We start from the raw sequence: 114,303 nt of genomic DNA, 5'->3' as shown, positions 1-114,303 counted from the left end.
TCCATGAGGTCCATGAGGCGACCGGCTTTCGCGAACCCGACACGGAGCTTCCGCTGCAGCATCGAGGTCGAGCCGAACTGCGAGGTGACGACCAATTCGACGGCGGCGAGCAGCACGTCGAGATCGTCGCCGATATCCGCGTCGATCTCCTTCTTCTCGGCGGCCTGCGCGACATCCGCCCGGTACTCGGGGCGCGCCTGCGCCTTCACGTGTGCGACCACGCGGTTGATCTCGGACTCCTCGACCCACGCGCCCTGCACCCGGAGCGCGGAGGAGGTTCCCATGGGCAGGAAAAGCCCGTCACCCTGGCCGATGAGGCGGTCCGCGCCGGGCTGGTCGAGGATGACGCGGGAGTCGGTGACCGACGCGACCGCGAACGCCAGGCGGCTCGGCACGTTTGCCTTGATGAGGCCGGTCACCACGTCGACCGAGGGCCGCTGCGTCGCGAGCACGAGGTGAATACCCGAGGCGCGGGCCAGCTGGGTGATGCGGACGATCGAGTCCTCGACGTCGCGCGGTGCGACCATCATGAGGTCCGCGAGTTCGTCCACGACGACCAGCAGGTAGGGGTACGGCTTGAGCACCCGCTGGCTGCCCTCCGGCAGCACGATGCCGCCGGAGCGCACGGCCTTGTTGAACTCGTCGATGTGCTTGAACCCGAAGCTCTCGAGGTCGTCGTAGCGCATGTCCATCTCTTTGACGACCCACTGCAGCGCCTCGGCCGCCTTCTTCGGGTTCGTGATGATGGGGGTGATGAGGTGCGGCACGCCCTGGTAGACGGTGAGCTCGACGCGCTTCGGGTCGACGAGCACCATACGGACCTCCGCCGGGGTCGCGCGCATGAGCAGGCTCGTGATCATCGAGTTCACGAAGCTCGACTTGCCCGAACCGGTCGATCCCGCGACGAGCAGGTGCGGCATCTTCGCGAGGTTGGCCACGACGAATCCGCCGGAGACGTCCTTGCCGACGCCGATCGTGAGCGGGTGCGGGCTGCGCTGGGCCTTCGCGGAGCGCAGCACGTCGCCGAGCGCGACATTCTCGCGATCCTTGTTCGGGATCTCGATGCCGATGGCGCTCTTGCCCGGGATCGGCGAGAGGATCCGCACCTCGTTCGAGGCGACCGCGTACGACAGGTTGCGCGACAGCGCCGTCACCTTTTCGACCTTGACGCCGGGGCCGAGCTCGACCTCGTACTGCGTCACGGTCGGGCCTCGGGAGAACCCGGTCACATTCGCGTCGACCTTGAACTCCTCGAAGACGCGGGCGATGGCGGCCATGATGACGTCGTTCGCCTCGGTGCGCGCCTTGGGCGCGTCTCCGGCGGACAGCGTCGCCTGATCCGGGAGGTGGTACTCGACCTGGGTCGGCTCGTGCGGCGGCGCGACGACGAAGGGGGTGGTCGTCGCGGGGTCCTCGGAGGCGGGCAGCGCCGTCGTGGTCGATTCGTCGACGCCCCAGGAGTCGTCGTTCAGCCCGGAGGCCGGGGTGATCCCGGCAGCCTGCACCGCGGCCTCGGCCTGATCCAGCTCGTCAAAGAGATCCGTGGGGAAAACGCCGGTCGCCGGTTCCGGGGCGAGCGCGGAGTCGAAGGCGTGGCTCGCGTCGACCGCCGATCCGTCGAGCGCACTCTCGAGCGCGTCCTGATCGCCCGCGTACTCCGGGTCTTCCTCGCGGCCCGAGCTGTTGCGACGCCACCACGGCACCGAGCCGACGTCGCCCTCCTGCTCGTCGAGATCGAAGAGGGTGTTGTCCTTCCGCGCGCTGCGGCGCTCGCGCGCCGTCGGCTGCGGGCTCGCCTCGGCGTCCTCGGCCGACGCGTCTCCCACGCCGAACAGGAACGCGTAGGCCTCCCCCAGTCGGCGCACGATGCGCCCGGGAGGCGTCTTGGTGATGATGAGGATGGAGAAGGCCAGCAGGAGCGACAGCACGGGCGTCGCCACCCACACCGTGAGCGCGAGCAGCGGGGCCCCGACCATCCATCCGAGGAGCCCGCCGGCCTCCGCCAGCGCGAGCATGCCCTCGCTCGGCGTGGGACGCCCGCCGTAGACGTGCGTGAGGCCCGCGATGCTCGTGATGGCGAGGAAGAGCCCGATGGCGATGCGCCGATTGTCGTTGACGCTCGACGGGTGGTTGAAGAGCCACAGCGCGAACCCGACCATGATGATGGGCAGGCCGAAGGCCACGCGCCCGAAGAGCCCGCCGAAGGTCCACGCGTCGAGCTGCAGGGCGACCGGCTGCCCGATGAGGAACCACTCGACGACGGCGCCGATCACGGCGAGCAGGACGAGCAGCATCGGGATCCCGTCGCGGCGATCCTCACTCGCGAGCGGCTCCAGCCGGAATGCCCGTGCGGCACCCCCGACGGCGTGCGCGAGACCGTTCCAGGCGCGCACGAGCACGCCCTCGGTCGGTTCCGCCTCCGCGAGCACCCGCGTGCGAGCGCTCGTCTGCGTACCGGTGCTCCGGGAACCCCGGGCTGCGGGCTTCCCAGATTTTCCGCGCGACGAAGCTTTGGTGGCCATGAGACGAGGGTACGTTCTCCCACTGACAATGGCTCGGTGACGCACCGCGTCGGGGAGAATCGGTCGCCGCGCGGCCGCCCGGCGACAGGTCAGCACGTGGCCGCCGTCGGCCGTTCGCCGTTCCGACGCGCGTCAGCGACGTCGGAGCGCGCGCACCACTCGCTTCGCGAGCGGGAGCCCCTCGGTCCAGATCCGGTACCCCGGCCCCGGGCGATCCCACGATCCCGCGAGGAGATTCTCGTGCGACGCGAAGCCGGTCTTGAACGTGGTGACCCCGTCATTGATCAGTCCACCGAAGTCGTAGCGCTCGATCCCGAGCTCGCGCATGGCGCGGATCGCGTGCCACTTGAGCGCGTAGTTCGCGCGGAGGCGCTGCCCGGTGTCGTTCATGCCGCCGTAGAGCTCGAACGAGGTGCGCGCCGACTTGGCGAGGAAGAGGAACGCGACGGGCTTGCCGTCGACGTAGCTCGCCCACACCGGGGCGTCGTCGCCGAGCATCGTGAAGGCGTCGTGGTAGTACGAGTCCTCGTGCAGCCCGAAATCGGCGCGCTCGCTCGTCTCGCGGTAGACCTCGAGGCAGGCGTCGAGCTGCTCCGCGGTCTCGACGGCGCGGATCTCGAGGGATTCCTCCCGTGCCGACTTGCGCACGTACTGACGATGCTTCTTGCTCATGTCGGCGAGCAGTGCGTCCTCCGATTGCCGCAGGTCGAGGATCAGCGTCCGCGCCGGGAGCACCGGCGTCTGGGCGGCCCGCCAGTCCGGACCCAGCGGGACGTCGCCCGCGTCCTCATCGGGCTCGATGGAGACGGCAACCGCACGCCGCGAGCCGCGCACGTAGTCGGCGACCGCGTCCGCCACGGCACCCGGGGCGGGCTCGGGAGCGGGACCGTCCGAGTCCGAGGCACGGGCGAGGACCGGGCCGCGCGGGGCGTACACGAAGCCGCCGAGCGGGCCCGGGAGCGACCGGGTGAGCAGCTGGCATGCACCCACCATCGCGTCGCCCGCGTGCACGAGCACGCGCTCCGCGCTCCAGCGGTGCGCCGACTTCAGGTCTCCCCAGCCCCAGAGCTGGAGCGGGTGCCCGCCGAGTGCGTTGACCGTGTCGTCCCACTGCGCACGATCGGTGCACGGGACGACGGTGAGCGGCGCGCGCGAGGCTTCTGGGCTCATCGAGAACGGTTCCTTCCGAGTTTGCTGCTGATGAAACCGGTGAGCTCACCGAGTTCCGAAGACCGGAGGAGGCGGAGCCCCACCAGGTAGACCACGGCCACGACAGCGCCCACCGCGCAGCTCGCGAGGATCGAGAACCCCGCGCCGAACTCCGGCTGCAGCGCCCGGGCGCCCCAGGTCACGAGCGTGCCGAGCACCAGCGCCGGGATCGCGGCCAGCACGAATTTCGCGAGGCTCTGCGCAATGCGGCGGCCGTCGATCCGGCCGAGGCGGCGCCGGAGCAACCAGGTCGCGAGGAGCGCCTGCAGGATCGTCGCGAACGACCACACGAGCGCGAAGAGCACACCGATGAGGGGGCGCGGCGCGAAGAGCAGCGTGAGCGACAGCAGGATCACGATGCCCATCTGCACCGAGGTGAACACGAACGGCGTGCGCGTGTCGGACAGCGCGTAGAACGCGCGCTGCACGACGAACAGGAAGCTGTAGGCGGCGAGGCTGATCACGTACGCCTGCAGCGCCTGGGCGAACTGGTCGACCTGCAGGGGGGTCGCGTCGAAGTTCATGATCCGGCTCACGAACGGCGCCGCGGCGAACAGGACGCTCGCGGCGAGCACCATGACGAGGGAGATCTGGCGGGCCGAGGCGGAGAAGTCGGCGCGGAACTCGGCCACCCGGCCCTGATGCCCCCACTCCGCCAGCCGCGTGAAGTACACGGTCGCGAGCGAGACCGCGATCACCGAGTGCGGCATCATGAAGATCAGCCAGACATTGCCCATGGCGCTCGTGGAGGGGCCGACGCCCGATCCTGTCGCGACGACGTTGTTCGTGATGAACCCGCCGAGCTGCATGACGACGATGGTCGCGAGGCTCCAGCCGGCGATCCGTGCGGTGGTGCCGAGTCCCATCCCCTTCCACTTGAAGTCGGGGCGGTACCGGATCCCGGCGCGACGCCACGACACGAAGAGGATCAGCGCCTGCGAGATCACGCCCAGCGTGGCGCTGCCGCCCAGCACGCCGATCGAGAAGGCGTCCCACTCGAAGACGGTGCGCTGGCCCGTCGGATCGGCGCCGAACATGAGGATGAAGACGACGATGCCGGCGATCCCGATCACGTTGTTGAGCACCGGAGCCCAGGTGAACGGCCCGAACACGCTGCGCGCGTTCAGCACCTCCCCGAGCACGGTGTAGAGCCCGTAGAACACGATCTGCGGCAGGCACCAGTAGGCGAATCCCGTCGCGAGGGCGAGCTGCTCCGGCGGCCAGTCGACCGCCGTCAGGAAGACGATCCACGGAGCCAGCAGCATCGCGAGCACGGTGACCCCGAACAGCGCGACCGAGATGAGCGTGAGGATCTTGTTGATGTATCCGCTGCCACCGTCGGCGTTCTTCGCGGCGCGCACGATCTGCGGCACGAGCACCGCATTGAGCATGCCGCCGAGCAGAATGATGTAGAGGGTGTTCGGCAGCAGGTTGCCGTTCGCGAACGCGTCGGCGGACACCGAGCCGACCGACCCGATCGCGTAGGCGAGCAGCACGGCCTTCACGAGGCCGAGCACCCGCGAGACCATCGTGCCCGACGCCATGACCGCGCTGGAGCGCATCAGACTGGCCATCAGTAGTAGGGATCCTTCCGCACCGCGAGCGACCAGCGCCGCATCACGCGGTCGCCGACGCGCTGCCAGATCGCGTACGTCCGCGGTCGGAGCGGGAGCTCGAGGGCACCGACGTAATCGATGATCTCGGGCGCGAACGAGCGCTTGAACTGCCCGACGCCGTGGAGCGGGTGGGTCGTGTCGTCGGCGCGATCGGCCGGCGGAGCGCCGCACAGGTCGTGGACGAGTGCCCCGCGCTCGGAGGCCCAGCGGAGCACTTCCCACTGCAGCGCATGTGAGGCGCCGTACGCGGTCTTCGCGCGCACGGAAGCCCCGTCCTTGTAGGTCGTCTTCGTACCGAGCGCCATCGCGAACGCACCGGCCACGAGCTGCGGCTCCCCCGCCTCGTCGGCCCGGTGGGCGAGGAAGAGCTGCCCGACGCCGGCACGCGCGAAGGTCTGCCAGAACTCGCGGTAGTAGCGCTCGCTGCGGAGCACGAACCGCCCCTCGGCGGTCTCCTGCAGCAGGCGGTAGAGCTCGGCGCAGTGGGCATCGGTCGCGTCGACGCGCGTCACCACGATCCCATCGCGCCGGGCGCGATTGATCGCGTTCCGAGCCTTCTTGCCGAGCCGCGCGAACACCTCGTCCTCGGCCCCCGAGACATCGACGAGGATCGTGGACGGGTTCGGAATGATCCGGACCGTATCCCGGAAGCCCGCCGCGCGGAGCGCGGGCCCCGCGTCGATCCCGACCCGGGGCTCGATCTTGAGCAGAAAGGCGCCGCGATCCCGCGCGAACGCCGCGACCGCGGTCGCCACCTCGAGCACCGCGTCGGAATCCTCGCCCGCGGGGCCGGCCGGCAGGTGCCACCACTCCCCGAGGAGCGGAACCCGCTTCGCGAGCACCGCCACGGCGATGTCCGAGCGCGCCGGAGCCCCGTCGATCCCGGGGCGCTCGACGATCAGCCGGTACTGCCGGTAGCCGCCCTCGCGCTCCTTGACGTCGAGGTACGACGCACCCGACCAGACCTCACCCGAGCCCGGGTTCGCCGCGACCAGGGCGTCCCAGTTGCGGTGTTCCGACTCGCTCGCGGGGCGCACCGTCACGCCGGCGCCGCTCGCGAGACGCGCGACGGCGCTCGACACGACCTACACCACCACCACGACGGGGACGATCATCGCCTTGCGGCGCAGCTTCGTCCCGACCCAGCGACCGACCGTGCGGCGCACGATCTGCTGGAGCTGGTGGTGATCGGTCATGCCGTCCTGCATGGCCTTCTCGAGCGCGTCCGCGATCTGCGGTTTGATCGAGTCGAAGACTTTCTGGTCCTCGGCCACACCCTTGGCGTGGATCTCGGGGCCCGAGACGATCTGCGGCAGGCTCGTCTCGACGACCGTGATGATCGAGATGAAGCCCTCCTCCGCGAGCGTACGACGATCCCGCAGGTCATCGTCCGTCACGCGGCCGACGCTCTTGCCGTCGACGTAGATGAAGTCGATGTCGATCTGCCCGACCGCACGAGCGACGCCGTCGGCGAGGTCGACGACCGTGCCGTTCTCGGCGATCACCGTGCGGTTCTGCGGCACACCGGTCTCGATCGCGAGCGCCGCGTTCGCGACGAGCATGCGGTACTCGCCGTGGATCGGCATCACATTCTTCGGACGCACGATGTTGTAGCAGTAGAGCAGCTCGCCGGCGGAGGCGTGGCCCGAGACGTGCACCTTCGCGTTGCCCTTGTGGACGACATTCGCGCCGAGCTTCATGAGGCCGTCGATGATGCGGTAGACGGAGGTCTCGTTGCCCGGGATCAGGCTCGAGGCGAGGATCACCGTGTCGCCGTCGCCGACCTCGACCTGGTGCTCGCGGTTGACCATGCGGCTGAGGACCGCCATGGGCTCACCCTGGGAGCCGGTGGACATGTAGACGATGCGGTGATCCGGAATATCCCCGCTCTTCTTGAGATCGACGATCACACCGTCGGGCACGTTGAGGTACCCGAGGTCGGCGGCGATCTTCATGTTGCGCACCATGGAGCGGCCGAGCAGCACGACCCGGCGACCGTTGGCGTGCGCCGCGTCGAGCACCTGCTGCACGCGGTGCACGTGGCTCGAGAAGCTCGCGACGACGACCTTGCCCTGGGTCTTCGCGATGACCTGCTCGATGACCGGTCCGATGTTCTTCTCGGACTGGGTGAAGCCCGGGACGTCGGCATTCGTCGAGTCGGTCATGAAAAGGTCGACGCCCTCTTCGCCGAGCCGCGCGAAGGCGCGCAGATCGGTGATGCGGCCGTCGAGGGGCAGCTGGTCCATCTTGAAATCGCCGGTGCCGATGACGAGCCCGGCCTCCGTGCGGATCGCGACCGCGAGGGCGTCCGGGATCGAGTGGTTGACCGCGATGAACTCGAGGTCGAACGGGCCGTACTGCACACGATCGCCCTCGGCGACCTCGCGGGTCACCGGCTTGATGCGGTGCTCCTTGAGCTTGGCCGAGATGAAGGCCAAGGTGAGCTTCGACCCGATGATCGGGATGTCCTCGCGGCGCTTCAGCAGGTAGGGCACACCGCCGATGTGGTCCTCGTGACCGTGCGTCAGCACGATGGCGACCACGTCGCCGAGACGATCCTCGATCTTCGAGATATCGGGCAGGATGAGGTCGATGCCGGGGTGCTGGACCTCCGGGAAGAGCACACCGCAATCCACGATGAGCAGTTTGCCGTCGATTTCGTAGACGGTCATGTTTCGGCCGACCTCACCGAGACCACCGAGCGGAGTGATCCGCAGGGTGCCCTTCTCGAGTGCGGGCGGGGCGTAAGGGGGGTTGGGCACGGGGCCTCCTGTTATTAGCGGGTGGTGCCTGCGATCTGGGGCAGGGCACCGCCGGCAGCCGCGTTGCGGTCCGGCCTGAAGTTGGAAAGATCGACGCCGGGGACGTCGGAGATGAGGGCGAGTTCGTCCTCGATGAGCGCGGCCTCCCACTCCTCCGGTCCGACGAGCGGCAGCCGAACGCGCGGGCTGCCGATACGGCCGAGGCCGTGCAGGATGTACTTGGCCGCGACCGTGCCGGGCACGTGGGTCATGACGGCGCGCACGAGCGGTTCGAGGCTCTGGTGCGCGGCACGAGCGGTGTGCAGATCGCCGGCATTGACCGCGTCGACGATCACCCGGTACGGGGCCGCGGCGATGTTCGCCGTGACGCCGATGAGGCCGGTGGCCCCGATCGACAGGTGCGGCAGCACGTTCGCGTCGTCGCCGGAGAAGTACATGAGGTCGGTCTGGTTCAGCACGCGGCTGACCTCGCTGAAGTCGCCCTTGGCGTCCTTGACCGCGAGGATGTTCGGGTGCTTCGCGAGCCGCAGGATGGTCTCGTACTTGATCGGCACGCCGGTGCGCCCGGGGATGTCGTAGAGGATCACGGGGAGATCGGTCGCGTCCGCGACCATCCGGAAGTGCGTGAGCAGACCCGCCTGGGTCGGCTTGTTGTAGTACGGGGTGACGATCATCACGCCGTCGGCGCCGGCCTTCTCGCTGGCCTGGTAGAGCTCGATCGCGTGCGCGGTCTCGTTGGATCCGCCGCCCGTGATCACCTTCGCGCGGCCGCTCGAGACGGCCTTCGCGACCTCCACGAGCTTGATCTTCTCGGGGTCGGTGAGCGTCGAGGTCTCACCGGTCGTGCCGGTGACGACGATGCCGTCCGCGCCGCTCGCGATGCAGGATTCGATGTGCTGTTCGACTGCGGGCCAGTCGACCTCACCATCCGCCTGGAACGGGGTGACGAGAGCGACGAGGACCTGTCCGAAGGGATTCTCTGGGTGTGCCACCTGACTAGGCTACCGGAGATTGCTGCGACTGCTGCCCGGCGTCCTCCGGGAGGTGCACCCAGCGCTCGAAGCGGTAGCCGAGGCCGGAGGCCGCGACGAGCGGCGCGCCGGGATCGGCGAGACGCCACTCCGGCCCGATCTCGGGCGCGAAGGTGTCGGCGTCCGGCACCTCGAGATCGATGCGGGTGACGACGAGCTCAGCGGCCAGCGGCATGGCGGCGCGATACAGCTCGCCCCCGCCCATGATCCACGCGTCAGGGGCCGCACTGGATTCAGAGGTCGGCCCAGTTGCCGGCCCGGATCCGGACCCGGCAACCGACCGGGCCGACACCGCTGACTGACCCACGGACCGCACTGCGGCATCGAGAGACGCATGCACTGTCGCGCCCGGCGCGTCGTAGGCGGCATCGCGGGTGATCACCAGGTTCTCCCGGCCGGGAAGCGGGCGGAACCGCTCGGGCAGCGATTCCCAGGTGCGTCGCCCCATGAGCACGGGCGCACCGAGCGTCGTCCGCTTGAAGTGCGCCAGGTCCTCGGGCAGGTGCCAGGGCATCTGCCCGTCGCGGCCGATCGCGCCGTCGGAGGCTTGCGCCCAGATCATGCCGATGCGCACCGCTACACCGCCACCGGGGCCTTGATCCCGGGGTGATGCTCGTACCCCACCACGGTGAAGTCCTCGTAGTCGTAGTCGAACACCGAGTCGCGCTGCGCGATCTCGATGCGGGGGTAGGGAAACGGCTCGCGCGAGAGCTGCCGCTCGACCTGCTCGACGTGATTGTCGTAGATGTGGCAGTCGCCCCCGGTCCAGACGAATTCGCCGGGCTCGAGGCCGGTCTGCTGCGCGATCATCAGGGTGAGGAGCGCATAGCTCGCGATGTTGAACGGCACACCGAGGAACATGTCGGCCGAGCGCTGGTAGAGCTGGCAGGACAGCTTGCCATCGGCGACGTAGAACTGGAAGAACGCGTGGCACGGTGCGAGCGCCATCTGATCGAGCTCCGAGACGTTCCACGCCGAGACGATGAGGCGCCGCGAGTCGGGGTTCGAGCGGATCTGCTCGACGACCTGCGCGATCTGGTCGATGTGCTCCCCCGAGGGAGTCGGCCACGACCGCCACTGCACGCCGTACACGGGCCCGAGATCGCCGTTCTCATCGGCCCACTCGTCCCAGATGGTGACGCCGTTCTCGCGCAGGAACGCGACGTTGCCCTCGCCGCGGAGGAACCACAGCAGCTCCAGCGCGACCGACTTGAAGTGGACGCGCTTCGTCGTGATCAGCGGAAACGACTCCGCGAGATCGAAGCGGATCTGCCGGCCGAACAGGCTCCGGGTGCCGGTGCCGGTGCGGTCCGACTTCGGCGTGCCGTGCTCGAGCACCTCGCGGAGCAGGTCTTCATAGGGCGTCGGGATCGCGGTGTCAGTCACGGCTCAGAGTCTACTCGCCGACCTCGGACATTGACGCGATCAACACCCAGCCGCCCGCTAGCTCCCCAGCCCGTCGTCGAAGAGCTCGATCGCGGAGGTGTCGTCGGTCGCGTCCGCACGCGACAGCACCTGGCCGCGGAAGAACGCCGGCTCGGCCCGCGACTGCAGCAGCATCAGCACGACGCCGATCCCGAGCACCACCACACCGATGATGCCGACCAGGCCGACGCCGGCGATGTTGCTGCCCGACCCGGCCTCCGGGTCCATGGCGTCGACGGTGGTCTTCACGAACACGATGAGCAGCAGGATGCCGCCGACGCCGGGGAGTACGATCTTCGAGAGCACCGAGCCGAACCCCTCGCGCGGAGCGAGCTTGCGGAAATACCAGGGGCTCGCGAGCGCGGTGATCCCGTAGTAGAAGCACACCATCATGCCGAGTGCGGTGATGGTGTCCCAGAGCACGTCCTCGGAGATGAATCGCATGACCGCGTAGAACACCGACGCGACGATGGACGACAGCAGCAGCGCCACGTAAGGCGACTTGTACTTCGGGTGGATGCGCTTGATGGCAGCCGGCAGCGCGCGGTAGTGCGACATCGCCAGCAGCGTTCGGGCCGGGGAGATCGCGGTCGAGTTGATCGAGGCCATCGCGCTCACGAGGATCGCGAGCGAGAGCAGGATCGCGGCGGACCCCATGACGGGGTGCGCCAGCGCGGCGAAGACGTTCTCGATGATCGCCTCGTTGCCGAGGCCGGTCTCGCCGTCCCCGAGGCCCGCGTAGGCGACGGTCGCGGTCGCGGTGCCCACGTACAGCACGAGCAGGATCGCGATCAGGATCAGGGCGGCCTTGCTCTCCGTCGAGAGTCGACCCTTCGACGGCTTGGTCTCCTCGCCCATCGTGAGCACGGTGTCCCAGCCCCAGTAGACGAAGATGGAGACCGCGATCCCGGCGGCGAACGCGCTGAAGCTCGAGACCTCGAACGGGTTGAACCACGACAGCTCGGGCGTGCGTCCCTCGGGGTTCGCGGGGTTGCCCGCGCCGACGAACATCGCGACGACGAACCAGATCATGACCGCCATCTGGAAGATGACCGTGACGTACTGGAAGATCTTCGTCGAGGTCATGCCCCGGTACGAGATGAGCGTGGCGAGCGCCATGAACCCGAGGCAGACGAGGATGTTGACGAACTTGTTGTCCGCGATGTCCGCGATCGACGGGTCGTTCATCAGGATGCTCAGCGACTGGAAGAGGAACTCGACCGCGATGCCCGCGAGGTTCGAGAGCACGAGCACGGTTGCGGCGATGAGGCCCCAGCCGGCCATCCAGCCGATCCACGGGCCGAACGCCCGTGTCGCCCAGGTGAACGAGGTGCCGGAATCGGGCATCGCCGAGTTGAGCGCACGGTAGCCGAGCGCGACGAGGAGCATCGGGATGAAGCCCATGAGGAAGATGGCGGGGGTCTGATACCCGGCCTCGGCCGCGGCGGGGCCGACGGCGGCCGTCAGCGTGTAGGCCGGTGCGCAGACGGAGAGGCCGATGACGAGGGCGCCCAGCACCCCGACGGACCCGGCGGGCAGACCCTTCTTGCTGATCCCCGACACCGAATCCAGGGTGCGGGTCGCGGGTTCCGGGGCGTTGAGATCGTATTTCGCCATGTGAGATCCGTGCTTTCTTGCGCGCCGCAGCGCTCGGTGCTCTTGCGGCAGCGCTCGAAGATCACGGGGTCATGGGGCCCCGCACGCTGTCGCTCGGCCCCGATTCTATGCACCCGTTCAGGTTTTCCCTAATTTCTCAGGGATCAACGACGGATTTCGTTGCGTTCGAGGCGAATCGCTTGTCGGATCGCCCCTCGAGCGCGCTTTCGGTCACCGCATGCGTCGTAGACGATCCCGAGGCGCATCCAGGCCTGCCACGATTCCGGTTCGGCCTCGGCCTCGGCGCGGTACTTCGGGAACGCCGCTTCGGCCTGCTCGCGATCCGGTCGACCGGTCGGCGAGACGTCCACTTCCTCCTCGGGCATCCGCCCGGCATCGTCCAGGCGATCCGCGAGCCGCGTTGCCTCCTTGCCGAACCAGAGCTCGCGCAGCAGCGCCCAGGCGCCGAGGAGCGGGAGCACGAGCATCGCAACGCCCATGAGCACCGGGATCACCGATCCCGACGAGAGCAGCGCGACGGCGCGGATCCCGGCGAAGACGAAGTAGAGCACCAGCAGCGCGCTGATGAGCACAACACCGGCGATCGCGCGAGTGCGGGCGCTGAATCTCACGCGCGGGATCCCGGGTCGTCGGCGGTCGCGGCCTCAGGCGACGCGGCCTCAGGCGACGCGGGATCGGCCAGCACCCGGTCGAGGCCGAGTACGCCGTCGAGGCCGACGGTGAGCCCGCGAGCGGCGGGGAGCGCGGCCAGGGCCGCGCGGATACCGGCCCGGTACGCCTCACTGGAGTGCGTGTCGTGGGTGATCGTGAGCACCTCGCCCGCTCCCCCGAACCGCACCTCCTGCTTCGCCACCACACCGGCGAGGCGCAGGCTGTGCACGGGGATCCCCGCGACGAGTTCGCCGCGGGCGGGCTGATCCGCGAACGGCGCGTCCACCGGGCGTCCCTGCCGCGCTGCGGCCACGAGCTCCGCGGTGCGCACGGCGGTGCCCGAGGGCGAGTCGACCTTGCCGGGGTGATGCGCCTCGATGATCTCGATGGCGTCGAAGAACGGCGCCGCCACCCGCGCGAGCGTCGTGCCCAGCACGGACCCCAGGGAGAAGTTCGGCACTACGATCACGGCCGCGTCGGGTTCGGACTCCAACCGCGCGCGCAGCGTTTCGAGGCGGCTCTCGGACCAGCCGCTCGTGCCGATCAGCACCCGCTGGCCGCGATCCAGTGCGCGCGACACGATGTCGGGAGACGCGTCCGGGTGGCTCACGTCGACGAGGATGTCAGCCTCCGCTCCGGTCTCGGGTGCGGACGCGCTCGTGATGCGGGCGACGAGATCCAGCGCGGGATCGGCGTCGACGATGTCGCAGATGAGAGTTCCGAGGCGGCCCGTCGCTCCGGCGACGGCAACACGAGTGTTCATGACTCTAGACTAAGCCGTCGCGACGAGGCTCGACCGCGCGGTGTCGCCGACGGCCACGACCGTGAGCGGCGCGTCCGCGAGCGCCGCGGCGATGGCGCGGATCTCCTCGGCCGAGACACTGTGGAAGCGCTCGAGGGAGGTATCGAGGTCGTAGAGTTCGCCGCTGCCGAGCTCGGCGCGCGCGAGGCGACCCATGCGTGTGTCCGAGTCCTCCAGCGCCAGCGCGGTCGAGCCGGCGATCTGACCGAGGGCGCGCTCGCGCTCCTCCTCCGTGATGCCGCCGTCGGCGATCCGCTGCAACTCGGCGAGCGCGAGTTCGACGACCTCGCCGCTCTTCTCGGGGGCCGTGCCCGCGTAGATGCCGAAGAGGCCCGCGTCGGAGTAGCTCGCACCGAAGGAGTATGCGGTGTAGGCCAGGCCGCGCTTCTCGCGGATCTCCTGGAACAGGCGGCTCGACATGCCCCCGCCGAGCACCGCGTTCATGAGCCCGAAGGCGAAGCGGCGCGGATCGGAGGCGCGGAGGCCGGGGGTGCCGATCATGAGGTTGATCTGCTCGCTCTGGCGCGGGAACAGAGCCACGCGCGGGGCAGCGGAGATGCGGGTGGGCTCGGTCGTGCTCGCGCGGTTCGGGATCGGGGTCTCCGTGCGATCCTGGTCCCGTCGGACCGGCAGCACCGATCGTTCCGTGTGCCAGCGCGCCTCCGGCGACAGGTTGAGCGCGGCGAGCACCTGATCGAGCAGTCGGTCGTGGTCGACCGCCCCGGCTGCCGTGACCACGAGGGTGCTGGGGTCGTAGCGATCACGGTAGTGCCGGTCGACGTCGTCGCGGCGCGCGGCTCGGATCGTCTCGGGGCTGCCGCCGATGGGACGACCGAGGGGGTGCGTCCCCAGCACCTCCTCGAAGAACCGCTCGTTGGCGACGTCGGTGAGGTCGTCGGCGGCCATGGCGATCTCTTCCAGGATCACGCCGCGCTCGGTCTCGAACTCCTCGGGATCCAGCACCGAGTTCGCCACCATGTCGGCGAGCACCGTCACCGCTCCGTCGAGATCGGCGTCGCGCACCTTCGCGTAGTAGCAGGTGTACTCCTTCGCCGTGAGCGCGTTGTGCTCGGCGCCGATGCGGTCGAAGCTGGTCGCGATCGAGTAGGCGTCGCGTTCGGGGGTGCCCTTGAAGAGCAGGTGCTCGAGGAAGTGGGTGGAGCCGAGGCTGCCCGGGGCGTCGCCGCGCTCCGCCTGCTCGTCGCGGGATCCCACGCCGACCCAGAACCCGATCGCGGCGCTGCGTGCGCCGGGCATGTGCTCGGTGAGCACCCGCAGACCGCTCGGGTGCACGGAGCGGCGGACCAGTCCCCCGCTCAGGTCCACGGCGAGTTCGGGGAGATCGAGGGGCAGTGCAATGGGTTCGCGCATCCCTCCAGCCTAGGCCCTCGGCTGACCCCGAACACACACCCGCACCACCCGTCGCACACAGCACCGCGCCCGCCACCTCACGAGGAGATGACGGGCGCGGTGCGGATCGGGAGCGGTTACTCCGCGGGTGCCTCGGCAGCCGCCGGAGCAGCCTCCGCCTCGGCGGTGTCCGCAGCGGACTCCTCGATCACGGGCTCGAGCGACAGCTTGCCACGATCATCGACCTTCGTGATCTTCACGAGGATCTTCTGCCCGATCGAGAGCACGTCATCGACGCTGTCGATGCGCTTGCCGCCGGCGAGCTTGCGCACCTCGGAGATGTGCAGCAGGCCGTCCTTGCCCGGGAGCAGCGAGACGAACGCGCCGAACGCGGCGTTCTTCACGACGGTACCGAGGTACTGCTCGCCGACCTCGGGGTTCTGCGGGTTCGCGATCGCGTTGACCTGCGCACGCGCGGCCTCCGCCGACGGGCCGTCGACCGCACCGATGTAGACGGTGCCGTCGTCGTCGATCGAGATGTCGGCACCGGTGGTGTCCTGGATCCCGTTGATCGTCTTGCCCTTGGGCCCGATGAGCTCGCCGATCTTGTCGACCGGGATCTGGACGCTGATGACGCGAGGCGCGGTCGGCGCCATCTCGTCGGGCGCGTCGATCGCCTGGCCGAGCACGTCGAGGATCGTCGTGCGCGCCTCCTTGGCCTGCGACAGCGCGCCGACGAGGACATCCGAGGGGATGCCGTCGAGCTTGGTGTCGAGCTGCAGCGCGGTCACGAACTCCGAGGTACCGGCGACCTTGAAGTCCATGTCGCCGAGCGCATCCTCGGCGCCGAGGATGTCGGTGAGCGTCGCGTAACGCGTCTCACCATCGACCTCGTCGCTGACGAGACCCATCGCGATGCCCGCGACGGCCGCGCGGAGCGGCACACCGGCGTTCAGCAGCGACAGGGTCGACGCGCACACGGAGCCCATCGAGGTCGAGCCGTTGGAGCTCAGCGCCTCGGAGACCTGACGGATGGCGTACGGGAACTCCTCGCGGGCGGGGAGCACCGGCACGAGCGCGCGCTCGGCCAGGAAGCCGTGCCCGATCTCGCGACGCTTGGGGCTGCCCACGCGGCCGGTCTCACCGGTCGAGTACGGCGGGAAGTTGTAGTGGTGCATGTAGCGCTTGCTGGTCGTGGGCGACAGCGAGTCGATCTGCTGCTCCATCTTCAGCATGTTCAGCGTGGTGACACCCATGATCTGGGTCTCGCCGCGCTGGAAGATCGCCGAACCGTGCACGCGCGGGATGACCTGCACCTCGGCGTCGAGCGCACGGATGTCGCGCAGACCACGGCCGTCGATGCGCGCACCGTCGGTGAGGATCCGGCCGCGGACGACCTTCTTCGTGACCGACTTGTAGGCACCGGAGACCTGCCCCTCGGCCGACGCGTCGAGCGCACCGTCCGCGATCTTCGCCGCGATGGCGTCCTTGACACGCGCCTTCAGCGCGTCATCGGCGTCCTGGCGCTCCTGCTTGTCGGCGATCTGGTAGATCCCCGCGAGCTCGGCCTCGGCCAGCTCGGCGACGGCCGCGTAGACCTCGTCGGTGTAGGGCAGGAAGACCGGGTACTCCTGGATCTCCTTCGCCGACTGAGCGGCGAGCTGCTCCTGCGCCTTGACGAGCTGGGAGAGGAACGGCTTCGCCGCTTCCAGCCCCTGTGCGACCACGGCCTCGTCGGGCTTGGTCGCGCCGGCCTTGATGAGGTTCCAGGATCCCTCGGTGGCCTCGGCCTCGACCATCATGATGGCGACGTCTTCCGCGCCGTTCTTGTCGACGACCACGCGGCCCGCGACCATCAGATCGAAGACGGCGTCCTTGAGCTGCTCCTCGTTCGGGAACGCGACCCACTGGTCGCCGATGAGCGCGAGGCGCACACCCGCGATCGGGCCGGAGAAGGGCAGACCCGAGATCTGGGTCGACGCGCTCGCGGCGTTGATCGCGAGGGCGTCGTAGAACTCGCCCGGCGCGATGGAGAGCACGGTCACGACGATCTGCACCTCGTTGCGGAGGCCGTTCACGAAGGACGGGCGCAGGGGGCGGTCGATGAGTCGGCAGACGAGGATCGCCTCGGTCGAGGGGCGGCCCTCGCGACGGAAGAACGAGCCGGGGATCTTGCCCGCAGCGTACGAGCGCTCCTCAACGTCGACGGTCAGGGGGAAGAAGTCGAAGTGCTCCTTCGGGTGTTTCGAGGCACTGGTGGCCGAGAGGAGCATGGTCTCCTCGTCGAGGTACGCGGCGACCGCGCCCTGTGCCTGCTGGGCGAGACGCCCGGTTTCGAATCGGATGGTGCGTTTGCCGAACTTGCCGTTGTCGAGCACGGCCTCGGCGAACTTGATTTCAGGACCCTCCACGGGTTCTCCTCACATACGTGAGCGCGCGACCGGCAGCCTAGGACGCTGCGGCGACCGCAGGCGCTGATCAACAGTAGAAGGCCACCCTGCAGATCACGGCTCGAGTGCGCATGATCGGGAGAGGGATCCACCACCGAAGACCAGCCCGCCAGTCGACGTGCTCGGTTCCTCTTGGGGTGTGGGCAGTCGCCCACCCGATCAGGATAGCACCGCGGCCCCTGACAGCCCAGGAGCGCACGGGGCTAGGCGTAGAACCCGTCGCGCAGCACGATCCCGTGCTCGAGCCAGGCCTTCATAGCGGCCAGCATCCCGGTCCAGCCCATGCAGTTGCCGAAGGCGGCCTCCGCTCCGCCCACCGTCGGGCGCCAGGATCGCTCGGAGATCTTCACCTCGGTCCGCGCACCGCCGTCGACGGCGCGGAACACGAACTCCACCTCCGTGCGCTCGGCGCCGTTGAGAATTGTCGAGGTGTCCCCGTCCCAGCGGATCACGATGCGCGCCGGAGCCGTGACGGCGACGACCTCAACCGGAAACGCCCCCGGGAAGTCGGCGAAGTCCCACTGGACGTCCGCACCGGCCTCGAGACGCCCCTCGGCGCCACCGGTGGTGAAGTACCGGCTCAGCTGCGCGGGATCCGCGACGGCCTCGAACACCTCGGCGGGCGGGCGGGCGATGAACCCGGACACCGTGAACTGCAGTTCGGAGAGGGCTTCGGTGCGACTCATGGCGCCCAGGCTACCCGCTGCCGCCCACACACAACACCCCGGCAGACCACACCCCCGATACGCCGCAGCGGCCCCCACCGATCCGGTGCGAGGCCGCTGCGGCGGTCGAGCGGGTTACAGCGCGTCGATCTCGATCCGGCTCAGTCCCTCGGCCCCGATGGCCTCGCCGAGCGCGTTGATGATGTCGTCGGCGACCGGGCCGTCGACCGAGAGCACCGAGAGCGCGGTGCCCTTCTTCTCGTCGCGCGCGATCTGCAGACCGGCGATGTTCACGCCCGCGTCACCGAGCAGCTTGCCGTAGCTCGCGACAATCCCGGGCCGGTCCGTGTAGCTGAAGACGATGAGGTGCTCCGGGATCGGCAGCTCGACCTCGTAGCCGTTGACCTCCACGATCTTCTCGATCTGCTTCGGTCCGGTGAGGGTGCCCGAGACGGAGACCTGGGTGCCGTCGGTCAGTGCGCCGCGCAGTGTGATGACGTTGCGGTAGCTCTCCGCCACGGTGTCGGTGGTGAAGCGCACCTCGACGTTGCGCTGCTCGGCGAGGAGCGGAGCGTTGACGTAGGAGACGGGATCGCTCACGACCTTCGAGAACACGCCCTTGAGCGCGGCGAGACGGAGGGCCTCGACGTTGCGCTCGGCGAGCTCGCCGTGCACCTCGATGTCGAGCGAGGCGATCGCGCCGTTCGACAGGCCCGCGAAGACCTGGCCGAGCTTCTCGGTGAGCGGCAGCCCCGGACGCACGTACTCGTCGATGACACCGCCCGCGACGTTGACGGCGTCGGGCACGAGATCGCCCGCGAGTGCGAGGCGGACGGACTTCGCGACCGACACTCCCGCCTTCTCCTGGGCCTCCTCCGTCGAGGCGCCGAGGTGCGGCGTGACGTTGACGGTGGGCAGGCCCGTGAGCGACGTATCGGCCGGCGGCTCCTGCACGAAGACGTCGAGCGCCGCCCCGGCGATCTCACCGGCGGCCAGCGCCTCGGCGAGCGCGGCCTCATCGATCAGGCCGCCGCGCGCGACGTTCACCACGTAGGCGGTCGACTTCATCGCGCGGAGCTGCTCCGCGCCGATCATGCCGAGGGTCTCCGGCGTGCGTGGCATGTGGATCGTGAGGAAGTCGGCCTGCGCGACGAGCTCCTCGAGCGAGACCAGCTGCACGCCGAGCTGCTGCGCGCGAGCAGCCGTGACGTAGGGGTCGAATGCGATGAGCTCGACCCCGAAGCCGCGGAGGCGCTCGGCGACCAGTGCGCCGATGCGGCCGAGCCCGATGATGCCGACGGTCTTCTCGTACAGCTCGATGCCGGTGAAGGAGGAGCGCTTCCAGTCCCCCGCCGACAGCGAGGCGTGCGCGCGCGGCAGGTGCCGGGCGAGCCCGAGGATGTGCGCGACCGTCAGTTCGGCGGCACTGATGATGTTCGAGGTCGGCGCGTTCACGACCATGACGCCGGCCTGCGTGGCCGCCTTGATGTCGACGTTGTCGAGGCCGACGCCGGCACGCGCGACGATCTTGAGACGCGGGGCCCAGCTGAGCGCCTCCGCGTCGATCTGGGTGGCGGATCGCACGAGCACCGCATCGGCACCCTGCAACGCCGAGCGCAGTGCGTCGCGGTCGGTGCCGTCGACGTTCACCACCTCGAAGTCGGGGCCGAGAGCGGCGATCGTTGCGGGAGACAGTTGTTCGGCGATCAGCACGACCGGCGCAGGCATCAGACGGTTCCTTCGGGGCTCAGCGACAGAAACATTCACGCGCCGTAGGCACGCAGGTCACCAGTCTATCGCCGCTCGAGCGACGCCTCGCGCGCTACGCGAAATATGACGATTCGGGGATCACGTGCATCACGTCGATCTGCAACGCTGCGACGACGGCAATCCCGGCTGCGAGCAGCAGGATCCGGGTCCAGGCCGTGCGGCGACGACCGAGCCACAGCGCGAGGCCGAAGACGACCAGCGGGATCAGCACGCCGAGCACGAGCCACAGCCATCCGGTGGCGCTCAGCCCGGTGCCGAGAGCTCCCGCCAGTCCGATCATGCCGAGCACGTTGCCGACGGCCGCGACGGCCGCGTACAGGTACAGCGCGCCGAGCAGCACGCCTGCGATCCAGGCGCTCACGATTCTCACCACGGTCAGCCTCCCCGGGCGATCAGCATGGGGAGCGGGATCAGCACGATCGCTCCGATGAACAGCACCAGCGCGAGACGCTTCGTGCGACCGCCGCGACTCACGACCAGCGCGACGAAGAACCAGAGCGCCGGAGCCAGCGGTGCCGCCCAGAACACGATCTGCTGGAGCGCCCCGCCGAGTGATCCGCTTCCCGCAGCGGCGTAGGCATTGACCTCGGAGTAGGCCTGGGCCACGATGAACCAACCCCAGGTATAGAGAAGGTACAGCCCCCCGAAGACGCCGAGCGCCACGAGCGCGCCGTTGCTGATCGCCGGGGATCCCTCAGTCGGCTCGACCGCTGCGGTTTCGACCCCGTCCGAGCCCTCGGGCGACGCCGGATCCTCGCGCTTCGCCGCGCCCGCGCCCACCGGCTGATGCGGTGCGTCCGCGATCGGATCCTCCCCCGCTTCGACCCGCCACCCGCTGGCGAGGGCACTGTCGCGCGCCTCCCGCGCCGTCTTCTTTCGCATGGATCCAGCCTACCGACGCCGTCCTCCGGAGCAGCCGAGAGAGGGACCGCCGGCCGGTGCGTGGACCCCGTCCGACCGGCCCCACTAAGCTGTTGCCATCGTCCACGCTCCGGGGACACTCCAAGGGAAGGCAGCCGCGCGTGTCAGAAGCTCCGAAGAAGAAGGTCGTTCGCGTCGAGTCTCCGAAGCCCGCGAAGGCGACGAAGCAGACGTCCCGCTCGGGATCCGCTGCAGGGTCCGCCGGGAGCACCGGGGAGGACGCGGGCCCGGTCTGGACCCCGGAACCGGAGGCGAAAGCCAAGGCCACCCGCCTTCGCGTGATCTCCTGGATCGTGTGGGTGCTCGCCATCGGCGTGCAGGCGTTCGCGATCTTCTGGATCCTCAAGCAAGTGCCGGTCAACATGTGGCTGCTCATCGGCGCCATCGTCGTCACCGGTGCGCTGTCGGTCACAGGATCGCTCTGCTGGAAGCAGGCGAATCGCCTCGATCCGGCGTCGAAGGCCGACACGGTGCGGTTCTTCGTGCAGAATCAGCTCGGCGCGATCATGGCGATCGTGTCGTTCCTGCCGCTCATCATCCTGATCTTCCTCAACAAGAACATGGATGGCAAGCAGAAGGCGGTGGCCGGCGGGATCGGGATCGTCGTGCTGCTCATCGCCACCGCGTTCGGCATCTCGTATCAGTCACCCTCGCAGGAGCAGTACGCCGAGGAGACGAACATCGTGCAGCAGCTCACCGGAGAGGACCTCGTCTTCTGGACGAAGAGCGGCGGCGTCTTCCACGTCTGCGAGGCGGTGCCGGACGTCAACAAGGAGTCGCAGGACGGCACGATCTATAGCGGCACCGTCGCCGCGGCGCACGAGGCGGGCAAGGACCGGCTCACGAAGCGCTGGGAGAGCGAAGCGGTGAACTACTGCGGCTACACCGAGGCGGAGGTGGCGGCAGTCGCCGAGACCGTGGACGCCCCCGCGGACGATGCTCCGGCCGGCACGACCGAGACGGACTCGACCGACACCGACTCGACCGATACAGGTTCGACCGACGACACGACCGACGTCACCACGGAGTAAGGGCTCCCCCGGCCGCGACTGAGCCGCACCCCGGCATTCGGTGTGCAGTTGCGCACCCGTTTCCGGGCAATCGCGTGCGCAACTGCACACCCAACACGCAGAAGGGCCCGGGGAGTGATCCCCGGGCCCTTCGTGCGTTCGAACCGACTAGCGCGCCGCGCTGCCGTCGACGTAGTCCGAATCGGTCTGCTTCCAGGCGAAGAGCTTGCGCAGCTCGCGGCCGGTGCTCTCGATCGGGTGCTGCTCGGCCTTGGTGCGGAGCTCGATGAACTCGGTGGCACCGTTGTCCTGATCCTCGATGAAGCGCTTCGCGAACGCGCCCGACTGGATGTCGGCGAGCACGGCCTGCATGTTCTCCTTGACGCGCGCGTCGATGACGCGGGGGCCGGAGACGTAGTCGCCGTACTCGGCCGTGTCGGAGACCGACCAGCGCTGCTTGGCGATGCCGCCCTCCCACATGAGGTCCACGATGAGCTTGAGCTCGTGCAGCACCTCGAAGTAGGCGATCTCGGGCTGGTAGCCGGCCTCGGTCAGCGTCTCGAAGCCGTACTGCACGAGCTGCGAGGTGCCGCCGCAGAGCACGGCCTGCTCGCCGAACAGGTCGGTCTCGGTCTCCTCGGTGAAGGTCGTCTTGATGACGCCGGCGCGGGTGCCACCGATGGCCTTTGCGTACGACTTTGCGGTCTCCCACGCGGTGCCCGAGGCGTCAACCTCAACGGCAATGATGTCGGGGATGCCGCGGCCAGCCTCGAACTCGCGGCGCACGGTGTGGCCCGGGGCCTTGGGGGCCACAAGGATCACGTCAACACCCTCGGGCGTCTCGATGTAACCGAAGCGAATGTTGAAGCCGTGAGCAAACGCGAGCGTCTTGCCCGAGGTGAGGTGCTGCTTGATCGACTCATTGTAGATGGTGCGCTGGTGCTGATCGGGTGCGAGCACCATGATCAGGTCGGCCCACTCGGCAGCATCGGCCACAGTCTTCACCGTGAAGCCAGCCTCTTCGGCCTTCTGAATCGACTTCGAGCCCTCCTTGAGCGCGATAACAACCTCAACGCCCGAGTCGCGCAGGTTCATTGCGTGCGCGTGGCCCTGCGAGCCGTAGCCGACGACGGCCACCTTCTTGCCCTGGATGATCGACAGATCAGCGTCGGCGTCGTAGTACATCTCAGCCACGTGTGACTCTCCTTCGTTGTGTGGTGCGGGGAATGCTGGTCGGTGGTGCGGGCCGCGGGAAGCGGCCGGGTGTGACACGGGATCGGTGCGATCCCGCTAGTTCTTGAAGACGCGCTCCGTGATGGACTTCGATCCGCGGCCCATCGCGATGAGCCCGGACTGGGCGATCTCCTTGATCCCGTAGGGTTCGAGGACCTTCAGGAAGGCGTCGATCTTGCCGGTGTCGCCCGTCACCTCGATGGTGAGCGCGTCGGGCACCACGTCGACGACGCGGGCTCGGAACAGGTTGACCGCCTCGAGCACGTGCGAGCGCGTCTGGTTGTCGGCGCGGACCTTGATGAGCACGTGCTCGCGCTGCACCGAGCTGGACTCCTCCAGCTCGACGATCTTGATGACGTTGACGAGCTTGTTGAGCTGCTTCGTCACCTGCTCGAGCAGTGTCTCGTCCTCGTCCACGACCACCGTGATCCGCGACAGACCGCGCATCTCGGTCGGGCCGACGGCGAGGGACTCGATGTTGAATCCACGACGGGCGAACAGCCCGGCCACGCGGGTCAGCAGACCCGGCTTGTCCTCCACGAGGAGGCTGAGTACGTGACGGCTCATCTCTACTCTTCCTCCCACTCGGGGGCGTGCTCAAGGGCGTACTGGATGTCGCTGTTCGAGGTGCCCTGGCGGACCATCGGCCACACCATCGCATCCGAGCTCACGACGAAGTCGATGACCACGGGCCGGTCGTTCGTCTCGAGGGCGAGGCGGATCGCGTCATCGATCTGATCCTCGCGCTCGACGCGGATCGCGAGGCAGCCGTAGGCGTCGCCGAGCTTCACGAAGTCGGGGATGCGCGCACTCCCGTGGCCCGTGTTCAGCTCGGTATTCGAGTAGCGACCGTCGTAGATGAGGGTCTGCCACTGCCGCACCATGCCGAGGGACGAGTTGTTGATGATCGCGACCTTGATCGGGATGTTGTTCACCACGCAGGTGGCGAGCTCCTGGTTCGTCATCTGGAAGCAGCCGTCGCCGTCGATCGCCCACACGACGCGGTCCGGTTCTGCGACCTTGGCGCCCATCGCGGCGGGGACCGCGTAGCCCATGGTGCCCGCACCGCCCGAGTTGAGCCACGCGTTCGGACGCTCGTACTTGATGAACTGGGCGGCCCACATCTGGTGCTGGCCGACGCCCGCGGCGTAGACACCCTCGGGGCCGGTGAGCTCACCGATGCGCTGGATCACGTGCTGCGGGGAGAGGAGACCGTCGCTCGTCGGCTGGTAGCCGAGCGGGAACTTCTCCTGCAGCAGGTGCAGGCGCTCCCACCACGGCGAGATGATCGCGCACTCGCGGCTCACCTTCGCGGTCGAGACCGCGGCGATGAGGTCCGCGATCACCTCGGCGGCGTCGCCCACGATCGGCACATCGGCCGCGCGGATCTTGCCGATCTCGGCCGGATCGATGTCGGCGTGGATCACCTTGGCGTCGGGGGCGAACAGCGCCGCCTTGCCGGTGACGCGGTCGTCGAAGCGCGCGCCGAGCGTGATGAGCAGGTCCGACTCCTGCAGCGCGAGCACCGCGGGCACCGTGCCGTGCATGCCGGGCATACCGAGGTGCTGCGGGTGCGAGTCGGGGAAGACACCGCGCGCCATGAGGGTGGTCACGACGGGAGCGCCGACGAGCTCGACGAGCTGGAGCAGCTCCTCGGAGGCACCGGCGCGGCCCACACCGCCGCCGACGTAGAACACCGGTCGCTGCGCCTGCGAGATGAGGTCGGCGGCCGCCTGGATCTGCTTGCTGTTCGCCTTGGTGATCGGGCGGTACCCCGCGAGATCGACCCGCGGATCCCACACGAAGTCGACGAGGCCCTCCTGGGCGTCCTTCGTGATATCGACGAGCACCGGTCCCGGCCGCCCCGTCGAGGCGAGGTGGTAGGCCGCGGCGATCGCGCCCGGCACCTCCTCAGGGCGGGTCACCAGGAAGGAGTGCTTCGTGATCGGCATCGTGATCCCCACGATGTCGGCCTCCTGGAACGCGTCCGAACCCATGAGGTGCGAGAACACCTGGCCGGTGATCGCGAGCAGCGGCACCGAGTCCATGTAGGCGTCGGCGATCGCCGTCACGAGGTTCGTCGCTCCGGGGCCGGAGGTGGCGATGCAGACGCCGACCTTGCCCCCGGCCGCCGCGAAGCCTTCGGCGGCGTGCCCGCCGCCCTGCTCGTGGCGGACCAGGACGTGGTGAAGATCCGACGCGTCCATGAGCGCGTCGTAGAGCGGCAGCACGGCGCCGCCGGGAAGCCCGAAGACGTCGGTGACACCGAGCGCCTCAAGGCTGCGGACGACCGCCTGGGCACCGGTCATCCGCTCCCCACGCGGTTCGGCGGCTGTTGATTGAACTGGCACTGCACTCGATTCCGAGGTCATGTCTGGCTTTCTCAGTTGAGGATGGGGCGGTTCACGCCGCGGCGTGGCAACACCAGGGGCCTGCTGCGCAGGCGCAACAGGACTAGCCCGTGATCGCGCCCTCGGAGGCGGAGCGGACGAGCTTGGCGTACTTTGCCAACACGCCGCGCGTGTAGCGCGGGGGAAGCGGGGCCCAGGATTCTCGACGGGCCGCGAGCTCGGCGGGGTCTACCAGCAGATCGAGCGTTTGGGAGGCGATATCAACCCGAATCAGGTCACCGTCGCGCACCAGAGCCACCGGACCGCCATCGGTGGCCTCGGGGGCAATGTGGCCGATGCACAGGCCGGTTGTGCCGCCTGAGAATCGTCCGTCCGTCAATAGTAGTACATCTTTTCCGAGCCCTGCGCCCTTGATGGCGGCGGTGATCGCGAGCATCTCGCGCATTCCCGGTCCTCCCTTCGGACCCTCGTACCGGATCACGACGATGTCGCCCTTGCCGATCTTGCCCTCGGTCAGCGCGTCCATCGCCGCCCGCTCGCGCTCGAACACCCGCGCAGGGCCTTCAAAGAGCTCGGCGTCGAAGCCCGCGGTCTTCACGACGGCGCCCTCGGGCGCCAGCGTGCCGTGGAGGATCGTCAGGCCGCCCGTGGCGTGGATCGGATCATCGAGCGTGTGCACCACGTCGCCGTCGAGCGGGTCGGGGTTCAGCTCGGCCAGGTTCTCGGCCATGGTCTTGCCGGTGACGGTCATGACGTCGCCGTGCAGGAGGCCTGCGTCGAGCAGCGCCTTCAGCACGACGGGCACACCGCCGTGGCGGTCGATGTCGGCCATCACGTACTTGCCGAACGGCTTCATGTCGGCGAGATGGGGCACCTTCGCGCCGATGCGGTTGAAGTCCTCGAGCGTGAGGTCGACCTCGGCCTCGCGAGCGATCGCGAGCAGGTGCAGCACGGCGTTCGTCGATCCGCCGTAGGCCATGAGCAGCGCGATCGCGTTCTCGAACGCCTTGCGGGTCATGATGTCGCGGGCGGTGATGCCGAGGCGGAGCATGTTGACGACGGCCTCGCCGGAGCGATGGGCGAAGTAGTCGCGACGGCGGTCGGCGCTGGGCGGTGCGGCCGAGCCGGGCAGGCTCATGCCGAGCGCCTCGGCGATCGACGCCATGGTGTTCGCGGTGTACATGCCGCCGCAGGCGCCCTCACCGGGAGCGATCGCGCACTCGATGCGCTTCAGATCCTCCTCGCTCATGGTGCCGGCCTTGCACGCGCCGACCGCCTCGAAGGCGTCGATGATGGTGACCTGCTTCTCGGTGCCATCGGTGAGCTTCACCCAGCCGGGTGCGATCGATCCGGCGTACAGGAAGACGGACGCGAGATCGAGTCGGGCCGCGGCCATGAGCATGCCGGGGAGCGACTTGTCGCAGCCGGCGAGCAGCACGGAGCCGTCGAGCCGCTCGGCCATCATGACCGTCTCGACGGAGTCGGCGATGACCTCGCGGGAGACGAGCGAGAAGTGCATGCCCTCGTGACCCATCGAGATGCCGTCGGAGACGGAGACGGTGCCGAACTGGAGCGGGTACCCGCCGCCCGAGTGCACGCCCTCTTTCGCGCCCTGCGCGAGCCGGTCCAGGCTCAGGTTGCAGGGGGTGATCTCGTTCCAGGAGCTGGCGATGCCGATCTGGGGCTTGTCCCAGTCCTCATCTCCCATGCCCACTGCACGGAGCATGCCGCGCGCAGCGGCCTTCTCGATCCCGTCGGTGACGTCGCGACTACGCGGCTTGATGTCGATCTCTGCCATTGTCCCATTCTATGCCCACGCCACATGCTCGAGCGGTCACGATGGACCGGCGCGGCCGGGGCGGGAACGACGAAGCGGCGCCGCCGGGCTATCGCCCCGCGGCGCCGCTCGGATCCGTCGCTTACTTCCCGATGGCGGGCAGCAGCGTGAACGGCACCACGAAGCCGATGATGGTGGCGGCGAGACCGCCGGCGAACACCCAGAGCTCCGCCGCACCGAGGCTCGGCTGGATCCCGTAGCTCATGAGGATGAAGCCGCCCACCACGAGCACCATCGAGAGCACGAACACCACCGCGGTCACGGCGCTCACCGCGCCCTGCGAGCTCTCTTCGAACAGCCCCTGGGTATTCTGCTTCGCCATCCTGGCCTCTCCTCGTGTGGTTCGTGTCCGGTACGTCGTGAGCCCCGGTCCTCGGCCTGGGCCACCGTGCGCGCACGATGCATCCGGCCGCCCGGGTGACGGACCCAGCGTATCGCATGGCGGGGCGTTAGGCTGGGGTCACACCGTCTCAGCGAAGGAGTCCTCGTGTCGATCGGCAAGTACGTGACCAACCCCGGGGTCATCGGGGCCGCAGCGGGCGCCCTCGGCACCGCCCGCAAGACGCAGGGCATGCGCAATGACTGGCGCCGCCTGCTTGTGTGGGGCGTCTGGCTCGCGGGTCTCGCCCTCGCGATCGCGAGCGTGGCCATGCAGGAGACCGATACCGAGTACGAGAGCGAGCTCAAGTCCCGCCGTTAGAGGGTAGATCGGGCGGCCCGCGCGGCGCCCCCTGATGCGCGACACGCGCGGGAGACGCGGAAGTTCCCGCCCGAATTTGAAGCGGCTCGCGCCCCATGCTAACGTTGCTATGTTGCTCAGCGAGCAGCAGGCGCCTCTAGCTCAATTGGCAGAGCAATTGACTCTTAATCAATGGGTTCTGGGTTCAAGTCCCAGGGGGCGCACCGGCAAGGCCCGTGGTCGTTACGATCCCGGGCCTTTCGTGTCCCACGCGACCGGAGGTCCCATGCAGCAGCCCACCGCCCCCTCTGCCGATCTGGCATTCGCGCTCGAACTCGCGGACCTCGCGGACCGCATCTCGCTCCCCCGGTTCCGGGCCGCGGATCTCACGATCGACACGAAACCCGACCGCACGTTCGTCACCGATGCGGACCGCGCCGTCGAGGACGCGCTCCGCGAGCGCATCGCGGCGGAGCGCCCCGGCGACAGCTTCTTCGGCGAGGAGTCGGGCCGCGAGGAGCGCGGCGAGCGCCGCTGGATCCTCGACCCCATCGACGGCACGTCCAACTTCCTGCGCGGCGTCCCCAACTGGGCGACCCTCATCGCCCTCGAGGTCGCCGGTGAACCGAGCGTCGGCGTCGTCTCGGCGCCCGCGTTCGGGGAGCGCTGGTGGGCCGAGATCGGGCACGGATCCTGGGGGCAGAAGGCGGGCGAGGTCCCGCGGCGGCTCGCCGTCTCCGGGGTGCCCGAGCTCGAGCACGCGTCGCTCAGCTTCCAGAGCATCCAGCAGTGGGACCTCGCGGGCTATCTGGAGCCGCTCATCGCGCTCAGCCGCGCCGTGTGGCGGGATCGCGGGTACGGCGACATGTGGTCGTACATGCTGCTCGCCGAGGGGCTCCTCGACGTGGTCGCCGAATTCGACGTGAAGCCCTACGATCTCGCCGCGCTCGTGCCGATCGTGCGCGAGGCCGGCGGGCGGTTCACGGATATCGACGGCGCGGAGACCGCGTGGAACGGGAGCTCCCTCGCGACCAACGGACGGCTGCACGCGGCCGTGATCGACGTGGTCGCGGCGGCCCGGCCCGGCGCCGGGGTGGTCTGATGCCCGCGGGCTCCGCGCGGTCCGGCCGCTGGTCGCGGGCCGCTGGTTTTGCGCTCGCGGGTGATGCGGCGCTCGTTCTCCTGTTCGCGGGGCTCGGGCGCAGCAGTCACGCGCGCGAGGCGACGCTCCTCGGCCTCCTCGAGACCGCCTGGCCGTTCCTCCTCGGCCTCCTCATCACGTGGGTGTCGGCGCGCATCTCGCAGCATCCGCTCGCCCCGGTGCGCTCCGGTGTGCCCGTCTGGATCGGCACGGTCGGGATCGGGCTGCTGCTCCGCGCCATCACGGGCGCCGGCACCGCGCTGCCGTTTGTGCTCGTCTCGATCGGTACGCTGGCGCTGCTCCTCGTCGGCTGGCGCCTCATCGCGGCGCTGATCCTGCGGCTTCGCGCGCCGAGGGCCTGAGAGCCCCCGCTACGCGCGATCCCGCAGCAGCGACCCGGGCGGGAGCCCGAGCGTCCACTCGCAGACGTCGCTGACGAACCGGGTGTAGGCGGGCTCCTCGAACGTATCCGAGGCGTTGACGTACACCGAGAATCCGTCGATGGCGACGAAGATCCGGACGCACGCCGCGAACGGATCCCCGGTGCGGAACTCCCCCGCGGCGACCCCCGCCTCGATCAGCGCCTGCATGCGCTCCCGGTCGACGGCCTCCTGCTCGGCGAGCACACCGGCGAGTACGGCACTGAAGCGGCCGAGATGCCGGGCGTTCAGCCACAGTCGGGCCAGATCATCGGCTTCGCCCGTGGTCACCCGGCGCACGAGCCGCGCGAGCCGCTCCGTGGGGCCGCCGGCGGTCGAGAACAGCCGCTCCCGCTCCCCCGTGACCGCACGGGCGAACGCCGCCGCGACGAGATCCTCGGCCGCGGGAAAGTAGTGACTGATGAGCCCCGGCCGCACCGCGAGGCGGTCCGCCACGGCGCGGAGGGTGATCCGCTCGAGGCCGTCGTCGAGCGCAATGCGCGACGCCTCCTGCAGGATCTCCGCGCGACGCTCCTCCGGCCGTTTCCTGGCGCGGGGCGTCGGGCTGGTCATGCGCTCCATCGTATGGGAGAAGTGTCCAGCTCGGATGCGGCCCGCGTCCGCAGATCCCGGAGGGACACACAGGTGGGGCGCACGCCGGGCACAGCGCCCGCCCCACCTGAGACTAGTTCGCGAGCTTCGCGAGCGTTTCGGCGACGCGGTTCGAGAAGCCCCACTCGTTGTCGTACCAGGACGACACCTTGACGAGCCGACCCTCCACGCGCACGAGCTCCGAGTCGAACACCGACGACGCCGGGTTGCCGACGATATCGGAGGAGACGAGCGGATCCTCGGAGTACTCGAGGATCCCGCGCAGACGACCCTCGGCCGCCTCGCGGTACGCCGCGCGGACCTCGTCGACGGTCACGTCGCGGCCGACCACGGCGGTCAGCTCGACGATGGAGCCGACCGGCACCGGCACGCGGATCGAATCGCCGCTGAGCTTGCCGTCGAGCTCGGGGAGCACCTTGCCGATCGCACGAGCCGCGCCCGTCGACGAGGGCACGATGTTCAGCGCGGCGGCGCGGGCGCGACGCGGATCCGAGTGCGGGCCGTCCACGAGGCTCTGATCCTGCGTGTACGCGTGCACCGTCATCATGAACCCCTGCTCGATCTCCGCGAGCTGGTGCAGCACCTGGGCGAGCGGCGCAAGGGCGTTGGTGGTGCAGGAGGCGTTGGAGATCACGAAGTGACTGTTCGGCACGTACGCGTCCTCGTTCACCCCGCGCACGAGCGTGACGTCGGAGCCCGAGGAGGGCGCGCTGACGAGCACCCGACGCGCGCCGGCCTCGAGATGCTGGCGGGCGTCCTTCGCCTTGGTGAAGCGTCCGGTCGACTCGAGCACCGCATCGATCCCGAGCTCACCCCAGGGCAGCTGCGACGGATCGCGCTCGGCGAGGATCTTGATGCGGCGGTCGCCCACGACGAGCTCGTCGCCCTCGACGTGCATGCGGGTCGCGGCCCGACCGTACACCGAGTCGAAGTTGAAGAGCTGCGCGAGTGCGGCGCCATCGGTCAGGTCGTTGATGGCGACGAGTTCGAGGTCGCTCGACTGCTCGAGCAGTGCACGCAGCACCCCCCTGCCGATTCGCCCGAACCCGTTGATTGCAATACGACCGCTCATGACCGCCCTTTCTGTTGTGCCACCAGGATCCCGCGATCGGAACCCTCCGTACCAGTGGCACCAATGCCACCTATCGAAAGGATCTCGCCAAGTTGCTATTCGCCCCGGGTGAAGGTGCGGCGGTACTCCGAGGGGGTGGTGCCGAGGATCCGTCGGAAGTGGAGTCGGAGGTTCACGCCGGTGCCGAGTCCGACGGCCGTGGCGACCGCGTCGATGCCCAGTTCGCTGTTCTCCAGCAGCTCCCGCGCGAGGTCGAGCCGGGCGCGCATCACCCACTGCATGGGGGTGTACCCCGTCTCCTCCGTGAAGCGCCGCGACAGGGTGCGCTCGGAGACCCGGGCGTGGGCGGCCAGGCGAGCGATGGTGAGCGGCTCGTGGAGCCGGTGGAGCGCCCACTCCCTCGTGCCGGCGAGCCGCTCGCCGGTCTGCGCCTCCGGCACGCTGCGTCGCACGTACTGGCCCTGCCCGCCGCTGCGGTAGGGCGCGGCGACAAGCCGGCGCGCCGCGTGGTTCGCGGCCGACATGCCGAGGTCGGCGCGGAGGATGTGCAGGCAGAGGTCGATCCCGGAGGCGGCGCCCGCCGACGTCAGGACCGAGCCCTCGTCGACGAACAGCACGCTCTCATCGACCCGCACCTCGGGGAACTGCGCCGCGAACGCGCGTGCGTAGTGCCAGTGGGTCGTCGCACGCTTGCCGTCGAGCAGACCCGTGGCCGCGAGGGCGAAGGCACCGGTCGAGATCGCCGCGAGCCGCACTCCGCGCTCGTGCGCGGCGATGAGGGCATCGAGCAGCACCTCGGGCGGCCGCTCGCGATCGGGCTTCCGCGTGCCGGGCAGGAACACGAGATCATCGGCCCGCAGCGCCTCGAGCGCCTCGAGCCCCTGGTCCACGGAGTATGACAGCCCGTCGCCGCCCGGGATCAGCCCCGGCGCGACGCCGCAGACACGCACCTCGTAGGGCATGCTCGCCCGGGTCGCGAAGACCTGGGCCGGGATCCCGACGTCGAGCGGTTTGGCACCCTCGCGCACCACCACCGCGACCCGTCTGATCGAGGTCACCGCACCACCCGGAACGTGTCGACGGCGGGATCGACCGCGCCTCGCACGTACCCGATCGGGGAGGCCGCGACCGACCGGAGGAACTCGATGGTGTCGAGGCCGATCGTCTCGCCCGGGGTGACGTTCGGGATGCCGGGAGGATACGCCGCGAGCGAGTCGGAGGACACCCGACCGACCGCTTCCGTATACGGCACGACCTCGCTCGCCGCGAAGTACGCATCACGCGGGCTCATGCGGCGCTCCCCCGACCGCGGCAGCCGCAGCGCCGCGCGGGAGCTGTCGTCGTCGACACGCGCATCCCTCGCGCGTCCGGCGGACGCGACGATCGTGTCGAGGGCCGCGGCGAGGCGCTCGGTGTCGAGGTCCTTGCCCGGACCGAAAAATGCGACGACGGCGCGGACCGTGGCGATCTCGACGAAGATGCCGAACTCCTGCGCGAGCCGGGAGCGCACGTCGTACCCCGAGATCCCGAGCGCACTCACGTCCACCGACACCCGGAGCGGATCGATCTCCACGATGTCGGGGAATGCGCCGAAGGAGTCGCTCGCGGCGCCGAGGACCGGATGATTCTGGAGCCACACGGTGAAGCCGCGCGCGAGGTCGATGCTCCGCTCGATGAGGTCCGCGCGGGTCACGAGGGCGCGCCGCGCGACGTCCAGCGAACCGAGCAGCAGCGAACTGGCGCTGGTGGTCTGCGTCAGCCGGTGCGCGCGCTCGAGCAGGGGGCGGAGGCGCTCGGCGAAGGGCCCGGGGGCGAGGTGCAGCATCGCGGACTGGCTCAGGCTGCCGCCCATCTTGTGGGTGCTCGTCACCACGATGTCGGCGCCCTCGGCGGTGGGGAACGCGGGCAGTCGATCGTGGAACCCGAAGTGCGCCCCCCACGCGGCATCCACGATGAGCGGGATCCCGCGCGCGTGCGCAACCGCCGAGAGCCCGCGGATGTCGCTGACCGCGCCGAAGTAGCTGGGAGAGATCACGTACGCGGCCGCGATCCGCGAGCCGGTCGCCTCCGCGGCGTCGAGAGCGGCCGCGATGCGCTCGGGCGTCACCCCGTGGTTGATCCCGAGCGCATCATCGATGCTGGGGTCGACGAAGTGCGGGGTGAGACCGGACACGATGAGGCCATCCAGCAGGCTCGAATGCGCGCTCCGCTGCGCCACGATCCCGTCGCCGACCGCGAGCCCCGCCGCGGCGACGATCGCCATGCGATTGCCCTGGGACGAGCCGTTCGCGAGGAACCAGCACCGCTCCGCACCCCAGGCGTCGGCGGCGAGCGCCTCGGCCCGGTCGAACGGGGTGTCGACCCCCGAGTCGATCCCGTCCACGAGTTGCGGGATGTCCATCTCGATCGCCCGCTCCCCGGCGAAGGCGGCCAAGTCCTCGGAGAGCCCCTCGTGCGTGCCCGAGTGGCTCGGCACCATGAACATGAGGGGCGACCGCGCGGCGTGCGCGTCGAGCGCGTCCGCGTAGGGGGCGCTCAGATGCTCCTCGTGGGTGAACCGACGTGACTGCAATGCTTCCTCGAGTGCTCGCGTGCGAATCGTGCTGGGACGCGGGCGTTGCGGGCATCCACCGGACAGCACCAGCGTAGCGACCCGGTCGGGCGCGCAACAAGGGGCGGACACGCCGAAGGCCACCCTCGCGGATGGCCTTCGGTGCTCGATCGCCGTGTGTGAGGTGACGCCCGTCGTGGAGCCGCGGGGAATCGAACCCCGGTCCACTTCGACGATTCCGTGCCTTCTACGAGTGTAGTTCGTGATTGCGTTCTACTCGGCCCCGCCCTTTGCCACGAACACCTAGTGCGACAGGCCCAGTCTCAGTGAAAGTCCCGGTGCGCCCAGAGACGCAACGCACCAGCAAGCCCCCTAAATGACGCCAGGAAACCGGGGCGGAGGCACACCCGGCCTGACGGACTCGGTCTCGTGCTTAGGCAGCGAGAGCGAAGTCGGTGCGCTTAGCGTTAGCACCTATTGTTTGCGGAGAGCGTTTACGAGATAACTCCGCGTCCTCGACCCGCTTCTCACAGTCTCAAATCGACGTGTCGAAACCGATCGGCCCCGTGAGCAGGATCCCATCGACGTGACCGCCGATGCCGCCCTGCGCAGGGCATTCACTTCACACACTGTTGAATTACCAAATCCCGACTGTGCCGGGCCCTCCAGAATACCACGGGGCCGGCCTCACCGGCCAGCCCCGTGGTACTCCGAACGCTCAGCCCCGCGCGCGGGGCACCAAACGCTCGAGCTGCGTGACGTGCGCGGGCGTCAGCTCCTCGAGGGAGGACACCTCCAGCAGCTTCATGGTGCGCACGACCTGGTCGGCGAGGATCGCGATCGCGCGGTCCACCCCGGCGCGGCCGCCGGCCATGAGCCCGTAGAGGTACGCGCGCCCGATGAGTGTGAACTTCGCGCCGAGCGCGATCGACGCGACGATGTCGGCCCCGTTCATGATGCCCGTGTCGATCGTGATCTCGGTGTCCTTGCCGACCTCGCGGGCGACCTCGGGAAGCAGATGGAACGGGATCGGAGCGCGGTCGAGCTGGCGCCCGCCGTGGTTCGACAGGATGATGCCGTCGACCCCGAGGCCCGCGAGCTTCTTCGAGTCCTCGACGTTCTGCACGCCCTTCACGACGAGCTTGCCCGGCCACATGCCGCGGATGATCTCCAGATCCTCGAAGGAGATCGACGGATCCATCGCCGAGTCGAGCAGCTCTCCGACCGTGCCGCCCGTGGTCGACAGCGAGGCGAATTCGAGCTTGGGCGTCGTCAGGAAGTCCCACCACCACCAGGGGCGCGGGATCGCGTTCGCGATGGTGCCGAGGCTCAGCTGCGGCGGGATCGAGAAGCCGTTGCGCTTGTCGCGCAGGCGCGCACCGGCGACCGGGGTGTCGACGGTGAACATCAGGGTGTCGAAGCCGGCCGCGGCGGCCCGCTCGACGAGCCCGTAGCTGATCTCGCGCTCGCGCATGACGTAGAGCTGGAACCAGTTGCGGCCGTGCGGGTTCTCTGCCTTCACGTCCTCGATCGAGGTCGTGCCGAGCGTCGACAGCGTGAAGGGGATCCCGGCGGCCGCAGCCGCGCCGGCGCCCGCGATTTCCCCCTCCGTCTGCATGAGCCGGGTGAAGCCCGTGGGGGCGATCCCGAACGGCAGGGCGGATGGCCCGCCGAACACCGTCGTGCTCGTGTCGACGTTCGAGACGTCGCGCAGGATCGACGGGTGGAACTCCACGTCCTCGAAGGCCTGGCGTGCCCGCGAGAGGGAGAGCTCGCCCTCCGCGGATCCGTCGGTGTAGTCGAAGGCGGCCGCGGGAGTGCGCCGCTTGGCGATGGCGCGCAGGTCGTAGATCGTGAGCGCGCTGTCGAGCCGGCGCTTCTTGCCGTTGAACTGCGGCTTCTTGAACTGCATGAGATCGAGCAGCTCGGCGGGGTTGGGGAATTGGCGTGTGACCATGGTGGGACCTATCGGGGCAGATATTCGATGACGTGCGACGACCGCGTGACGACCTCGCGGACGGCCCCGAGTTCCGGGGCGAGCTGGCCGAGCGCGCGGGCCTGGATCAGCAGGTTGCCCATCGCGGTGGCCTCGGTGGGGCCCGCGACGACGCGCAGGCCGGAGCGGTTGGCGGTTGCCTGGCACAGCAGGGTGTTCTGCGAGCCGCCGCCGACGAGATGGATGACCGACACGTCGTGGTCAGCCAGACGCGAGGCCTCCCGCACGGCCTCCGCGAAGGCCTCGGCAAGGCTCTCGATGATGCAGCGCACCACCTCGGCCCGGGTCTCGGGCACCCGCTCGCCGCGCCTGCGGTACCAGGACCGGATCCGCTCGGGAATGTCCCCCGCGGGGAGGAACGCCGGGTCGTTCACGTCGAACACCGGCACGTCGGAGGGCACCCGCGCGGCCTCGGCGAGCAGTTCGCCGAGCAGGCTGGAGCGCTGCGCGTCGGTGGCACCGGGCTCCCAGTGCCGCAGCGACTCCGAGAGCAGCCACAGCCCCATCACGTTGTGCAGGAACCGGGTGCGGCCGTCGACGCCGCCCTCGTTCGTGAAGTTCGCCCGTCGGGCGTCGTCGGTGAGCACGGGGGCGTCGAGCTCGAGGCCGACGAGCCCCCACGTGCCGCACGAGATGTAGGCGAAGTCGCGACCCGAGTTCGGGATCGCCACCACCGCCGACGCCGTGTCGTGCGATCCGACGGCCACGACGTCGAGCGCCCGGCCGACGGTGCGCGCGACGTCGGCGCTGAGGGTGCCGATCGGGGTGCCGGCGTCGACGAGCCGCGGCAGCAGGCCGGCCGGGATCCCGAGCCGCGCCGCGAGCTCCAGGTCCCACTCGCCGGTGCGCGCGTCGAGCAGCCCGGTCGTCGAGGCGTTGGTGCGCTCGGCGACCTGGGCGCCGGTGAGCCAGAAGTTCAGCAGGTCGGGCACGAGCAGGAGACGGTCGGCGAACGCGAGCATCTCCCCCTCGGTCGCGAGCTGGAACAGGGTGTTGAACGTGAGGTGCTGCAGGCCGTTGCGGGCGTAGAGCTCCTCAGCGCTCACGAGCTGGTGGACCGCAGCGACACCGGCCTCGTTCCGGGCATCGCGGTAGTGATACGGCGTGCCGAGCAGGCGGTCGCCTCGGAACAGCCCGTAGTCGACGGCCCAGGAGTCGATCCCGACGCTCGCGATCTCACCGGGTGCCTCGCGCTCGGCGGCCGCGAGCCCGAGGGTGACCTGGCGGTACAGCTCGAGCAGGTTCCAGTGCATGCCGTCGGGGGTGTGCACCGGGTCGTTCGCGAAGCGGGCGATGTGCCGGGTCTGTAGCACACCGTCCTCGAGACGGCCGACGATCACTCGCCCGCTGGTGGCGCCGAGGTCGACCGCCGCGACGGCGCTCGGGGTGGCGGTCATCGGAGGAACGCTGCTGCCACACCCGAGTCGACGGGGATGTGCAGTCCGGTGGTGCGGGTGAGCTCGGGGCCGGTGAGCACGTAGACCGCATCGGCCACGTTCTCGGGGACGACCTCGCGCTTCAGGATCGTGCGGTTCGCGTAGAACTGGCCGAGATCCTCCTCGTTCACGCCGTATGTCGCGGCGCGGTTCGCGCCCCAGCCCGAGGCGAAGATGCCGGATCCGCGCACCACACCGTCGGGGTTGATGCCGTTGACGCGCACGCCGTGCTCGCCGAGCTCGACCGCGAGCAGTCGGACCTGGTGGGCCTGATCCGCCTTCGTCGCCGAGTAGGCGATGTTGTTGGGGCCGGCGAACACGCTGTTCTTGGAGGAGATGTAGATGATGTCGCCGCCGAGGCCCTGGGAGATGAGCGCCTGAGCCGCCGCCTTCGACACGAGGAACGAGCCCTTCGCCATGACGTCGTGCTGCAGATCCCAGTCCTGCTCCGTCGTCTCGAGCAGGGGCTTCGAGAGCGAGAGTCCGGCGTTGTTCACGACGAGATCGACGCCGCCGAAGGCGAGGATCGCGGCGTCCATCGCGGCCTGCACGGCATCGGCGTCGGCGACGTTCGCCGCCACGCCCACCGCCACGTCGGTGGAGCCGAGTTCGGCCGCCGCGGCCCGCGCCTTCTCCAGATCGAGGTCCGCGACCACGACGCACGCGCCCTCGGCCGCGAGCCGCGTCGCGATGGCCTTGCCGATGCCGGAGGCGGCACCGGTCACGAACGCGATCCGGCCCTGGTGCGACTTCGGCTTCGGCAGCCGCTGCAGCTTCGCCTCCTCGAGCGCCCAGTACTCGATGCGGAACTTCTCCGCGTCGCTGATCGGGGCGTACGTCGAGAGCGCCTCGGCGCCGCGCATCACGTTGATCGCGTTGAGGTAGAACTCCCCCGCGACCCGAGCGGTCTGCTTGTTCGCGCCGTACGAGAACATGCCGACTCCCGGGATCAGCACGATTAGCGGGTCCGCGCCGCGCATTGCCGGGCTGTCGGCGTCGGCGTGCGCCTCGTAGTAGGCGCGGTAGTCGGCGCGGTACGCCTCGTGCAGCTCCTGCAGGCGGGCGATCTGCTCGTCGACCGTTGCCGTGGCGGGTAGGTCGAGCACGAGCGGGCGCACCTTGGTGCGCAGGAAGTGATCCGGGCAGCTCGTGCCCAGTGCGGCCAGCTGCGCGAGCTTCTCGCGCGACAGGAAGTCGAGCACCGCGTCGTCGTCGGTGAAGTGGCCGACCATCGGCTTGTCGCGCGAGGCGAGGCCGCGGATCGTCGGGGCGAGGGCCGCCGCACGCGCGCGGCGCTCGGCCTCCGGCAGCGCCTCGAAGCCGGTGACGACCGGGCCGAACGGCTCGGCGGCACCGTGCTCGGCGATGTACGCCGCCGCCGTGTCGATGATCCACAGCGAGTTGCGCTCGCACTCCTCGCTCGTGTCGCCCCAGGCGGTGATGCCGTGGCCGCCGAGGATGCACCCGATCGCGTCGGGGTGAGCCGCCTGCAGCGCCGAGATGTCGAGACCGAGCTGGAAGCCGGGGCGGCGCCAGGGCACCCACAGCACCTTGCCGCCGAAGATCTTCGCGGTGAGCGCCTCGCCGTCGGCGGCCGTGGCGATCGCGATGCCGGAGTCCGGGTGCAGGTGGTCGACGTGCGCGACGTTCACGAGGCCGTGCATCGCGGTGTCGATCGACGGCGTCGCGCCGCCCTTGCCGTGCAGGCAGTAGTCGAACGCGGCCACCATCTCGTCCTCGCGGTCGAGCCCCGGGTACACGTCCACGAGCGCGCGCATGCGGTCGAGGCGCAGCACCGAGAGGCCGGCCTCCGTCAGCGTGCCGAGGTCACCGCCCGAGCCTTTGACCCACATGAGTTCGACGGACTCACCGGTGACGGGATCCGTCGCACCGCCCTTGGCCGAGGTGTTGCCACCCGCGAAGTTCGTGTTCTTCTTGTCGGCGCCGAGTCGGTTCGAGCGGGTGATGAGTGCCTGTGCGGTGGGGTCCGTGTGCGTCATTGGCGGCCTTTCAAGCTCGGAGTATGCGTCCACGATAGACACAGTTGCTTTCGAAGACAAGATCATAGCATTTCATTCGAAAGCAAATGAGTTTTCATTCGCAGGCGTCCGCAGGTGTCGGACGTCGATCTCCCGGGTAGAGTGAGCAATCATGATCCGAACTGCACCAGAGCGACGCGAGCGCATCCTGGGGTTGCTCGAGGGCCAGGAACAGGTGCCCGTGGGGGCCCTCGCCGAGGCCCTCGGGGTCTCCGCCGTCACCATCCGCAAGGACCTCGACCACCTGGTGGACAGCGCACTGGTGGAACGCCTGCGCGGTGGCGCGCGCCTGCGCTCGTCCGAGGAGGGGCCGTGGGCGGTCCGACTCGGGCACCGCGTTGCCGCGAAGCGCGCGATCGCGCGGCGAGCTGCGGAGCTCATCGGCCCGAACGCCGTCATCTCACTCGATTCATCATCGACGGGCTACTACCTCGCGCTCGAACTCGTCGACCGGGCCGACATTACGGTCGTGACGAACTCCCTGCGCGTGGCGACCCAGCTCGCAGAACGCAGCGAGCTCTCCGTGGTCCTACTCGGGGGCAGCGTGCGGCGAACGGCGTACTCGACGGTGGGGTTCCCACCCGAGCTGCTTCGCGGCTACGGCAGGATCGACACCGCATTCTTCGGAGCCGCCGCGCTGTCGATTGAGCACGGTCTCCTCGAGCGCTCGTTCTCGGAGGCCGAGACGAAACGCGCGATCGCCGCGACGGCGCACCGGGTGGTGGGGCTCTTCGACTCGTCGAAGTCCGAGGGTTTCGGGCAGCACAGCGTCGTACCCGCGTCGGCGGTCGCGCATCTCGTGACCGACGACGGGTTCTCCGAGTCGACCGCTGAGGCGTGGCGCGCCCACGGTGTGGCCGTGGACCGCGTTCACGTGCCGGCGGGGTCGACGGCCCCGTAGTCGCCCTCGCCTCGGAGAACGCGAGTCCGGGCCCCGCGGCGCGCCTCGCCCGCATGGCTCCAGACCCGCGCGCCCGAGTGCACCGTGCAATGCGGTCTTGGTTGTGCTATCACTGAATAAGTAACAGTTTCGAACATAGCCAGATCAGAGGAGATCAGCATGGAGCAGCACGCAACCGCGACCAGTCCGGCCGTGATCACGGGGGGTGCACGCGGTCTCGGCTACTCGCTCGCCAGTGCGCTCGCCGCGACAGGAACATCGGTCGCCCTCCTGGACGTGCTGCCGGAGGTCTCGGACTCGGCGACGAGGCTGGCCGACGAGCACGGAGTCTCCGCCGTCGGCCTCCGCGTCGACGTCACGGATCAGGCCGCGGTAGCCGCAGCCTTCGCGGAGGCCGCGGATCAGCTCGGCACTCCGCGCACCCTCATCACCGCGGCCGGCATCACCGCGTGGAATGATTCGGTCGACGTTTCAGCAGAGGAGTGGCGTCGCGTCATGTCGGTGAATCTCGATGGGACGTTCTTCGCCAGCCAAGCGTTCGCTCGCAGCCTCCTGCGCGATGGCCTCACCGGCAGCGCGGTGCTCGTGGCGTCGATGTCCGGATCGATCGTCAACGTCCCGCAGTTCCAGGCCTCCTATAACGCGTCAAAGGCCGCAGTGGCGCACCTTGCCAAGTCGCTCGCCGTCGAGTGGGCCCCCTCAGGGATCCGCGTCAACTCCATCTCCCCGGGGTACTTCCTCTCGGATATGACCCGACAGTTCACCGAGGCGAATCCTGAGCTCGCCCGGGACTGGATCGCACGGATCCCGGCCGGACGCATGGGCGAACCGGCCGATCTGCACGGCCTGGTGCTCTTCCTGGCCTCTGCGGCTTCGACCTACATCACGGGTCAGGACCTCATCATCGACGGCGGGTACACCGCCATCTAGGGCCCTCCGGCCGACGAGCTATCGGATCTCCCCGACGAGGTCGCGATACGGGTCGAGCCGCGGATCGCTCGGTCCCAGGTCCGTGACGAGCACATCGATCTCACTGAAATCGAATGATCGGAACCGCGCCTGGGTGCCGAGCTTCGATGCGTCGATCGCGAGGACGAGCCTGCCGGATCGGGCGGCGAGCGCACGCTTGTAGGACACCTGCGCGAGGGTGTTCTCGCCCGCGCCGACTCCCGGATCGAGGCTCATCGTCGAGACGAAGGCGGTGCCGATCAGGAAGTGCGACAGCGCAGCTTCCGCGAGCGGGCCGACCAGCGAGTCGTTCTGCACCTCCTGCTCGCCACCCGTGAGGAAGACCTGGATGCCGTCGCGGCCCCGCAACGCTTCGAACGCGGGAAGCCCGTTGGTGATCACCGTCACCCCGCGCAGTTTGGTCAGCCGCTCCGCGAACACGCTGATGGTCGTCGATGAGTCCAGCGCGATGACGGAGTCCGACTCGACGAGATCGAGCATCTTCATCGCGATGGCGTCTTTTGCCGTGGCATTGAGGTGGCGGCGATGCCGAAAGCTGTCTCCGCGGAGTGCGATGATCCCCCCTCGCACCCGCTTCGCGATGCCCTGATCGACGAAGTACTCGAAATCCCGGCGCACGGTCATCGGGTGCACGCCCCACTCGCCGGCGGCGTCGTTGACGAGCAGCGACCCATCCCGGGTCAGCCGCTCCGTCATCGAATCGCGGCGTCGCTCGGTATCGAACGTACTGTTTACCACCATCGGCGCTGCACTCCTTTGCCTTCGGCGCCGACCGCTCCGGGCCGCACCGCTCTGCGCTCATTCTAGATGCTCGCGTAAAAATTACATTTGGTGTGAGAAGCAACAGGATATAACATTGCTTCGACACACGATGGAAACCTCACAAGGACGTGATCCGCACATGCAAGCCCCCTCCGCAGCCCTTCCAGAGCGACGCGCCTACGCCGCCGTCGACCTCGGGGCGTCGAGTGGACGCGTGGTGCTCGGCGTCCCGGACGGCGATGCGGGCTGGCGCTTCACGGAGGTGCACCGCTTCGCGAACGAGGTGTCCGAGATGGAGGGCGTCGACGTCTGGGACGTCGAGCATCTGTACGCCGAGACGCTCGTCGGTCTGCGCCGCGCCGGAGCGACGTGCGAGTCCGAGGGATATCGCCTGGCCGGGATCGGAGTGGACTCCTGGGGCGTCGATTGGACCCTGGTCGACGCGGACGGGCGAGCGGAGCTGCCCGTTCGCAGCTACCGCGGCGCGCCCGATCCCGCGCCGGTCGTCGCCGGGCGGCCGCTCTCGGTCGAATCGGTATACGCTCTCTCCGGGATCCCCGACCACGCGATCAACACGGCGCTTCGTTTGAGCGCGGAGTCGACGCTCGGAACGGCGGACGGACGGACGCTCCTCTTCGTGCCGGACCTCTGGGTCTACTGGCTCACGGGGAAGACCGGCACGGACCCCACCATCGCGTCGACGAGCCAGCTGCTGCGGGCGGATACCCCGGCATTCACTCCGGAACTGTCCTCGGCGGTCGGGGTCTCGAATGACGCGCTCCCCCGCGTGCACGCCGTGGGGTCGGTCGTCGGCCCGCTCACCTCCGAGGCGCGCAGCGCGACCGGCCTCGGCGCCGAGGTGACGGTATTCCGCTGCGCGGGGCACGACACGGCCGCGGCGTTCGCCTTCGCCGATCCGTCTCGCGACGGCGTCGCAGAGGTCCTCATCTCCAGCGGCACCTGGTCACTCGTCGGGGCCGCGCTCGCCGCTCCACTCACCACCGAGGAAGCGCGGCTGCGGGGGTTCTCGAACGAACACGGCGCCACCGGCACACTGCTGCTGCAGAATCAGACCGGATTGTGGATCCTGCAGGAGTGCCTGCGAGAGTGGGGATCCCCCGATCTCGCTTCGCTGCTCGAATCCGTACAGCGTCTGCCGTTCGATCCCCGAACCTTCACCACCTCTGCGCCCGAACTGTTCGGAACCGGGCCGATGGAGACGCGCGTGCGCGCGCTCTGCATCGCGGCCGGTCGCGCGCTGCCGAACGGCCGCGTCAGCGTCGTGCACGCGATCATCGACAGTCTCGCCGCGGCCTACGCGTCCGGTGTCCGCGACACTGTCGCGCTCACCGGGGTGCAGCCCGCACGCATCCGCATCGTCGGCGGAGGATCCCGCAACGATCGACTGTGCCGTCTCACCGCGGAATTAACTGGCCTCCCCGTCATCGCCGGGCCGGCCGAGGCGACCGCGATCGGCACCGTCGCCATCCAGGCGGCCGCAGACGGCGCAGTCTCGCATCCCGCCGAGGTGTTCGACGCTCTCGATGACGCCCACGTCCGCCACTACCCGACGACCGACACCGCACTCGTCAAGGAGACCCCCGCATGACCGACACTGCCCACTCTCGTATCGCAGAGATCGTGGACCTCACCCGACGCGCCGGGGATCCCGAACGCGAGTTCGCCATCCTCGCAGAGGGCAACACCTCGCTCCGCACGGCCGATGATCGCATGCTCGTGAAGGCCACGGGCACCTCGATGAGCGAAGCCGGGCCCGAGAGTTTCGTCGAGGTCGACCTCCCGAGCTATTGGGCGGCGATCGACGAGGGACCCGAGGGTGACGACGAGTTCGTGCGCGAGCTCTTCAGTCGAGCCACCACGTGGGGCCGCGGGCGACCTTCCGTGGAGTCCGTGCTGCACGCCGTCTGCCAACGTCTGGACGGCGTCGATGCCGTCTTGCACACCCACCCCGTGCCGGTGAACGCGCTGCTGTGCTCGGATCGCGCCGATCTGCTCATCGAGGGCTCGCTGTTCCCCGACCAGATCGTCGTGATGGGGCGCCACCCGCTGATGGTCCCCTATATCGATCCCGGCCTGCCCCTTGCCCGCGCGGTATCCAACGCCCTGCGCGAGCACATCGATCGGCACGGCGAGCGCCCGCGCGTGATCTACCTGCGCAACCACGGAGTGTTCGCGCTCGCGGGATCCGCCGAAGAGGCGCTCTCGATCACCCAGATGACCGTCAAGTGCGCGGAGGTCCTCGGCGCGGCACTGTCGATCGGAGGCCCGGTGTTCCTCTCGGACGCACACGCCTCGCGGATCGACACCCGCCCCGACGAGCTGCTACGGCGCACGATGCTGGCGGGCGAAATCGGATGATCACACATCGAACGACGCCGGATCCAGAACGGCGCACAGGGAAGGGGCGAGCAATGGAACAGCTTGCTGGAACAACCGCAGTGGTCACGGGGGCGAGCTCCGGGATCGGCCGCGCCTACGCGCGGGCACTGGCCGACGCGGGGGCGAGCGTCGTTCTCGTGGGTCGGAACGCGGAGCGGCTGCGCCAGGTCGCGCAGTCGCTGCCCGGGGAGCACTTGGCCGTGCCGGTGGACGTGTCCGCCGACGGCGGCGCATCGGAGATCATCGGTGCCGCGACGGACCGCTTCGGCAGCATCGACGTGCTCCTCGCCAACGCCGGCCTCTATCTTCCGGGCGATTTCGCCGAGGCCGACCTCGCGGAGGTGCGCGCCCTGCTCGATGTCAACGTCTTCGGCGCCATGGCGCTGGTCCGCGAAGCGCTGCCCGCCATGATCGCCGCCGGCTCCGGCGACATCATCGTCACGAGTTCGGTGTCGGGGCATCAGGCAATTCACTGGGAGCCCGTCTACTCGGCATCGAAGCACGCCATGCAGTCGTTCACCCACGGCGTGCGACGCCAACTCGTCGGGACCGGGGTTCGCATGGGTGCGATCGCCCCGGGCGTCGTCCTCAACGAGCTCTGGGGCATCGGTGAGGACGCGGCCACGGAGATTGCTGCCGAGATCGCCGCCGCCAGGGGCATCGACTCGACGGATGTCGCCGAAGCAGTCCTTTTCATGCTGACCCGTCCTCGCCACGTCAACATCCGCGACCTGGTGATCCTCCCCACCTCACAGGAGATTTGAGACATGACATCCACAGCCCAGCGCGAGCCGCTGCTCCAGGCGAGCGGCATCGTGAAGTCCTTCGGTCACGTCCGCGCGGTGCGCGGCGCCGACTTCACCGTCTACCCCGGCGAGATCGTCTCGCTCATCGGCGACAACGGTGCCGGCAAGAGTACGCTCGTCAAGATGCTCGCCGGCGCCATCCGTCCGGACTCGGGAGAGATCCGCTTCGACGGCAAGCCGGTCGCCTTCGAGAACCCGCACGACGCCCGCCGCTACGGCATCGAGACCGTCTATCAGGACCTGGCGCTCGCGCAGGATCTGGATCCCGCGGCGAATCTCTATCTGGGCCGTGAGCTGATGCGCAGCGGCGTGCTCGGTGCACTCGGGTTCCTCGACCGCAAGCGCATGCTCGACACCGCCGAGCGCGAGATGTCGGATCTCGGGGTCAAGCTCAAAGACATCACCGCTCCGGTCGCCGAGCTGTCCGGCGGACAGAAGCAGTCGGTCGCCGTTGCCCGCGCGGCCATGTGGGCGAAGCGGATCATCTTCATGGATGAACCCACCGCGGCTCTCGGCGTGGTCCAGACGAAGCAGGTGCTCGAGCTCATCCGCCGAGTGCGCGACGCCGGCATCGCCGTCGTCCTCATCAGCCACAACATGCCTCAGGTGCTCGAGGTCAGCGACCGAGTCGAGGTGCTCCGGCTCGGTCAGCGCGTCGCGACGTTCGACGCGGCCACCACCTCCGTCGATGATCTCGTCGCGGCGATGACGAGCGGCGAGAAGGAAGGGAAGTAACCATGATCGCCCCCAATGAGGAGACCATGTCCACCGCCGTGATCGGCTCCGCAGATCTGTACCAGCGTCCGCCGTTCTGGCGACGAGTCGTGACGAGCGACACCTTCCGCCTCTTCCTCGCCATGGTGTCGCTGGTGATCGTGTTCGGTGTGCTGCGTCCTGGAGCCTTCTTCACCGTCAACAACTTCATCAACCTGCTCACCGACGCGGCGATCCTGCTCGTGATGGCGGCCGGGGCCACCTACGTCATCATCACCGCGGGCATCGATCTCTCGGTCGGCGGCGTGCTGGTCTTCTCCAGCGTGACCGCCGCCATGACGATGTCTGCGATCGGTGACGGCTCGCCGCTGACCCTGCTGATCGGACTCGCGGTCGCCCTCGTGTCGGGGGCCGCGTGGGGCGTGGTGAACGGGCTGCTCGTCGCGAAGGCCAAGATTCCGGCGCTCATCGTCACCCTGGCCACAATGGGAGCGTCGCTGGGCGCCGCCCTGCTGCTCACGGGCGGCGTCGATGTCCGCAACGTCCCGTTCGAGCTGGTCGACACGATCGGCTCCGGCCGGATCCTCGGTGTTCCGATCCTCGCCGTGATCGCACTCGTCGTCGCGATCGTCTTCGGGATCATTCTGGCGCAGACGCGCTTCGGCCGTTACACCTACGCGGTCGGGTCGAACGCCGAGGCGCTCCGGCGCACGGGCGTCAACGTCGACCGACACCTGGTCAAGGTCTACATGATCGCGGGCCTTCTCGCCGGTCTCGCGGGCTACCTCTCCGTTGCGCGTTTCGCGACCACCACCCTGGGCGGGCACTCGACCGACAATCTCTCCGTGATCACTGCGGTGGTCATCGGTGGCGCGAGCCTCTTCGGCGGGCGCGGGCTGATGATCGGCACGGTCATCGGCGTGTTCATCCCGGTCATCCTGCAGAACGGCTTCGTGATCCTGAACGTCAGCCCGTACTGGCAGCAGATCGCCGTCGGGGCCGTTCTGCTCGGCGCCGTGTACCTCGATCAGATGCGCAGACGCAAGAACAACCGCTAACCTCCACTCTCCGATTCACCACCCATCACCCACGAAAGGCACTCATCCATGAATATCGTCAAGCGCAGCGCGGCGCTTCTCGCGGTCTCGGCTCTGGCCGTCTCGCTCGCCGCCTGCACCACCGGAAGCCAGCAGTCCGAGGCGGCAAACGAGGAGTCGAGCGGAGCCTTGAGCACCGCGGATCTCGCCGGCAAGACCATCGGATTCATCCCCGGCGTCAACGACCCGTTCTACATCTCCATGCAGTGCGCCATCGAAGACGCTGCGGCCGAGTACGACATGGAGGTCGCCGCCCAGATCCCCGGCCAGTTCGAGGCCGCGGTGCAGACGCCGATCGTCAACTCGATGGTCGCCACGAAGCCCGCCGCCCTGCTCATCGCTCCCACGGACGGCAAGGCCCTCGAGCCGCCGCTGACCCAGGCGGTCGAAGCGGGGATTCCCGTCGGCCTGGTCGACACCACGCTCGACGACCCGTCGCTCGCGTTCACCTCGGTCGCGACGGACAATGAGCAGGGTGGCGCGGCCGCGGCCGACGCGCTCGCCGAGCTCGTCGGCAACGAAGGCAAGGTGCTCGTGATCGCGTTTAAGGCCGGCGCGTCGACCTCCGATGCCCGCCAGAAGGGCTTCGAGGATCAGATCGCCACGCACGAGGGCATCGAGTACCTCGGCGCGCAGATCAACGACAACGATCCCGCGAAGGCGGCCTCGATCGTGCAGGCGGCGCTCGCGGCGAACCCCGATCTCACCGGCATCTTCGCGACCAACCTGTTCGCCGCGCAGGGAGCCGCGACCGGCCTCCGTAATGCGAACGCGCAGGGCACCGTGAAGATCGTCGGCTTCGATGCCGGCGCGACCCAGGTCGAGCAGCTCGAACGCGGCGATGTGCAGGCCCTCGTCGCTCAGAAGCCGAGCGACATCGGCACGCAGGCCGTCGAGCAGGCCGTCGCCTACCTCACCGGCGGCGACGTGGTCGCCGAGATCGGCACGGAGACCGTGGTCCTCACCGCGGACAACCTCGACAGCATGCAGGACGCCATCTACAAGGAATCCTGCGGCTAGTCACCCCGGGGCGGCCGGTTCCCCGGCCGCCCCTTCCGGGCACCGTCCCCGTCCCCCGCATGCAGGAGACCCCATGCACTCCCCCATCCCCGCACTTCCCGGCATCATCGAGCTGTCGGCGAACCAGCCCGCCGCTCGCCCCTATCTCGGTGGCAGCGGCATCGCCCGATTCCGCGGCATCGAACAACCGGATTCCCATGTGCCGGAAGACTTCCTCGGCTCGGCGACGGAGGTGTTCGCCGGAGGGGGCGTCGGTCTGACGGTGCTGCCCGATGGGCGGCCCCTGCGCGAGGCGCTCGCCGAGGATCCGGTCGGGTTTCTGGGTGCCGATCTCGCCGAGACACTCCCCGTCGGACAGTGCGGCGTGCTCACGAAGCTCCTCAGCACCGATGGCCGCTTGTTCATCCACGCCCACCCCGACGACGCCTTCGCCACGCGGCACGGCCTGGGGGTGTGCGGCAAGACCGAATCCTGGCTGATCCTGGACATCGATCCGGCGCACCCGGCCGAGGTGCTGCTCGGCTTTCGTCGAGACGTCGACCGGGACGAACTCGCGCAGTGGTTCGAGGAGCAAGACGTCGCCGCGATGACGGAGGCGATGCACCGCATTCCAGTTGCTCCTGGTGACACATTCCACGTCCCCGCCGGTCTGCCGCACGGCATCGGCCCAGGAATCACCCTGCTGGAGCTGCAACAGCCCACCGATCTCTCGATACTTCTCGAGTACGAGGGCTATCCCGGCATCGACCGTTCATCGGCCCTCCTCGGGATCTCGCGAGACACCGCGCTCTCCGTGTTTCGTCGCGAGACCCTCGAGAGCGAAGAACTCGACGAACTGCGGGCTACACGTTCCTCCAGGGGCCGCGCGCAGCAGCTCTTTCCCGACGCGGCCGACAACTTCTACACCGCATTGCGCTTCAGGCCCGACGCCGGTGCCGGCTCCACCGAGGTGCCCGCAGCGTTCTCGATCGCCGTGGTCCTCGGCGGCACCGGGCGCCTGTCGACCGCCGCCGACTCGTGCACGGTCGGTCGAGGTTCGGTCCTGCTCGTGCGCCACGACGCCGGTCCGCTGCGCATCGATGCGACGCTCGATGTCGTGCTCTGCAGTCCCGCACCGCCGCTGAGAGCGGCATGACGGCCTCCGGCATGACGGCGGCGCTGCTCGTGGGTCTCGATATCGGGACGACCAGCGCGAAGGCCGTTGTGTTCGCTTCCGACGGTCGTCCGCTCGCAACGGGCCGCGCCGCGACGCACTGGCGCACGACCGCCACGGGCACCGAGACGACGGCCGCATCCCTCCGCGACGCCGCATTCGCGGCCCTCGCCGCGGCGCTGGATGCGGCGCCGGAGGGGCGTGTCATCGGTGTCGGCGTGGCGAGCCTCGCCGAGTCGGGAGTGCTCCTGGACGCCGAAGACCGCTCGATCGCTCCGGTGATCGCGTGGTACGACACACGCGATGCGCGGGAACTCGAGGCCCTCGACGAGGAACTGGGAGCCGAGGGATTCTCCGCGGTCACGGGCCTGCCCCGCGCGCAGCAGTGGTCGCTCACGAAGAGCCGATGGCTCTCCCATGACCTCGATCTGAGCCGAGCGCGCCGTCGCCTGAGCGTGGCCGAGTGGATCGCCTACGCGCTCGGCGGGCGGGCGGCCAGCGAACCGTCCCTCGCGTCTCGCACCGGCTGGCTCGACCTGGCTCGCCGCGAGTGGTGGGACGCGGCGCTGCAGTTCTCACGTGTCCGGCGCAGCTGGTTGCCCGACCTCACCGACGCCGGAACCGATCTCGGCGCGGTCACCGCTGCGGTCCACTCGCGATTGACCGGGGCGCGCATCGCGGTCGCCGGACACGATCACCAGGTGGCCGCGGTGGGCGCCGGGGCCTGGAGTTCGGGTGACGTCCTCGACTCGTGCGGGACCGCGGAAGCGCTCGTGCGCACCGCGAACCCCGGCCTTGCGCCGAGCACGATCACCGCGCTGACCGGCGCGGGGATCACCGTGGGCTGGCATGCCCTGCCAGGGCACTGGTGTCTGCTCGGCGCGACGGAGGGCGGTCGTGCGCTCGGCCGCACGCTCGAGGCGATCGGAGTGCGCGACGTTTCGCTCGGACTGGACGCGGCTGCTCGCGCCCTCCCCCCACCGTCGGTGCGCATCGACTCGGCGACCCCGGCGAACCGCATCGCCGCACTCGTCGGGGATGGCCTGGCGCCCGAAATGATCTGGCGCGGCGCCGTCGAGGGTGTGACCGCTGAGGCGCAACGGCTCGATGCCTGCATGTCGGCGAGCTCCGGCCCGAGTCGTCGCGTCATCGCGGTGGGAGGGTGGACGGCGAGCACGGCGCTCATCGACGCGAAGCGGCGCCGCCTCGGCACCGTCGAGGTGCCCGAGCTCGCGGAGGCGGGCTCGCGCGGGGCGGCGCTGTTCGCCGGAGTGGCGGCGGGACTTTGGCGGAGTGTGACGAGCTCGGCATGGTGAGCCGGTCCGCGCGGTCAGTCGGTGTCGTCCCCGACCCGGCGCGTCGCATCGATCTCGGTGGTGCTCCACTCCGAAAGACGGTCGCTGGGCAGGACCTCGAACAGCGTCGACTCGTGGGCGACAGCCGATGCACCCCACCGCACCGCCGTGCGAACGGCGCTCATCCGGTCGCCTCGCGCTGCGAGATAGCCTGCGAGCATCGCGTCCCCCGCACCCACGGCGTTGACCACCGCATCGGGGGTGGCCCCCGCCCAGATCTCCCCGGTATCGTCCACGAGGAGCGCGCCGTCGGCACCGAGACTCACGAGCACCGCACCGACGCCGTGATCCGCGCGCAGGGCTCGCGCCGCCTGGCGTACGTCACCGAGCGTGGCGGGCTGCGACCCGGTCAGTTCGGCCAGCTCGTGCACGTTGGGCTTCACGAGATCGGGCCCCTCCGCAACAGCGGCGGCGAGGGCCTCGCCGGAGGTGTCGACCGCGGTGTAGCGACCGAGTCGCCGAGCAGCGGACACGACACGGGCGTGCAGTGCCACGTCGGTCCCCTGGGGAACGCTGCCGGCGGTGAGCACAGCCGTCGCCGCTGGATGCGCGTCGAGGCTCCGCACCAGCGCGTCGCACGATGCCGTGTCGAGCGCGCTGCCGCCGGTATTGATCTTGGTATCGGGTCTGCCGGGTACGAGCAGCGTGACGTTGGTGCGCACCGGTCCACCCGGGGTGAACGAGTGGGAGACGCCGAGTGCCTCGAGCTCCCGGCTGAGGAAGTCGGTGCCCTCCCCCGTCGCCGCGATCACGGCGTGCGTCCCTTGCCCGGCGCGATGCAGGGCGACCGACACGTTCACGCCCTTGCCGCTCGGCTCGCGCCGCTCCGAACGCGCGCGGTGCACCAGACCGAAGTCGAAGTGATCGACCTCGAGCGTCCAGTCGATGGCGGGGGCCGGGGTCACCGTGATGAGCACGGTTCTATCGTATCCCGACCCCGTATCGTTCGTGAGAGCACCCGAGCACGCCGCATCGTCCGATCCTCGCGCTCCAGCACCCGTCACCACCCCGCACTCCCAGGAGGAACCCCATGATCGCATCGGCAGCACTGGTCGCCGACTCGCGCCGGACCGGCGTACTGGCCGTCAACATCGTGACCATCGAGCACATCACCGGGGCCGTCGCCGGAGCGGAGCGCGCGGAGCGACCGCTGATCCTGCAGCTCAGCGAGAACGCCATCGCCTACCACGGCGCGCCGGAGCCTGTCGCCGCGGCCGCGCGCGCCGCCGCGATCGCCGCGCGTGTCCCGGTTGCGCTGCACCTCGATCACATCACCGATGAGTCCCTCGCCCTGCGGGCCCCGGAGCTCGGCTTCGGATCGGTGATGTTCGATGCCGCGGCCCTGCCGTTCGCGGAGAACGTCGCACGGACCCGAGCCGTGACCGAGGCCCTGCACGCAGCCGGGGTGCGCGTCGAGGCCGAGCTCGGGGAGATCGGCGGCAAGCTCGGCGCCCATGCGCCGGGGGTACGCACCGATCCCGAGGAGGCGGCAGCGTTCGTGGCCGACACGGGAGTTGATGCGCTCGCAGTTGCGGTCGGATCGCAGCACGCGATGACCACGCGAGACGCGATGCTCGACCTCGACCTGATCTCCCGCCTCGCCTCAGCCGTTCCGGTACCGCTGGTGCTGCACGGCTCCTCCGGGGTCTCCGATGACGGGATTCGGAGCGCCATCGCCGCGGGCATCGTGAAGGTGAACGTCGGCACCGCGCTCGGTGTCGCCTTCACCTCGGCGATCCGGGGTGTGCTCGACGACCCCGCAGTCGTCGATCCTCGCCGCTACCTCGCTCCCGCGCGCGATGCCGTCGCTGCGGAAGTCGAGCGCCTGCTGACGACGGTTATCGGAGCAGCGCGGTGACGATACCGGTGGTCGCGGGGGTCGATTCCTCGACCCAAGCCTGCAAAGTCGAGCTGCGCGCCCGCGAGGACGGCCGCCTGATCGCCTCCGGGAGTGCACCGCACCCGGCCACCCGGCCGCCGGTGAGCGAGCAGGATCCGCACGACTGGTGGCGTGCGCTGGTCACGGCCTTCGCCGGAGCGCTCGCCGCCGCTCCCGCAGTCCGCGTCGATGCGATCGGCATCGCGGGACAGTGCCACGGCTTCGTCCCCCTCGACGCCTCAGGCGCGGTGATCCGAGCCGCGAAGCTCTGGAACGACACGACGGCCGCCCCGGATCTTGCCGCATTGATCGCTGACATCGGAGCGGACAGGTTCGTCGAAACCACGAGGTCGCTGCCGACGGCGGCGTTCACCATCGCGAAGGTGGCGCAGTTCCGTGCGCGCGAGCCCGAGGCGTTCTCACGGATGCGCACGATGCTCCTCCCGCACGACTACCTTGGCTTTCGACTCACCGGCGCGTATCGCACCGATCGGTCCGACGCCTCGGGCACGGGGTATTTCGATCCGGTGGCGAATCGATACCGCCTCGACCATCTCGAGCGGATCGACCCGGGGACCGACTGGGCGGCGATGCTCCCGGAGGTGCTGCCGCCGGAGGGGATCACCGGGAGCGTGTCAGCGGCCGCGGCGGCGGAACTCGGAATCCGACCGGGCATCCCGGTGAGCGCGGGAGCCGGAGACCAACACGCCTCCGCCCTCGGGCTCGGGATCACCGAGGGCGAGTCGATCTTCTCGTTCGGCACCTCGGGTGTGGTGGTGACCACGACGGAGCGCCCGCTGCACGATCCGACCGGCACCGTCAGCGGGACCGGGAATCTCACGGGCGGGTTCCTGCCCCTCGTGTGCACGCTCAACGCGGCGAAGGTCACCGACACCTTCACCTCACTGCTCGGCACGGACCGCGAGACGTTCTCGGCACTCGCGCTGGCCGCGGGATCCGGGGGCCCGGTGCTCGCCGCCTTCCTCGACGGCGAGCGCACCCCCGACCGACCGGGATCGAGCGGCCTGCTGGCCGACCTCACCACGGCGACCACACGCGAACACCTCGCCCGTGCCGCCGTCGAGGGTGTGGTGTTCGGCCTGCTCGCCGGCGCCGAGGGCATTGCCCGGCTCGGCTTCCCGCTCGACGGCAGGGTGTACGCCATCGGCGGCGGAAGCCGTTCCGCCGCGACGCCCCAGCTGCTCGCCGACGCGATCGGCCGCCCGGTGCACCTGGTCGACGTCGCCGAACCCGTCGCGCGCGGCGCAGCGGTGCAAGCGGCCGCGGTGGCGCAGGGAGTCACGGTGCGCGAGCTCGGCGCCCTCTGGCGTCCCGAGGGCAGCCGATGCCTGGATCCGCGAGCCGGAACGGGCGCGGCTGAGCGCTATGCGCGATACCACGAGGTCGCGGCCGTCACTGCGCTCGACCGGCGGGCATAGCCGGGCGGACGGAGGCGGGCAGACCTCGTCGGGCGAATAACGCCGGACGAGGGCTGGAGCCTGCCGCAGCACCGTCGAGAGACGCTCCACCGCCCCACTGAGGGTCCGGATGACGCCGAACGCTGCTCGCCCACTTGTGCCTCCGCCCGGAGTCTGCTAGCTTCATTGAAACATACGGGGTTCAATGAACCACTGAGCAACACATCGCACGAACATCGCACCGAACACCGCAGTACCTCACAAAGGAGTGGAGATATGGCTCACGCCGGCCCATACGAGAACGTCACCGGATCCGAAGCAGCCATCGAACGGGCGATGAACGATGCCGGAGGCGTCCTCCGACTCGCTCCGACGTGGGTGCCGCGGGCGTTCTGCACCCCGGGCCGTCGCATCCGGCTCCACCCGGACGACTACTTCCCCCTCGGCAAGGAGCGGGGTGGCATCGATGAGCGCTGGCTCGCGAGCGCCATCCGCGCCGAGAACGGCCCGCGCACCGATCCGTTCGAAGGCATGAGCCTCGTGCGCGATCCCGACGGCGGGGTCATCCCCCTCGACGAGTTCATCGCCCACACCCGCGGCGACGCGATCGGCGGCCTCTGGGAGAGCCACGGCCTCTGGCCCATGTACTCCAAGTTCTTCGACAACGAGTTCCCGCTCCCGTTCCACATCCACCACCGCGACGAGCACGCTGCCCTCGTCGGCAAGCCCGGCAAGCCCGAGGCCTACTACTTCCCGCCGCAGATGAACAATCACGGCGGGCAATTCCCGTACACCTTCTTCGGACTGCACCCGGAGGTCACCCGGGATCAGCTCAAGGAGAAGCTCGCCGGCTTCCTCCGCGGGGGCGACAACCGCATCACCGACCTGTCGAAGGCCTATCGCACGACGCCGGGCACCGGGTGGGACGTACCGGCCGGGATCCTGCACGCCCCTGCCAGCATGTGCACCTACGAGCCGCAGGCCGCGTGCGATGTCTTCGCGATGACCGAGTCCTGGTCGAACAACCGTGAGGTACCCGACGAGCTGCTCTGGAAGGACGTGCCCGCCGAGAAGGTCGGCGACCTCGACTTCATCGTGGAGCTCGTCGACTGGGAGCGCAACGTCGATCCCGAATTCTGGAGCCACCGCTTCACACCCCCGGTCGAGACGATCGAGAGCCGCCAGGGCTCCCCCGAGTTCGTCGAGCGCTGGATCACCTACCGGTCCCCCTCTTTCAGCGCCAAGGAACTGACCGTCGCCCCCGGCGGCTCGGTGCAGATCGCGGATCGCGAGGCCCACGGACTCATCGCCGTCGCCGGCCACGGCACCATCGGGTCGCAGCACATCGCCGCGATCTCCAGCATTCGCTACGGACAGTTCTCGAGCGATGAGTTCTTCGTGACCTCCAGCGCAGCCGAGGCCGGCGTCACCGTCACGAACACCTCGGCGACCGACGACCTCGTGATCCTGAAGCACTTCGGGCCCGGCAACCGCCAGCTCGCGGCCGAACGCGCCGAGCTGGGCCTCTGACCGTGCCCGGCGAACCCCAGCTGTACGGGCTCCCCGCAGGGGAGGCCCGGAAACGCGTCGGAGACCTGCGGCAGCTCGCCCGGATCGACGAGGTCAGCGAGACGCAGGGCCCGGCACGCGGTGCGCGTCGCATCACTCTCCATTCGGGCGGTGGGCTGAGTGTCGACCTGCTGCCGGATCGCGCGCTCGACATCGGCGCCGTGAGCTATCGCGGCGTGCCGATCGCGTGGCATTCCCCCACCGGGTTCGTGGCGCCGGCCCTCGCGGTCAACGCGGGCACCGAGTGGCTCCGATCGTTCGGGGGCGGCCTGCTCGCCACCTGCGGGCTCGACGCCTACGGCCCCGCGAGCCGCGATGACGGCGTGGACTACCCCATGCACGGACGGGTGGGCACGGTGCCGGCGCACGTCACGCGCGCGCAGGTGACCGACGAGGCGCTCGTCGTCGAGGGCGAGGTGCGCCAGGCGACGGTCTTCGGCGAGAATCTCCTGCTCCGTCGGCGCATCACCGTGCCGCTCGGCAGCGGCACCATTCTCGTGGACGACACCGTGACGAACGAGTCCAGCGCCGACGCGGGGCACATGGTGCTGTACCACGCCAACATCGGCTGGCCGCTGCTCGACGAGGGAGCCACGCTGCGGATCCCCTCGCACGCGGTGTCCCCCCGGGATGCGGCCGCGGAGCAGGGCATGGCCGACTGGTTCGACCTGCAGCCGCCGACGCCCGGGTACGCGGAGCAGGTCTTCAAGCACGACTTCAGCGGCGGCGGCCTCGCCGAGGTCTCCGTCGACAATCCGGCGCAGGACACACGCCTCGCGCTGCGGTTCGACACCGAGGGTCTGCCCGCGCTGCACCAGTGGAAGATGCTCGGCGACGGCCACTACGTGCTCGGCCTCGAGCCCACGAACGTGGACTGGAGCCGGGGCCGCGCCGCCGCCGCCGCCGAGAACGCGCTGCCTCGCATCGCCCCCGGTACGAGTGTGAGCTACCACCTCGAGTTCCACCTGAGCGGGAGCCGGTCGACGACGCCCGGCACGGAAGGGAGTTCCCAATGACTGCGGCCCTGGAGATGCGGAACATCTCCAAATCGTTCCCCGGCATCCGCGCGCTCGCGGACGTCGATCTCGTCGCTCGGGCCGGGGAGGTCCACGCGATCGTCGGCGAGAACGGTGCCGGGAAGTCCACACTGATGAAGATCCTCGCGGGCGTTTACCAGCCCGACGACGGTGCGATCCTCCTCGACGGCGTCGAGACCCGGATCAGCGGACCGATCGACGCCCGCAAGCGCGGGATCGGCATGGTCTACCAGGAGCTCAACCTGGTCCCCGACCTGACCGTCGCGGAGAACATCATGCTCGGCTCGACCCCGTCGCGCCTCGGGTTCGTGCAGCGCAAGGCGCTGACCGAGTCCGCGCAGGCGGTGCTCGACGCCTTCGACGCGCGCATCGACCCGGGCGCGATCCTCGGCTCTCTGACGGTCAGCCAGCAGCAGATCGTCGAGATCGCGAAGGCCTATGCGCTCCGCCCGAAGATCATCGTGCTCGACGAGCCCACGTCCTCGCTCAGCGAGCACGAGGCTCAGGCACTGTTCCACATCGTCCGCCGCATGCGCGCCGACGGGATCGCCATCATCTACATCAGCCACCGCCTCCGCGAGGTGCTCGACCTGGGCGACCAGGTGACGGTGCTGCGGGACGGGCAGCAGATCGAGACCCGACCGGCCGAGGGGCTCACCGCCGGGGAGATGATCCGCCTCATGGTGGGTCGCGATCTGACCGACATCTTCCCGAAGCGGGAGGTGCCGATCGGCGATACGGTGCTGGCGGTCGAGGGACTCACCCGCCAGGGCGCGTTCGAAGACGTCTCGCTGCACGTCCGCGCCGGCGAGATCGTCGGACTCGCCGGGCTCGTGGGTGCGGGGCGCACGGAGGTGGCGCGCGCCATCTTCGGCCTCGACCGCGCGAACGCGGGTACCGTCCACGTCGACGGCGCGGCGGTGCACGCCCGCACCCCCGCCCAGGGCACGGAGGCGGGCATCGCCTACGTCCCCGAGGATCGCAAGCGCGACGGCATCATCCCGTCGGCCTCGATCAAGGACAATATCTCGCTCCCGGTCCTCTCCGACCTCGGTCGGATGGGTTGGATCTCCCGGCCGCGCGAGCGCGAACTCGCCCGGGAGCAGGTGGCGACGCTCGGCGTCTCCCCGCCCGTGATCGAGCGCGCGGTCGACACGCTGAGCGGCGGTAATCAGCAGAAGGTCGTCATCGCGAAGTGGCTCGCGACGCAGCCGAAGGTGCTGATCCTCGACGAACCCACGAGAGGGGTGGACGTCGGCGCCAAGGCCGACATCCACGAGATCATCGGTGCGCTCGCCGCCGCCGGCACGGCGATCCTCCTGATCTCCTCCGAGCTTCCCGAGGTGCTCGCGGTGAGCGATCGGATCTACGTCCTGCACGAGGGGCGCATCTCCGCGGAGATCGCGCGCGCCGACGCCGACGAGGCGACCGTCATGCACGCTGCAACCGGAGAGGCGGTTCCCGCATGAGCGACACACTGCTCGACACCACGACCACGGGGGTGCCCGGCACGAGCCGCGTGACCCGCGCCAACCTGGGCGCCCGACTCGGCCCCCTCATCGGCATGCCGCTCGGCATCGTTCTGCTCCTCGTGATCGGCACGATCCTGTCCGACCGGTTCTTCACCGCCGGCAATCTCGTCAACGTGCTCATCAACATCTCGATCCTCGGCGTCATCGTCGTGGGCATGGCCTTCGTCTTCATCACCCGGGGCCTCGCGGATCTCTCCGTTCCCGCCACCGTGGCGGTGGGCGCGATCCTCACGCTCAGCCTCCAGCCCGCCATCGGAACGGCGGCTGCGGCCGGCGTCGGGATCCTGGCGGCGACCGGTGCCGGCGTGGTCAACGGCGTGCTGATCGGCTACGCGCGGATCAATCCGGTCATCACCACCCTCGCCGTGAGCACCATCGTGCTCGGCGTCGCCCAGTGGAGCGTCGGCGGGGTGATCGTGTACGGCTCCGACCCGGAGGCCCAGGCGTTCCTGAACAGCCGGGTCTTCGGCGTCCCGGTCATCGTGATCATCTTCCTGATCGTCGCGCTGCTCGGTCACCTGGTGCTGTCGCGCACCTCGCTCGGCCGCTGGGTCTACGCCGCCGGCAGTAACCCGGACGCGACGCGCGCCAGCGCGGTGCCCCTCGCCCGCACCCGGGCGACGGCGTTCATCCTGACCGCGGGGCTCAGCGGCCTCGCCGGGGCACTGCTCGGGATCACGCTCCAGACCGCTCGCCCGGCGATCGGCATCGGCTACGAGTTCGACGCCATCACCGCGGTCGTCGTCGGCGGCATCAGCCTCCTGGGCGGATCGGGCAGCATTCCCCGCGCGCTCGGCGGCCTGCTCTTCGTCGCCCTGCTCAACAACATCCTCGTGCTCCAGGGAGTGCCGACGGCCGTGCAGGGCATCGCCAAGGGCCTGCTCATCGTGCTCGCCGTGTCACTCGATATCTATCTCCGCCGGAAGGGAGGCCGCTCATGAGCGCAACCGCACTGGCTCCCAGCGGGTGGACCATCGCGTTCCTCGGCCTGGTCCGCTACCGCGTCGTGGTCATCCTGATCGCCACGCTCGCCATCGCCGCCACGTTTGTGCCCGGATTCTTCGATGCCCGCACGCTCAGCCTCGGCGCCGACCGGGTCGCGACCATGGGCCTGATCGCGATCGGCCTGACGGTCGTCCTGATCGCCGGCCAACTCGATCTCTCGGGCGGGGCGATCCTCGCACTGTCGGGCATCGCGAGCGTCGGCCTGCAGGGTGAGCTCGGCCAGATCCCGGCGGCACTCGTCGGCCTGGGTGTCGGCCTGCTCGCGGGCTGCGTCAACGGGGTGCTGGTGGTGGTGCTGAAGATCAACTCGCTCGTGGCGACCCTCGCCTCGATGCTACTCTTCCGCGCGATCTGCCACCTCATCACCGATTCGCGACCGGTGAGCGGCATCGATCCGTTCTTCGGGATCCCGCTCACGCAGCCGCTGCTCGGCACCCTCTCGACCCGCGTGTTCATCTTCCTGGCCCTGATCCTGCTGCTCCACGTCTGGCTGACCCGCATGGTCTCCGGCCGCAACCTCTTCGCGGTCGGCAGCAACGCGACCAGCGCCGCCGCCAGCGGGATCCGTTCGAACTGGTACCTCTTCGGGGCATTCATGTTCAGCGGATTCATGGCCGGGCTCGCCGGGGTGACGTTCGGGATCGCTTCGAACACCGGCTCCCCCGTTTTCGGCGACACGATCGTGCTCACCGCGATCGCCGCGGTGGTGATCGGCGGCACCCGCCTGGAGGGCGGCGTCGGCTCCGCGCTCGGCACGCTGGGCGGGCTCCTGACCTTGGCGGCGCTGACCACCGCGATGGAGTACCAGAGCATCCCGGCGTACGTCCAGGACATCGTCACCGGCGCGATTCTGCTCATCCTCATCCTGCTCGACCGACTCACGCACGCGCGGAGAGGCACTGATGTGTCGCTCCGAGCGCTCGTCCAGCGCTTCTCACCGACGAGGGACGCTGCTCAACCGAAAGAAACCGAAAGGACACCCGCATGATCAAGAAGGTACTGACCGCAGGGACGGCGATGACGGCGGCGCTGCTGCTGGCGTCATGCGCCACGGGCGGCGGCTCCAGCGCAGACTCCGACGGCGCCGAGGCGTCGGGCGGAGCGGGCAAGGAGATCTGCTACATCACCGCTGCCGAATCGCACGCCTACGCCACGCCGGCGAACGAGGCCTTCCAGGCCGCGGCCGACGAGGCTGGCGCGAAGGTCACGATGCTCAGCCAGGACTTCGACGTCCAGACCGGCACCGAGCAGCTCACCACGTGCATCGGGCGCAACCCCGACGGCATCGTGCTCTGGCCGCTCGATCCTCAGGCCTACATCCCCGGGCTGATCCAGGCGCAGACGGCCGGGATCCCGGTGGTGCTCATCAACTCCCCGATGGACGACGAGGCGCTCGAGCTCGTCGCGAGCTTCACCGGACCGGACGTCTACGAGGAGGGTGTCCTCTCCGCTGACGCCATGGACGAGGCCCTCGGCGGCACCGGCGGCGTCGTGATCATCGCCGGCCAGGCCGGCAACGGCACCAGCATCGGACGCACGGACGGGTTCACCGAGCAGCTCGAGGAGATCGGCTCCGGCATCGAGGTGCTGCAGACGGTCAACGCCGACTTCGATCAGCAGAAGGCGCTCGTCGCGAGCCGCGACCTCATCACTCGCTTCGGCGACGACATCGACGGCGTCTACGCGAACGACGACACCATGGCGCGCGGCTTCATCGACGCGTGGGCCGAGGCCGGCAAGGACCCGGCGGCGATCCCGCCGATCGTGGGCATCAACGGGCAGAAGGACGCCTTCGAGTCCATCCGCGCCGGTCAGTTCTTCGCCACGATCGTGCAGTCCCCGGTCGAGGACGGCAAGCTGGCGCTCGAGACCATCGTCCGCGCGGCGGACGGCGAGACGGTCGAGGCGCGGATCCCGATCCCGCTGACCGTGGTCACCGCGGAGAACGTCGAGGACGTCGAGCCGGCGTTCTAAGCAGGCGACCCGCTCCCGGAACGGGCGGGGTATTCGGAGTCCGTCTCCGGATGCCCCGCCCGTTCGGCGTCCGCGGAGGCGATTCGGGCGCGATGCGGGCGGGGGCCCGCGCGACTCAGGCAAACCCCCGCGCGAGTCAGGCGGACTCGCGGATGACGAGTTCGGGGGCGAGCACGATGTGGTTCGCCTCCGGGAGCGGCCCCGAGCGGTCGATCAAGCGGAGCATCATCTCGACGGCGGTGCGGCCGAGCAGCGCGCGGGGCTGCGCGATCGTAGTGAGCGGGACGGTGCCGAGCGCCGCCCACTCGAGATCGTCGTAGCCGACGACCGCCACCTCGCCGGGCACGTTCAACCCGGCGTGCACCAGCTCCTGCATCAATCCGAGCGCCAGCATGTCGTTCGCGCAGAGGACCGCCGTCGGCCGTTTGTCGCGCGGACGTGCGGCCAGGAGAGCGCCGATCCTACGTCCCTCATCGACCGTCCACGAGGACGTGGTCACGACCTCGAGTGTGATGTCGCCGTCGGACTGGTTCACGACCTCCCGGGCGCCCTGATAGCGCATGCGGACCTTGGGCGAGCGGTGCGGGTGCCCGAGGAACGCGATGCGCTGGTGCCCCTGACTGATGAGGTGCCGCGCGCCGAGCCGACCGCCCTCGCGGTCGTCCACGACGACGGACCAGATGTCCCGGTCGTCGCCGACCCGATCGACGAAGACCATTGGCACGCCGCGGTCCTTGAGCATCTCGAGACGCGGGCTCTTCTCGTCCACGGGCGAGATGATGATCCCCTGCACGCGCTGCTGCACCAGCAGATCGAGGTTCTGCGCTTCCACCTGCAGGTCGTAGGAGCTGTTGCAGAGCACCACCCCCAGGTCGTGCTCCCGGCAGGTCTCCTCCGCTCCGAGCGCCACGTCCACGAAGAACGGGTTGCCGAGCTCGGCGACCGTGATCCCGATGGCCCGCGTGCGCCCCGGACGGAACTGGCGCGACCGCTGATCGGGCACGAACTCGAGCTCGGCGATCGCGCGCATCACCCGCTCGCGCGTCTCGGCCCGCACGTAGGACGGGCGATTGAGCACGTTGCTCACCGTGCCTGCGGACACGTTGGCCAGCTGGGCGACATCACGAATCGTCGCCACGGGCCATCACCTCGGATCGCGCGCATTGGTTCATTGAACAATGATACCGCCTGCGGCCGCAATTCGCGCGGTGTGCGCCGTTCCCTCCGGGACTGCCCTCCCGGAGGGAACGGTGGTCGGGTCAGGCGCCCCAGCTCGCCTGCGTGCCGCCGACGCGCTCGGCGGAGATCCGCTCGAAGTAGCCGGAGGCCGCGTAGGCCGCCATCGGATCGCCCGGCAGGCCGCGGGACTCGCGCCACTCGGCGAGCGCCGGACGCACGTCCGTGTAGAACGCGTCCATGAACACGGCGTTCGCCGCGAGCACGTCGCCCGACTGCTGCGCCGCGCTGAGCGCCGCGCGGTCGACGAGCAGCGCGCGCGCCGTCATCTCCTGCACGTTGAGCACCGAGCGGATCTGGCCGGGGATCTTGTCCTCGACGTTGTGGCACTGATCGAGCATGAAGGCGACGGGGCTGTCGGCCTCGAGCCCGCCCCCGCGCAGCGCCTCGAACAGGATCCGGAAGAGCTGGAACGGATCCGCGGCGCCGACGATGAGGTCGTCGTCGGCGTAGAAGCGGGAGTTGAAGTCGAACGAGCCCAGCTTGCCGAGGCGGAGCAGCTGCATGACGATGAACTCGATGTTGGTGCCCGGCGCGTGGTGCCCCGTGTCGAGGCAGACCATCGCGCGCTCGCCGAGCGCGGCGACCTGCGCGTAGGAGGTGCCCCAGTCGGGCACATCCGTGTGGTAGAACGACGGCTCGAAGAACTTGTACTCGAGCACGAGGCGCTGCTCACCCGAGAGGCGCGCGTAGATCTGCTCGAGCGAGTCGTGCAGGCGATCCTGCCGGCCGCGCATGTCGGCCTGACCCGGGTAGTTCGATCCCTCGGCGAGCCAGATCTTCAGGTCGCGCGAGCCGATCTCGTCCATGACGTCGATGCAGGCGAGGTGGTGGTCGATGGCCTTGCGGCGGATCGCGGCGTCCTCGTGGGTCAGGGCGCCGAACTTGTAATCGTCGTCCTGGAACGTGTTGGAGTTCACGGTGCCGAGGGAGACCCCCTGCTCGGCCGCGAAGGCCCCGAGGGCGGCGAAGTCGTCGACCTGGTCCCACGGGATGTGGAGGGCGACGGCGGGGGCGAGCCCGGTCACGCGGTGCACCTGCGCGGCATCGGCGATCTTCTCGAACGGATCGCGCGGGGTGCCCGGGGTCGAGTACACCTTGAACCGCGTGCCCGAGTTGCCGTAGGCCCAGGACGGCACCTCGATGGCCTGACGCTCGAGGACGGCGCGGATGTCGGGGGTGAGGATGTTGCTCATGAGAGTCGCTTTCTGCGGTCTTCGGCTGCTGCCAGTTGGTCTTCGAGGTGAAACACCTCGGTCAGTCGGGGCGCGTCCTGGTCTGGTCGTCCCTCGACGGAGACGAAGAACCCGGCCATGTCGGCCTCCCAGGCTGCGGTACGGGGGTCGCGCTCGAGGGCGCGCTGGGCCGCGGCGTCGTCATCGGTCTCGTAGTAGCCGATGAGCAGGCCGTCGGGCCGGAGGAAGAGCGAGTAGTTGCGGCGACCCGCGTCCGCGATGGCCTCGAGCATCTCGGGCCAGACGCGCGCGTGGCGCTCGGTGTACTCGTCGAGCCGCTCGGGATCGACCTGCAGCTGGAAGCAGATGCGCATCGCGGCTCCGTTCGGGGGTGGTGCGGAAGGGGCTGGCGCCCCGGGGTGGGGAGGTCGTTCGGGGTGGGGCGGGATCCCGGCCGGTCGTGCACCGGGATCCCGCGGCGATCGACTTAGAAGTCGAAGTCGCCGATGTTCTCGGCGTTGAAGCGGAACGGATCGCCCAGCAGCACGACGCCGTCGGCGCCGACCGTGAACTCGCCGAGGTCGCCGGCCTCGAAGGTGTCGCCCTCGGCCCCCTCGATCTCGCCCGAGACGAGCGCGTTGGCCGCGTAGGCGGTCAGGTAGCCGAGGTCCTCCGGGTTCCAGAGGGCGAACTCGGTGACGGTGCCGTCCTCGACGTACTCGCGCATCTGGTTCGGGGTGCCGAGGCCGGTCACCGCGACCTTGCCCTTGGCGTCCGAGGTCGACACGTAGCGCGCCGCAGCGGCGATGCCGACAGTGGTCGGCGAGACGATGCCCTTGAGCTCCGGGTAGGTCTGGAGCAGCGCGGCAGTCTTGTCGAACGAGGTCTGATCGTCGTCATCGCCGTAGACGACCTCGACGAGCTCGACGTCCGGGTGGTTCGCCTCGAGCTCCTCCTTCATCAGGTCGATCCACGCGTTCTGGTTCGTCGCGTTGGCCGCGGCGGAGAGCACGGCGATCTGACCCGAGTCGCCGATCTGCTCGGTGATCATGTCGACCTGCACCTGAGCGATGCCGGCGGCGTCGGCCTGGTTGATGAACAGGTCGCGGCAGTCGGCGCTGGTGTCGGAGTCGAAGGTCACGACCTTGACGTCGTTATCGCGGGCCTCGTTGATCGCGTCGCAGATCGCCTTCGGGTCGTTCGCCGAGATGGCGAGCGCGCCGACGCCCTGCTGGGTCGCGGTGTTGATGAAGCTGACCTGCGCGTCGGGCGTCGCCTCGGTGGGGCCGACCTCGTTGAAGGTGCCGCCGAAGGCCTCGACTGCAGCCTTGCCGCCCTTGCTGGAGGTGTCGAAGTAGGGGTTGCCGAGGTTCTTCGGCAGGAAGGTGATGCTGGCGCCGGATCCACCCGACTCCGATCCCCCATCGGCCGCGTCGCCGCCACCGGCGGAGCAGCTCGAGAGCAGCAGTGCTGCGCTGGCCGCGAGCGCGAGGACCGCGCCCGCCTTCTTCGTGTTCTTCGTGAACCGCATCGTTCGATGTTTCCTTTCCTCGCCCGCGGGAGCGGGTGTGTGGGTGTGGTGGGAGTGGTGAGTCGTGGGGGTCAGGCCGCGGTGGCGGATCGCGCTCCGGCGATCTGCAGTTTTTTCCCGGTTTTTCGCCGGTTCTTGAACGCCGCGATGACGCTGGTCGAGATCACGGCGCCGATGAGCAGCACGCCGGTGATGATGTTGATGACGTCCGAGGTGACGTTCGCAAGGCGCAGGGCGCTGCCGAGCACCCCGATCAGGAGGACGCCGGCGATCACGCCGTGCAGGGCGCCGCGGCCTCCGAAGATGGAGACGCCGCCGAGCAGCACCGCCGCGATGACCTGCATCTCCATGCCCGTCGCATTGTCGCCGCGGGCACTGCCGTAGCGGAGCGTGTAGTAGATCCCGGCAAGCGCCGACACCGCACCGCTCAGCACGAAGAGGATCATCTTGGTGCGCGCGACGTCGACCCCCGAGAAGCGGGCCGCCTCGGGCGAGAGGCCGATCGAGAACACGCCGCGACCGAACTTCGTGAAGTGGAGCAGGATCGCGAACGCGACCGCGAGCAGCACGAAGAGGATGACCACGACCGGGATGCCGGTCGAGCCGATCTTCTCCTTGGCGAGGTCGGTCCAGAACGCGGGGAACTCGGTGACGGCGGTGGTGCCCAGCAGACCCACCGCGATCCCGCGGTAGAGCGCCAGGGTACCGATCGTGACCGCGAGCGAGGGCAACCCGACCGCGGTGATGAGCCAGCCGTTGATCGCGCCGCCCACCGCACCGGCCGCGAGGGCGAGCACGATGGTGATCCCGAACGGCACACCCGCCTGGGTGAGCACCCCCGTCAGCACACTCGACAGCCCGACCATACTGGCGACCGACAGGTCGATCTCGCCGGTCACGATGATCGCGGTCATCGGCAGCGCGATGATCAGGATCGGGAACATGTCGAGCAGCAGATAGGTCATGGTGATCTTGCTGCCGAAGTTCGGCACGAGGATCGTCGCGACGAGCACGACGATCACGAAGAGGCCGATGATCGCGCTCTCCCGGGTGAGCAGCAGGCGCTGCCAGAGCGGGCGGTCGTAGTCCGCGATGTGACGGAGTCCGGTCGTGGTGGTGCCGGTGGTCAGAGCGGTCATCGCTGCGTCTCCCGTTCTTCGATGAGTTTTCGATGCTGTCTCAACGACAGCACCCGGTCGAGCACGATGGCGCCGATGATGAGGACGCCGACGACGGCGCGCTGCCAGAAGTCGGGCACCCCGAGCACGGGGAGCGCACGGTTGATGGTCATGAGCAGGAAGGCGCCGATCGCCGCACCCCAGACGGAGCCGACACCGCCGAAGATCGCGACACCGCCGATGACGGCCGCGCCGATGGCGTCGAGCTCCCAGCCCGAGCCCGCCTGCGAGTTGATCGTGCCGTAGCGGGCGGCGTAGAGCACACCGGCGAAGCCCGACAGTGCACCCGAGAGCACAAACGCCGTGATGACGCGGCGGGTGACCGGGAGCCCGTAGAGGTGCGCGGCATCGGGATCGGATCCGATCGCGTAGCTCTCGCGGCCGCCGCGGGTGTTCTTCATCCACCACGCGACCGCGATGAGGACCACGAGGGCGATGATCGTGAGCACGGGGATCGTGAGGACCTGGGCCGTGCCGAGCGCGAGGAAGTCGCGGGGCATGTCGGAGGCGTTGATGCGGTCCGATCCCGTCCAGAACACGTTGATGCCGCGGAAGGCATACATGGTGCCGAGGGTGATCACGAGCGCGGGCACCTTGGCGAACGCGACCAGCGCACCGTTGACGAGTCCGAGCAATCCGCCGAAGACGATGGCGATCAGCACGACGACGATGGCCGGCACGCCGGGCAGATCGATGAAGAGCCGACCGGTGAGATACGCGCTCAGGCCGAGGATCGACCCGACCGAGAGGTCGACGTTGCGGGTGATGAGCACCACGGCCTGTCCGACCGCGACGAGCAGCAGCAGCGAGGGCGTCAACCAGAGGTCGCGATAGCCGTCGGTCGAGAACAGGAAGTTCGGGTTCTTGATGGTTGCGGCCGCGACGACGAGCAGCACGGCGAGCAGAATGCTGGCCTCGCGCGCCCGGGTCAGTCGCCCGACGATCGCACCGAAGCCGACGCTCGGGGCATTCAGGGTGGTGGCGCTCATGCGTGCTGCTCCGTCTCTGCGTTGGCGCTGTGCGTGGCGGCACGCATCACGTTCTCCTGGGTCGCGTCATCACGATCGATGGTCGCGGTGATGCGGCCCTCGTGCATCACGACGACACGGTCGGCCATGCCGAGGACCTCGGGCAGCTCGCTCGAGATCATGAGCACACCCATGCCCTGGCTCGCGAGGGTCGAGAGCAGGCGGTGCACCTCCGATTTGGTGCCGACGTCGATGCCGCGCGTGGGCTCGTCGATGATGAGCACGCGGGGATCCGTGGCCAGCCACTTGCCGAGCACGACCTTCTGCTGGTTGCCGCCCGACAGCGTGCCGGCGATGGTGCTGAGCGCGTTGGCCTTGACCTCGAGCTTCTCCGACCACGGCCGCGCGGCGCGGTTCTCGGCGCCGGTGGTGACGATGCCGAGCTTCGCGAGCGAGTCGAGGATCACCGAGGTGGTGTTGCGCCCGACGCTGGAGTCGAGCACGAGGCCCTGCTTGCGGCGATCCTCGGGGACGAGGGCGAGTCCGGCGCGCATGGCGGCCGTCGGCTTGCCCTTCGGAACCTGCTTGCCGGCGACGTGCACGGTGCCGCTGCGGTAGCCGTCGACGCCGAAGACGGCGCGCGCCACCTCGCTGCGGCCGGCGCCCACGAGGCCGGCCAGGCCCACGATCTCGCCCGCGCGCACGGTGAAGCTGATGTCGCTGAAGACACCCGGGCTCGTGAGGCCGTCGACCACGAGGAGCGGCTCGCCGACCTCGGTCTCGAGCTTCGGGAAGAGCTCCGTGATCTCGCGGCCGACCATCTCGGCGACCACACTGTCGGGGTCCGTATCGCTGATGGCACGGGTGGAGACGTAGCTGCCGTCGCGCATGACGGTGATCGTGTCGCAGAGCGCGAACACCTCGTCGAAGCGGTGCGAGATGAAGACGAGCGCGCGACCCTCGTCGCGGAGCGCGCGAGCCACCTGGAACAGCCGCTCGACCTCGATCCCGGAGAGGGCCGCGGTGGGCTCGTCCATGATGAGCACGCGCGCGTCGAGGGAGATCGCCTTCGCGATCTCGATCATCTGCTGATCGGCGATGGAGAGGCCGTCGGCGGTGCGATCCGGATCCATGGCGACACCCAGACGCGCGAACAGCGACTGCACCTCGGTGCGCATGGCGCCGCGGTCGATGCGGCCGAAGCGGCCACGGGGCTGGCGGCCCATGAAGATGTTCTCCGTCACGGAGAGGTCGGGGAAGAGGGTGGGCTCCTGGTAGATCACGGCGATCCCCGCGTCCTTGGCCTCGGCCGTGGTGGTGAAGTCGACCACGTTGCCGTCGAGCAGGATCTCCCCCGCGTCGCGCCGATACAGACCCGCGATGATCTTCACGACCGTCGACTTGCCGGCGCCGTTCTCCCCGACGAGTGCGTGGATCGACCCCGGGAACAGGGTGAGATTGCCGTCGCGCAGCGCGATCACCTGCCCGAACGCCTTGGTGACGCCGCGCAGCTCGAGCGCTGGTTCGCTGGCGTGTGATGTCTTCATTGAACTCACTGACTTCCTGCCGCGACATGACGGCGATTCACGTGCCCTGCCGGCATCCGGGATGTTTCTCGATCATTTCTGAATCGTTTCAACGGGCAGGTACGCCGAGTGTATGCATATTCGATATCTCAGGTCAAGTTGAGGAAGCGACACGGGGAGAACCGTTATTGAAGCGTTTCAAAAATTGCGAGTAGACTCCTCAGTGCGCGCCGCAGCAGGCGCCCGCACCGCAGAGCCGCAAGGAGGTCGCCGTCATGAGCACGAGCGTGCGTGATGTGGCCCGCAAAGCCGGGGTGTCGGTCGGCACCGTCTCGAACGTGCTGAATCGGCCGGAGATCGTCTCCCCCGCGACGGTGGACCGCGTGATGGCCGCGATCGAGGAGCTCGGCTTCGTGCGGAACGACGCCGCCCGACAGCTCCGCGCGGGCCGCAGCCACACCATCGGCCTCGTGGTGCTCGACACCCGCAACCCGTTCTTCACCGACCTGGCGCACGGCGCCCAGCACCGCGCACTCTCCGCGGGGCACACGGTGCTGCTCGGCGGCAGCGACGAGTCCAGCGAGCGCGAGTCCACCCTGCTCGACCTGTTCGAGGAGCAGCGGGTGGCGGGGGTCCTCATCTCCCCGGTCCACACCGACCTGAGCCGACTGTGGAGGCTACGCGAATCGGGCACCCAGGTGGTGCTCGTCGACCGCGGCAGCGCGGACCAGTCTTTCTCCTCGGTCTCGGTCAACGACGTCGAGGGCGGTCGCGCGGCCGCCCAGCACCTCGTCGACATCGGCCGGCGCAGGATCGCGTTCATCGGCGGCCCGCTCGACATCGAACAGGTCAGTCAGCGACTCGAGGGCGCGCAGTCCGTCATCGCGCGGCACACGAACGCGGCACTGACGGTGCACCCGACGGACGCGCTCACGGTGCTCGAGGGGCGCCGTGTGGCTGAGCAGCTGGCGGCGCTGCCCGCTGCGGAGCGTCCCGATGCCATCTTCGCGGCCAACGACCTCCTCGCGATGGGGGTGATCCAGGCGATCGTGATGTCGAGCTCGTTGCGGGTGCCCGAGGACATCGCCCTCGTCGGCTACGACGACATCGACTTCGCGAGCGCCGCGGTGGTGCCGATCACCTCGGTGCGGCAGCCGGCGGCCGAGATCGGCGCCACCGCGGTCGAGCTCCTGCTGCGCGAGGCCGCCGGCACGGAGCAGCGCGAGCAGATCGTGTTCCAGCCGGAGCTCATCGCGCGCGCGTCGACACTCGGCTACGCGTAATCCCCGACCGGAGGCGCCTCCGCAGGGCGCAGGTCGAGCCGTGGGCAGCCGGACTCCGCAGCCTCACCGCAGGTGCGCGGCTACTCCCCGATGTGCTTGCGCGCGGAGATCGCGCGATCCGCCTCGCGGCGATCCTGCCGCTCGCGCAGCGTCTGCCGCTTGTCGTACTCGCGCTTGCCGCGCGCTAGCGCGATCTCGACCTTGGCGCGCCCGTCCAGGAAGTACAGTCGCAGCGGCACGATCGTCATGCCGCCCTCGCGGGTCTTCTGATAGAGCTTGTCGATCTGCTGACGGTGCAGCAGGAGCTTGCGCTTGCGGCGCGGCGCGTGGTTCGTCCACGAGCCGTTCAGGTACTCGGGAATGTAGATCGTGTCGAGCCAGGCCTCCCCGTGCTCGATGAACGCGTAGCCGTCGACGAGCGACGCGCGACCCATGCGCAGCGACTTCACCTCGCTGCCCGTGAGCACGAGCCCCGCCTCGAACGTGTCGATGATGTGGTACTCGTGCCGAGCCTTCTTGTTCGAAGCGATCAGCTTCTCGCCGGTTTCCTTCGGCATCCTCACATCCCTTCCGTCCGATTGCGAGCGCGAAGGACCAGCCTATCGGAAACGGCGCGAGCGCTCACGCGGTGCTCGCGCCTCAGGCGGTCGCGGATCCCGGATCCCGACCGCCTGAGGCGCCACACCCGCGTGGGGCGCCGCACCCGCGCGAGCACTGCCGCCGCACAGTGCGCCGCGATCCCGCGCTAGACCCGGAGGTAGCGCGTGATGGCGATCTTCGCCGCGATCGACGACAGGATCACTCCGAGCAGGATCAGCACCGGCGGCACGATCAACGACTGCTCCACCGTGATGTAGCTGGTGAACGGCACCTCGGCGACCAGGAAGTCCTGCACGAAGAACTTCACGATCGCGACCGACGCGGCCCCCGCGAGCACCGCACCGATCAGCGCCGCGATGATGCCCTCCAAGATGAAGGGCGTCTGGATGAACCGGTTCGAGGCGCCCACCAGGCGCATGATCCCGATCTCCCGTCTCCGCGAGTATGCGGACAGGCGGATCGTGGTCGAGATGAGCAGCATCGCCGCGACGAGCATGAGCCCCGCGATCGCGATGGCCGTGTAGCTCGCGACGCCGAGGAACAGGAAGATGCGGTCGAGCAGGCTCCGCTGGTCCGACACGCTCTGCACGCCCGGGATCCCTGCGAACGTCTCCTTGATGATGTCGGAGCGAGACGGGTCGTTGAGCTTGATCCAGAAGGTCTGGTTGAGCTGCTCGGGCTTCGTGATGTCCACGATCGGGTTGCCCTCGAACTGCTTCGTGAACTCCTCGTACGCCTCGTCGTGCGAGACGAAGAAGTAGTCCGCGATGTACGGCTGCAGCGTGTCGGACTGCAGCGCGGCCTCGACCGCCGCGATCTCCTCCTCACCCGCGTCGGTGCCGGCGCACGTGGCGCTCTGATCGAAGTCCGTGCAGAGGTACACCGCGACCTGCGCGCGGTCGTACCAGAAGGTCTTCATCTGCTGCACCTGCAGCTGCATGATGATCGCCGCCCCCACGAAGGTAAGGGAGACGAAGGTCACGAGGATCACCGAGATGACCACCGACATGTTGCGTCGGAGTCCGCTCCAGACCTCTCCGAGTACCAGGCCCACCCTCATCGCACCGGCCCCACATCCGTCTGCTCGTCATCATCTGTTCGGTTGAGCCCCAGGTGCTCCGCGAGATTGCCCGTCTCGGACATGCGCAGCGGATCGAGCGGACTGCGCGGCTCGAGGAACTCGGGGATCCGGCGCTTCGCGGGAGCGTCTGCCCTGCGGGTGTCGTCCAGGTCGTCGTCGCCGAACGGATCCGGCTCCTCGAACACCGACGCCTCGCGGCGGGGCGGTTCGACCGGCTCGGGTGCCGGCACCGCGGGATCCACGGCCGCGCGCGACACGGCGGCCTGCTTCGCCGCGAGGGCCTCCTCCATCGTCGGCACCGCGGCCGCGCCCGCCGGAGCGCCGGCGGCGTCGGGAGCCACCACGGGTGTGCCGTCGGGCTGCAGGGCCGCACGCACCACGGCTTCGCTGGTGCGCAGCACCTGCGCCCCCGCCTCGGAGAGATCCGCGATCGGGATCGAGGCGGTCTCGCCGTAGCCGCCTCGCTGCTCGTCGCGCACGACGATGCCCTGGGACAGCTCGACCACACGCTGCTGCATGATGTCGACGAAGGTCGCCTCGTGCGTCGCCATGACCACGGTGGTGCCGGCGGCGTTGATCGCGCGGAGCAGCTGCATGATGCCGAGGCTGGTCGCGGGATCGAGGTTGCCCGTGGGCTCGTCGGCGAGCAGGATCGCAGGCTTGTTCACGATCGCCCGGGCGATCGCGACGCGCTGCTGTTCACCGCCCGACAGCTCGTGCGGGAACCGCTTCGCCTTGTTGGCGAGGCCCACCATCTCGAGGGTGTCGGGCACCGCCTCCTGGATGAAGCCGCGCGACTTGCCGATCACCTGCAGGGTGAACGCGACGTTGTCGTAGACGGTCTTGTTCGTGAGCAGACGGAAGTCCTGGAACACGGTGCCCAGACTGCGGCGGAAGTACGGAACCTTGCGCGAGGAGATCTTGCTCAGGTCCTGCCCGAGCACGTGGATCTTCCCCGCGCTCGGCTGATCCTCGCGCAGGATCAGCCGCAGGCAGCTCGATTTGCCGGACCCGGAGGCGCCGACGATGAACACGAACTCTCCCCGGTCGACCTGCAGGTCGATACCTTCGAGCGCGGGTTTCGCGGTACCCCGGTACTTTTTGGTGACGTTCTCAAAGAGGATCATGACGCAACGACCTTACGCCCGAACGCTGGGCGAGGGGCGCAGGCGCGCTGAAGCACCTACTGATTCTGAGCGAGTGAGCGCCAGCGGATCCCGGCTGCGATGAATCCGTCGATGTCGCCGTCGAAGACGTTCTGCGGGTTGTTCACCTCGAACTCCGTCCGCAGGTCCTTCACCATCTGGTACGGGGCGAGCACGTAGCTGCGCATCTGGTCGCCCCAGCTCGCGGTGATGTTGCCCGCGAGCTCCTTCTTCTTCGCCGCCTCCTCCTCGCGCTGCAGGATCAGCAGGCGCGCCTGGAGCACGCGCATGGCCGCGGCGCGGTTCTGGATCTGGCTCTTCTCATTCTGCATCGAAACAACGGTGCCGGTCGGAAGGTGCGTGATGCGGACCGCGGAGTCGGTCGTGTTCACCGACTGGCCGCCCGGGCCGCTCGAGCGGTAGACGTCGACGCGGATGTCGTTCTCCGGAATGTCGACGGCTTCGGCCTCGGGCATCAGCGGGATGACCTCGACCGCGGCGAAGCTCGTCTGGCGCTTGCCCGCCGAGTTGAACGGGCTCATGCGCACGAGACGGTGGGTGCCGGCCTCCACCGAGAGCGTGCCGAACGCGTACGGCGAATCGAACTGGATCGTGGTCGACTTGATGCCCGCCTCCTCGGCGTAGCTCGTCTCCATCACGGTGGCGCGGGAGTCGTGCTGCTCCCCCCAGCGGAGGTACATGCGCTGCAGCATCTCGGCGAAGTCGGCGGCGTCCACGCCGCCCGCGCCCGCGCGGATCGTCATCACGGCGGGGTACTCGTCGTACTCCCCCGACAGCATCGTCTGCACCTCGAGCTCCTGGACCAGCGCCTCGATCGCTGCGATCTCCGCCGTCGCCTCGACCGCGGAGTCCTCGTCGTCGGCCTCGACCGCGAGCTCGACGAGCACCTCGAGGTCGTCGAGACGGGAGGCCAGCGACCGCAGCCGCTTGACGCGCGCCTGCCGGTGGCTCAACCCGCTCGTGACCTGCTGGGCGGCCTCGGGGTCGTCCCAGAGGTTGGGCGCGGCGGCGCGCTCCTCCAGTTCGAGGATCTCGCGATCGAGTTTCGGCAGATCCATCACCGCCGCGATGTCGGCGTAGGTGGCGCGGAGCGCGCGGATGCGTGAGCTGAAATCAAGATCGAGCATGATCCTCAACCCTACCCCGCCCGCTGCCCGCGGTGGTGCCCGAGCCTGGGCCCCTGCCTCTCACCGGGACTCGGGCACGGCCCCGTTCAGATCACGGCCCCCGCGCGGACCGGTGCCTCGCCGAGCTCCCCGCTGAGCTGCCACGCGTCGCTGATGCGGCCGATGGCCTCCTCGAGCTCGGGTTCGGGCGCCGAGAACGGCAACCGGACGTACCGCTCGAACGTGCCGGGGCTGCCGAAGCGCGGGCCCGGCACGAGGCGGACCCCGAGCCGCGCGCTCTGCCGGCTGAGGCGCGTGCTCGCGGACTCCCCGAGATCCGCCCACACGCAGACGCCGCCCTCCGCCGGTGACAGCGACCAGCTCGGCAGCAGCGATGACACGCGCTCGGTGAGCACCCGGTGGCGCGCCGTGAGCTGCCGCGTGCGCTCGGAGAGGATCCCGTCGTACTCCTCGAGGGCGAGGCTCGCAACCACCTGCTCCCAGGTGCCCGTGCCCAGATCTCCGATGCGCCGCGTCGTCTCCAGGCGGCCGATCAGGTCGGCGGAGGCGCGGATCCACCCGATCCGGAGCCCGCCCCACACCGTCTTGCCGAGGGACCCCACGGTGATCACCGCATCCTGCTGGTGGCTGTGGTCGGCGAACGCCACGAACGGGGTGATGCTGCGGGCCTGCCGCAGCGACAGCTCCGCCGTCGTCTCGTCGGCGATGACGTAGCTGCCCTGCGCCGTGAGTGTGGCGATGAGCCGGGCCTTGAGCTCCGGCGGCATGGTCATCCCGGTCGGGTTGTGGTGGTCCGGGATCAGGTACGCGAGCCGCGGCGAGGTGCGCATCGCGATCTCCAGCATCCCGGCGGCGTCGTAGCCGTCGGCGCCCACCGGCAGCTCGGCGACGAGCGCTCCGGTGGCCGCGAGCGCCTCCCGGGCGTGCGGGTAGCTCGGCGACTCGATGAGGCTGCGATCCCCGCGGCTGAGGAGGGTACGGGCGATCAGGAAGATCGCGTGCTGCGCGCCGAGTGTCACCATGATCTGATCCGGAGCGGTCGGGATCCCGCGCCGCGTGTACCGCTCCGCGAGGGCGAGTCGCAGCCCCGGGAGGCCCAGGGTGTCGTAGCCGGTGAGGCGGAACGCCTCGGGATGCTCCGCGAGCGCGCGGGCGTTCAGTTCCGCGAGCCCCGTCCACGGCTCCGGACAGGCGCTCGATAGATCGATCCCGGCCTCGCCCCCGCCCGACCACAGGTCGTCGGCGGTGCGTCGTGGCGACCGGATCACCGTGCCCGACCCGCGGCGGGAGACAGCGATGCCGTCCTCCCGCAACCGCTGGTAGCTCGCGCTCACGGTCGTGCGGCTCACCCCGAGCGCCTCCGACAGCGGTCGCTCGGCCGGCAGCACCGCACCGGGGATCACCCTGCCGTCGCGGACCAGCATGCCGATGCTCTCGCTCAGCTCGAGGTAGCTGTGGCCGGAGCCGCGCCAGGTGCCGAGGAGCTCCGTGAGCTTGCGGGCCGAGATGCGCTGAAGGATCATGAGGCCACTGTATGCAGAGTGGCCTCTTGTACGCAAGGCCACTTTGGAGTGGACTGATCACATGACCCGCAGAATCGCTCAGTTGATCCCCGGCCTCCTCCTGTACGGCGTCGCGGACGCGTTCATGATCCGCGCCGCCATCGGCGTGGACCCGTGGACGGTCTTCGCGCAGGGCATGTCGCTGCACACGGGGTTCGGCATCGGGATCCTCACCAACATCATCGGGTTGGCGGTGCTCCTCCTGTGGTGGCCGCTGCGGCAGAAGCCCGGCATCGGCACGATCCTGAACATCCTGCTCGTCGGCCCCGGCATCGAGCTCGGCCTCTGGCTGCTTCCCGCACCCGAGGCGCTGTGGCTCCGGGTCCTGTACTTCACCATCGGGCTCGTCCTCCTGGCCGTCGCGAGCGGGATCTACATCGGCGCCCGGCTCGGCCCGGGGCCGCGCGACGGGCTCATGACCGGGATCCACCTCCGCTTCGGCACGCCGATCTGGATCGGCCGCACCGGCGTCGAACTCACCGTGCTGCTCGTCGGCTGGCTGCTCGGCGGCAACGTCGGCTTCGGCACCCTGGCCTTCGCACTTCTCATCGGTCCGCTGTGCTCCGTGACGCTGCCGCTCTTCGACCGCCGCTGGAGGAACGACGCCCGCGACGCCGGGCAGGCGACGGAACAGCCCCTCCCCGTCGGGTGACAGGAAGGGGCTGCGAGATCTCGCTCCGGGGTCGGCGACCGGCCTAGCGGTCCTCGCCGACCTCCTCGGGGATCTTGTTGTAGCCGGTGACCGGCTGGTTCTCATCGAAGGCCGCGACCTTCCGACGGAACCCGCGGGTGAGCACGAGCAGGTAGATGAACCCGATCCCGCTCCAGATCAGACCGCCGATGAGCGCGTCGATGTGGAGGTTCGCCCACAGCAGGCCGGTCAGCAGCATGCCGATCCCGGGCATCACGATGAAGGTGAAGATGTCGCGCGGCGTCTTGCGGCGGCCCTTGCGGATGGCGAACCACGCGATCACCGAGATGTTCACGAAGGTGAACGCGATGAGGGCGCCATAGTTGATGTACGCCGCGATCATCTCGAGGGTGAAGGACATGGCGAGCAGGCTGATGACACCCGTGAGCACGATGTTGAAGGTCGGGGTGTGCGTCTTCGGGTTGATGTACCCGAAGAACTTCTTCGGCAGCACGCTGTTGCGCCCCATCACGAGCAGCATGCGCGAGACGGAGGCGTGCGACGCGAGGCCCGAGGCGAGCGTGGCGGCGAAGCCCGCCGCGGTCAGGATCGCCTGGAAGACCGGGCCGCCGACCTGCAGGCCGATCTCGGGCAGTGTGCTGTCCTCGATCGCGGCCTCGGGGAACCCGTCGGTCGTCGGGAAGCGCAGCTGCGTGAAGTAGCTCGCCACGAGGAAGATCGCACCGCCGATGACCACCGTCAGGAGGATCGCGCGCGGCATGATCTTGGGAGTCTTGGCCTCCTCCGCGTACATCGTCACCGCGTCGAAGCCGATGAAGGAGAAGCAGACGATGGTGGCGCCCGCGAGGATTGCGGCGAACGTCGCGGAGTCGTTGAAGAACGGCTGGGCCGACGCCAGGGTGCCGGCGCCCTCTCCGCGCAGGAGCTGCGCGATGACCATGACCACAAACACGATCATGACGAAGATCGAGAACACGAGCAGGATCATGTTGATGTTCGAGGTGCCGCGCATCGTGAGGTAGATGATCCCGGTCACAACGACGCAGTAGATGACGACCCAGACGGCGCCCGGCACCTCGGGGAACAGCGCTTCGAGGTAGCTGCGAATGATGAGGCAGTTGACCATCGGGAGGAGCATGTAGTCGATGAGGGCGGTCCAGCCCACCATGAAGCCGACGTTCGGGTGCACGGACTCGCGCACGTAGGTGTAGGCGGATCCCGCGCTCGGGATCGCGCCCGACATCTTGCCGTAGCTCACCGCGGTGAAGATCATGACGACGAGGGCCATGAGGTAGGCGGCGGGAACGACGTTGCCCGTGTCGCGGGAGACGAGGCCGAAGGTGTCGAACACCACGGTCGGCGTCATATAGCCGAGGCCGAGGCCGACGATGGCGAGAAGCCCGAGGTTCCGCTTCAGGCTGGCGCCCTTCGCGATGGCTGGTGCAGTCATGTATCTCTCCTAGAAATGGAGTCCACGTGGGGCGGGGCGTCATTGCTCCGACGTGCCGTGGAACGTGAGCGCTGTTGCTCACAAGGGTCTATATTGCACCCGCCGTGCCTCGCGCGCAAATGCCGCGCAGGGGTCAAAATGGATTCATGGACATCGCCTCCCTGGTCGACGTCTTCCCCCTGACGCGCGGCGGCGGCGCGTTCTTCATCGCGATCGGATTCGGGATCCTCGTCGGCTCCTTCGGGTCGCGCACCTTCCGGATCGTGTGCCTCATCGCCGGTGCGGCGCTCGGGGTCGCCGCGATGGCCGTCGGCGGCGCGACGAAGGTGATCTCCACTTCCTCACCCTCGGCGCGGCCATGATCTGGCTGAGCGTGCAGGAGGCCCCACGCACCGCGGGGTGGGGCGTCTCGGGCTCCGTGCCCGATCCGCCCCACCCCGCGATTTCCGCAGACGCCGTACGACTACTGCCGCGCCAGGCGCTTCTGCTTGGTGATCCGCACCACCTGCACCACGATCACCAGGATGATCGCCCCGATGAACACCATCGAGGCCAGCACGTTCGCCTGCGCGGGCACGCCGCGCAGCGCCGAGGTGTAGATGAACTTCGGGAACGTGTTCGCGGTGCCTGAGTTGAAGTTCGTGATGATGAAGTCGTCGAACGACAGCGCGAAGCTCAGGAGCGCCGCACCGATGATGCCCGGCATGAGCATCGGCAGGGTGATCCGCCAGAAGACCTGACCGGGTGACGCGTAGAGATCCCGCCCCGCCTCCTCGATCGCGGGGTTCAGGCTCGCCACCCGGGCCTTCACCGCGACCACGACGTACGAGATGCAGAACATCGTGTGCGCCAGGATGACGGTGCCGATCCCCTTCTCCACCCCGGCCAGCAGGAACTGGGCAGCGAGGCCCGCGCCGAGCACGACCTCGGGGGTCGCCATGGGCGTGAAGAGCAGCAGGCTGATCGTCGACCGGAACTTGAAACGGTAGCGCACGAGGGCGATGGCGATCGCACTGCCGAGCACCGTCGCGATGATCGTCGCCACCACGCCGATGAGGATGCTGTTGCCGAAGGCCTGGCAGACGTTCGGCGCACCGCAGGGGTTCGTCCAGTTGTCGAGCGTGAACCCGCGCCAGGTGATGTTGTTGCGCCCCGCGTCGTTGAACGAGAACGCGATGACGTAGAAGATCGGGAGCAACAGATAGATGAGGGCGACGGAGGCGACGACGGGGACGAAGGCCTTGCCGAGACTGAAGTGCTTCACAGCAGGTCCTCCGTTCCGCTCCGGCGCACGTAGGTCGCCACGATCACCAGGATGATCGCCATCAAGATGATCGAGAGGGTCGCCGCGAGCGGGTAGTTCTGCGTCTGCAGGAAGCTCGCCTCGATCACGTTGCCGATCATGGGGGTGCTCGTCGAACCGAGGAACTCGCGCGACGCGTTCACGTAGTCGCCCGACATCGGGATGAAGCTGAGCAGCGTGCCCGACACCACGCCCGGCATCGACAGCGGCAGCGTGACTTTGCGGAACGTCGTGACCGGCGACGCGTAGAGGTCTGATCCTGCCTCTACGAGCCGCAGGTCGAGCTGCTGCAGCGACGCGAAGATCGGTAGCGTCATGAACGGGATGAAGTTGTACGTGAGGCCGAAGATCACGGAGAAGTCGGTGCCGATCACCTCGCTCGGCAGGATCTGCTTCCACGCGAGGGTGCGCAGCAGGAAGCTGATGAAGAACGGCGCGATGACCAGGATCAGCGCGAGTCCCTGCAGCATGGGGTACGGCCGCAGACGCACCCCGATGAGGTAGGCCAGCGGGTAGCTGATGATCAGGCCGGCGATCGTCGCGATGACGGCGTACACGAAGGAGCGCAGGATGTGCGGCCAGTACTCCTGGATCGCCGCGGCGTAGTTGGAGAACTGGAAGGCGGCGACGTAGTCGCCGATGCCGCCGGTGTCCGCGGGCGCCTGGAGCGAGGTGATCACCAGTTGGATGAAGGGCGCCAGGAAAAACAGGAGCATGTAGGCGATGCCGGGTGCGAGCAGGATGAGCGCGGTCCACGACCGTTTCCTGGGTGCGTGCGGGGCCGCTGCGGCCGTGGCCGAGAAGGCGGTGAATGCCATGGTCGGCCCCTACTCCGCGAGCGCTGCCTGCGCGGCGATCGCGCGCGTGGAGAAGTCGGTCGCCAGAGCGCCCGTGCCGGTCGGGTCGTCCTCGAGGCCGAAGGTGTGCTCGGCGAGCCAGCTCACCCACACCTCCTGCCCGAGCGAGGCGACGGGCCCCGCTTCGACGTTCTGCGCGAACACCTGCACTGCGCCGAAGAGTTCCGACTCGATCGTGTACTGGGTGCTCACGCCGATGAAGGCGACGTCGGTGATGCGGGCCGGGCCGAGCACGTTGACGCCCGGGGCCTCCGTCGGCGCAGCGGTGTGCAGGCGGAGCTTCTCCGGCCGCACGCCGATCGTCATGCTGCCGCTGTCCTTCGCGCTGCGCGCGCGAGGCACGGAGATCCGGTGCCCCTGCAGGTCCGTGTGCAGCACCTGGTCGGTGCTGCCCGAGACGGTGACCTGGAAGAGGTTCGACTGCCCGAGGAAGTTCGCGACGAAGACGGTGCGCGGGAGTTCGTACAGCTCCTCCGGTGCGCCGAGCTGCTCGATCCGTCCCTTGTTCATGACCGCGACAGTGTCGGCCATGGTCATGGCCTCCTCCTGGTCGTGGGTGACGTGCAGGAAGGTCAGGCCGACCTCGTGCTGGATCTCCTTGAGCTCGTGCTGCATCTGCCGCCGGAGCTTCAGGTCGAGCGCGCCGAGCGGCTCGTCGAGGAGGAGCAGCGCGGGCCGGTTCACGACGGCACGGGCGAGCGCGACGCGCTGCTGCTGGCCGCCCGAGAGCTGCGAGGGCTTGCGATCGCCGATGTGGTCGAGCTCGACGAGCTTCAGCGCCTCTTTCGCCTTCTCCACCGGGCTCCCGATGCCGCGGCGGCGCAGACCGAACGCGACGTTCTCCAGGATCGACATGTGCGGGAAGAGCGCGTAGGACTGGAAGACCGTGTTCACCTGCCGCTTATGCGGCTTGAGGTTCGTCACGTCGGTGCCGCCGATGAGGATCTTGCCCGCGGTGGGATCCTCGAGCCCCGCGACGAGCCGCAACGTGGTCGTCTTGCCGCAGCCGGAGGGGCCGAGGAGCGCGAAGAACGACCCCGCGGGAATGTTGAGGTCGAGGTTGTCGACCGCGGTGAACCCCGGGTACCGCTTCTCGATCCCGACGAGTGCGAGATCGGCGCCGGCCTCGGCGAAGACTTCTGGATTCGTCATGGTCAGAGGCCCAGCACCTTCGAGAACGCCTCCGTGTACTTCTTGTCCTCCTGCGGCGTCAGCGTGCGGAAGCCGTGGAGGCGACTGTTCATGTCGTCGTCCGGGAAGATGAAGGGGTTGTCGACCTGCTCGGGGTTGATCGCCTCCATCGCCTCGCGTGCACCCTCGACGGGGGTGACGAACCAGACGTAGTCGGCGACCTGGGCCGCGATCTCGGGCTCGTAGTAGAAGTTGATGAGGTCCTCGACGAGCTCCTTGTTCTCGGGCGTCGTGCCGTTGGGGACCGTGAACGAGTCGGCGGTGATCACGCCGCCGGACTCGGGCACCTCGAGCGTCCAGCGCTCGCCCTGCTCGGAGTTCAGGATCGCAATGTCACCGGTCCACGCGATCGCGGCGAGGGTGGTGTCCGTCTCGAGATCCTGGGTGTACGAGTTGCCCTTGAGCTGCGCGACCTGGCCGCTCTTGATCGCGTCGTCGAGCCAGGCGAGCGCCGCGTCGAACTCGGGATCGCCCCACTCGCCGCTGATGTCGGTGCCGAGGCCCTGCATGATGATGCCCATCGTGTCGCGCATCTCCGTCAGCATGCCGACCTTGCCCTTCAGCTCGGGGCGCAGGAAGTCGTCGATGGTCTTGATGCCGTCCGGCACCGCCTCCGTGTTCCAGACCACACCCGATGCCGGGGCCTGCCAGGGCATCGTGTACTTGCGGCCGGGGTCCACGTCGAGGCTGTCGCGGAGGTTCGCGAGCAGGTTCTTCGTGTTCGGCATGCGGCTCGCGTCGAGCTCCTGCACCTGGCCGTCCTGGATCAGGCGGCCGTTCATCCAGTCGGTGAGGGTGATCGTGTCGTAGCCCGTGTTCTGTCCGAGCTGCAGCTGATCCTTGATCTTGCCGTAGAAGGTGTTGTTGTCGTCGATGTCCTCGATGTAGTCGACGCTGATGTTCGTCTGCGCCATGAACTCATCGAGGGTCGGCCAAGTCTGCGTATCCTCGTTGAAATCGAGGTAGTAGGTCCAGTTGCCCCACACGATGGATCCAGCGGAACCGTCGCCCTGCTCCACCGAGCCGCCGCCCCCGCCACCGCCGCAGGCGCTGAGTGCGAGGGTGCCCGCTCCCGCGGCTCCCACTGCCGCCCCGCGCAGGAGCGCCCGGCGATTCATCTGGGCCCCCCGCATCAGGTCGATGATGTTGCGGACGATCGGATCTTCGGGCATCTGTCGGACCACAGGGGGCCTCCTCGTGTGACGTCGGATATCCGGCAGAGGCCTCTGGCTCCCCTGCCAAATCGGTGGTTCGAATATTTCATACATTCCCAGAGGTTCACAACAGTCCGGGCCCGCGGACGCCGATTCTTCACACAACAGTTACGGAACCGAATTCCGCATCGTTCCGCGGGTGCAGCGTGCTCCCCTGGTCGATCCCGAACCCGGTCGGCCACCCATGATTCACCTCCAAGGATGCTGATACAGACCGAATTCACCCTGACTATCTTCGGATTCCTTTGCCTTTTCATGCTTTGACTGCCAGAATCGGTGGCGTGAGCAACAAGCGAAGCACGCTGGCCCTCGACACCACGTCGAAGGCGATCATCGAGCAACTCCAGCTGGATGGCCGCCGTTCGTACGCGGAGATCGGGAAGGCGGTCGGTCTCAGCGAGGCCGCCGTCCGTCAGCGTGTGCAGAAGCTCACGGATGCCGGCGTCATGCAGATCGTTGCCGTGACGGACCCCATGCGCCTCGGCTTCAGCCGTCAGGCCATGCTCGGCATTCGCGTTTCTGGTGACACCAGGGTCGTCGCGGACCAGCTCGCCGAGATGCCGGAGATCAGTTACGTCGTGCTCAGCGCGGGGTCCTTCGACATCATGGTGGAGATCGTCTGCGAAGACGACGACGCCCTCATCGAGGTGCTGAACGAGAAGATTCGTGCGCTCAGCGGTGTCGCCTCCACGGAGACATTCGTCTACCTCCAACTCAAAAAACAAAAATACGACTGGGGAACAAGATAACCATGTCCTACGATCCCACCGCAGCTGTCGATACGGCTGCCCTCCAGGCCTCTGCCAAGCAGCATATGTGGCCGCACTTCACCAACCGCAAGGTGCTCAACGACGGTATCCCCGTCATCACCCGCGCCGAGGGCCACCACATCTACGATGCCGCCGGCAAGCAGTACATCGACGGCCTCGCGGGCCTCTTCGTCGTGAACGCCGGCCACGGCCGCGATCGCATCGTCGAAGCCGCTGCGAAGCAGATGAAGCAGCTCGACTTCATGCCGATCTGGTCCTACGCGCACCCCGCTGCCGTGGAGCTCTCCGAGCGCCTCTCCAGCTACGCGCCCGGCCAGATGAACAAGGTCTTCTTCACCACCGGTGGTGGCGAGGCAGTCGAGTCGGCGTTCAAGCTGGCGAAGCACTACTGGAAGATCCAGGGCAAGCCGATGAAGCACAAGGTCATCTCCCGCTCGGTCGCCTACCACGGCACCCCGCAGGGCGCACTGGCCATCACCGGTATCCCCGACATGAAGAAGTTCTACGAGCCCCTCACCCCGGGCGGCCACCGCGTGCCGAACACGAACTTCTACCGCGCCGAGGAGATGGGCGCTCCCTCCGACGACCTCGAGGCCTTCGGCCAGTGGGCCGCGAACCGCATCGAAGAGGCGATCCTCTTCGAGGGCCCCGACACGATCGCGGCCGTGTTCCTTGAGCCGGTACAGAACTCGGGCGGCTGCTTCCCGCCTCCCCCCGGATACTTCAAGCGCGTGCGCGAGATCTGCGACCAGTACGACGTGCTGCTCGTCTCGGACGAGGTCATCTGCGCCTACGGCCGCATCGGCGACTTCTTCGCGTCGAAGGCGCTCGGCTACGAGCCCGACATCATCACGTCGGCGAAGGGCATCACCTCGGGCTACGTGCCCCTCGGTGCCATGATCGTCAGCGACAAGGTGTCGGAGCCGTTCAACTCGGTCGAGAACACGTTCTACCACGGCTTCACGTTCGCCGGTCACCCGGCGGCTGCGGCTGCGGCGCTCGCGAACTTCGACATCTTCGAGGAGGAGGACCTCAACGGCCGCGTGCGCGAGAACAGCCCGCTGTTCCGCGCCGAGCTCGAGAAGCTGCTCGACATCGATATCGTCGGTGACGTGCGCGGTGAAGGCTACTTCTTCGGCATCGAGCTCGTCAAGGACAAGGCGACCAAGGAGACCTTCAACGAGGAGGAGTCGGATCGACTGCTCCGCGACTACCTCTCCCCCGCTCTGTGGGAGGCCGGCCTGTACTGCCGCGCCGACGACCGGGGAGACCCCGTCATCCAGCTCGCTCCGCCGCTGACCATCGGTCCGGCAGAGTTCGCAGAAATCGGCGGGATCCTGCGCAGCGTGCTGAAGGACGCTTCGTCGAAGATCTAGTCTGAGTGCGTTGGTGGCCCGTCCCCGGTTGGGGCGGGCCACTGGTGCGTGTGGGGGTGTGTTTGGGGTGTTGGGTGCGGGCGCGGCGCTCCGGCCCCCGCGCCCATCGCACCCATCGCGCTCCGGCCCCGCGCCTCCACGCGCTCCGGCCCCGCGCCTCCACGCGCTCCGGCCCCGCGCCTCCACCCGCCCCGCGCCAATCATTCCGGAAATCTCACACATTCAGGCCCCAATCGCGCCGCGGCCACCTGCATGATTGATTCTTCCTGCATGTGTGCCGGCTTCGACTTGTGTGACTTCCGAGAGCCCCTGAGCGACCGCCTGCAGAATGAGATCCTGCACCTCGTGCCAGTGCTCCATCACCTGCACGTACCCCACCCGAATCACGTGGTATCCGTTGAGGACGAGCTGCGCATCGTGACGGATGTCCGACGTGCGTTGCACCCCGACATGTGTCCCGCCGTCGATCTGCACGACCAGCCGATCTCCGATCAGCACGTCGACGTGGTGCCCGAGGATCCACGTCTGCACGCGCAAGCGGAGGCCCAAACGCATCAATCTGCGCACGACGAGCGATTCGAGTCCCGAGTCCGCGAACAGGTTCGCGACGCGGGCGAGGTCTCGAGCGACCCCGACAAGCGGCAGCCGTTGCAGGACCGCCTTCGTGACGAGTCCGGCCTTGAGCGCGGACTCCCACGTGGCTTGAGCGTCCTCCACTGGAAGGCATCGGGCGACGTTCGCCAGAACGTTGACGATGGAGTCTCCCAGGTCCCGAGGATCTCGCGTGACGACGGGACGGCTCCAGTGGAGCTGCAGCTCTGACAGGTGCGCGGGCTTCCTCGCGTGCGGCGGCATTGCCAGATGCAGTTCAGAGGGAGGGACCGTGACCCAGAGGCCCAGTCGACGGGCTTGGGTGACACACGTGAGGTGACCACCGCACAGGGCCGCCGCTCTGAGCTCGGGATCCGATCCGGGAACCGCCAACCAGCCCTGGCGCAGGCGCTCCAACTCGCCTTGCGCGCACATCGCCCGAATCGTCCGGTAACTGAACCCGGCCTCGACGAGCACCCGCGACGGGATCACTCCTCCCCATGCGTTGACGTACGGTTCGAGGTTCACAGGGCAAGCATGCCTCAGACCTGGACGCGGTCTCCGTTGTCCACAGAACACGTCGCAGGTCGCAGCGGGCGGCCTGGATGTGAGCGGAGATCCGGCGCGTGCTCGGTGGTCGATCACTCAGGAGATGTCACGCATGCAGGAGGCCCCGCCCGTGGCGCACCCTGCATGAGTGATTTCTCCGAGGTGTTGAGCGGCGGATGCGCTTGCTACGCTTCGGGCATGAGCTCCTCAGACTCGCAGCCCCCGGTCCAGCCGCAGCAGCCGACCCCTCAGCCCACGCCGCCTCAGCACCAACCGCACCCTCACCAAGCGCAGCCCCAGCAGCCATTCGGCCAGCCGCAGTCGCCTCAGCACCCTCAGCAGCCGCACCAGCCATTCGCTCAGCACCCTCAGCCTCAGTACGCGCCGTACGCCGCGCCCGGGCTCGCATCCGCACATGCCCCGACCGTCCGTACCAACGTGCTCGGTCTCGTGGCGCTCGCGCTCCTCGCGCTGGACACCCTCTTCGCCGCGTTCACCCCGTTCCTGTACCGCACGGCAACGGACAACTTCGCTGCGGTGTCCGCGTCGATCACGGTCGTGCACCTGCTGCTCCTGCTCGCCGCGCTCGGACTCGCGATCGCCGGCGTCATCCAGCGCGGTGCTGATCGCTTCCGCTGGGCCGCCGTCGGGTCCCTCGTCGCCGGTGGGTTCGGCCTCGTCGGCATGCTCCTCAACCTCTTCACCGGCTGGGTGTCGTCCTTCATGTACTGGTAGACGAGATCCGGCCGAGCCGGCACCAGGTCCAGACGCAGGGACCCGGACACACCAGCTCCGGACACACGAAAGCCCCCCACCAGACGGTGAGGGGCTTTCGTGTCAGTGTCGAAAAACTAGCGACGCAGACCCAGGCGCTCGATGAGCGAGCGGTAGCGGGTGATGTCGACGTCCTGGAGGTAGCCCAGGAGACGACGACGCTGACCGACGAGCAGCAGCAGACCACGACGCGAGTGGTGATCGTGCTTGTGCTCCTTGAGGTGCTCCGTCAGATCCTTGATCCGCTGGGTGAGCATCGCAACCTGCACCTCGGGGGAGCCGGTATCGCCGGGCTTCGTCGCGTACTCATCGATGATCGCCTTCTTGACCTCTGCGGGCAATGCCATAGTGGTCCCCTTTCATTTGCTGCGCGGCGCCGTCAGCGGGATGCTGGAGCTCTCTTTATCCGCGGCCGTTGTCACGGCAACCTCAATATCTTAGCACTCTCCGCGAATCCCATCGAATCGAATGCTCCGGATCGGGATCCGGACGCAGATTCTGCAGGAAAAATGGCCGACGTCATCATCTGGAAACAGTCTGGTGATGCTCGGGTCACGCTTCGGAGACGGTCCAGAAACAGCCCGGACAGACACTGTTCTCACGACCTCGACGTGCCGGACTCGTCGATTCGCCCAGCCAGGGGTCCTGAGAGAAAGGATGGCTCCGCATGGAAGCCACAGATGTTTGGACACTCGCGAGCAGCGCGCTCGTGCTCATCATGACGCCGGGGCTCGCGCTCTTCTACGGCGGTCTCGTCCGAGTTCGCTCGGTCGTCAACATGATGCTCTTCAGCGTCAGCGCCATGGGCGTCGTCGGGGTCCTCTGGATCCTCTTCGGCTACAGCATGAGCTACTTCGCGGACGGCGAGAGCGGCTTCGCCGGCAGCCCGTTCAAGGAATTCGGTCTGCTCGCCACGGATCCCGCCGACTTCATCGGCATCGGATTCGGCGCGGTCTTCGCCATGATCACCACGGCGCTCATCTCCGGCGCGATCGCCGATCGTGTCGGCCTCGGCTCCTGGGTGCTCTTCTCGGGCGTGTGGGCCACGCTCGTCTACTTCCCCGTCGCGGCCTGGGTCTGGGGCGGCGGCTGGATCTCCCAGCTCGGCACCTGGCTCGGCACACCCGAGGTCATTGACCTCGCGGGTGGCACGGCGATCCACATCAACGCGGGTGCGGCAGCCCTCGCCCTCGCGATCGTCGCCGGCAAGCGCCGTGGATTCGGTCCGGGATCCCACAAGCCCCACAGCGTTCCGCTCGTCACCATCGGCGCCGCACTGCTCTGGTTCGGCTGGATCGGCTTCAACGCCGGGCTCGCCACCGAGGTCGGTGAGGCCGGACTCATCCTCGTGAACACGCTCGGCGCTCCCGCCGCCGGCATCATCGGCTGGATCGTGACCGACGTCATCCGCGGCCGGAAGCCCGGTGTCATCGGCGCCGCCTCGGGTGCCATCGCGGGTCTCGTGGCGATTACCCCGGCTGCCGCGAACCTCTCGCCCCTCTGGGCGCTGCTGCTCGGTCTGATCGCCGGTGCCGCCTGCGCCGTCGCGATCGACCTCAAGTACCGCTTGGGCTACGACGACTCCCTCGACGTCGTCGGTCTGCACCTCGTCGCCGGTGTCATCGGCACGCTCTACCTCGGCTTCTTCGCCTTCGAGGACGGCCTGTTCGTGGGCGGCAACGGCGGTCTGCTGCTGGTCCAGGCCATCTCGGTCTTCGGCGTCATGATCTACTCCTTCGTGGTATCGCTGATCATCGCGCTGGTGGTGAAGATGCTCACGGGGCTGCGAGTCCCGACGCAGGTCGAGGAGGAGGGCATCGACACCTTCGCCCACGGCGAGGAGGCATACGACTACCTGCCCGACTCCGGCGCCACCGAGGCCGTCGCCGGTCCGATCCGCTCCGGAAGCGCCGAGCCCGTGGGGGCCGGTCGTTAGTCGCTCACAATCGCGGTTGTAGCACCCGATGAACGGGGTGTGGGGATCCTCCCGCACCCCGTTTGTCATGCCCGGTAGTCTCGAGGCATGAGCACCGACACGCACACGTCTCCTCAGCAACTCGCCGCCCTGGCCCAGACCATCGCCCGGACCGCCGGAGCCCGGATCCTCGAGCTGCGCGCAGCCGGTGTCACCGTCGCTGCGACGAAGTCCAGCATCGTCGACATGGTCACGGAGGCGGACCGGGCGTGTGAGCAGCTCATCGTGGAGGCACTCCGCGAAGCCCGACCCGACGACGGCATCCTCGGCGAAGAGGGCACGGGGATCGAGGGCACGAGCGGGATTACCTGGGTGCTCGACCCCATCGACGGCACCACCAACTACCTGTACGACCTGCCCGCGTACGCCGTAAGCATCGCCGCGACGGTGGAGGATCCGACGGCCTTCGCCGACGGCCGGCGCGGGATCGCCGCTGCCGTGTACAGCCCACGGTCCGACGAGATGTTCGACGCCTGGCAGGGCGGCGGTGCCCGGCGCAACGGCGAGCCGATCCGGATCTCGGGCAACCTCGACCTGGCGACCTCGCTCATCGGAACAGGGTTCGGCTACACGGTCGAACGCAAGCTCGAGCAGCTGGAACTCCTGCAGCGGGTGCTCCCCCGGGTGCGCGATATCCGACGCATCGGATCCGCGGCCTACGACCTCTGCATGACCGCGGCGGGCCGGCTCGATGCCTTCTATGAAAAGGGCCTCCAACCCTGGGACTACGCCGGGGCGGCACTCATCGCCGTGGAGGCGGGGGCCGAGATCGTCGGACTCGACGAGGCCACCCCGCCGGGAGAACCATTGATGTTCGTCGGGCACCCCGAGATCGTGCGCACCCTGCGCGACGTGGTGCTCGGCCGCGAGTAGGAGGAATCATGCGAGCACCGTCAGCCGACCCCAGGGTTCAGGAGCTCGTGCGCCGTGCTCGCGCCGCGCAGCTCAGTCGACGCCAGCTCCTGCGCGGTGTCGGGGTCGGAGCCGCCGCCCTCGGCGTCACCTCACTCGCTGCGTGCGCTGGTCCGAGCGGGCCGGGTGACGGCTCCCGGGGCACCGTGCGCTGGGGCAACTGGACCTACTATCTCGACTACGACGAGGATGCGGGCACGTGGCCCACGCTCGACGCGTTCATGGAGCAGACCGATATCCGCGTCGAGTACTTCGAGGACATCGACGACAACAAGACGTTCATCGCGAAGATCAAGGATCAACTGAAGCTCGAGCAGGACACCGGCTACGACCTCTTCTGCCTCACCGATTCCTCCCTCGTCCGGCTGTTCGAGCGCGACGAGCTCCGGGAGTTCGACCGCGCGCAGATGCCGAACGTCGCCGATCAGATGATCGAGCTGGTGCAGCACGCCACGTTCGATCCCGATCGGCAGTGGTCGATCCCCTACCAGGCAGGCATGACCGGGCTCTGCTACAACACCGAACTCTATCCCCAGGGCGTTCGGAGCGTCTCCGACCTCTGGGCACCGGATCTCACGGGCAAGGTGAGTCTGCTCAGCGAGCAGGACGACACCCTCGGACTCGTAATGCTGGATCAGGGAGTCGACATCACGGGCGACTGGGGCGACGCACAGTTCGATGCCGCGCTCGAGGTGGTGGCGCGGCAGATCTCCGACGGCCAGGTCGCGACCGTCAAAGGCAACTCCTACACGCAGGACCTGCAGGCCGACACGGTGCTCGCGGGCATGTGCTGGTCCGGCGACATCGCGATCCTCAACGAGGAGGCCGGCGAGGAGCGCTGGAAGTTCGTGGTCCCGGACGCGGGTGCCTCGCTCTTCATCGATTCCTTCTGCATGCCGGCGGTGACCGACGCCGACGCACAGGCTCGGGAGCTCATCGAGTACTACTACGAACCTGAGGTCGCCGCCGAGGTTGCCGCCTACGTGCAGTACGTGACGCCCGTGGCGGGCGCGCGCGAGGCGATGGAGCGGATCGATCCCGCCCTCGCCGAGAACCCGCTCATCTTCCCCGACGAGGAGATGTCCGGGCGCATCTTCGACATGCGGTCGTTGACCGCGCAGGAGGACAACCGGTACGCGCAGGCGTATCAGAAGGTGCTCGGCAACTGAGCCGTGCGGGTGCCGGATCGCGCAGCGGTCCCGGCACCGTCGATTCAGTCGCTCTCGTGCTCCCACGCCGCGGCGAGTGCGGTGAGCTGCCGGGCCGACGACTCGAGCGCGGCGCGCGGATCCTCCGCCCGGCCGACCGCCACCCCGAGCAGGAACGTGCTGAGCGGCGCCGCGGGCCGGGCGACACCGTGCGCGACATCACGCGCGACGTCGAGCACCGTGCCGATCGACACATTCTGCGGGTCGAGCCCGAGCTCGGCGGCAGCGGCGGCGAGCCACTCGTCGAGGGCGTGCGGGGGCAGATGCTGGGCGGCGTTCACGGGGCCTCCTGGTCGGTGGGGTGGGATTCAGTGTCGGAGTCGGGATGAGGATCGGTGGTGAGTTCGGTGTCGGGATCAGCATCGGTGCCGTGATCAGCACCAGCACCGGCCCCCCTCCGCGGTCCGGACTCATCGCGTCGCGCCCGCGCGAGATCCTCGGGGGCGTCGATGTCGGCGGTGGTATCGGGCGGAGCGTCGATCCAGGCGAGGCGGTTCGGGTCGAGGATCGCGCGCAGCGGAGCGTGGTCCGTTGCGCCGTCGAGCCCGAGGATTCCCTCGCGCAATGCCGTCACGCGGTACAGACCGGCGAGCCACTGCGCCCGGCCGTCCGCGTCGCGAAGCACCGTCCCGTCGAGGCCCGGGCCGGGACGCTGGGCCCGCAGCAGTTCGCACACGCGGGCGGGTCGCACCAGGTCGCACGACAGCAGGAGCAGCAGATCGGCATCCACCTGGGGAAGCGCAGCGGCGAGGGCGGCAAGCGGCCCCGTGAACGGCGGATCCTCCCGCACGACGATGGTGCGTGGGGATCTGGTGGACTCCGGGCCGACCACGATCAACCGGCGCGCACCGGCGTCTCGCGCGGCGCCGACCGCACGATCCACGAGGCGCTCACCGTGGATGCGGAGGCCGGCCTTGTCGACCCCGCCGAGGCGTCGGCCGCGGCCGCCCGCGAGCACCACCGCATCGAACGCGCCTGACCCACCAGGCGCAGCAGGCGCACCAGACGCGCCGAGTGCTGCCGCGACCTCACTCACGGGCTCATCACCACCACCGTGACGGGCTCACCGGCGCGCACATCACCGCGCTCCACCTCCACGAGCGCATACCCGTTCGCGGCCCCGTGCCCGCCGACGGCGTGCGACACGCCCCGAGGATTCACCGCGGGGGTGCAGACGAGTGCGCCCGGCACGGCGTCGTCATTCGAGATCACCACCGGCAGCACCTGCAGACGGTCGGGAGCGCCGCGCCAGTCCCGCGACGCGCGCGCGGTGAGGCGAAGCCGATGCACGTCGCGCCTGCCCTGCATGGCCAGGAGCGCGGGGCGCACGAACAGCTCGAAGCTCGCTGCGGCGCTCACGGGGTTGCCCGGCAGCGCGAAGATGAATGCCCCCGGCGCACCGGTGGCCGCGGGCCGAAGCCGCCCCACGCACTGCGGCTGCCCCGGCCGCACGGCCACCCGCACCGCGCGCACCCCGGGTTCGCGCTCCAGCGCGATGCGCACCACATCGTGCGTGCCGGGACCCACTCCCCCCGTGGTGATCACGGCGTCGCACGTGCCCGCGAGCATCCGCAGCTCCTCGGCCAGTGCCGACGGGTCATCGGAGGTGTGGTCGACGCGCTCCGTCTCGATCCCGAGCTCGCGCAGCAGACCAGCGATGAGGAGCGAGTTGGACTCCGGGATCTGACCACGGGCGAGCGTCTCCCCCGGGGCCCGAAGCTCCGACCCCGTGGCGATCACCACCACGCGCGGACTCGCGTGCACGCGCACCCCGGCGACGCCCGCCGCGGCGAGCGCGGCGGCCCGACCCGCAGTGAGCATCGCTCCGGCGGTCGCGAGCACCGCACCGGCAGCCGTGTCCTCCCCGCGTCGCCGCACATTCGCGCCGACCGGCACGGCGGCGAGCACCTGCACGGACTCCTCGGCCCACGGGCGTCCCTCGCGATCGCCACGGGTCTGCTCCACGGGGACCACCGCGTCGGCCTGGGCCGGTAACGGGGCACCCGTCATGATCCGCACTGCCGATCCCGAGGGGATCGCGGGATCCGCCGCGCTCCCCGCCAGCACCTCGCCGCGCACGGCGAGCCGCACGGGCGCGTCGGCCGAGGCAGTTGCGAGGTCGGCGGCCCGGACCGCGTACCCGTCCATCGCCGAATTGTCCCAGAGCGGAAGCGAGTGCCGAGCGCAGACCTCCTCGGCGAGCGTGCGACCGAGAGCGAGCGACAGTGGCAGCTCACCGATGGGCAGCGGCTCGACGCGCTCGAGGATCCACCGCAGGTGCTCCTCCACCGTGATCCGCATCGCACCGCCCCGTCCCTGCGAAACCGCCCGCGGGACCCCGGGTGCGGCCTTGCTCTCTCCGTCATTCAATGCTATCCAAGGAGTGTGTCTCGCATAGCCGCTCGTCGGAGGGTGACCCGACTGACCGTGGGTCGGCCGGTGTCGAATCGCGCCGATTTCCTGGCCGTCGAGGAGCCCCTGGAGATCCGCGTGTTCGGGAGATCGTTGGCCGTGACCATGCGGACGCCGGGCCACGACGTCGAGTTGGCGGCGGGCTTCCTCGTCTCGGAGGGCGTGATCCACCGGGGCGACGAGTACTCGACCGCTCGGTACTGCGCGGGTGCCCGACCCCCGGGCGAAGCCGCCGCGGTCGCGTACCTGGGTCTCCCCGGCGCGCCGCCGGACCCCGCCGGCTCAGCCGCCGAGGGCAACACCTTCAACGTGCTCGACGTCACGCTCGCCCCGGGAGTTGCGCCGCCCGACCCGAGCCTTGAGCGCTCCTTCTATACGACCAGCTCCTGCGGGCTGTGCGGCAAGGCCAGCATCGACGCCGTGCACACCGCCTCGCACTACACGGTCGACGAGGATCCCCTCACGATCGACGCATCGATGCTCGCCGGATTCCCCGACGCCCTGCGCGCGGAGCAGGCCGTGTTCGACCGCACCGGCGGCCTGCACGCTGCCGCCCTCTTCGATGCCGCCACCGGCGAGATGCTCGTGCTCCGCGAGGACGTGGGCCGGCACAACGCGGTCGACAAGGTGATCGGCTGGGCCGTGATGCGGGATCGCCTGCCGGCGCGCAACTGCGTGCTCATGGTCTCCGGTCGCGCGAGTTTCGAGCTCACGCAGAAGGCGCTCATGGCCGGGATCCCGATGCTCGCGGCGGTATCGGCGCCGTCGTCGCTCGCGGCCGAACTCGCCACGGACGCCGGGCTCACCCTCATCGGGTTCCTCCGCGGACCCTCCATGGTGATCTACAGCCGCCCCGACCGCATCACGAACCAGATCGCGCAAGCCGATCCCGATCCCGCACCCCGCACCGCACCGCCCGAGGCAGCCGCCCCGCGCACCCTCGAGAAGGCAGACCAGACATGACCCCCAAGGCCCCCGAAGAGGACTTCTCCGACGCGAACATCGAGGTGTCGGCGCCGAAGACGCACGCGGTGGGCATCGAGGGGGTCTTCCACTCGATGGAGCCCGCCATCACCCACATGGGTCTCGCGCGCACCGCGAAGCTCATGACGAAGATCAACCACAAGGATGGCTTCGACTGCATGAGTTGCGCGTGGCCGGATCCGGATCACCGCAAGCTCGCGGAGTTCTGCGAGAACGGCGCCAAGGCCGTGACCTGGGAGGCGACGCCGGTCGTCGTGGAGCGCTCGTTCTGGGAGGAGCACTCGCTCACCTCGCTCGAGGACAAAACCGAGTACTGGCTGGGCTTGCAGGGCCGGATCACCGAGCCGGTGTACAAGGCCCCTGGGTCCGACCACTACACGCCGATCGGGTGGGACGAGGCCTACGCCATCGTCGCCCGGCACCTGAACGGGCTGGCGGATCCGAACGAGGCGGCCTTCTACACGAGCGGTCGCGCTTCCAATGAAGCGGCCTTCCTGTACCAGCTCATGTCGCGGGTGCTCGGCACGAACAACCTGCCCGACTGCTCCAACATGTGCCACGAATCGACCGGTACCGCGATGCTGCACACGGTCGGGATCGGCAAGTCCACGGTCTCCTACAGGGATTTCGGCGAGGCCGACCTGATCATCATCATGGGCCAGAACCCGGGCACGAACCACCCGCGCATGCTGACGGCTCTGCACGAGGCGAAACAGCACGGCGCGAAGATCGTCGCGGTCAACCCGCTGCCCGAGGCGGGACTCATCGGGTACAAGGATCCGCAGAGCATCAAGGGGTACCTCGGCAAGGCGACCCAGATCGCGGACCAGTTCCTGAAGATCCGCTCCGGCGGCGACATGGCGCTGCTGCAGGCGATCTCGAAGCGTGTGCTCGAGGCCGAGGCAGCGGCTCCCGGCACCGTGCTCGATCACGACTTCCTCGAGCGCCACTGCGACGGATTCGAGTCGTTCGCCGCGCACATGGAGGCGGTCGACGACCGCGAGGTCGAGCGCGCGACGGGACTCTCCACCGCCGAGATCGACGAACTCGCGGCGCGCTACCTGAACTCCGAGCGGGTCATCATCTGCTGGGCCATGGGGATCACGCAGCACCGCAAGGGCGTCGACACGATCCGCGAGATCATCAACCTGCTGCTCCTGCGCGGCAATATCGGCAAGCCGGGTGCCGGCGCCTCCCCCATCCGCGGGCACAGCAACGTGCAGGGCGACCGCACGATGGGCGTCTGGGAGCAGATGCCCGACTCGTTCCTCGACGCCCTGGGAGCTGAGTTCAACTTCGAGCCGCCGCGCGATCACGGGGTCGACGCGGTGCACGGGATCCGGGCCCTCGACGAGGGCCGCATCAAGGTGTGGATGGGGCTCGGCGGCAACCTGCTCGGCGCGATCTCCGACACGCACTTGGCCGAGTCGGCGATGCGCAAGACCGAGCTCAGCGTGCAGCTGTCGACGAAGCTCAACCGCTCCCACGTCATCACGGGCGAAGAGGCCCTGATCCTGCCGGTGCTCGGGCGCACCGAGGTGGACGTGCAGGAATCCGGACCACAATACGTCACTGTCGAGGACTCGGTGTGCGCCGTGCACGCGTCGCACGGCCAGATCCCCCCGGTCTCGGATCAGGTGCGCTCGGAGACCGCGATCGTCGCCGGGATCGCGCACGCGACCTTCGGCGACCGCCACGGCATCGACTGGCCCGCCATGATCCGCGACTACGACGTGATCCGGGATCACATCTCGCGGGTGGTGCCCGGGTGCGAGAGCTACAACGAGAAGACCCGGACGCGCGACGGCTTCGTACTGCCGAACGGCCCGCGCGACTCGCGCACGTTCGCGACCGAGACCGGCAAGGCGCGCATCACCGTGAACGAACTGGAGCACGTCGAGTGCCCGCCGGGACGGTTGATCCTGCAAACCGTGCGCTCGCACGACCAGTTCAACACCACCATCTACAGCCTCAACGACCGGTATCGCGGGATCAAGAAGGGTCGCTATGTGATCTTCGTGCACCCGGACGACCTCGCGGACCTCGGGATCGAGGACGGGCAGACGGTCGACATCTTCAGCGAGTGGAAGGATGAGCCGGATCGGGTGCTGCGCGGGTTCCGCGCGGTGGCGTTCCCGACCGCGCGAGGCTGCGCCGCGGCGTACTTCCCCGAGGCGAACGTGCTGATCCCGCTCGACAGCACCGCGCTCGAGAGCAACACTCCGGTCTCGAAGGCCGTGGTGATCCGGCTGGAGCCGTCGTCGGTGCCCGCCGGGGTCGGTCGCCCCGTCACGGTGTAGCTGGCGGGCCCGGGGACGCGCCCCGGACCCGCTGCGCCCTACGTGTTCGCCGCCGTCGGGGCCCCCATTCCGGGATCGATCTGGAACGGCCCCGCCGCAGACGGCCGGACATCGAAATCGAAGATCTCCGTCGGCAGGTACACCGTGGAGCAGGAGTTCGGAATGTCGACCACACCCGAGAGACGGCCCTCGATCGGCGCGGACCCGAGCAGCAGATACGCCTGCTCCGGGCTGTAGCCGAACTTCGTGAGGTAGTCGATCGCGTGCAGGCACGCCCGCTGGTACGACAGGTGCGAGTCGAGGTACTTCTGCTCGCCGTCGAGTGTCACGGAGGTGCCCGAGAACGCGAGCCAGTGGCTGTAGTTCGGCTCCACGTTGCCCGGCATGAAGATGGCGTTTTCGCTCACCCCGTAGGTCTCCATGCCGCCCGAGATGATGTCGACGCGCAGGTCGATGAACCCGCCCATCTCGATCGCCCCGCAGAACGTGATCTCGCCGTCGCCCTGGGAGAAGTGCAGGTCACCCATCGACAGGTTCGCTCCGTCCACGAACACCGGATAGAACACCCGGGAACCCTTCGTGAAATTCTTGATGTCCTGGTTGCCGCCGTTCTCGCGCGGCGGTGCCGTGCGTGCGGCCTCGGCGCCGACCCGCGCCCACTGATCCCGCGGCACACCACCGAGGATCGCGTGCTCGGCCTCGGGCGGGAGCGCGAGCGGCGGCACCCGGTCGGGATCGGTCGCGATGAGCGCCCCCTCCCGGTTGTTCCACGTCGCGAGCAGGCCCGCCGACGGCGCGGTGCCCATGAGGCCCGGGTGGATGATGCCGGTGAACGACACCCCCGGAACGTGGCGGGAGGTCGCCGTCTGGCCGGCGAAGTCCCAGATCGCCTTGTACGCGTCGGGGAACTGCTCGGTGAGGAACCCGCCGCCGTTGTTCCGCGAGAAGATGCCGGTGTAGCCCCAGCCCTGGCCGGCGAGCGGACCGGAGTCCTCCTGCGGGATCGGGCCGACGTCGAGGATGTCGACGACGAGCAGGTCCCCGGGCTTCGCGCCCTCGACCCGGAACGGCCCGCTGAGCGTGTGCACGGTGAGGAGCGGCGCGTCGAGGATGTCCTGCGCGGAGTCGTCGTTGACGATCGCACCGTCGAACCACTCGCGGCAGTCGACGCGGAAGCTGTCGCCCGGCTTCACCGTCGCCACGGGCGGGATCTCCGGGTGCCAGCGGTTGTGCCCGAGTTTCTCCTGTTCCGTGAACTTCTTCGACGAGTCGAGCTTGAAAATATTCTGGGGCATCGATACCACTCCTTCGTTGGGTGAGGATCGGCATCGGTGCCGATCCGGGTCGGTCTGACGTGAATCGAGGTTCGGGGTGTGCGGCGTCGCGCCTCAGGCGCGCGGGAGTTTGGCGTGCAGCGGGTTCGTGGTCACCCGCTGCGGGCGACGAGCGCCCTGCGACGGCAACCGGTCGACCACGGCGGGCTCGTGCGCACTCCGGGCCGTGTGGTCCAGCAGCCGGAATGCCGAGCTGCCCGCGGCCGAGAGGTGCGGAGCGGTGATGGCGCGCCGCGCACTCCCTCCGCACTCGCGGCACACGGTTTCGGTCGGCACCTCCGACATCGAGTACAGGGCGTCGTATCGGCACCCCGCCGAGCACTGGAACGAATAACTGGGCACTGGGCGACCTTTCTGTTGGACTGCGGAGACGACGCGCGGCTGCGGTCGGGCTACGTCGCGGCGGCGGTCCTCGGGCGCGCCGTCGCACGCGGCCTGCCGAGGATCCACGCCACCACGAGCACCACCACGCCGATCGCGGCGGCAATGAGCCCCTCGACCGCGCCGGTCATGTACGTGCCGGTGAGCAGGAGCATTGCGGGGACGGCCCCGGTGAAGATCCCGAGCAGCAGCGTGAACCAGCCGGTGCGGCGGGTGAGCGCATCCTTGCCGAGCGCGAGGACCAGGAAGAACAGGAACCAGAGCACCGCCCACGAGAACCAGATGACCCCGAAGACCGGATCGTCGAACATCGTGAACTGGAGGATCCCGTACACGATCGCGCAGGCGGCCACGAAGATCGAGAACCACCCCAGGCCCTCGCCGCTCGCCCCCGTGAGCTGGTTCCAGGCCACGTAGAGGTAGGTGAAGCCGAAGAGGTAGAGACCCGACGCCCCGAGGATCGTGGCCTGGTCCCCGCCCGACTGCAGGATGATCAGCGTCGGGAAGATCACCTGCATGCCGCCCACGAAGAGATTCATGGCCGCTGCGGCCTTGCCCGGGATCAGATCCAGGAGCATCAGGCCGTTGATGAACAGCACCGCTCCGACGTACAACAAGCCCACACTGCTCATGTCTTCCACCCTCGCCTCGTTGCGTGATGAAGTCCGAGAATGTCCGATCGGGCACCCCCGTCGTGCGGCCCGGGACTCCCCCATCGAGTCGCTCGAGCGCTACCTCGGACGCTACTCCCGCGGCTGGACGACGTCAACGGATTCCTGTCCACTTACCGCAGTTGCGGATCTATACTCGGATTTATGACGCATTTCCGAATGAGCGAGGCTGCGGCCCTGATCGGGGTGAGTGACGACACCGTCCGTCGCTGGGCGGCCGACGGCCGACTCGAGTCGTCAACCGACTCCGCCGGGCGGCAGGTCGTGTCCGGGCGGTCCCTCGCGGCACGGGCCCTCGCGCTCGCCCCCTCCGCAGAGGATGGCGCACCGGTGCGCCGCAGCGCCCGCAACCGCTTCACTGGGATCGTCACCGGCGTCGAGATCTCCGGACTCGTGGCGCAAGTCGAACTGCAGTGCGGCCCGAATCGTGTGGTGTCCCTCATGACCGCGGAGGCGGCCCGCGACCTCGACCTCGAGGTCGGCTCGCGAGCCACGGCGATCGTCAAAGCCACCACCGTCATCATCGAAACCGAAACGAGGTAGCCCTGTGGCCGCACCGACGTCTCGCGGGATCCCCGCACGCACCCCCGTCCGCCTCTTCGCCGCGACCCTGCTCGTCGCCGCGGCCGGAACGCTGCTCGGCTGCGCCCCGCAGTCGACCCCGGAGGAGACGACGCCCGCGGACGCCACGGCCGACACCGACACGCTGAGCGGCGAGCTTGCCGTCTTCGCCGCGGCGTCCCTCGAACCGGCATTCGAACCCCTGGCCGAGTCCTTCGAGGCCCTTCACCCCGAGATCGACCTGACCTTCACCTACGACGGATCGTCCGTACTGGCGACCCAGATCCTCGCCGGCGCACCCGTCGACGTGTTCGCGTCCGCGGACGAGGCGAACATGCAGAAGGTCGTCGACGGCGGTCTGATCGACGGCTCCCCCACGACATTCGCGACGAGCGAGCTGGTGATCGCCGTCGCACCCGGCAACCCGCTCGGGATCAGTGATCTGGCCGACCTCGCGGCCCCGACCGAGAGCGGCGCTCCCCCCGTCGTGGTGGTCTGCGCCGCCGAAGTGCCGTGCGGCTCGGCGTCGCAGACGCTGCTCGAGCGAGACGGCGTGGAGCTCGCACCGGCGAGCGAGGAGCAGAACGTCTCCGCCGTGCTCACGAAGGTCGCCGCGGGCGAGGCCGACGCGGGGCTCGTCTACGCCTCCGATGTGCTGCGGTCGGGCGGCGATGTCGACGGGATCGAGATCACCGATGCCTCGGACGCCGCGGGCAGCTACGTGATCGCCCCGGTCAGCGACGCCGCGTCGCCCGAGGTCGCACGTGCCTTCATCGAGTTCCTCAGCACCGACGAGGCCCAGCAGTTGCTCGAGGACCTCGGCTTCCGGGCGCCGTGATCCGGACCCGGCGGGCCGCGCTGCCGATCGCGGTCTGGGTGCCGGCCGCGCTCGCGGCGGCGGTGCTCCTCCTCCCGCTCGCGGCGCTGTTCCTCCGGGTGGACTGGGCGCAGGTGCCCGCAACCCTCACGAGCCCCGCGGCGCTCAGCGCGCTCGGCCTGTCCCTCCTCACCGCGTCCATCGCGACCGTGCTGTGCCTTGTGCTCGGGGTACCGCTCGCCCTCGCCATCGCTCGCGCCCCGGCACCCCTCGCCACCGTGCTGCGCGCCCTCACGACGCTCCCGCTCGTCCTGCCGCCGCTCGTCGGCGGGCTCGCCCTGCTCTCACTTCTGGGCCGCGGAGGTGTGCTCGGCGACGCGCTCGACGGGCTCGGGATCCGAATCCCGTTCACCACCGCCGCCGTGGTGATCGCGCAGACCTTCGTCGCGCTGCCATTCCTCGTGATCGCGGTCGAGGGCGCGCTGCGCGGGCTCGACGGCGGCTACGAGCGGGCCGCGGAGGGGCTGGGAGCGCGACCGTGGACGGTGCTGCGGCGCGTCACGCTGCCCCTGCTGGCCCCGAGTCTGGCCGCCGGCACGATCCTCTGCTTCACCCGCGCGCTCGGCGAGTTCGGCGCGACCGCACTGTTCGCCGGCAATGCCGAGGGCACTACGCGCACCATGCCGCTCGCGATCTACACCGCCTTCAACGGCGCGGGGGTGACGCAGGACACCGCGCTCACGCTGTCACTGCTCCTCGTGCTCGTCGCGGTCATCGCCCTGCTCGGCATGCGCACCCGGCCGACCGGGATCGCCTCGTGACCGCCGCGCTCTCCGGCGCTGGCGCCGAGGCCACCGGCGCCGACGCCCGGGGTCAAAATGCCGCCGGACTCGACGCCTCGGGGCTTGATGCGACCGTGCAGGTGGAACTCGGCACGTTCTCGGTATCCGCGAACGTTCGCGTCGCCGCGGGCGAGACGCTCGCGATCATCGGGGCGAACGGCTCCGGCAAGTCGACGCTGCTCGCCTCGATCGCCGGATCGCAGCGGATCGACACCGGACGCATCCGCCTCGCCGGACGGACGCTGACCCGCCGCGGCACCGACGGCATGAACGGGGCGGACGGCACGGTCCGCACGTCCGGCGCCGTCGTCGACCTCCGGCGCGCCGACCGGCGGATCGGGCTGCTCGATCAGCGCGCCCTCCTCTTCCCGCACCTCGGCGCCCGCGCCAACATTGCCTTCGCGCCGCGAGCGCACGGGAGCGCCCGCCGCGCGGCGGATCGCACCGCCGACGAGTGGCTCGAACGTGTCGGGCTCCCGGCTCGCGGCAGCGCCCGAGCCCGCGACCTCTCGGGCGGCCAGCAGCAGCGCGTCGCCATCGCGCGCACCCTGGCGTCGGAGCCGGAGCTGCTGCTGCTCGACGAGCCGTTCGCCGCGCTCGACGTGACGAGTCGTGCGGAGCTGCGCGCGCTCGTGGCCGCGGAGACCCGGAGGCTCGGCATTCCGGTCGTGATCGTGAGCCACGATCCGCTCGATCTCATCGCCCTCGCAGATCGGGTGCTCGTGCTGGAGTCGGGACGCGTCGCCCAGGAGGGATCCGTCGCCGCAGTCCTCGAGTCTCCGGCCACCCCCTTCGCCGCGGCGTTCACCGGGCGCGGCCTCCTGCACGGCACGGTGCGGCACGCCGCCGATCCCGACGCCCGACTCGAGCTGCACGACGCTCCGCTCGCGGAGCTGCGCGGCCGGGGAGCGCTGCCGGCGCCGGGCACCCCCGCGGTCGCCAGCTTCGATCCGGCGCAGGTGCGGATCGAGGCAGCGGCGAGCGCCAACGACGCGGCGAGCGCGAGCGCCGCGAACACCTGGTGCGGCACCGTCGGAGAGGTGTCGACCGGCCCGGCCGGGATCCGGGTCGCCTGCGCTGAGTGGCCCGAGGCCTGGGCCGTGCTCCCGCTCGCGCGGGTGCTCGACCCCTGGCTCGCCCCCGGAGCACCCGCGGTCTGGCACCTTCCCGAAGCCGAAGTCCGCTTCGCCACCCCGGCGTGACGCGTCGAGGATCCCGCGCACAGTGCGCGGTGTTAGGGTCTGGGGACAGGGGCGGGGCGTCCTGAGACGCGAGGAACGGGGGTGGTGCGGCGATGCTCACGGACTCCACCGCGGCCCCGGGCGCACGACGACTCCCCTCGCTCGGACTGACCGACGCGCGTCGCCGCCCCCTGCGCGACCTGCGGATCTCGGTAACCGACCGGTGCAACTTCCGCTGCGTCTACTGCATGCCGAAAGAACTCTTCGGGCGCGACTACCCGTTCCTCGACCATGACCAGCTGCTGAGCTTCGCTGAGATCGAACGGGTCGCCCGCGCCGCCGTCGGGCTCGGCGTGCGCAAACTCCGCCTGACGGGCGGTGAACCGCTGCTGCGCCGCGGGATCGAAGCGCTCATCGCGGAGCTCGCGAAGCTGCGCACCCCCGACGGGCAGCGCATCGACCTCGCACTCACGACGAACGGCTCGGCGCTCCCGGTCAAGGCCGAGGCGCTGCGCGAGGCGGGCCTCAATCGGGTCACGGTCTCCGTCGATTCGCTGCGGGAGGATCGTTTCCAGGCCATCAACGACGTGCGCTTCCCGCTCGCCCGGGTGTTCGCCGGCATCGAGGCCGCTGAGGCCGCGGGGCTCGGGCCGGTCAAGGTGAACGCGGTCGTCAAGCGCGGGGTCAACGACGACGAGGTACTGGACCTGGCGGAGCACTTCCGGGGCACGGGGCGCACCCTGCGCTTCATCGAGTACATGGACGTCGGGTCGTCGAACGGCTGGGAGATGGCGGACGTCGTGCCGTCGGCCGAGATCGTGCGCCGGATCGACGCCGTGCACCCGCTCGAACCGCTCCCCGCCACACACCCGGGCGAGACGGCGAAGCGCTGGCGCTACCGCGACGGCTCAGGTGAGATCGGCGTCATCTCGAGTGTCACCGGCGCCTTCTGCGGCGACTGCTCCCGCGCCCGGGTGTCTGCCGAGGGCAAACTCTTCACGTGCCTCTTCGCGACCGCGGGCACGGATCTGCGCGAGATCCTGCGCTCCGGTGCGACCGATGCCGAACTCGCAGTTGCGCTCTCGGGAGTCTGGGCGAGGCGCGACGACCGCTATTCGGAGCTGCGCGCGCAGGGCGTCGTCGCCGACGGGCCGCGGATCGAGATGTCGTACATCGGCGGCTAGCGGACGAGAACGTGCGGGCCAGACACGCACTGACGCAGAGATCTGCATTCCCGCTGAACCCGTTGCCCGAATCTCTCAGCAGGAATGCAGATCTCTGCACGAACGTCGGCACAAGCTCGCCCGATCCTCAGCCCGCTGGCGGCGTACGACCACCGAAACCTCGGAACCAATCAGCTACAGGCCGACCCACTCCGAACTGCCGCTCGTGAAGTGCTGCCGCTTCCAGATCGGCACCTCGTGTTTGATGCGCTCGACCAGCCGCTCGATCGCCGCGAACGCCTCGGCCCGGTGCGGCGCCGAGACCGCTGCGGCGAGCGCCACGTCGCCGATCTCGAGGGCGCCGATCCGGTGCACGGCGGCCAGGCGGAGCCCGCTCGAGGCGCGCTCGTCGGCGAGGATCTCGCGCAGGAAGCGCTCGGCGTCGGGGTGCGCGCTGTAGTCGAGCGAACGCACCTCGGCGCCTCCGTCGTGATCCCGGATCACCCCGCTGAACGTGACGACCGCCCCGCACTCGGGGGCATCGACCGCAGCGCGCACCGCGGCCTCGTCGATCGGCGTGGTCGTGACGTGGGCAAAACTCTGACTCATCGGGCGCTCTCCGCCGGGGTTCGCGTCTCCGGCCCTCACAGCGTATCGCGCGCGGTCCCCGCAAGCTGCTCCGGGGCGATCGCCGCGAGCGCCTGGATCCCGCCGCGCAGGAATCGGACCTCCGACACGCCTCGGGAGATGAGGAGCTTGGCGGCGCGGATCGACCGAGGATCCCGCTCGCAGTGCACGATCACGGGGCCGTGGATCACGGGCTCAGCGTTCTCCAGCTCGTCGAGCGGCACGGACTCCGCGCCGGGCACCCGCAGCCGCTCGCGCTCCTCCGGGGTGCGCACGTCGAGGAGCCTCGGGGTCTCCCCCGCCGCCCAGCGTCGAGCGAGCTCCTCGGCCGAGATCTCCGGCGGTTCGGGATCGGGCCCGGCAGAGAACCGCTCGGTGTCGATCAATCCGGTGACGGGGTCGGCGCCGGGGTCGCGACCGTATGCGATGTCCCGGGTCCGCGCCGCGAGGGCGTCGACCACGAGCACCCGCCCGAGGAGCGGATCGCCGAGGCCGGTGATCAGCTTCAGCGCCTCGGTCGCGAGCATCGAGCCGATGGTGCCGCAGAGGCCCGGCAGCACCCCGCCGGTGCCGCAGTCCACGACGTCCTCGGGCGCGGGCGGCACCGGAAACAGATCGCGGTATCCGGGCCACGCGGGCCGCCACGACACCCCCACCTGCCCGTGCACCTGCAGCAGCGACCCCCACACGAGCGGGATCCCGAGCAGCTCGGCCGCATCTGCGACGAGGTAGCGGGTCGGAAAGTTGTCGCTGCCGTCGATCACGAGGTCGTAGCCGCCCAGCACCTCGAGCGCTGTCTCGGAAGTGAGCCGCTCGGGGTGCGTCACCAGGGTGACGCCGGGGTCGAGGGCGCGCGCGGTCTCCGCGAGTGAGGTCGCCTTGAGCCGCCCGATGTCCGCGGTGGCGTGCGAGACCTGGCGGTGGAGGTTCGAGAGCTCGACCCGGTCGTCGTCCACGATGCCGATCGTGCCGATCCCGGATCCCACGAGGTAGGGCACACTCGCGCTTCCGAGTCCCCCGGCGCCGACCACGAGCACCCGTGCGGCCCGAAGACGCCGCTGCGCGATCTCGCCGAAGCCGGGGAGGATGATCTGCCGCTGCGCTCGGGCGGTGTGCTCGGCGCTGAGGGCCGGGCCCGGAGCGACGAGCGGTGCGGGGCGTGATGCGGGATCCATGCGGCCAGTCTAGGACGGCCCGGAGCGGGCTGTCGGTCGCACCGGATACGATGCTGGTATGGGCCAACTGACCGTTCGTTACTTCGCCGCCGCAGCCGAGGCGGCCGGTCGAGACGAAGAGGTGTGGAACCTCGGACCGGGCACGGATCTCGACTCGCTGCGCGCCGCCCTCGGCGAGCGCTACGGCGACGCGATGCGCCGGGTCATGCGCTCGGGCTCCTTCCTCGTGGACGGCACGGTGCAGCGGGACGGCGCCGCGCCGCTCGGCACCACGGTCGACGTCCTTCCACCGTTCGCGGGCGGGTAGGCCCGTGCGCCGCACCATCGCCGAGCACACCGCCGCGGTGCGCGAGCTCCTCGCTCCCGCGCTGCAGCGCCTGCGCGAGCACGCCCCCGAGACGATCCCGGTCGGCGATCCCGATCTCCGCACTCGCGTCACCGCCGCGGCGATCCTCACCGGGACGCCGCTCCCCCCGTTCGACAACTCGCAGATGGACGGGTACGCGGTGCGCGCCGCGGATCTCGCAGACGCCAGTGCGTCGGCGCCGGTCTCACTGCCGATCGGCCGGACCACAGCGGCCGGCGACCGGATCGGGCAGCACGCGCCCGGAACGGCCTCACCGATCATGACGGGCGCGGTGGTGCCGCGCGGCGCCGACGCCGTGGTCCCCATCGAGCGCTGCGAGCCGCCGCAGTTCGGCGCGCTCAGCCGGGTCGGGGATCCGCCGCCCACGGGGTCGGTCGCTTTCAGCGCACCCGTCGAGGTCGGCCGCTTCGTCCGGCGAGCGGGCGAAGACGCGCGGGTGGGCTCCGAGATCCTGCCCGAGGGCGTGCGCCTCACCCCTGCGCGCATCGGTGTGCTCGCGGCGGCGGGAGTCGTCGCGGTTCCCGTGCGGCCGACACTCCGGGTGCTCGTCTGCTCCACCGGCGACGAGCTGCTCCGCACGGACTCGCTCGGTGCAGTGTCTCGTGGCGCGGCCACCGGACTGATCCATGACGCCAACACCCCGATGCTGGCCGCGGCGCTGCGCGACGCGGGCGCCGTGGTGACCACGCTCCGGAGCGGAGACCGCGCGAACGACTTCCGCGACGCGGTGCTCGGTTCGCTCGCGGAGGTGGACCTCGTCATCACCTCGGGCGGGATCAGCGCGGGTGCGTTCGAGGTCGTCCGCGAGGCGCTCGCACCGCTCGGGATCGCGTTCGGATCGGTCGCGATGCAGCCCGGCGGGCCGCAGGGCCTCGGCAGCCTCGACCGCGACGGCACCGCGATTCCGGTCGTCTGCTTCCCCGGCAATCCCGTCAGCGCGCTGATCTCAGCGGAGACGTTTGTGCTCCCGCTCCTCCGCGACGCGGCCGGGCTGCCCGCCGAGCGGCGGCGGGAACGACTCCGGCTCGCGCACGACGCCGAGTCGCCCGTCGACAAGCACCAGGTGCGGCGCGGCCGCATCGGCGCCGACGGCCGGGTCACGGTGAGCGCGCCCGGATCCCACCTGCTCAGCGAGCTCGCCGCCGCCGACGTGCTCGTGCACCTGCCGCTCGGGATCGACCACTTCCCCGCGGACACCCCCGTCGACACCTGGAGACTCCATGACTGACCCCTCCGCCGATCAGCGGCTGACCCACCTGCGCGGCGACGGCAGCGCCCACATGGTCGACGTCACCGACAAAGCGATCACCACCCGCACCGCGCGGGCCGAGTCGACGCTCGTCACTCGCGCCGACGTGGTCGACCTGCTCGTGACCGGCGCCCTGCCCAAGGGCGAGGCGCTCGGCACGGCGCGCATCGCCGGGATCATGGCGGCCAAGCGCACGGCCGAGCTCATCCCGCTGTGCCACCCGCTGCCACTCACGAAGCTGGCGATCGATTTCGAGGCGCACGGCGACCGGGTCCGGGTGGTCGCGAGTGTCACGACGCGCGGGCTCACCGGCGTCGAGATGGAGGCGCTGACGGCCGCGAGCATCGCGGCCCTCACGCTCTACGACATGATCAAAGCGGTCGACAAGCATGCGTCGATCACCGATACCCGGGTGCTCGCCAAGTCGGGCGGCAAAAGCGGCGATTGGTCCGTCGAGTGAGCACCGGCGCCGCGCGGGTCATCGTGGCGTCGACGAGCGCCGCCGCCGGCACCGCCGCGGACACGACCGGCCCCGCGATTCGGGCGTGGCTGCACGAGCGCGGTTTCGACGCCCCGCCGGCCGAGGTCGTCGCCGACGGTGATCCGGTTGCCGCTGCCGTCCGTTCAGCCCTGACCGATCGGCCCGCGCTGATCCTCACCACCGGGGGCACCGGCATCTCCCCGAGCGACCGCACCCCCGAGGCCGTCGATCCGCTGCTCGACGTGCGACTGCCGGGCCTCATCGAGGAGTTGCGGCGGCGCGGCGCCGCGACGCTCCCCACCGCGGTGCTCACCCGAGGCGTCGCGGGGTTCTCGGGCCCGACGTTCGTGATGACACTGCCGGGCTCCACCGGTGGGGTCCGCGACGGCCTCGCCGTGCTCGATGGAGTGCTGACGCACCTGCTCGCGCAGCGCGGGGGCGCCGCGAATGACGGGCACGGCGACCGCCGGTAGCTTCGCGCATCACGGGCCGTGCGTCATCCCCGACCTTCAGACCCCGAGGAACGCCTCGATCGGCCCGCGAGCGAAGAAGATCACGAACCCGACGGACACGATCCACAGCAGCCAGTGCACCTGCTTGGCCTTGCCCGTGAACGCGTGCACGAGCACCCACGACACGAAGCCCGCGCCGATGCCGTTGGCGATCGAGTAGCTGAGCGGCATGACCGCCGCCGTCAGGAACACCGGCAGCAGCACGCGGAAGTCGGTGAGGTCGATGTTGGCGATCTGCGACATCATCATCGCGCCGACGATCACGAGCGCCGCGGCCGCGACCTCCGTGGGCACGACCTCGGTGAGCGGGGTGAAGAACATCGCGAGCAGGAAGACGAGACCCGTGACGACGTTCGCGAGGCCCGTGCGGGCACCCTCCCCGATGCCCGCCCCGGACTCGATGAACACGGTGGTGGAGGACGACGAGGTGCCGCCGCCGACCACGGCGCCGACGCCCTCCACGATGAGCGCGGACTTGATGCGGGGGAAGTTGCCCTGCTCGTTCGCGAGCCCGGCCTCCCGCGACAGACCCGTCATCGTGCCCATGGCATCGAAGAAGTTCGTGAAGAGCAGCGTGAAGACGAGCATGATGACCGTGACGAGGCCGACCTTGCCGAAGTCGAAGCTGACGGCACCGACGAGCGAAAGATCCGGCACCGCAAACGGGTTGCCGCCGAGCACGGGCTCGGTGAGACTCCAGCCTCCCGGGTTGAGCGCGCCGTCCGCACCGAACTTCGGTCCGATCTTCCAGATCGCCTCCACGATCACGGCGATCACGGTGCCGCTGACGAGACCGATGAGGATCCCGCCCTTGACCTTCTTCGCGACCAGGATGCCGGTCAGCACCAGCGTGACCACGAAGATGAGTGTCGGGATCGTGGCGATGAAGCCGACGCCGGCCGGACCGAGGCCCACGGGCGGCGACGACTGCCCCGTGGCATCGACGAAGCCGGAGTTCACGAAGCCGATGAACGCGATGAAGAACCCGATCCCGACCGTGATGGCGAGCTTCAGCTGCACGGGCACCGCGTCGAAGATCATGCGTCGGAGGCCGGTCGCGGCCAGGAGCACGATGAGGAGGCCGTTGATCACGACGATCGCCATCGCCTCGGGCCACGTCACCTCCTGCACCACCGAGAACGCGAGGAAGGCGTTGATGCCGAGTCCCGCGGCGAACGCGAAGGGCAGACGGGAGACGAGTCCGAAGAGGATCGTCATCACCCCGGCGGCGAGGGCGGTGACCGCGCTCACCTGGCCGAACTCGAGCATGTTGCCCGCGACGTCCTCCTTGCCGGAGAGGATGATCGGGTTCAGGATCACGATGTAGGCCATCGTGACGAAGGTGACGAGACCGCCGCGGATCTCCGTGCCGACGGTGGACCCTCGCTCCGAGATGTGGAAGAAGCGGTCGATCGCTCCCCGCGCCTCCGTCTGCGTTCGAGGTGCCTCTGCCACGGGTGTCTCCGATCACTCAAGCTGGGTGTGTGCTGACCAGAAAGACCGTATCATCTGGGGGCGGACGACTCCGAATGGCCCCGGACGCACTGCAGGCCCGCTCGGACGGTGCCGAGCGGGCCTGCAGATCTGGGTGACGCGGGTGGTGTCAGCTCACACCCTGCAGATCGATGACGAAGATGAGGGTCTTGCCCGACAGCGGGTGACCGCCGGAGGTGCCGTACGCCTGCGCCGGGGGCACGACGAGCTTGCGGCGTCCGCCGACCTTCATGCCGGGGATGCCGACCTGCCAGCCCTGGATCAGCGCGCGGAGCGGGAAGTTGATGGACTCGCCGCGGCTCCAGGAGGAATCGAACTCTTCACCGGAGTCGAACTCGACGCCGAGGTAGTGCACGTCGACGGTCGAACTGGCGAGCGCCTCCTCACCGGTTCCCTCGACGAGGTCGATGATCTCCAGCTCGGTGGGTGCGGGGCCCTCGGGGGCGTCGATCTCGGGCTTGGTCTTCGGGGTCTCAGTCATACCCACATTCTCCCGGATCGGGAGCCGAATCGACCTCCGAGTTCGCTCAGAGGGAACGTTCGTGCGCAATGTCACGCAACCGTGACCGGAGCGGAGACGGGCGGGACCCCGGTCCGATACCCTTGAGAAGTGAGATTTGCGCACTTGATCAGCTCCCCCGCTTCCGCCCCCGAGCTCGTGGTGATCCGGGAGGACCGATTCGTCCCAGTCAGCCGTCTCGGGGTCGCCTCCGCCACGCTGCAGGACTTCATCTCCGAGGGCCCCGGCGCGCTCGAGGCGCTGCGCCGTCAGGTCGACGCGTTGCCCGCCGACGCCGGCGATCCGGTCGAGGGGGTGCGCTTCGCGCCCGCGGTGATCGGTGCGCCGATCGTGCTCGCGGTCGGCCTGAACTACGACGAGCACGCGAGCGAGCTGAACCTCGACAACGATTCGGGCCCGGTGCTGTTCTCGCTCTTCCCGAACTCGCTCGGCGCCCACGAGGCCGAGGTGCGGATCCCGACCCACCTGAGCGAGGAGGTCGACTACGAGGGTGAGCTCGGTGTCATCATCGGCACCGCCGCGAAGGACGTCTCCCCCGAGGAGGCGCTGCAGCATGTCTTCGGCTACACCGTCATCAACGACATCACGGCGCGCAACATCCAGTTCCAGGAGCCGCAGTGGTCGCGGTGCAAGTCGTTCGACGGCTTCACTCCGGTCGGACCCGTGGTCGTCACGGCCGATCAGATCCCGGATCCCCAGGCGCTCCACCTCACCACCGATGTCGATGGGCTGCGGGTGCAGGACTCGTCGACGAGCTTCATGATCCGCAGCGTCGCGCAGCTCATCGCATCGATCTCGCAGTCGCTGACGCTGCTGCCCGGCACGGTGATCTCCACCGGTTCACCCGGCGGTGCCGGCCGCTCGCGGAAGCCCCCGCTCTACCTTCGCCCGGGCACCGAGGTCACCGTGACCATCGAGGGCATCGGCGCGCTGACGTCGCACTGCGTGCAGGGCTGACGCGGTCGTAACGCCGAGTCCGCCGGTCGCCGCGCGCGGCCGCACGCACTGAGGGGGTGGGGAGCAATCGCTCCCAACCCCCTCAGTGTTCCCGCACCGCAGTGCGTGACGTCCCTAGTCGCGACCGTCCTCGAGCTTCTCGGGCGCCTCCCGCACGGTGTTGATCGCCCCGGTCTCCGGCGCGAGACCCGCGAGCTTCATCGGATGCAGCATCTCTGCCAGCTCATCCTCGCCGAGCAACCCGCGCGACACCACCAGCTCGGAGATCTTCGCGTTGGTCGCGAGCGCCTCCTTCGCGAGCTTCGCGGCGGCCGAGTAGCCGATGACGGGCGCGAGCGCCGTGATGACGGTGACGGAGCGCGACACCATGTCCTCGAGCCGCTCCTCGTTCGCGGTGATACCGTCGACGCAGTTGACCCGGAGCGTCTGGCAGGCCCGCTCAAGCCAGGTGATCGACTGGAAGAGCGAGTGCGCGATGATCGGCTCGAAGGCGTTGAGCTGGAGCTGCCCCGCCTCGACGGCCATGGACACGGTGACATCGGCGCCGGCGACCGAGTAGGCCACCTGCGAGACCGCCTCCGGGATCACCGGGTTCACCTTGCCGGGCATGATGGACGAGCCGGCCTGGCGCGCCGGGAGGTTGATCTCGCCGAGACCCGCCTGCGGACCCGACGAGAGCAGCCGCAGGTCGTTGGAGATCTTCGAAAGCTTGAGTGCGCTCCGCTTGAGGGCGCCCGAGAAGGTGATGAAGACGCCCGTGTCGCTCGTCGACTCGACGAGGTCGCCCGCGGTCTCGAGGTCGAGGTTCGTGATCTCGCGGAGGTGCCGGATCACGGTCTCCTTGTACCCGCGCGGGGCGTTGATGCCGGTGCCGATCGCCGTCGCCCCCATGTTGACCTCGCGCAGCAGCGTGACGGCCTCGCGCAGACGCTCGATGTCCTCGCGCAGCGTGACCGCAAACGCGGTGAACTCCTGCCCGAGCGTCATCGGCACGGCGTCCTGCAGCTGGGTGCGGCCGACCTTCACGATGTGGGAGAACTCGCGCCCCTTGGCCGCGAACGACTGCGACAGCAGGTCGAGCTCGACGAGCAGGCTCTCCAGGGAGAACGCGAGGGCGATCTTGATCGCGGTCGGGTACGTGTCGTTCGTCGACTGGCTGCGGTTGGTGTGGTCGTTGGGGTTGATGAAGTCGTAGTCGCCCTTGGCGTGCCCCGCGAGCTCGAGCGCGCGGTTCGTGATGACCTCGTTCGCGTTCATGTTCGTCGAGGTACCCGCGCCGCCCTGCACCACACCCACGACGAACTGGTCGTGCAGCATGCCGGTCTTGATCTCCTCGCACGCCCGGTCGATGAGGGTCGCCCGTTGCTCGTCGAGCGCGCCGATCTCGAGGTTCGCGCGCGCCGCGGCCTGCTTCACGCAGGCGAACGCGCGGATGAAATCGGGGTAGACGGAGACGGGGCGTCGTGCGATCGGGAAGTTCTCGTGCGCACGCGCGGTGTGCACGCCCCAATAGGCGGCTGCCGGGATCTCCAGGCTGCCGATCGAGTCCGTTTCGGTTCGGGTCTGCGCTGCCAGGTAGTCACTCACCAGTTATCTCGGCTCCATATTCAAGAATGTTGCGGCCACGGCCGCACGGACCCTCCCAGCCTAGCCATCAACCTCGCGGGCGGCGAATACTGCGGGGCCAGTCCTCACCGCCGTGGTCGCCCGGGCCGTCGGGGTCCGACGGGTCGTCGGTTCCGGGATCCGCATCGGGATCGCCGTTGGTGTCGATCGTGCCCGTCGCCACGTCGACCGCGGGGCCCTCGATGGGCGCCGATTCCGCGGGGGTGAGGACCTTCTCCCCCCGTCCGAGCACGGTGATCGGCGCGGTGAGCGTCTCGGTCTGCCCGGAGTGGTCGTCGTCGACGCCGGGGCGGCCGGCGTGGGTCACCGCGAAGCGGAGACCACCGCTCCGATGGAACCGCAGCTCCCGCTCGATGAACAGCCAGGTGATCCCGATCCCGAACGCGGTGAACGCCGCGGCGGCGCTGATGAAGAGCGTCGAGCGAGCGCCGAGCGCGTCGGCGGCCGCGCCGACGAGCGGCGCTCCCAGCGGCGTCCCGCCCATGAGCACCGCGATGTACAGCGCGAGGACTCTGCCGCGGACGGCGGGCTTGGTGGTGGTCTGCACGAACCCGTTGGCCGTGGTGAGCAGCGTGGAGATCGCGAAGCCGAGGAAGATGAGCATGACCGCGAACGTCCAGAACGTCGGCATGATCGCGGCCAGCACACTCACGACGCCGATGCCACCCGCGGCCATGATCACCACGCGCATGCGAGCGGCCGGCCTGCGCGCGACCAGGAGCGCGCCGGTCAGGGACCCGATCGCGAGGATCGAGGAGAGGAGCCCGTAGTCGCTCGCACCGCGGCCGAACTCGACGGCCATGGTCGACGACATCACCGGGAAGTTCATACTGAATGTGCCGAGCAGGAAGACGATGGCGAAGACGACCACGAGGTCGTGCCGGCCCCGCACGTAGCGGAGCCCGGCCGAGAGCTGGCGCAGTTGCGACTCCCGCTTCGGCTCCTCGGAGGGGGCGCGTCGTGCGGTGCGGATGAGCAGCAGCGCGCTGATCACCCCGAGGAATGAGACGGCGTTGATGAGGAACACCCAGCCCGAGCCGACGATCGCGATGAGGATCCCGGCCACGGCCGGCCCCACGAGTCGTGCGGAGTTGAAGGAGGCCGAGTTGAGCGCGACCGCGTTCGAGAGCTGCGCCGTGCCGACGAGGTCCGAGACGAACGCCTGGCGGGCCGTCGTGTCGAAGGCGTTCACGATCCCGAGGGCGAGCGCGAAGGCGTACAGGTGCCACAGCTCCGCGGCACCGGTGATGAGCAGGGCCCCGAGCCCGGCCGCGAGCAGCATGAGCAGCGACTGGGTGACCAGCAGCACTTTGCGCCGCTCGAAGCGATCGGCGACGGCCCCGCTGAACGGCACGAGCACGAGCTGCGGGCCGAACTGCAGCGCCATGGTCACCCCGACCGCCGCCGCGTTGTTGGCGGTGAGCTCGGTGAGCACCACCCAGTTCTGCGTCGTCGCCTGCATCCACGCGCCGATGTTCGACACGAGCGCTCCCACGAACCAAATGCGGTAATTGCGAATGGACAGGGAGCGGAACATGTTCGACACGGGTGGGGAGACCTCCTCAGGGTTCTCCTCAACCATACGCCGTGCCTCGGACGCGGGGTGCGGGCTTCGCCAACGGCGCAGCGCTTTCAGCGCAGGTGCCGGTTACCGCCCGGTGGGAACGTGCCGCCCCGGCCGGCCGCTCGAAGACACGCGCAGCGTTTCGCGGCCACGCCGTGTGAGCCGACCTCGGCTCACGAGAATGGGCGCTTAGAACTTGCCGCCCATGTCGAGCAGCCGGCGAATCCGATCCGGGATCGGCGGGTGCGTGGCGAACAGCCGCTGCATCATGCCGGGCTTCAGCGGATCCGCGATCCAGAGGTGCGCCATGCTCGAGCTCTGCTTCTGCAGCGGCCGGCCGTACTCGGAGAGCTTGTGGAGGGCGCTCGCGAGCGCCTCCGGGTGCCGGGTCGTGAGGGCCCCGGTCGCGTCGGCCAGGTACTCGCGCTGGCGCGACACGGCGAGCTGCACGAGCGAGGCGATGATGGGCGCGACGATCATCGCGACGAGCCCGAAGATCAGCACCACGGGGTTGCCGTTGCTGTTGTTCCGCCCGAAGAACGCCATGCGGACGAGCACATCGGAGATCATGCCGACCGCGACCACCAGGCCGTAGACGATCATGGAGACGCGGATGTCGTAGTTCCGCACGTGGCCGAGCTCGTGGGCCATGACTCCCTCGAGCTCGGAGTCGGTCATGATATCGAGCAGCCCGGTCGTCGCGGCGACCATGGCGTGCTCCGGATCACGGCCGGTCGCAAACGCGTTCGGCGCGGGATCGTTCACGATGTACACCTCGGGCATCGGGGATCCCGTGGTGATCGAGAGGTTCTCGACGATCCGGTAGAGCCGCGGGTTGTCGGCCTCCGTGATCCGCTGCGCCCCGCTCATCGAGATCGCCTGCTTGCCCGCCGCGAAGTACTGGAACGCGGCGAAGCCGATCGAGAACACCACCACGGTGATGACGATTCCGGGTGACTGGTAGATCGCTGCGGCGAGCCAGCCGAGGCCGCCGACGATGGCGATGAACAGCACAATGATGAGGACGCTGTTGACCTTGTTGCGACGGATCGCGCTGTACACGGCCCTCCCC

The 114,303-nt window shown here is 69.1% G+C and carries 106 protein-coding genes, 1 tRNA gene and 1 other RNA gene (1 of these 108 only partly in view); 44 read left to right on the top strand and 64 right to left on the bottom strand.

All coding sequences use genetic code 11. The annotated features are described in order from the left end of the window. The 17 genes from MUN76_RS00540 to MUN76_RS00460 all read right to left on the bottom strand — a co-directional run. Positions 1-2,522, bottom strand: partial view of an FtsK/SpoIIIE family DNA translocase gene (locus MUN76_RS00540; protein ID WP_244686212.1) — the 5' portion only. 367 nt of this gene lie to the left of the window's left edge; 2,522 of the gene's 2,889 nt are visible here — the first part of the coding sequence; the start codon lies at positions 2,520-2,522; its stop codon lies off the left edge, out of view. A 132-nt stretch (positions 2,523-2,654) separates the two neighbouring features. Continuing rightward, positions 2,655-3,692, bottom strand: a complete 1,038-nt coding sequence (locus MUN76_RS00535) for a lipid II:glycine glycyltransferase FemX (RefSeq protein WP_244686210.1) — start codon at positions 3,690-3,692, stop codon at positions 2,655-2,657. Beyond that, entirely contained in the window at positions 3,689-5,305 is a 1,617-nt protein-coding gene (murJ, locus tag MUN76_RS00530) for a murein biosynthesis integral membrane protein MurJ (protein WP_244686208.1), read from the bottom strand. Before murJ ends, MUN76_RS00535 begins: the two co-directional genes overlap by 4 nt. Then, positions 5,305-6,429 (bottom strand): lipid II:glycine glycyltransferase FemX, encoded by a 1,125-nt coding sequence (locus MUN76_RS00525; RefSeq protein WP_244686206.1) that lies wholly within the window; start codon positions 6,427-6,429, stop codon positions 5,305-5,307. The genes murJ and MUN76_RS00525 overlap by 1 nt, the downstream gene beginning before the upstream one ends. Before the next feature lie 3 nt (positions 6,430-6,432). Beyond that, positions 6,433-8,109: a ribonuclease J gene (locus MUN76_RS00520; protein ID WP_244686204.1), complete on the bottom strand. Its 1,677-nt coding sequence runs from the start codon at positions 8,107-8,109 to the stop codon at positions 6,433-6,435. Between the two features lie 14 nt (positions 8,110-8,123). Continuing rightward, positions 8,124-9,101 carry a 4-hydroxy-tetrahydrodipicolinate synthase gene (dapA, locus tag MUN76_RS00515; protein ID WP_244686202.1) on the bottom strand — a complete coding sequence of 326 codons (978 nt, stop codon included), beginning with the start codon at positions 9,099-9,101 and terminating at the stop codon, positions 8,124-8,126. 4 nt (positions 9,102-9,105) lie between these two features. Further along, positions 9,106-9,702: a dihydrofolate reductase gene (locus tag MUN76_RS00510; protein WP_244686201.1), complete on the bottom strand. Its 597-nt coding sequence runs from the start codon at positions 9,700-9,702 to the stop codon at positions 9,106-9,108. 14 nt (positions 9,703-9,716) lie between these two features. Next, positions 9,717-10,526, bottom strand: a complete 810-nt coding sequence (locus MUN76_RS00505) for a thymidylate synthase (protein ID WP_244686199.1) — start codon at positions 10,524-10,526, stop codon at positions 9,717-9,719. Positions 10,527-10,583: 57 nt separating this feature from the next. Then, entirely contained in the window at positions 10,584-12,182 is a 1,599-nt protein-coding gene (locus tag MUN76_RS00500; RefSeq protein WP_244686197.1) for an APC family permease, read from the bottom strand. Between the two features lie 143 nt (positions 12,183-12,325). Further along, entirely contained in the window at positions 12,326-12,793 is a 468-nt protein-coding gene (locus MUN76_RS00495; RefSeq protein WP_244686196.1) for a hypothetical protein, read from the bottom strand. Further along, on the bottom strand, positions 12,790-13,596 hold the full coding sequence (gene dapB, locus MUN76_RS00490) for a 4-hydroxy-tetrahydrodipicolinate reductase (RefSeq protein ID WP_244686194.1): 807 nt from the start codon (positions 13,594-13,596) through the stop codon (positions 12,790-12,792). Before dapB ends, MUN76_RS00495 begins: the two co-directional genes overlap by 4 nt. Before the next feature lie 9 nt (positions 13,597-13,605). Next, the gene (locus MUN76_RS00485; protein ID WP_244686192.1) at positions 13,606-15,006 is read right to left on the bottom strand and encodes a M16 family metallopeptidase; all 1,401 of its coding nucleotides are present in this window, start codon (positions 15,004-15,006) and stop codon (positions 13,606-13,608) included. A 116-nt stretch (positions 15,007-15,122) separates the two neighbouring features. After that, positions 15,123-17,396: a polyribonucleotide nucleotidyltransferase gene (locus MUN76_RS00480; protein WP_244686190.1), complete on the bottom strand. Its 2,274-nt coding sequence runs from the start codon at positions 17,394-17,396 to the stop codon at positions 15,123-15,125. A gap of 242 nt (positions 17,397-17,638) precedes the next feature. Then, positions 17,639-18,121: an SRPBCC domain-containing protein gene (locus MUN76_RS00475; RefSeq protein ID WP_244686188.1), complete on the bottom strand. Its 483-nt coding sequence runs from the start codon at positions 18,119-18,121 to the stop codon at positions 17,639-17,641. A gap of 114 nt (positions 18,122-18,235) precedes the next feature. After that, positions 18,236-19,828 carry a phosphoglycerate dehydrogenase gene (serA, locus tag MUN76_RS00470; RefSeq protein WP_244686186.1) on the bottom strand — a complete coding sequence of 531 codons (1,593 nt, stop codon included), beginning with the start codon at positions 19,826-19,828 and terminating at the stop codon, positions 18,236-18,238. A gap of 94 nt (positions 19,829-19,922) precedes the next feature. Further along, positions 19,923-20,240 (bottom strand): hypothetical protein, encoded by a 318-nt coding sequence (locus MUN76_RS00465; RefSeq protein WP_244686185.1) that lies wholly within the window; start codon positions 20,238-20,240, stop codon positions 19,923-19,925. Between the two features lie 5 nt (positions 20,241-20,245). Continuing rightward, a complete protein-coding gene (locus MUN76_RS00460; RefSeq protein WP_244686183.1) occupies positions 20,246-20,752 on the bottom strand; it encodes a hypothetical protein in 507 nt (168 codons plus the stop codon). A 140-nt stretch (positions 20,753-20,892) separates the two neighbouring features. Here MUN76_RS00460 and MUN76_RS00455 point away from each other — a divergent pair, with 140 nt between their 5' ends. Then, on the top strand, positions 20,893-21,822 hold the full coding sequence (locus tag MUN76_RS00455; RefSeq protein ID WP_244686181.1) for a hypothetical protein: 930 nt from the start codon (positions 20,893-20,895) through the stop codon (positions 21,820-21,822). A gap of 147 nt (positions 21,823-21,969) precedes the next feature. Here the strand turns inward: MUN76_RS00455 and ilvC are convergent, their stop codons facing one another. From ilvC to MUN76_RS00430, 5 genes are all read right to left on the bottom strand, one after another. Then, positions 21,970-22,986, bottom strand: a complete 1,017-nt coding sequence (gene ilvC / locus MUN76_RS00450) for a ketol-acid reductoisomerase (RefSeq protein WP_429953331.1) — start codon at positions 22,984-22,986, stop codon at positions 21,970-21,972. Between the two features lie 105 nt (positions 22,987-23,091). Beyond that, positions 23,092-23,601, bottom strand: coding sequence for an acetolactate synthase small subunit (ilvN, locus tag MUN76_RS00445; protein ID WP_244686177.1), 510 nt, complete (start codon positions 23,599-23,601; stop codon positions 23,092-23,094). Between the two features lie 2 nt (positions 23,602-23,603). Further along, positions 23,604-25,343, bottom strand: a complete 1,740-nt coding sequence (locus tag MUN76_RS00440; protein ID WP_244686176.1) for an acetolactate synthase large subunit — start codon at positions 25,341-25,343, stop codon at positions 23,604-23,606. 145 nt (positions 25,344-25,488) lie between these two features. Then, positions 25,489-27,183, bottom strand: a complete 1,695-nt coding sequence (gene ilvD / locus MUN76_RS00435; protein WP_244686174.1) for a dihydroxy-acid dehydratase — start codon at positions 27,181-27,183, stop codon at positions 25,489-25,491. Positions 27,184-27,304: 121 nt separating this feature from the next. After that, positions 27,305-27,544 carry a hypothetical protein gene (locus MUN76_RS00430; protein ID WP_244686172.1) on the bottom strand — a complete coding sequence of 80 codons (240 nt, stop codon included), beginning with the start codon at positions 27,542-27,544 and terminating at the stop codon, positions 27,305-27,307. A gap of 165 nt (positions 27,545-27,709) precedes the next feature. Between MUN76_RS00430 and MUN76_RS00425 the strand changes: the two genes are divergently transcribed. From MUN76_RS00425 to MUN76_RS00410, 4 genes are all read left to right on the top strand, one after another. Continuing rightward, a complete protein-coding gene (locus tag MUN76_RS00425; RefSeq protein ID WP_244686170.1) occupies positions 27,710-27,922 on the top strand; it encodes a hypothetical protein in 213 nt (70 codons plus the stop codon). 130 nt (positions 27,923-28,052) lie between these two features. After that, positions 28,053-28,125: transfer RNA gene (locus MUN76_RS00420), tRNA-Lys, on the top strand. Between the two features lie 62 nt (positions 28,126-28,187). Next, a complete protein-coding gene (locus MUN76_RS00415; protein ID WP_244686168.1) occupies positions 28,188-29,003 on the top strand; it encodes an inositol monophosphatase family protein in 816 nt (271 codons plus the stop codon). Beyond that, a complete protein-coding gene (locus tag MUN76_RS00410; protein ID WP_244686167.1) occupies positions 29,003-29,404 on the top strand; it encodes a DUF3054 domain-containing protein in 402 nt (133 codons plus the stop codon). The genes MUN76_RS00415 and MUN76_RS00410 overlap by 1 nt, the downstream gene beginning before the upstream one ends. Before the next feature lie 9 nt (positions 29,405-29,413). Here the strand turns inward: MUN76_RS00410 and MUN76_RS00405 are convergent, their stop codons facing one another. The 8 genes from MUN76_RS00405 to MUN76_RS00370 all read right to left on the bottom strand — a co-directional run bounded on the left by MUN76_RS00405 (position 29,414) and on the right by MUN76_RS00370 (position 39,128). Beyond that, positions 29,414-30,034, bottom strand: a complete 621-nt coding sequence (locus MUN76_RS00405; RefSeq protein ID WP_346730400.1) for a TetR family transcriptional regulator — start codon at positions 30,032-30,034, stop codon at positions 29,414-29,416. Positions 30,035-30,146: 112 nt separating this feature from the next. Further along, positions 30,147-31,145 (bottom strand): type I glyceraldehyde-3-phosphate dehydrogenase, encoded by a 999-nt coding sequence (gene gap / locus MUN76_RS00400; protein WP_244686163.1) that lies wholly within the window; start codon positions 31,143-31,145, stop codon positions 30,147-30,149. A 95-nt stretch (positions 31,146-31,240) separates the two neighbouring features. Continuing rightward, positions 31,241-32,194 (bottom strand): GlxA family transcriptional regulator, encoded by a 954-nt coding sequence (locus MUN76_RS00395; RefSeq protein ID WP_244688583.1) that lies wholly within the window; start codon positions 32,192-32,194, stop codon positions 31,241-31,243. Between the two features lie 5 nt (positions 32,195-32,199). Continuing rightward, positions 32,200-33,717, bottom strand: a complete 1,518-nt coding sequence (locus MUN76_RS00390) for an aminotransferase class I/II-fold pyridoxal phosphate-dependent enzyme (RefSeq protein ID WP_244686161.1) — start codon at positions 33,715-33,717, stop codon at positions 32,200-32,202. 173 nt (positions 33,718-33,890) lie between these two features. Next, positions 33,891-34,262, bottom strand: a transfer-messenger RNA (tmRNA) gene (gene ssrA, locus MUN76_RS00385). A gap of 152 nt (positions 34,263-34,414) precedes the next feature. Then, complete coding sequence (locus MUN76_RS00380; RefSeq protein WP_244686159.1) at positions 34,415-35,653, bottom strand: alpha-hydroxy acid oxidase; 1,239 nt, start codon at positions 35,651-35,653, stop codon at positions 34,415-34,417. A gap of 8 nt (positions 35,654-35,661) precedes the next feature. Continuing rightward, positions 35,662-37,089: a rhamnulokinase gene (locus MUN76_RS00375; RefSeq protein WP_244686158.1), complete on the bottom strand. Its 1,428-nt coding sequence runs from the start codon at positions 37,087-37,089 to the stop codon at positions 35,662-35,664. Continuing rightward, entirely contained in the window at positions 37,086-39,128 is a 2,043-nt protein-coding gene (locus MUN76_RS00370) for a bifunctional aldolase/short-chain dehydrogenase (RefSeq protein WP_244686156.1), read from the bottom strand. The genes MUN76_RS00375 and MUN76_RS00370 overlap by 4 nt, the downstream gene beginning before the upstream one ends. A gap of 151 nt (positions 39,129-39,279) precedes the next feature. On the opposite strand from MUN76_RS00370, the gene MUN76_RS00365 reads away from it, so the two are divergent. Then, positions 39,280-40,068 carry a DeoR/GlpR family DNA-binding transcription regulator gene (locus MUN76_RS00365; RefSeq protein ID WP_244686154.1) on the top strand — a complete coding sequence of 263 codons (789 nt, stop codon included), beginning with the start codon at positions 39,280-39,282 and terminating at the stop codon, positions 40,066-40,068. Between the two features lie 159 nt (positions 40,069-40,227). Beyond that, positions 40,228-40,998 (top strand): SDR family oxidoreductase, encoded by a 771-nt coding sequence (locus tag MUN76_RS00360; RefSeq protein WP_244686153.1) that lies wholly within the window; start codon positions 40,228-40,230, stop codon positions 40,996-40,998. Between the two features lie 18 nt (positions 40,999-41,016). Here MUN76_RS00360 and MUN76_RS00355 read toward each other — a convergent pair whose 3' ends face one another. Beyond that, positions 41,017-41,778, bottom strand: a complete 762-nt coding sequence (locus tag MUN76_RS00355) for a DeoR/GlpR family DNA-binding transcription regulator (RefSeq protein ID WP_244686151.1) — start codon at positions 41,776-41,778, stop codon at positions 41,017-41,019. A gap of 160 nt (positions 41,779-41,938) precedes the next feature. Here MUN76_RS00355 and MUN76_RS00350 point away from each other — a divergent pair, with 160 nt between their 5' ends. The 8 genes from MUN76_RS00350 (at position 41,939) to MUN76_RS00315 (ending at position 50,305) form a co-directional block, all read left to right on the top strand. Beyond that, positions 41,939-43,408: a rhamnulokinase gene (locus tag MUN76_RS00350; protein ID WP_244686149.1), complete on the top strand. Its 1,470-nt coding sequence runs from the start codon at positions 41,939-41,941 to the stop codon at positions 43,406-43,408. Continuing rightward, positions 43,405-44,178, top strand: a complete 774-nt coding sequence (locus MUN76_RS00345; RefSeq protein WP_244686147.1) for a class II aldolase/adducin family protein — start codon at positions 43,405-43,407, stop codon at positions 44,176-44,178. Before MUN76_RS00350 ends, MUN76_RS00345 begins: the two co-directional genes overlap by 4 nt. A 53-nt stretch (positions 44,179-44,231) precedes the next feature. Next, positions 44,232-44,963 (top strand): SDR family oxidoreductase, encoded by a 732-nt coding sequence (locus MUN76_RS00340; RefSeq protein WP_244686145.1) that lies wholly within the window; start codon positions 44,232-44,234, stop codon positions 44,961-44,963. A 3-nt stretch (positions 44,964-44,966) separates the two neighbouring features. Next, a complete protein-coding gene (locus tag MUN76_RS00335; RefSeq protein WP_244686143.1) occupies positions 44,967-45,740 on the top strand; it encodes an ATP-binding cassette domain-containing protein in 774 nt (257 codons plus the stop codon). A gap of 2 nt (positions 45,741-45,742) precedes the next feature. Beyond that, entirely contained in the window at positions 45,743-46,777 is a 1,035-nt protein-coding gene (locus tag MUN76_RS00330; RefSeq protein WP_244686141.1) for an ABC transporter permease, read from the top strand. A gap of 48 nt (positions 46,778-46,825) precedes the next feature. Beyond that, complete coding sequence (locus MUN76_RS00325) at positions 46,826-47,836, top strand: ABC transporter substrate-binding protein (RefSeq protein ID WP_244686139.1); 1,011 nt, start codon at positions 46,826-46,828, stop codon at positions 47,834-47,836. A gap of 73 nt (positions 47,837-47,909) precedes the next feature. After that, complete coding sequence (locus tag MUN76_RS00320; protein WP_244686137.1) at positions 47,910-48,971, top strand: class I mannose-6-phosphate isomerase; 1,062 nt, start codon at positions 47,910-47,912, stop codon at positions 48,969-48,971. Further along, positions 48,968-50,305 carry an FGGY-family carbohydrate kinase gene (locus MUN76_RS00315; protein ID WP_244686135.1) on the top strand — a complete coding sequence of 446 codons (1,338 nt, stop codon included), beginning with the start codon at positions 48,968-48,970 and terminating at the stop codon, positions 50,303-50,305. Before MUN76_RS00320 ends, MUN76_RS00315 begins: the two co-directional genes overlap by 4 nt. 14 nt (positions 50,306-50,319) lie before the next feature. Here MUN76_RS00315 and MUN76_RS00310 read toward each other — a convergent pair whose 3' ends face one another. Further along, positions 50,320-51,261 carry a 1-phosphofructokinase family hexose kinase gene (locus tag MUN76_RS00310; protein WP_244686133.1) on the bottom strand — a complete coding sequence of 314 codons (942 nt, stop codon included), beginning with the start codon at positions 51,259-51,261 and terminating at the stop codon, positions 50,320-50,322. Positions 51,262-51,374: 113 nt separating this feature from the next. On the opposite strand from MUN76_RS00310, the gene MUN76_RS00305 reads away from it, so the two are divergent. From MUN76_RS00305 to MUN76_RS00270, 8 genes are all read left to right on the top strand, one after another. After that, positions 51,375-52,202: a class II fructose-bisphosphate aldolase gene (locus MUN76_RS00305; RefSeq protein ID WP_244686131.1), complete on the top strand. Its 828-nt coding sequence runs from the start codon at positions 51,375-51,377 to the stop codon at positions 52,200-52,202. After that, a complete protein-coding gene (xylB, locus tag MUN76_RS00300; protein ID WP_244686129.1) occupies positions 52,199-53,662 on the top strand; it encodes a xylulokinase in 1,464 nt (487 codons plus the stop codon). Before MUN76_RS00305 ends, xylB begins: the two co-directional genes overlap by 4 nt. Positions 53,663-53,917: 255 nt before the next feature. After that, complete coding sequence (locus tag MUN76_RS00295; RefSeq protein WP_244686127.1) at positions 53,918-55,171, top strand: cupin domain-containing protein; 1,254 nt, start codon at positions 53,918-53,920, stop codon at positions 55,169-55,171. A gap of 2 nt (positions 55,172-55,173) precedes the next feature. After that, on the top strand, positions 55,174-56,226 hold the full coding sequence (locus MUN76_RS00290) for an aldose 1-epimerase family protein (RefSeq protein WP_244686126.1): 1,053 nt from the start codon (positions 55,174-55,176) through the stop codon (positions 56,224-56,226). Then, positions 56,223-57,716, top strand: coding sequence for a sugar ABC transporter ATP-binding protein (locus MUN76_RS00285; protein ID WP_244686124.1), 1,494 nt, complete (start codon positions 56,223-56,225; stop codon positions 57,714-57,716). The genes MUN76_RS00290 and MUN76_RS00285 overlap by 4 nt, the downstream gene beginning before the upstream one ends. After that, a complete protein-coding gene (locus MUN76_RS00280; protein ID WP_244686122.1) occupies positions 57,713-58,720 on the top strand; it encodes an ABC transporter permease in 1,008 nt (335 codons plus the stop codon). Before MUN76_RS00285 ends, MUN76_RS00280 begins: the two co-directional genes overlap by 4 nt. Further along, positions 58,717-59,772 (top strand): ABC transporter permease, encoded by a 1,056-nt coding sequence (locus MUN76_RS00275; RefSeq protein ID WP_244686120.1) that lies wholly within the window; start codon positions 58,717-58,719, stop codon positions 59,770-59,772. Before MUN76_RS00280 ends, MUN76_RS00275 begins: the two co-directional genes overlap by 4 nt. Beyond that, the gene (locus MUN76_RS00270) at positions 59,769-60,758 is read left to right on the top strand and encodes a sugar ABC transporter substrate-binding protein (RefSeq protein WP_244686119.1); all 990 of its coding nucleotides are present in this window, start codon (positions 59,769-59,771) and stop codon (positions 60,756-60,758) included. Before MUN76_RS00275 ends, MUN76_RS00270 begins: the two co-directional genes overlap by 4 nt. A 136-nt stretch (positions 60,759-60,894) precedes the next feature. Here the strand turns inward: MUN76_RS00270 and MUN76_RS00265 are convergent, their stop codons facing one another. From MUN76_RS00265 to MUN76_RS00235, 7 genes are all read right to left on the bottom strand, one after another. Continuing rightward, entirely contained in the window at positions 60,895-61,896 is a 1,002-nt protein-coding gene (locus MUN76_RS00265) for a LacI family DNA-binding transcriptional regulator (protein ID WP_244686118.1), read from the bottom strand. Positions 61,897-62,017: 121 nt separating this feature from the next. Continuing rightward, positions 62,018-63,190, bottom strand: a complete 1,173-nt coding sequence (gene rhaI / locus MUN76_RS00260) for an L-rhamnose isomerase (protein WP_244686116.1) — start codon at positions 63,188-63,190, stop codon at positions 62,018-62,020. Beyond that, positions 63,187-63,543 carry an L-rhamnose mutarotase gene (locus MUN76_RS00255; RefSeq protein ID WP_244686114.1) on the bottom strand — a complete coding sequence of 119 codons (357 nt, stop codon included), beginning with the start codon at positions 63,541-63,543 and terminating at the stop codon, positions 63,187-63,189. The genes rhaI and MUN76_RS00255 overlap by 4 nt, the downstream gene beginning before the upstream one ends. A gap of 113 nt (positions 63,544-63,656) precedes the next feature. After that, positions 63,657-64,700 (bottom strand): rhamnose ABC transporter substrate-binding protein, encoded by a 1,044-nt coding sequence (gene rhaS / locus MUN76_RS00250; RefSeq protein ID WP_244686113.1) that lies wholly within the window; start codon positions 64,698-64,700, stop codon positions 63,657-63,659. Positions 64,701-64,771: 71 nt separating this feature from the next. Then, positions 64,772-65,839 carry an ABC transporter permease gene (locus MUN76_RS00245; RefSeq protein ID WP_244686111.1) on the bottom strand — a complete coding sequence of 356 codons (1,068 nt, stop codon included), beginning with the start codon at positions 65,837-65,839 and terminating at the stop codon, positions 64,772-64,774. Beyond that, positions 65,836-66,867: an ABC transporter permease gene (locus tag MUN76_RS00240; RefSeq protein ID WP_244686109.1), complete on the bottom strand. Its 1,032-nt coding sequence runs from the start codon at positions 66,865-66,867 to the stop codon at positions 65,836-65,838. Before MUN76_RS00240 ends, MUN76_RS00245 begins: the two co-directional genes overlap by 4 nt. Further along, complete coding sequence (locus tag MUN76_RS00235) at positions 66,864-68,393, bottom strand: sugar ABC transporter ATP-binding protein (protein WP_244686107.1); 1,530 nt, start codon at positions 68,391-68,393, stop codon at positions 66,864-66,866. The genes MUN76_RS00240 and MUN76_RS00235 overlap by 4 nt, the downstream gene beginning before the upstream one ends. Before the next feature lie 254 nt (positions 68,394-68,647). On the opposite strand from MUN76_RS00235, the gene MUN76_RS00230 reads away from it, so the two are divergent. Continuing rightward, positions 68,648-69,655, top strand: coding sequence for a LacI family DNA-binding transcriptional regulator (locus tag MUN76_RS00230; RefSeq protein ID WP_244686105.1), 1,008 nt, complete (start codon positions 68,648-68,650; stop codon positions 69,653-69,655). A gap of 80 nt (positions 69,656-69,735) precedes the next feature. On the opposite strand, the gene smpB is transcribed toward MUN76_RS00230, so the two are convergent. From smpB to yczR, 5 genes are all read right to left on the bottom strand, one after another. Then, on the bottom strand, positions 69,736-70,212 hold the full coding sequence (gene smpB, locus MUN76_RS00225; protein WP_244686103.1) for an SsrA-binding protein SmpB: 477 nt from the start codon (positions 70,210-70,212) through the stop codon (positions 69,736-69,738). Between the two features lie 188 nt (positions 70,213-70,400). Beyond that, positions 70,401-71,315: a permease-like cell division protein FtsX gene (gene ftsX / locus MUN76_RS00220; protein WP_244686101.1), complete on the bottom strand. Its 915-nt coding sequence runs from the start codon at positions 71,313-71,315 to the stop codon at positions 70,401-70,403. After that, positions 71,312-72,463, bottom strand: a complete 1,152-nt coding sequence (gene ftsE, locus MUN76_RS00215) for a cell division ATP-binding protein FtsE (RefSeq protein WP_244686099.1) — start codon at positions 72,461-72,463, stop codon at positions 71,312-71,314. Before ftsE ends, ftsX begins: the two co-directional genes overlap by 4 nt. A gap of 56 nt (positions 72,464-72,519) precedes the next feature. Further along, complete coding sequence (gene prfB, locus MUN76_RS00210; protein WP_244686098.1) at positions 72,520-73,629, bottom strand: peptide chain release factor 2; 1,110 nt, start codon at positions 73,627-73,629, stop codon at positions 72,520-72,522. Positions 73,630-73,715: 86 nt separating this feature from the next. Beyond that, complete coding sequence (yczR, locus tag MUN76_RS00205) at positions 73,716-75,152, bottom strand: MocR-like transcription factor YczR (RefSeq protein ID WP_244686096.1); 1,437 nt, start codon at positions 75,150-75,152, stop codon at positions 73,716-73,718. Positions 75,153-75,213: 61 nt separating this feature from the next. Between yczR and yczE the strand changes: the two genes are divergently transcribed. Beyond that, complete coding sequence (gene yczE, locus MUN76_RS00200) at positions 75,214-75,843, top strand: membrane protein YczE (protein WP_244686095.1); 630 nt, start codon at positions 75,214-75,216, stop codon at positions 75,841-75,843. Positions 75,844-75,886: 43 nt separating this feature from the next. On the opposite strand, the gene MUN76_RS00195 is transcribed toward yczE, so the two are convergent. Next, complete coding sequence (locus MUN76_RS00195; RefSeq protein ID WP_244686094.1) at positions 75,887-77,293, bottom strand: APC family permease; 1,407 nt, start codon at positions 77,291-77,293, stop codon at positions 75,887-75,889. A 146-nt stretch (positions 77,294-77,439) separates the two neighbouring features. Here MUN76_RS00195 and MUN76_RS00190 point away from each other — a divergent pair, with 146 nt between their 5' ends. Next, the gene (locus MUN76_RS00190) at positions 77,440-77,655 is read left to right on the top strand and encodes a hypothetical protein (protein WP_244686093.1); all 216 of its coding nucleotides are present in this window, start codon (positions 77,440-77,442) and stop codon (positions 77,653-77,655) included. Positions 77,656-77,756: 101 nt separating this feature from the next. On the opposite strand, the gene MUN76_RS00185 is transcribed toward MUN76_RS00190, so the two are convergent. The 4 genes from MUN76_RS00185 to MUN76_RS00170 are packed head-to-tail and all read right to left on the bottom strand — an operon-like array spanning position 77,757 to position 81,828. Then, on the bottom strand, positions 77,757-78,557 hold the full coding sequence (locus MUN76_RS00185; protein WP_244686081.1) for an ABC transporter permease: 801 nt from the start codon (positions 78,555-78,557) through the stop codon (positions 77,757-77,759). Then, positions 78,554-79,414 carry an ABC transporter permease gene (locus tag MUN76_RS00180; protein ID WP_244686079.1) on the bottom strand — a complete coding sequence of 287 codons (861 nt, stop codon included), beginning with the start codon at positions 79,412-79,414 and terminating at the stop codon, positions 78,554-78,556. Before MUN76_RS00180 ends, MUN76_RS00185 begins: the two co-directional genes overlap by 4 nt. A 9-nt stretch (positions 79,415-79,423) precedes the next feature. After that, positions 79,424-80,605 carry an ABC transporter ATP-binding protein gene (locus MUN76_RS00175; RefSeq protein ID WP_244686077.1) on the bottom strand — a complete coding sequence of 394 codons (1,182 nt, stop codon included), beginning with the start codon at positions 80,603-80,605 and terminating at the stop codon, positions 79,424-79,426. 2 nt (positions 80,606-80,607) lie between these two features. Then, positions 80,608-81,828 carry an ABC transporter substrate-binding protein gene (locus MUN76_RS00170; protein ID WP_244686074.1) on the bottom strand — a complete coding sequence of 407 codons (1,221 nt, stop codon included), beginning with the start codon at positions 81,826-81,828 and terminating at the stop codon, positions 80,608-80,610. A 311-nt stretch (positions 81,829-82,139) separates the two neighbouring features. Here MUN76_RS00170 and MUN76_RS00165 point away from each other — a divergent pair, with 311 nt between their 5' ends. Continuing rightward, the gene (locus tag MUN76_RS00165; RefSeq protein ID WP_244686073.1) at positions 82,140-82,607 is read left to right on the top strand and encodes an Lrp/AsnC family transcriptional regulator; all 468 of its coding nucleotides are present in this window, start codon (positions 82,140-82,142) and stop codon (positions 82,605-82,607) included. 2 nt (positions 82,608-82,609) lie between these two features. Beyond that, positions 82,610-84,004 carry an aspartate aminotransferase family protein gene (locus tag MUN76_RS00160; RefSeq protein ID WP_244686071.1) on the top strand — a complete coding sequence of 465 codons (1,395 nt, stop codon included), beginning with the start codon at positions 82,610-82,612 and terminating at the stop codon, positions 84,002-84,004. A 222-nt stretch (positions 84,005-84,226) separates the two neighbouring features. Here MUN76_RS00160 and MUN76_RS00155 read toward each other — a convergent pair whose 3' ends face one another. Then, the gene (locus MUN76_RS00155) at positions 84,227-85,072 is read right to left on the bottom strand and encodes an endonuclease domain-containing protein (RefSeq protein ID WP_244686069.1); all 846 of its coding nucleotides are present in this window, start codon (positions 85,070-85,072) and stop codon (positions 84,227-84,229) included. A 510-nt stretch (positions 85,073-85,582) separates the two neighbouring features. On the opposite strand from MUN76_RS00155, the gene MUN76_RS00150 reads away from it, so the two are divergent. Further along, positions 85,583-85,879, top strand: coding sequence for a hypothetical protein (locus MUN76_RS00150; protein ID WP_244686068.1), 297 nt, complete (start codon positions 85,583-85,585; stop codon positions 85,877-85,879). A gap of 116 nt (positions 85,880-85,995) precedes the next feature. Here MUN76_RS00150 and rpsO read toward each other — a convergent pair whose 3' ends face one another. Further along, the gene (gene rpsO / locus MUN76_RS00145) at positions 85,996-86,265 is read right to left on the bottom strand and encodes a 30S ribosomal protein S15 (RefSeq protein WP_244686066.1); all 270 of its coding nucleotides are present in this window, start codon (positions 86,263-86,265) and stop codon (positions 85,996-85,998) included. A 320-nt stretch (positions 86,266-86,585) separates the two neighbouring features. On the opposite strand from rpsO, the gene MUN76_RS00140 reads away from it, so the two are divergent. From MUN76_RS00140 to MUN76_RS00130, 3 genes are all read left to right on the top strand, one after another. Next, complete coding sequence (locus MUN76_RS00140; protein ID WP_244686064.1) at positions 86,586-87,854, top strand: ammonium transporter; 1,269 nt, start codon at positions 86,586-86,588, stop codon at positions 87,852-87,854. Positions 87,855-87,941: 87 nt separating this feature from the next. Then, complete coding sequence (locus MUN76_RS00135) at positions 87,942-88,766, top strand: inositol monophosphatase family protein (protein ID WP_244686062.1); 825 nt, start codon at positions 87,942-87,944, stop codon at positions 88,764-88,766. An 8-nt stretch (positions 88,767-88,774) separates the two neighbouring features. Continuing rightward, positions 88,775-89,974: an ABC transporter substrate-binding protein gene (locus tag MUN76_RS00130; protein WP_244686060.1), complete on the top strand. Its 1,200-nt coding sequence runs from the start codon at positions 88,775-88,777 to the stop codon at positions 89,972-89,974. Positions 89,975-90,018: 44 nt separating this feature from the next. On the opposite strand, the gene MUN76_RS00125 is transcribed toward MUN76_RS00130, so the two are convergent. The 3 genes from MUN76_RS00125 to MUN76_RS00115 are packed head-to-tail and all read right to left on the bottom strand — an operon-like array spanning position 90,019 to position 92,314. Beyond that, the gene (locus MUN76_RS00125; RefSeq protein WP_244686058.1) at positions 90,019-90,294 is read right to left on the bottom strand and encodes a DUF6457 domain-containing protein; all 276 of its coding nucleotides are present in this window, start codon (positions 90,292-90,294) and stop codon (positions 90,019-90,021) included. Continuing rightward, the gene (gene mobA, locus MUN76_RS00120) at positions 90,291-91,049 is read right to left on the bottom strand and encodes a molybdenum cofactor guanylyltransferase (RefSeq protein ID WP_244686057.1); all 759 of its coding nucleotides are present in this window, start codon (positions 91,047-91,049) and stop codon (positions 90,291-90,293) included. The genes MUN76_RS00125 and mobA overlap by 4 nt, the downstream gene beginning before the upstream one ends. After that, complete coding sequence (locus tag MUN76_RS00115; protein WP_244686055.1) at positions 91,046-92,314, bottom strand: molybdopterin molybdotransferase MoeA; 1,269 nt, start codon at positions 92,312-92,314, stop codon at positions 91,046-91,048. Before MUN76_RS00115 ends, mobA begins: the two co-directional genes overlap by 4 nt. Positions 92,315-92,398: 84 nt before the next feature. Here MUN76_RS00115 and fdhD point away from each other — a divergent pair, with 84 nt between their 5' ends. Further along, positions 92,399-93,388: a formate dehydrogenase accessory sulfurtransferase FdhD gene (gene fdhD, locus MUN76_RS00110; protein ID WP_244686053.1), complete on the top strand. Its 990-nt coding sequence runs from the start codon at positions 92,399-92,401 to the stop codon at positions 93,386-93,388. After that, complete coding sequence (locus MUN76_RS00105; protein WP_244686052.1) at positions 93,385-95,709, top strand: FdhF/YdeP family oxidoreductase; 2,325 nt, start codon at positions 93,385-93,387, stop codon at positions 95,707-95,709. Before fdhD ends, MUN76_RS00105 begins: the two co-directional genes overlap by 4 nt. A 38-nt stretch (positions 95,710-95,747) precedes the next feature. On the opposite strand, the gene fmdA is transcribed toward MUN76_RS00105, so the two are convergent. The 3 genes from fmdA to MUN76_RS00090 form a co-directional block, all read right to left on the bottom strand. Continuing rightward, positions 95,748-97,004 carry a formamidase gene (fmdA, locus tag MUN76_RS00100; RefSeq protein WP_244686050.1) on the bottom strand — a complete coding sequence of 419 codons (1,257 nt, stop codon included), beginning with the start codon at positions 97,002-97,004 and terminating at the stop codon, positions 95,748-95,750. Between the two features lie 93 nt (positions 97,005-97,097). After that, positions 97,098-97,385 (bottom strand): FmdB family zinc ribbon protein, encoded by a 288-nt coding sequence (locus tag MUN76_RS00095; RefSeq protein WP_244686048.1) that lies wholly within the window; start codon positions 97,383-97,385, stop codon positions 97,098-97,100. A gap of 50 nt (positions 97,386-97,435) precedes the next feature. Then, positions 97,436-98,056, bottom strand: coding sequence for an AmiS/UreI family transporter (locus MUN76_RS00090; protein WP_244686046.1), 621 nt, complete (start codon positions 98,054-98,056; stop codon positions 97,436-97,438). Positions 98,057-98,239: 183 nt separating this feature from the next. Between MUN76_RS00090 and MUN76_RS00085 the strand changes: the two genes are divergently transcribed. The 5 genes from MUN76_RS00085 to moaA all read left to right on the top strand — a co-directional run bounded on the left by MUN76_RS00085 (position 98,240) and on the right by moaA (position 102,680). Next, positions 98,240-98,638 carry a TOBE domain-containing protein gene (locus MUN76_RS00085; protein ID WP_244686044.1) on the top strand — a complete coding sequence of 133 codons (399 nt, stop codon included), beginning with the start codon at positions 98,240-98,242 and terminating at the stop codon, positions 98,636-98,638. Between the two features lie 4 nt (positions 98,639-98,642). After that, positions 98,643-99,494 carry a molybdate ABC transporter substrate-binding protein gene (gene modA / locus MUN76_RS00080; RefSeq protein WP_244686042.1) on the top strand — a complete coding sequence of 284 codons (852 nt, stop codon included), beginning with the start codon at positions 98,643-98,645 and terminating at the stop codon, positions 99,492-99,494. Next, positions 99,494-100,294 (top strand): ABC transporter permease, encoded by an 801-nt coding sequence (locus tag MUN76_RS00075; protein ID WP_429953385.1) that lies wholly within the window; start codon positions 99,494-99,496, stop codon positions 100,292-100,294. Before modA ends, MUN76_RS00075 begins: the two co-directional genes overlap by 1 nt. Further along, positions 100,291-101,517, top strand: coding sequence for a sulfate/molybdate ABC transporter ATP-binding protein (locus MUN76_RS00070; RefSeq protein WP_244686039.1), 1,227 nt, complete (start codon positions 100,291-100,293; stop codon positions 101,515-101,517). Before MUN76_RS00075 ends, MUN76_RS00070 begins: the two co-directional genes overlap by 4 nt. Positions 101,518-101,609: 92 nt before the next feature. Next, positions 101,610-102,680: a GTP 3',8-cyclase MoaA gene (gene moaA / locus MUN76_RS00065; protein ID WP_244686037.1), complete on the top strand. Its 1,071-nt coding sequence runs from the start codon at positions 101,610-101,612 to the stop codon at positions 102,678-102,680. Positions 102,681-102,854: 174 nt separating this feature from the next. On the opposite strand, the gene MUN76_RS00060 is transcribed toward moaA, so the two are convergent. Together MUN76_RS00060 and MUN76_RS00055 are read right to left on the bottom strand one after the other, a co-directional pair. After that, on the bottom strand, positions 102,855-103,268 hold the full coding sequence (locus tag MUN76_RS00060) for a molybdenum cofactor biosynthesis protein MoaE (RefSeq protein WP_244686035.1): 414 nt from the start codon (positions 103,266-103,268) through the stop codon (positions 102,855-102,857). Between the two features lie 35 nt (positions 103,269-103,303). Continuing rightward, on the bottom strand, positions 103,304-104,461 hold the full coding sequence (locus tag MUN76_RS00055) for a ThiF family adenylyltransferase (protein WP_244686033.1): 1,158 nt from the start codon (positions 104,459-104,461) through the stop codon (positions 103,304-103,306). 58 nt (positions 104,462-104,519) lie between these two features. Between MUN76_RS00055 and MUN76_RS00050 the strand changes: the two genes are divergently transcribed. Genes MUN76_RS00050 through MUN76_RS00035 form a run of 4 tightly spaced genes read left to right on the top strand, consistent with a single transcriptional unit; the run spans position 104,520 to position 107,031 of the window. Beyond that, positions 104,520-104,768, top strand: a complete 249-nt coding sequence (locus MUN76_RS00050; RefSeq protein ID WP_244686031.1) for a MoaD/ThiS family protein — start codon at positions 104,520-104,522, stop codon at positions 104,766-104,768. Positions 104,769-104,772: 4 nt separating this feature from the next. Further along, a complete protein-coding gene (locus MUN76_RS00045) occupies positions 104,773-106,056 on the top strand; it encodes a molybdopterin molybdotransferase MoeA (protein WP_244686029.1) in 1,284 nt (427 codons plus the stop codon). Continuing rightward, on the top strand, positions 106,049-106,537 hold the full coding sequence (gene moaC, locus MUN76_RS00040) for a cyclic pyranopterin monophosphate synthase MoaC (RefSeq protein WP_244686028.1): 489 nt from the start codon (positions 106,049-106,051) through the stop codon (positions 106,535-106,537). Before MUN76_RS00045 ends, moaC begins: the two co-directional genes overlap by 8 nt. Then, on the top strand, positions 106,534-107,031 hold the full coding sequence (locus MUN76_RS00035) for a molybdopterin-binding protein (RefSeq protein WP_244686026.1): 498 nt from the start codon (positions 106,534-106,536) through the stop codon (positions 107,029-107,031). Before moaC ends, MUN76_RS00035 begins: the two co-directional genes overlap by 4 nt. Positions 107,032-107,067: 36 nt before the next feature. On the opposite strand, the gene MUN76_RS00030 is transcribed toward MUN76_RS00035, so the two are convergent. Together MUN76_RS00030 and MUN76_RS00025 are read right to left on the bottom strand one after the other, a co-directional pair. Further along, a complete protein-coding gene (locus tag MUN76_RS00030) occupies positions 107,068-108,525 on the bottom strand; it encodes an NCS2 family permease (protein ID WP_244686024.1) in 1,458 nt (485 codons plus the stop codon). A 148-nt stretch (positions 108,526-108,673) separates the two neighbouring features. Then, positions 108,674-109,045, bottom strand: coding sequence for an FKBP-type peptidyl-prolyl cis-trans isomerase (locus MUN76_RS00025; protein ID WP_244686022.1), 372 nt, complete (start codon positions 109,043-109,045; stop codon positions 108,674-108,676). Between the two features lie 129 nt (positions 109,046-109,174). Here MUN76_RS00025 and MUN76_RS00020 point away from each other — a divergent pair, with 129 nt between their 5' ends. After that, positions 109,175-110,041, top strand: a complete 867-nt coding sequence (locus tag MUN76_RS00020; RefSeq protein ID WP_244686020.1) for a fumarylacetoacetate hydrolase family protein — start codon at positions 109,175-109,177, stop codon at positions 110,039-110,041. Positions 110,042-110,155: 114 nt separating this feature from the next. On the opposite strand, the gene MUN76_RS00015 is transcribed toward MUN76_RS00020, so the two are convergent. The 3 genes from MUN76_RS00015 to MUN76_RS00005 all read right to left on the bottom strand — a co-directional run bounded on the left by MUN76_RS00015 (position 110,156) and on the right by MUN76_RS00005 (position 114,293). Then, entirely contained in the window at positions 110,156-111,628 is a 1,473-nt protein-coding gene (locus MUN76_RS00015) for an aspartate ammonia-lyase (RefSeq protein ID WP_244686018.1), read from the bottom strand. A gap of 67 nt (positions 111,629-111,695) precedes the next feature. Then, positions 111,696-113,204 (bottom strand): MFS transporter, encoded by a 1,509-nt coding sequence (locus MUN76_RS00010; RefSeq protein WP_244688819.1) that lies wholly within the window; start codon positions 113,202-113,204, stop codon positions 111,696-111,698. 216 nt (positions 113,205-113,420) lie between these two features. Continuing rightward, entirely contained in the window at positions 113,421-114,293 is an 873-nt protein-coding gene (locus MUN76_RS00005) for a M48 family metalloprotease (RefSeq protein WP_244686016.1), read from the bottom strand. Positions 114,294-114,303: the final 10 nt, after the last annotated feature.

Source organism: Leucobacter rhizosphaerae, from assembly GCF_022919175.1.
GTDB classification, from domain to species: domain Bacteria; phylum Actinomycetota; class Actinomycetes; order Actinomycetales; family Microbacteriaceae; genus Leucobacter; species Leucobacter rhizosphaerae.
The sequence above is the reverse complement of the archived record's forward strand: the minus strand, read 5'-3'. Positions and strand labels throughout refer to the sequence as shown.

What these genes read in the sequence shown, in the direction of transcription:
- serA (WP_244686186.1), bottom strand. Translation starts at nt 19,828, where the DNA reads ATGCCTGCGCCGGTCGTGCTGATCGCCGAACAACTGTCTCCCGCAACG.
- MUN76_RS00245 (WP_244686111.1), bottom strand. Translation starts at nt 65,839, where the DNA reads ATGACCGCTCTGACCACCGGCACCACCACGACCGGACTCCGTCACATC.
- MUN76_RS00485 (WP_244686192.1), bottom strand. Translation starts at nt 15,006, where the DNA reads ATGCGCGAACCCATTGCACTGCCCCTCGATCTCCCCGAACTCGCCGTG.
- MUN76_RS00305 (WP_244686131.1), top strand. Translation starts at nt 51,375, where the DNA reads ATGATCGCATCGGCAGCACTGGTCGCCGACTCGCGCCGGACCGGCGTA.
- MUN76_RS00345 (WP_244686147.1), top strand. Translation starts at nt 43,405, where the DNA reads ATGACCGACACTGCCCACTCTCGTATCGCAGAGATCGTGGACCTCACC.
- MUN76_RS00130 (WP_244686060.1), top strand. Translation starts at nt 88,775, where the DNA reads ATGCGAGCACCGTCAGCCGACCCCAGGGTTCAGGAGCTCGTGCGCCGT.
- ftsX (WP_244686101.1), bottom strand. Translation starts at nt 71,315, where the DNA reads ATGAGGGTGGGCCTGGTACTCGGAGAGGTCTGGAGCGGACTCCGACGC.
- ftsE (WP_244686099.1), bottom strand. Translation starts at nt 72,463, where the DNA reads ATGATCCTCTTTGAGAACGTCACCAAAAAGTACCGGGGTACCGCGAAA.
- MUN76_RS00375 (WP_244686158.1), bottom strand. Translation starts at nt 37,089, where the DNA reads ATGACCGCCACCCCGAGCGCCGTCGCGGCGGTCGACCTCGGCGCCACC.
- MUN76_RS00255 (WP_244686114.1), bottom strand. Translation starts at nt 63,543, where the DNA reads ATGCGCATCTGCTTCCAGCTGCAGGTCGATCCCGAGCGGCTCGACGAG.
- smpB (WP_244686103.1), bottom strand. Translation starts at nt 70,212, where the DNA reads ATGCCGAAGGAAACCGGCGAGAAGCTGATCGCTTCGAACAAGAAGGCT.
- MUN76_RS00010 (WP_244688819.1), bottom strand. Translation starts at nt 113,204, where the DNA reads ATGTTCCGCTCCCTGTCCATTCGCAATTACCGCATTTGGTTCGTGGGA.
- MUN76_RS00230 (WP_244686105.1), top strand. Translation starts at nt 68,648, where the DNA reads ATGAGCACGAGCGTGCGTGATGTGGCCCGCAAAGCCGGGGTGTCGGTC.
- rhaI (WP_244686116.1), bottom strand. Translation starts at nt 63,190, where the DNA reads ATGAGCAACATCCTCACCCCCGACATCCGCGCCGTCCTCGAGCGTCAG.
- yczE (WP_244686095.1), top strand. Translation starts at nt 75,214, where the DNA reads ATGACCCGCAGAATCGCTCAGTTGATCCCCGGCCTCCTCCTGTACGGC.
- MUN76_RS00235 (WP_244686107.1), bottom strand. Translation starts at nt 68,393, where the DNA reads ATGAAGACATCACACGCCAGCGAACCAGCGCTCGAGCTGCGCGGCGTC.
- ilvD (WP_244686174.1), bottom strand. Translation starts at nt 27,183, where the DNA reads ATGGCAGAGATCGACATCAAGCCGCGTAGTCGCGACGTCACCGACGGG.
- MUN76_RS00280 (WP_244686122.1), top strand. Translation starts at nt 57,713, where the DNA reads ATGAGCGACACACTGCTCGACACCACGACCACGGGGGTGCCCGGCACG.
- MUN76_RS00475 (WP_244686188.1), bottom strand. Translation starts at nt 18,121, where the DNA reads ATGAGTCGCACCGAAGCCCTCTCCGAACTGCAGTTCACGGTGTCCGGG.
- gap (WP_244686163.1), bottom strand. Translation starts at nt 31,145, where the DNA reads ATGAGCGGTCGTATTGCAATCAACGGGTTCGGGCGAATCGGCAGGGGG.
- moaC (WP_244686028.1), top strand. Translation starts at nt 106,049, where the DNA reads ATGACTGACCCCTCCGCCGATCAGCGGCTGACCCACCTGCGCGGCGAC.
- MUN76_RS00440 (WP_244686176.1), bottom strand. Translation starts at nt 25,343, where the DNA reads ATGACCGGTGCCCAGGCGGTCGTCCGCAGCCTTGAGGCGCTCGGTGTC.
- prfB (WP_244686098.1), bottom strand. Translation starts at nt 73,629, where the DNA reads ATGCTCGATCTTGATTTCAGCTCACGCATCCGCGCGCTCCGCGCCACC.
- rhaS (WP_244686113.1), bottom strand. Translation starts at nt 64,700, where the DNA reads ATGCGGTTCACGAAGAACACGAAGAAGGCGGGCGCGGTCCTCGCGCTC.
- MUN76_RS00240 (WP_244686109.1), bottom strand. Translation starts at nt 66,867, where the DNA reads ATGAGCGCCACCACCCTGAATGCCCCGAGCGTCGGCTTCGGTGCGATC.
- ilvC (WP_429953331.1), bottom strand. Translation starts at nt 22,986, where the DNA reads ATGTACTACGACGCCGACGCTGATCTGTCGATCATCCAGGGCAAGAAG.
- MUN76_RS00175 (WP_244686077.1), bottom strand. Translation starts at nt 80,605, where the DNA reads ATGACGAATCCAGAAGTCTTCGCCGAGGCCGGCGCCGATCTCGCACTC.
- moaA (WP_244686037.1), top strand. Translation starts at nt 101,610, where the DNA reads ATGCTCACGGACTCCACCGCGGCCCCGGGCGCACGACGACTCCCCTCG.
- MUN76_RS00050 (WP_244686031.1), top strand. Translation starts at nt 104,520, where the DNA reads ATGGGCCAACTGACCGTTCGTTACTTCGCCGCCGCAGCCGAGGCGGCC.
- fmdA (WP_244686050.1), bottom strand. Translation starts at nt 97,004, where the DNA reads ATGCCCCAGAATATTTTCAAGCTCGACTCGTCGAAGAAGTTCACGGAA.
- MUN76_RS00340 (WP_244686145.1), top strand. Translation starts at nt 44,232, where the DNA reads ATGGAACAGCTTGCTGGAACAACCGCAGTGGTCACGGGGGCGAGCTCC.
- murJ (WP_244686208.1), bottom strand. Translation starts at nt 5,305, where the DNA reads ATGGCCAGTCTGATGCGCTCCAGCGCGGTCATGGCGTCGGGCACGATG.
- dapB (WP_244686194.1), bottom strand. Translation starts at nt 13,596, where the DNA reads ATGAACACTCGTGTTGCCGTCGCCGGAGCGACGGGCCGCCTCGGAACT.
- MUN76_RS00360 (WP_244686153.1), top strand. Translation starts at nt 40,228, where the DNA reads ATGGAGCAGCACGCAACCGCGACCAGTCCGGCCGTGATCACGGGGGGT.
- MUN76_RS00405 (WP_346730400.1), bottom strand. Translation starts at nt 30,034, where the DNA reads ATGACCAGCCCGACGCCCCGCGCCAGGAAACGGCCGGAGGAGCGTCGC.
- MUN76_RS00285 (WP_244686124.1), top strand. Translation starts at nt 56,223, where the DNA reads ATGACTGCGGCCCTGGAGATGCGGAACATCTCCAAATCGTTCCCCGGC.
- MUN76_RS00135 (WP_244686062.1), top strand. Translation starts at nt 87,942, where the DNA reads ATGAGCACCGACACGCACACGTCTCCTCAGCAACTCGCCGCCCTGGCC.
- MUN76_RS00410 (WP_244686167.1), top strand. Translation starts at nt 29,003, where the DNA reads ATGCCCGCGGGCTCCGCGCGGTCCGGCCGCTGGTCGCGGGCCGCTGGT.
- MUN76_RS00085 (WP_244686044.1), top strand. Translation starts at nt 98,240, where the DNA reads ATGACGCATTTCCGAATGAGCGAGGCTGCGGCCCTGATCGGGGTGAGT.
- MUN76_RS00180 (WP_244686079.1), bottom strand. Translation starts at nt 79,414, where the DNA reads ATGGCATTCACCGCCTTCTCGGCCACGGCCGCAGCGGCCCCGCACGCA.
- MUN76_RS00325 (WP_244686139.1), top strand. Translation starts at nt 46,826, where the DNA reads ATGAATATCGTCAAGCGCAGCGCGGCGCTTCTCGCGGTCTCGGCTCTG.
- MUN76_RS00350 (WP_244686149.1), top strand. Translation starts at nt 41,939, where the DNA reads ATGCAAGCCCCCTCCGCAGCCCTTCCAGAGCGACGCGCCTACGCCGCC.
- MUN76_RS00195 (WP_244686094.1), bottom strand. Translation starts at nt 77,293, where the DNA reads ATGACTGCACCAGCCATCGCGAAGGGCGCCAGCCTGAAGCGGAACCTC.
- MUN76_RS00115 (WP_244686055.1), bottom strand. Translation starts at nt 92,314, where the DNA reads ATGCGGATCACGGTGGAGGAGCACCTGCGGTGGATCCTCGAGCGCGTC.
- MUN76_RS00380 (WP_244686159.1), bottom strand. Translation starts at nt 35,653, where the DNA reads ATGGTCACACGCCAATTCCCCAACCCCGCCGAGCTGCTCGATCTCATG.
- MUN76_RS00370 (WP_244686156.1), bottom strand. Translation starts at nt 39,128, where the DNA reads ATGACGCACACGGACCCCACCGCACAGGCACTCATCACCCGCTCGAAC.
- MUN76_RS00510 (WP_244686201.1), bottom strand. Translation starts at nt 9,702, where the DNA reads ATGATCTGGGCGCAAGCCTCCGACGGCGCGATCGGCCGCGACGGGCAG.
- MUN76_RS00055 (WP_244686033.1), bottom strand. Translation starts at nt 104,461, where the DNA reads ATGGATCCCGCATCACGCCCCGCACCGCTCGTCGCTCCGGGCCCGGCC.
- ilvN (WP_244686177.1), bottom strand. Translation starts at nt 23,601, where the DNA reads ATGAGCCGTCACGTACTCAGCCTCCTCGTGGAGGACAAGCCGGGTCTG.
- MUN76_RS00270 (WP_244686119.1), top strand. Translation starts at nt 59,769, where the DNA reads ATGATCAAGAAGGTACTGACCGCAGGGACGGCGATGACGGCGGCGCTG.
- MUN76_RS00535 (WP_244686210.1), bottom strand. Translation starts at nt 3,692, where the DNA reads ATGAGCCCAGAAGCCTCGCGCGCGCCGCTCACCGTCGTCCCGTGCACC.
- MUN76_RS00460 (WP_244686183.1), bottom strand. Translation starts at nt 20,752, where the DNA reads ATGCGAAAGAAGACGGCGCGGGAGGCGCGCGACAGTGCCCTCGCCAGC.
- MUN76_RS00365 (WP_244686154.1), top strand. Translation starts at nt 39,280, where the DNA reads ATGATCCGAACTGCACCAGAGCGACGCGAGCGCATCCTGGGGTTGCTC.
- MUN76_RS00160 (WP_244686071.1), top strand. Translation starts at nt 82,610, where the DNA reads ATGTCCTACGATCCCACCGCAGCTGTCGATACGGCTGCCCTCCAGGCC.
- MUN76_RS00335 (WP_244686143.1), top strand. Translation starts at nt 44,967, where the DNA reads ATGACATCCACAGCCCAGCGCGAGCCGCTGCTCCAGGCGAGCGGCATC.
- yczR (WP_244686096.1), bottom strand. Translation starts at nt 75,152, where the DNA reads ATGATCCTTCAGCGCATCTCGGCCCGCAAGCTCACGGAGCTCCTCGGC.
- rpsO (WP_244686066.1), bottom strand. Translation starts at nt 86,265, where the DNA reads ATGGCATTGCCCGCAGAGGTCAAGAAGGCGATCATCGATGAGTACGCG.
- MUN76_RS00090 (WP_244686046.1), bottom strand. Translation starts at nt 98,056, where the DNA reads ATGAGCAGTGTGGGCTTGTTGTACGTCGGAGCGGTGCTGTTCATCAAC.
- MUN76_RS00320 (WP_244686137.1), top strand. Translation starts at nt 47,910, where the DNA reads ATGCACTCCCCCATCCCCGCACTTCCCGGCATCATCGAGCTGTCGGCG.
- MUN76_RS00105 (WP_244686052.1), top strand. Translation starts at nt 93,385, where the DNA reads ATGACCCCCAAGGCCCCCGAAGAGGACTTCTCCGACGCGAACATCGAG.
- MUN76_RS00500 (WP_244686197.1), bottom strand. Translation starts at nt 12,182, where the DNA reads ATGGCGAAATACGATCTCAACGCCCCGGAACCCGCGACCCGCACCCTG.
- MUN76_RS00295 (WP_244686127.1), top strand. Translation starts at nt 53,918, where the DNA reads ATGGCTCACGCCGGCCCATACGAGAACGTCACCGGATCCGAAGCAGCC.
- MUN76_RS00330 (WP_244686141.1), top strand. Translation starts at nt 45,743, where the DNA reads ATGATCGCCCCCAATGAGGAGACCATGTCCACCGCCGTGATCGGCTCC.
- MUN76_RS00140 (WP_244686064.1), top strand. Translation starts at nt 86,586, where the DNA reads ATGGAAGCCACAGATGTTTGGACACTCGCGAGCAGCGCGCTCGTGCTC.
- MUN76_RS00060 (WP_244686035.1), bottom strand. Translation starts at nt 103,268, where the DNA reads ATGAGTCAGAGTTTTGCCCACGTCACGACCACGCCGATCGACGAGGCC.
- MUN76_RS00275 (WP_244686120.1), top strand. Translation starts at nt 58,717, where the DNA reads ATGAGCGCAACCGCACTGGCTCCCAGCGGGTGGACCATCGCGTTCCTC.
- MUN76_RS00190 (WP_244686093.1), top strand. Translation starts at nt 77,440, where the DNA reads ATGGACATCGCCTCCCTGGTCGACGTCTTCCCCCTGACGCGCGGCGGC.
- MUN76_RS00315 (WP_244686135.1), top strand. Translation starts at nt 48,968, where the DNA reads ATGACGGCCTCCGGCATGACGGCGGCGCTGCTCGTGGGTCTCGATATC.
- MUN76_RS00415 (WP_244686168.1), top strand. Translation starts at nt 28,188, where the DNA reads ATGCAGCAGCCCACCGCCCCCTCTGCCGATCTGGCATTCGCGCTCGAA.
- MUN76_RS00355 (WP_244686151.1), bottom strand. Translation starts at nt 41,778, where the DNA reads ATGGTGGTAAACAGTACGTTCGATACCGAGCGACGCCGCGATTCGATG.
- MUN76_RS00430 (WP_244686172.1), bottom strand. Translation starts at nt 27,544, where the DNA reads ATGGCGAAGCAGAATACCCAGGGGCTGTTCGAAGAGAGCTCGCAGGGC.
- MUN76_RS00025 (WP_244686022.1), bottom strand. Translation starts at nt 109,045, where the DNA reads ATGACTGAGACCCCGAAGACCAAGCCCGAGATCGACGCCCCCGAGGGC.